A 111033-nucleotide genomic window follows, 5' to 3' on the forward strand; every position below is an offset into this window, starting at 1 on the left:
CCTATGTCGAGCAGCAGCTCATCACCGTGCTGAAACCCGGCGACATCGTCGTCATGGATAATCTGGGAAGTCATAAGTCGGCGGCCATCAGGCAGATGATCAAGGCGGCCGGCGCCAGGCTTTGGTACCTACCGCCCTACTCCCCAGACCTCAATCCGATCGAGCAGGCCTTTGCCAAAATCAAACACTGGATGCGCCAAGCTCAGAAACGTACCGTCGAGGACACTTGGCGCCACATCGGCCACCTCGTTGAAACGATCGAGGCAACCGAATGCAACAACTACTTCGCAAACGCCGGCTACGCTTCCATCAAAACGTGAAAGGCTCTAGTGCAGACGGCCGCTGGCATGGGCAAGCATGGTGTAGACCTTGCCGGTGTCCGACGTCAGGTAGGTCTGCGCCATGATGTTGTCGCGGTCGTTGCGCGACACGTCCTTGAGCAGCTTTTCGAAATCGTCGCAGTAACGATCGACAGCAGCGCGGAACTCCGCCTCTGACTGATATTTGCGGCGGATCTCGTCGAACGTCTGCTGGCCCTTCAGCGTGTAAAGTCGGCGCGTGAAGACGTCGCGCTCGCCGCGCCGGTAGCGGTTCCACAGCTCGATCGAGGCATCGTGATCGATGGCGCGTGCGATATCGACCGAGAGCGAGTTCAGCGATTCCACGACATGAAGCGGCGACCGCGCAGCGGGAGCCGGGCGCGGCGCTTCGGCAGGCGCTGCCGGCTTGGCGTCGTCTTCGCGTGATGCACCGGTCAGGAGATCACGCACCCAACCGCCCTGCGGCGTACGGCCGTTGGGATCGCGCTGGCGCGGCGCTTGGTCTGCGGGACGTTCGAGGTCGAGCGTGCCGCGCAGCGCCGTCTCGCCCGAAGGCGCCTGCGGTGCACGGCGCTGTTCGGGAGCCGGAGCCGGGCGACGTGGCGGTTCGGCGGGGCGTGCGGCAGGCGCTTGCGGCGCCGGACGCAGGTTGCGCTGTTCCGAACTGTCGGCGCTGCGGCCAGATTTCGCAACGATTTCAGAAAGTTCCTTCAGCGCGTTGATCTGCTCTGAAACGGCACGGCGGATAGCCGTGGTTGATTCCTTTGCCTCTTCCGGCATCTCGATGACGCCTTTCTTAAGCTCGGCCCGGGTGAGGTCGAGCTCGCTCTTGATCGAGCCGGCGGTACGCCGCATCTCCTCGGTCGCATCGGCAAAGCGCTTGGTTGCCGAATCGACCACTTCGGAAATCGCGGTGCGGATCTTGTCGGCGGATTCCAGCGTCTTGCCTTCGGCGTTCTGCAGCGTCTGGCCGACCAGATTCTCGAACGAGCGCATGACCCTTTCGAGATCTTCCGATTTCTTGACAAGGCCGACGGCAAGGTCCTCCAGCGACGATTGCCTTTCGAGCGTGTGCTCGAGATTGCTCTGGGCCGAGCTCAACAGGTCCGAGGCACTGGAAAGCAACCGGCTGTGCTCGTCGAACTTGGTGGCGATTGAAGCAACCTCGCGCAAGGTCGACGACGACAGCTCGGTGAGCCGCGTCGTGTTCGAATCGACCAGACGCGCCGAACTGGCGAAGGTCTGCGCGGTCTTTTCCGTGGTCGCCGCGAAGCTTTGCGTGCTCCCGGTAAGGCGTTCGTCGACCTGGCCGAGATTGGTCGCCGCCTGCTCGATCAACTGACCGAGCTGCGAGCTGGAGGTGGTCATGCGGCCGATGAGGTCGGCAACGCTGTCGGCAAGCGTCGAGCGCGCGCCTTCGACGGCCGACAGGGTTTCGGCCGTACGGCTGGCGAGGGCGTCGACGAGGGCGGCGTTTTGAGTGCGCAGCTTCTCGGTCGCACGTTCGGTGACCTCTTCCATGCTCTTTTGCAGCTCGGAGCCGCCCTGGGCGAAGCGCTCGACCAGAGGCCGTGCCGTCTCGTCCAGGATTTTCGATATTTCGGCCGAACGTGCCGCAAGCATCGTATTGAGCTCGCGAGTATTGGCACCGATGGTCTTTGCAGCGTCATTGGTGCTCTGGCCGATATGCTGGCCGACCGCGGTGAAGGTTTCGGCGATCGAGTTGGCGCGCGAGACCAGTTGCGCCTCGGCACCCGAGACTTGTTCGTTGAGCTTTTGGCCCATTGTCTCGGCGGAGTAGGCGAGGCGGTTCTCGACGGTGGCGACCTGCTCCTCGACGCGGGCCGCAGTGGCGGCAGCACTCGATGCCAGGCGTTCGTCGGCACCGGCAAGCAGCTGCTCGATTTCACGGGCATGGACGGCGAGTTCCTGGCCAGTCTGCCTGGCGCGTTCGGCAACCCGCTGCTCGGTGCTGGTGAAGGCACCGACAATGGTGTCGGCATGTTCGCCGATTGCGGTGCTGCTGTCAGCGATACGGGCCACCAGGCGATGATCGGCCTCCTCGAAGATGCGGCCGATCTCGGACGCACGGGCCGAAAGTGCTTCAGAGCCTTCGGCAATGCGCGAAATAAGTTGCTGGTCGGCGGCATCGAAAATGCGACCGAGATCCGACGCACGTGCCGCGAGAGCTTCGGCGGATTCGCCGATGCGCACGCCCAGCCGCTCGTCGGCCGTTTCGAAATTGCGCAGGATGTCGCCGGCACGCGCAGCCAGCGACTGGGCCGTTTCGATGGCGCGAGAGACCAGCCTGTGGTCCGCCGCGTCGAAGGTACCGGCAATCTCACTTGCCCGGGCTGCCAGCTGATCGGCCGTTTCCTGGGCACGCGCGAACAAGGTGTTCGACGTGTCGTCGGCGCGGGCAATCAGTGCGCTCGACGTATCCTCGGCGCGGGCGGCGAGGCGACGATCCGCCTCCTCGAACGTGCGGGCGATGTCCTCCGCCCTGGCGAGCAGGGCGGCCGAGGTCTGCTCGGCGCGCTCGGCGATCTTGCGGTCGGCATCGCTGAATGCCGCGCCCGCCTGCTCATGCAGCGCGCTGGTAACTTCCATGACCTTCTCGCGCAGCGCGCCGGCGACGAAGACCGCGCTTCTTTCGAGCACACTGCGCACGTTGTCGACACCCGTCGACAGCGCCCGCTCCATTGTGCTGGCGCGCTCTTCAATGATGCCTGTCTGCCGGCTGAACGCCTGCTCGATCTTTTCTACGTCCGCAGCGATCGCATCGGAGATGTCGGTGCTCCTGGCGGCGATCTGGTCGATATGGCCGGACAGCGAACGGTCGACATCCTTGCGCGTTTCGGCGAGCCTGGAGAGATCGTCCTGCAATGCGCGGGTCAGCATGTCGCGGCCCTCGCTCAGCTTGCCGACATGACCGGCGACGATCTCATCGACTTCGCTGCGGCTCATTGCAAGCCTCTCCAGATCGGCTTCCAACGCGCGCCTGAGTATGTCGCGGCCTTCGGCCAGTTTCTCGACCTGACCGGCAACCAGCCCGTCGATGCTCGAGCGGCTTTCGGCCAGCTTGGCGAGATCGTCCTCGAGCGCCTTCGACAGGGTCGAGCGGTCCTGGACGAGCTTCTCTGCGTGGGTTGCGACAAGGCTGTTCACGTTGCCGAGATCGGCTTCCAGCGCACGCGAAAACTGCGCGCGATTGTCGGTCAATAGCTGCGACTGATCGGCGATGGCGCCCCTGATCGTGCTGAGATCGGCCTCCAAGGCGCGCTTGAGGATGTCGCGGCCTTCGGCCAGCTTCTCGACCTGGCCGGAAACCAGTCCGTCGATGCTCGAGCGGCTTTCGGCCAGCTTGGCAAGATCGTCTTCCAGCGCGCGCTTGAGGATGTCGCGACCCTCGGCCAGCTTCTCGACCTGGCCTGCGACCAGGCCGTCTATGCTCGACCGGCTTTCTGCCAGCCTGGCGAGATCGTCCTCGAGCGCCTTCGACAGGGCCGAACGGTCCTCGGCGAGCTTGTTCATATGTTCGGAGACGACGCCCCGCACGGTCTCGAGATCGGTCTCCAGTGCCCGTGACAGCTGACCGCGATCCTCCGCCAGCTTCTCGGATTGACTGGCTATAACGCCCTTGACGGTGCTCAGATCGGCTTCGAGCGCGCGCTTGAGGATATCGCGGCCCTCAGCCAGCTTTTCCATCTGGCCGGCAACCATCACATCGATGCTCGAGCGGCTTTCGGCCAACTTGGCGAGATCGTCTTCGAGCGCCTTCGAAAGGGTCGAACGGTCTTCGGTGAGCTTGTTCATGTGATCGGAGACAACGCCCCGCACGGCCTGCAGGTCGCTCTCCAGTGCCCGCGACAACTGGCCACGGTCTTCCGCCAGCTTTTCAGACTGGCTGGCGATGACGCCCTTGATCGCGTTCAGGTCCGATTCAAGCGCGCGCTTGAGGATGTCGCGGCCTTCGGCCAGCTTCTCGACCTGGCCGGCAACCAGCCCATCGATGCTCGACCGGCTTTCGGCCAGCTTGGCAAGATCGTCTTCAAGCGTCTTCGAAAGCATGCTGCGGTCATCGGCGAGCCTGCCAGAATGATCGGCGATCAGGCTCCTGATGTCGGACAGGTCGTTATCGAGTGACTGGGAAAGGCCGCTGCGGTCTTGCGCCAATTTCGCCGAATGGGCCTCGATGAGGCCATTGATGCCGGCGATGTCGGCTTCCAGCGCGCTGGCGAGTATGGCGCGACCCTCGGCGATCTTTTCGACCTGACCGCCGACGAGGCCGTCGATGCTGGCGCGACTCTCTGCCAGCTTGCCGAGGTCGGCCTCGAGCGCGCGCGAAAGGATGCTGCGGCCTTCGGCGAGCTTGCCGACATGCCCGGCAACCATTTCATCAATTATCGTGCGGGTTTGCACGAGTTTTCCAGAGTCTTCGTTCAAGGCCTGGGCAAGCCTGTTGCGACCCTCTTCAAGGCTTTCGAGATGGCTGCCCAGCGAAGCGTCGATCGCTGCGCGCGATTCGTTGACCTTGCGCAGATCCTCTTCAAGGGCGCGCGAGATCAGGCCGCGGCCTTCGGCTAGCTTCTGCACCTGGTTAGCCACCGCTGCGTCGATTTCGGCGCGACCTTCGGCGAACTTCGCCAGATCGGCCTGCATTGCCGCCGCCATCCGGTCGCGGCTTTCGGAAAGCTTGCGGCTGTGGTTCTCGACGGCTTCCTCGATGCCGGCGCGAGCATCGGCAAGCCGCTCGATGTCCGTATCGAACGAACGCGATACGACATGGCGCGCCGCTTCCATGCGCCCGGCGAAATCGCCGGCGCGGGCTTCAAGCATGGTCGAGGTCGATGAAATGATGTCGGCCATGTCGGCGCCGATCTGGGTCTTGCCCTGATCGATCATCGCAGACAGCGTCTCCTTGCTATCCTGGAAGGTGTGGGCGATTTCGCGGGCGCGCTCGACCAGCGTCTCGTTGATCTGGCGTGCGCGAGCCTCCAGCGCGGCGTTGAGCTTCTGCGTGCCGGTGTCGAGCGCCTCGGCGCGGGTCTGGAACTCGCTGATCAGCGCCTGGCCACGTTCGGCAAGCGTCCGCTCGATGCCGTTGAGGCTGGCTTCGAATTCCGAATTGAGTGTGCGGGCGGCACCGCCGAGCAGCGACACCATGCCGCTCGTGCGGTCGTCGAGCAGGTCGGTCAGTGACCGTGTCAGGCCATCGGTGGTGTCCGTCAGCTTGGCGATCCGGGTGTCGAGCAGGCTGGCGAAGGCCTCGCCCGACGTCGACAGCCGATCGGTGATCGATTCGAGCCGGCCTTCCACCGAATCGAAGATCGACATCGAGCTTCCGTTGATCCTGTCGATCAGCGTGTCGCCGGATTCGTTGATCGTCATCGACAGCTTGGTCGAGGCGTTGAGAATGCTGTCGCGAATGATATCGCTGGCGGCGTTGATCTCGTCTTTCAGTGTCTCGTGGGCGCCGGTGATCGAGGCGCGCACGCGCTCGGCATGAGTGACGACCGCTTCGCGCTCGCTGCCCAGCCCGTCGACCAGCGAGCGGATGCGGGACTCGTTCTCTGAATAGGAGCGCTCGATCTGGTTCACCTCGCTGTGGACCAGCGTTTCGAGCTCGACGGCACGCGCAAGCGTGCGTTCGATGCCTTCGCCCATGGCTGCCACCTCGCGGCGAACCGCTTGGCCGATCATCATGACGCGATCCTGGGCAAGATTTTCCGGCTCGGCCAGACGGAAGGCCACCTCGGTCATCGACTGCGCGGCAAGGCGCATCTCCTGAGCGCGGCGAATCATCACTGCGAATGCCCAGAACAGGATGACGGGCACGATTGCCGCGACCGCCAGGCCGATCAGCTCCGGACGGGCGAAAAACTGATCGAAGGTGCGGATGTTCCAGATGCCAGGTCCGAACAACAGGTTCGCAAGGCCGCCAGCGCCGGCGATCCAGGCCAGCGAAACGAAAGCCACGACCCAGTAGATCGTGTTCGAGGCGCGCCGATTGAGGGTGTGCAGGAGCGTCTTATAGTCTTTTTGACGATCGTCGTTGGCCGGCGAGAAAGCTGCCGGCTGCGAGCCATTGCGCGTTGCGACAGGACGCAACTCAGCCGGCTTGGCCTTTGGCGCGGGATTTGCGATCTGGCTTTGATTGGCGGCAGGTGCCGCGTTCTGGGTCTGGTCCGGGGCAGGCGCTTCGTTCTGGCTGCGACCTTCGCGCGCCAGCTCGTCGGCGGCTTGCGATATTTGCGCTTCGAGATCTTCCATGGATGCAGCCATGTCGAAGTCGCCGCCGGCATCGCCGCTCAGATCGATATCAAGTGCCTTTTCAAGTTCCCTGGCTACGTCGCTGTCGAGCGTTCTTGTCGTCGTTGGTTTCTTCGCCATGCCTTCGCTACCCTGTACAAGCTGCCGCGGGACTTATGGTTCTGCTTATTGATTCTGCCTAGCGTGTCCCGCGCAGGAGGCTGAAAATGGACCTGTCGTATCGTAATGACACAGCCGGGTAAAGAAAACATGCATTCCGCCCGATACGTAAAACTTTAAATATAAGGTTAACACAGCCGTGATTCCGGCGCCGTTATCGCGACATTTTTCCGGGCCAATCATTAACCCGTTGTCCACCGGATACGCCTAGTTTTTGCGGCGGTCGAAGAACGGAGTCTCAAAGTGATGCGTGGCGAAAACGGCATTGCCTTCTCGATGCCCGGCGGCGACGTGTCGGGGACAGCCGGGGCGCGGCCGATCGACCTGGCGCATCTTGCGCGCCAGACGATGGGCGATCGGAGCCTCGAGCAGGAGGTGCTGGCTCTGTTCGTGCAGCAGGCGCTGTCGGTGCGCGACAAGATCGTCGATGCGGATGTCAGGCAGCGGCTGCTATTGGCACACGGGCTCAAAGGCTCGGCGCGCGGGGTCGGCGCCTTCGCCATTGCCGATTGCGCCAGCGCGATCGAATGCCGGCCCGAAGACGCCAGCACGCTGAAGCGGCTTGGCTCGCTGATCGAAGAAGTGCGCGACTTCGTCGCCGCCATCAGCCGGTAGCGCTTATTCCCAAAACGCCACACAGCGGCGCTTTGGCGCCGCAGTTGACTTGTCCGGCAGAGTGATTATGTCGGCTCAGACTCCCTTCAGGTGACAAATGACCAAGCTGACCTTCATCGCCCATGACGGCACGCATTTTGACGTGGATGCCGAAAACGGCTCGACCGTCATGGAAAATGCGATCCGCAATGCGGTGCCGGGAATAGAAGCGGAATGCGGCGGCGCCTGCGCCTGCGCGACCTGCCATGTTTATGTCGACGAAGCCTGGACGGCGGAGGTCGGCGAGCCGGAAGCCATGGAAGAGGACATGCTGGATTTCGCCTACGAGGTCCAGCCGAACTCGCGGCTGTCATGCCAGATCAAGGTGCGCGACGCCCTCGACGGGCTGGTCGTGCGTGTGCCGGCCCGCCAGGGCTGAAGCCGATTTTTGCGGCTGCCGCTTGGCAGCGGACCAATGGTCATGCAGTGTCGCGCCGTTTTCCCATAAAGGCGCATGCTTCATGACCGCTATCACCAAGACGGACGTACTCATTGTCGGGGCAGGGCCTATCGGCCTGTTTGCCGTATTCGAGCTCGGCCTCTTCGACATGAAGTGCCATCTGATCGACATACTCGACCGGCCCGGCGGGCAATGCGCCGAACTCTACCCGGAAAAGCCGATCTACGACATTCCGGCTTGGCCCTCGATCTCGGCGCAAGGCCTGGTCGACAAGCTGCTTGAGCAGATCGCGCCGTTCAAGCCCGAATTCACCTATAGCCGCATGGTTTCGAGCCTGGAAAGGCTGGACGACGGCAGCTTCCGCGTCATTACCGACGAAAACGAGGTGTTCGAAACCAAAATTGTGGTGATTGCCGCCGGCGGCGGTTCGTTCCAGCCGAAGCGGCCGCCGATTCCAGGCATCGAACCCTATGAAGACAAGAGCGTGTTCTACTCGGTGCGCCGGATGGAGGACTTTCGGGGCCATGACCTCGTCATCGTCGGCGGCGGCGATTCGGCGCTCGATTGGACGCTGAACCTGCAGCCGGTCGCCAAGAGCGTGACGCTGGTGCACCGGCGGCCCGAATTCCGCGCAGCGCCCGACAGTGTCAACAAGATGTATGCCATGCAGGAGATGAAGCAGCTGGAATTCCAGGTTGGACAGGTGACTGGCCTGACCGGCAGCGACGGCCAGCTAGTCTCGGCCACGATCAAGGGGCCGGAGGGCGATGTCGAAGTGCCGTGCACGCGGATGCTGCCGTTCTTCGGCCTGACGATGAAGCTCGGCCCAATCGCCGAATGGGGGCTCAACCTCCACGAGAACCTGATCCCGGTCGACACCGAAAAATTCCAGACGTCGGTTCCCGGCATCTTCGCCGTCGGCGACATCAACTGGTACCCCGGCAAGCTGAAGCTGATCCTGTCGGGCTTCCACGAGGTCGCCTTGATGGCGCAGGCAGCCAAGCGCATCATCAGCCCCGGCGAGCGCATCGTATTCCAGTATACGACCTCGTCGACCAGCCTGCACAAGAAGCTCGGCGTGGTCGACTGAAGCTCGCCGGATTTCGCCGGACAGGTCTATTCGGCCAGGGTTGGGGCCACAGCCTCGGCATGGCCGCGAAGCGTTTTCTCCGGCATCAGCCAGAGCGTGATGAGCGACAACAGCAAGATCGCGGCCGCGGCAAGAAAGATCATCACGAACGGCATGGCCGAGGCGATATGGCCGGCCGGCTGCGTGCCTTCGCTGGCCAGCGGCAGCCCGTAACCAAGGGCGACGGCACCGAGCATAGCGACGCCAAGCGCGCTGCCCAGCGAGCGCAGGAAGGTGAGAACGCCGGTCGCCACGCCAAGGTGCATACGATCGACGGCGTTCTGGACCGAGACGGTGGCAACCGGAAAGGTCGTGCCTGTGCCCAGGCCTACGCAGGTCGTCAACACCTCGACGAGCAACAGTGAGGCATGCCCGGCGACCAGGCTGAGCACGCCGAGGCACAGGATCGAGAAAACAGTTCCGATCATGGCAATGCGTTTATAGTGAAAAAAGCGCGGGATCATTCGCGCGCTGAAGGTCGCACCGGCCACCGTGCCGAGCATCAGCCCAAGCAACGCGGTGCCCGATTGACTGACTGACAGGCCGACGACCGACTGCAGGTAGACCGGCAGATAGACCGACAAGCCGACATTGGCGGCCTGCAGCAGGAACATCGACAATGTGCCGGCGAGAACGATCGGATTGCCGAGCACTTCGAGCGAGATCAGCGGTTCGGCCGCGCGCATGAGTCGCAGCGCGAACGCGCTCCAGAACACCGCCGAGCAGGCGAGCAGTCCAAGGATTTCAGGCGACAGCCACGGATACTCGCTGCCGCCCCAGTTCAAGGCAAGCAGCAGCAGCGAGGTGGCCGCGACCAGAAGCAGCGCGCCGAGGCCGTCGATGCGGTGATGTTTTGCGGCGATCGGCAGCTTCTTGAGCGGGTTGTTGATGATCGCCATGGCCAGCAGGCCCAGCGGAATGTTGATCCAGAAGATCAGCGACCAATGCAGATGTTCGGCGAAGGTGCCGCCGAGCAGCGGCCCGGCGATGCTGGCGACGGCCCATGTGCCCGAGATCCAGGCGGCGTATCGGGCCCGCTCGCGCGGCGGCACGAGGTCGCCGATCACGGTCTGCGTCAGGGCGAACAGACCACCGCCGCCGGCGCCCTGGATCGCCCGGCCGACAACCAGGACCAGCATGTTGGGGGCCGTGGCGCTGACCAGCGAACCGGCGAGAAAGATCAGGATTGCAGCATAGACGGTCGGCCGGCGACCATAAATATCGGAGATCTTGCCGTAGAGCGGCGCCACGGCGGTCGCGGTCAGAAGATAGCCGGTCACGATCCATGGCAGATATTCGGCATGCCCGAGCAGACGTGCCATCGTCGGCATCGCCGGCGCGACGATGGTCTGGTCGAGCGCCGCCAGCAGCATCGACAAAAGCACGCCGCCGATGATGGCGTTTTTCTCGGTTTCGGTCAGCGGCGCGCTGGTTTCCACCATCGTTTGCTTGTCGACAGCCTGGTCCATATCCGTTCATCCATTATGCCTGCGTGCACGTCCGCGACGGGCTGGGAAGCATCTAGTACGCCGATTGGCGTTTGCCGGAGGCTGATCCCTGCGAACCTGGCATATGTCGTTCGCTATAGGCCGATTTCGACAGCGGCTCGAAAGTTTTCCGAAGCTGGCACTATGTTTCGGCAAAATTGGCTTTGTCCGACGACGCGGAGTTCAGCCGGGAGCGAGCCGGCCGTTCTCAATGCGCTCGATGCGATAGTGCAAAAGCCGCAGGATGCGGCTTTGGAAATTGGCGCTTTCGACGCGATCGAAGCGCATCTGGTCCTGGTCGTGTTTGGCAAGCATGGCCGCAGTGATTTTTGCGGCTTGGGCCTTTGCCAGTTCGCAGGTCTTTTCCGGGTAGCTCGCCTTCAAGGCGTCTTCTAGTTCGCGGCCGTGGTTCTTGGCAATCTCGACGTGGCGTTCCTCATGGCGCTTGATGTCGGCGGACAACGTATCCCAGAACAGCCTGACGCCGGCATCGGCTTTGCGCGGGCGGCGCCACTCAGGAAGGATGACCTTGACCTTGACGGTGACGACAGCGTCGGCAATCCAGCACGAGCCCGGCTTTTGCGCATAGCTGACGCGGGTGGTGAACGCCATCTGGGTAGCTCCCGGATGCCGCGACCCGGTGCTTTTCACCTGAGGCCCGAGTTTCGACAGCTGGGTCTCGATGTCGTCGAGCGTCCTGCCGCCGATCGGGAAATAACTATATGTCTTGACGAGAGTTGCAGCGCCGGCCGGGAATGCGGTCAGAGCGAGCATCAGGGCGCAAAGGAGGGATCGTTTCATCGTGTTGCCTCTTTCCCCACCTTGCTTTACCGCCGTCCTCGGCGCAACGGAATTGATCCCCCGCCACGCCGCGGGATCGAACATGGTTGATGGGCAATGATGACAGGGCGATGGCAGTTGGCGCACGGACGCCATCTCGACCTTGACGGCAAGGCCGTGATCGTCGGCATCCTCAACATCACGCCGGACAGTTTTTCCGACGGCGGCCTGTTCGATGCGCCGGAAAAAGCAGTGGCCCAGGCGCGCCGCATGGTCGAGGAGGGGGCCTCCGTCATCGACATCGGCGGAGAATCGACACGTCCCGGGGCGTCTGCGGTCTCCGCAAAGGAAGAGCAGGCTCGCATATTGCCGGTCATCGAGGCGCTCGCGACGTCTGGCGGAACGCTGATCTCGGTCGATACCTATCGCGAGGATACGGCCCGGCTTGCCGTCCAAGCCGGCGCGCATATCGTCAATGACGTCTGGGGCCTGCAGCGGGAACCGGGCATTGCCCGCGTCGCGGCCGAAACCGGCGCTGGCCTTGTCGTCATGCACACGGGACGGGACCGGCAGAAACTGCCCGACGTGATTGCCGATCAGCTCTTCTTCCTCAGGAAGTCGCTGGAAATCGCGCGGCGGAGCGGTGTTGCCGACGATCATATCGTGCTCGATCCGGGCTTCGGCTTCGCCAAGGAGACGGCCGCGGAAAATCTTGACCTGATGGCACGGTTTTCCGAACTTCATGCGCTGGGTTTTCCACTGATGGCCGGCACATCGCGAAAGCGCTTTATCGGCACAGTCACCGGCCGCGACGCAGCCGCAAGAGGCGCCGGGACCGCGGCCACCAGCGTCATCCTGAGGCTCAAAGGCGCGCATCTCTTTCGCGTCCACGATGTCGCAATCAACGTGGATGCGCTGGCCATCGCCGATGCTATGCTGGCACGTGAGATCGGGGAAAGCTGAGCCATGTATGTCATCCGCATGAAGAACTGCGCCTTCTTTGCCCGGCACGGTGTGCTGGACGAAGAAGAGACGCTCGGCCAGCGCTTTTATGTCGATGCGGCACTCACGGTGGATCCCGGGCAGGCGCTGGTCGAGGATTCCATCGAGGACACCGTCAATTACGGCATCGCCTTTGCGGTCATCGAGAAGATCATTACCGGCGAACGGCGCTTTCTGATCGAAGCGCTGGCGCTCGAAGTGGCGAGGGCGCTGACGGCGCGGTTTCCGCAGATCAAAAAGGCCGAGATCACCGTGCGCAAGCCGAACGCCCCGGTGCCGGGTGTGCTCGATCATGTCGAGGTGACCGTTGTCTGGCCAGAATAGTAACAACAACAACACCGTCTATCTCAGCCTTGGCGGCAATCTCGGTGATCCGGCGAAGTCGATGGCTGCGGCACTGGGCATTCTGGATGCCAACGAGAGAACGCGCGTCGTTGCCGTTTCGTCGCTCTACCGCACGCCGCCCTGGGGCAAGCTCGATCAGCCGGATTTCCTCAACGCGGCGGCCGAAATTTCGACCGCGCTCGCGCCACGGGCTTTGCTCGACGTTTGCCTCGACGCCGAGCGAAAACTGAAGCGGGTGCGCGAGGAGCGCTGGGGTCCACGCCTGATCGATATCGACATTCTGGTGTTCGGCGACCGCATCATCCACGAGACCGGACTGGAGGTGCCGCATCCGCGCATGCTGGAGCGCGCCTTCGTGCTGGCGCCGCTGGCAGAAATTGCGCCGGAGCTTGTGGTCGACGGCAAGAGCGTATCGGAGCGGCTGGCCGCCGTCGACACATCGGGCATTGAACGGCTGCCGTCAGGCCGGGATTGGTGGAAAACCTGACGCTGCCGCCATCGGTGCCTGAAATCAGCCGGAGAACCCACCTCCGTCGAGGAACATTTGTTCGTCCGGTGTCGTCTCGCGGCCAAGCATCCTGTTTCGATGCGGAAAGCGGCCGAAGCGCTGGATGATGTCGCGATGCTCGATCGCATATTTCAGATAGATCGGGGCTTTGGCGGCGGTAAGCTCTACCGATTTGAGCTGATCGGCGAGGTCCTCCGAATGCTCATAGGGCAGATAGAGAAAAACGCGGAGCTCTTCGTCGAGTGCCAGGTCATGGCCGGCAGCGATCGCTTTCCCGGCGAAATGCCGCGCCAGCGGGTCCGTGGCGTACATGTGGCCGGTGGCGCGAAAGCAGTTTCGCGGAAACTGGTCGAGCAGGATCATCAGCGCCAGCGACCCTTCGGCGTGTTCGGACCAGCCGTCGCATTCGCGGCGGGCGGCGGCAAAGTGCAGATCGAGAAACCGGGTGCGGAAGTCGGCATCAAAGGCGTCGTTCTTCTCGAACCACGCGTCCTCCCCGGCGTCGCGCCAGAATCTGGTGATGGAGACAGCGCGCTCGTCCAGTTCGTTCATCATTCGCGTCTTTCCAACGTTTAATCGGCCGGTTCGGATTTCTGCAGCACGCCGGCGGTCTCCTCGTTGAGCGCCTGGCCCACGCGCCGTGGCGTGCTGAGCGGCGTCGGGATGGGGGTGCCGATATTGCCTTTGAGGAAGCGCCGCCCGGCGCGGATGCCTTCTGCCTGTTGAAGTTCGAAACGGGCAGCATCGCGGCGGCGGACGTCCTCGACTACCTCGGCGACCTCTTCCGGATCGACGCCGAGAGCTTCCAGTGTCGAGCCGCCGAAGACAAGCGCCGATTCGAACGTCTCGCGGAGCTGATAGTCGACGCCGGCACGAATGAGCTGCAACGCCGTGCCGCGGTCGAAAGCCCGCGCCAGCACCGTCAGCAACGGAAACTCCGCCTTGATGAGCTCGGCGATGCGCACGGCGGCATCGGGCTTGTCAACGCAGATCAGCACGGCGCGTGCGCGCCCGGCGCCCGCGGCACGCAGGATGTCCAGCCGCGTGCCGTCGCCGTAATAGACCTTGAAGCCGAAATCGGCCGCCGCCTGGATCATCTCGACCTCATTGTCGATGATCGACACATCAATCCCGCGCAACAAAAGCGGCTGGCTGGCGATCTGGCCGAACCGGCCAAAGCCGATGATCAGCACGCTGCCGGTCAGGCCTTCGGCGACATCGACGCCTTCAAGCGACTGCTCGTCGCGTGGCGTCAGATACCGCAATGCTATGATCGCTAAGGGCGTCAGCACCATGGAAATGATGACGATGGCGGTCAGCATCGCATTGGCCTGGCTATCGATGATACCGACAGCCGCCGCTGCGGAATAGAGGACGAAGGCGAATTCGCCGCCTTGCGCCATGAAGACCGCGCGCTCGAGTGCTTCCCGGTGGCCGGTTTTGAGAATGCGGGCGACGATATAGATGCCGATCGCCTTCATCATCATGTAGGCGACGACATAGATGGCAATGAGCTGCCAGTTGACGACGACCACATGCAGGTCGAGCGACATGCCGACGGCGAGGAAGAACAGTCCGAGCAGAATGCCGCGGAATGGTTCGATGTCGGCCTCCAGCTGGTGGCGGAAGGTCGATTCCGACAAAAGCACGCCGGCCAGGAAGGCGCCCATCGCCATCGACAGGCCGGAAAGCTGCATGGCGAGCGCCGACCCGAGCACGACCAGAAGGGCGGCTGCGGTCATCACCTCACGGGCGCGCGCATCCGCCAGAATACGGAAGAACGGATTGAGCAGATAGCGTCCTGCAAGCACCAGCCCGACGATCGCGGCAAGGCCGATGCCGACCTCCGTCAACCGATCCGACAGGCTCATATCGGCGCCGCCCGGCGCGAGGAAGGCGATCAGCGCCAGCAATGGCACGATGGCCAAGTCTTCCAAGAGCAGGACCGAGACGATGCGCTGGCCCTTGGGCGTGGCCAGTTCGCCGCGTTCTTCCAGCAATTGCATGACGATTGCCGTCGAGGTGAGCACGAAACCGGCGCCGGCGACGAAGGATTGCGCGATAGGAAAACCTCCCGCCAGCCCGACGGCGGTCAGCAGGACCGCGCAGACGCCGACCTGCAGCGCGCCAAGCCCGAAAATCTCGCGGCGCATGCCCCATAGCCGTGACGGCTGCATCTCCAGCCCGATGATGAACAGGAACATGACGACGCCGAGTTCGGCGACATGAAGAATGGCTTCCGATTCGGAAAAGATGCGCAGCCCGAACGGACCGATCACGACGCCGGCCGTCAAATAGCCGAGGATGGAGCCAAGTCCGATGCGCCTGAAGATCGGCACCGCAACGACGCCGGCGGCGAGCAGCGCCACCACCTGGATCAGATCGCCGTTCGATGCCTCTGCCGCCATGCCTGCCGTTCCGCTCTCCTGGGAGTCAAGCGGCCAAGATAGGGGCTTCGGAGCGGATCGAACAGTGCGAATCCGGCGCGTTGTGAAGGCGATATTGCAGGCGCACTGCACAGGATAATGGGCTCCCGGGCGTTGCTTCAGGTTGCGATTACCAAGGGTCCGGCCAAGGCAGCCGACCTCGGGGCCAAGGTCCAGGCGGTCACAACCAAGTACCAGGGCGGCACGACAGCAGCCGAGGCCTGCAAGGCCTATGACGAAGTGATTGCCGCGATCAAGGGTTGAGCACCCATTTGCATATCAAAGAGGGCGGCGCCGTTTGGTTGCCGCCTTTTTCACGCCGAAAGCTCAGTTCGGAGTTATGGAGCCGACCTCGACTGCATCGACCCGCTTCAACTTCATGCCGATGACCGGGACCAGCTGCTGGTCGACGCGCACGGCAACGGTCACCGTCATCGAATTGTCGTCGGGGACAAGCGCCTGCATAACGCCGCGCAACTGATTGCGATTGATGGTGAAAACCACCTTGTGCGCATCGACGACATTGCCGCCGATAATGTCGAGGCCGGAGCCGGCGGCCCCGCCCATAAAGCTGCCCTTGTAGCCCTGCCGGCCCTTGTGTTCGATCGTTGCCGACATCTGCTGGGTGAACATGCCTACCCGGCAGCCGCCGTCGAGCGACATGCCGACCTTGCCGTCAGGCGTCGAGCCGATGAAGCTGCAGGTGAATTTCGTGCCCTTGTATTTGCCGGCAACGATTTCCCCGGGGCCGACCCATTTGCCTTCGACCGACCGAAAGAACTGCTTGTCCGGTTCCGCCGCCGAGGTCTTTCCGGCAATGCCGACGGTTGCGACAAGCGCGAGCGCCACGGGCAGCCCGCTGGACAGAATAACGCTTTTCATCGACGACACCCGGCAACAAAGAGACTGGTTGGACGCTTCCGACCATGGACAAGATTGGTTAATGCTTTGTCACCCCAAGGCAATAGTCACGTTCCGGAAGCGGACGTTTCTTTTTCTTTCTTTGCTGCAAAGGAGGTCAGCGCGGAGAGGAAATCGCCCAATCCGGGCCGCCTGACTGCGTAAAAGGGCAGGGGCCTTGCGGTTTCCATCGCTGCAATGCCGATGCGCGCAGTCATCATGCCGTTGACGACGCCTTCGCCGAGCTTGGCCGAGAGCCGGGCGGCAAGGCCGTGGCCGACGATCTGCTGGACGAAACTGTCGCCGACGGCGATCGACCCGGTGACCGCGAGATGGGCCAGAACGCTGCGCGCCAGGCGAAAAAAGCCAAGCGTGCCGGGGCGGCCGCCATAAAGCTCCGACAGCCGGCGAATCAACCGGCCGGCTTCGAACACGACATAAGCGACGTCGACCAGCGCGCGGGGGCTGACCGCGGTCACCAGGGAGACGCGCTTCGCCGCTTCGAGGATCATCACCCTGGCGCGGGCATCGAGCGGGCCGAGTATCTCGGTCTCGGCCAGCCGCACCAGATTGCCGCCGTCAATGATCTCGCCGCGCAATTCGGCCAGCGAGCGCCTGCCTGCCGCGGTTTCAGGCTTGGCCGAGACAAAGACCGACAACTCGTCGACCACGGCGCGGGCGGCCTTCGGATCGTCACGGGCAATCGCATCGAGCGCCCGCTTCTGCAACTTTTCGACCTCGGCAAGGCGGGCAATCGCCATGAATTCGCGCACGAGGATGATCAGAAGCGCCAGGATGGCGATCGCGGCCATAGCGGCAGCCAGCCAGCCCAGCCACTCGGCGCGCTCGAACAGGTCGCGAATCAGCTGGTCGGTCCAGAGGCCGACGGCGAGCGAAACCAGAACGCCCAGCGCGCCGAAGAACAGGCTGCCAAGCGGCGAACGTTTTCGCGGCGCAATCGCCGGCGGCGGTTCGGCAGCGACGATATCAGGCTCGTCGAAGACGTCGATCTCCGCCGGTGTGACCACGGCAAGATCCGCCGTCACGGTACGCGGCTTTCGCGCCGGCGCGGCCTCGGACGCAGCATGGTGAGCCGTCGAATCTTCCTTCTGCTGGGGCTCCGGCTCTATGCGAAAGGCCGCCGGTCTGCGGGGCGCACTCATGCGAGATGATCTCCGATCAGGAACTGCAGCGCGCGGTCGAGCCTGATATGCGGCAGCGACAGCGTCACACCCTCGGCGGTGCGCTCGAGTTTCGGCGGGCGAAAGCGCACGAAGCGGATCGCGGGGTCGTCATTGTTCTGCGGGCGGGTCGATTCGGAAACGTCGAACACCGCATCAACGTTCTCCGGCAAGTCACCGGGAAATATGGCTGTTTCGGTCTTTCCGTCAAAGGTTTTGCCATCGATTTTTTCGCCGCGCAATGGCGTGCCGATAATGACCGGCAAAGTCTCGCGGCCCTGCTTGACCGTGCCTTCCCGGGTCGCGCGCATGGCAGCCATAGCGACGACGTCGACGTCGGCGCCGGTGAAATTCGCCCGCGCCACGGCTCGGTCGGCTAGCCGCCGCACGATCGCCTGCAGCCGGTCGTGGCTTTCGTGGTGCAGATGGTCGGCCTTGGTCGCGGCCACCAATATGCGGTCGATACGCCTCGAAAACAGGTCGGTCAGGAAGTTGCCCCGGCCGGGCCGGAAACAGGACAGGATTTCGGTGACCGCGCGCTCCAGATCGGCCATCGCACCGGGGCCGGCATTCAATGCCTGCAATGCGTCGATGAGCACGATCTGGCGGTCGAGACGCGTGATGTGTTCGCGAAAGAACGGCTTGACGACATGCGTCTTGTAAGCCTCGTAGCGCCGCTCCATCATAGCCTGCAGCGATCCCGAGCGGGCGCGCCGGCCGCCCAGATTCGGCAGCGGCGCGAAGGTGAGAGCGGGCGAGCCTTCAAGATCGCCGGGCATCAGGAAGCGGCCGGGCGGCAGGGTCGAAAGCGCCCGCTCGTCAAGTTTGCAGGCCTTGAGATAGGCGGCGAAGCTCTCGGCGAGACGGCGCGCCGTCATCTCGTCGGCGTCGGCGTTGGGGTCGACGGAGGCGGAGAGCGCCTGCCATTCCCGCGAAAGATCGACACGCACCGGCAACACGGCCATCTCGAAGGCCTCACGCGAAAAATCGGCGTAGGACTTGCCGAGCAGCGGCAGATCGAGCAGCCATTCGCCGGGATAATCGACGATGTCGACCGACAATTTGCCGGCGGAAAACATGCGGCTCCAGCCAGAGGCCGATTCGTATTCGATGGTCAGCCTCAGTTCGGAAATCGCACGCGTCGAATCCGGCCAGACGCGGTCGTCGACAAGAGCCGCGATGTGATCCTCGTACTGGAAGCGTGGTACGGCGTCGTCCGGCTGCTCTTCGAGAAAAGCGCGGGCGATGCGCCCCGATTTTTGTGCCTCAAACAGCGGCAAGCGTCCGCCATGGACCAGATTGTGCACAAGGGCCGAGATGAACACCGTCTTGCCGGCGCGAGACAGCCCGGTCACGCCAAGACGCAGTGACGGAGCGAAAAGCCCGGCAGCGCGGCCTGACAACGTATCCAAGGCAATCTTCGCCTCGTCGGTAAAAGTCGTCAGCGATGATGCCAAATCTGTTCTCGCGGGCCGGTCAGGATCCGATATAGGCTTTGATGCACGGCTTTGAAATGGCCTCAGATATCGGCAGGCGTCAGGAAGGCTTCGAGATAGCCGGTGCCTGGCGCAGCCTCGGCAAGTCTGCCGTTGAACCGGACCACCGCAAGTGCGGAGGTCGGGAAGCCGTGGTTCAGCATGGCCCGCGCGGTCTCGTCGCCGTCGCCTGAGAGCGCCATGGCGAGATCCTCAATCATCGGATTGTGGCCGATGACGAGCAAGGCATCCAGCCCGCCATTCTGCCGGATGGCAGTGAGGTATGCGGCGGCATCGTCGCTGTAGAGGGTGTCACAGAACAGCACCCGGCCCGTGTCCGTATGGCCAGCCAAGCTTTCCAGCGTCTGGCGGGCGCGCCTGGCGCTTGAGCACAGGGTGAGGGCCGGTGCATATTTGCGCGAACGCATCAGCACGCCCATCGCTTCGGCATCGGCGAAGCCGGATGGATCGAGCGGGCGGTCGAAGTCAGCCACGCCAGGCAGCGCCCAGCCGGCCTTCGCATGCCTCAGGAGGTAAAGTCTGATCACCGGGTCCCCGTTGTGCCGGGCACCGAACCCGTCAGCACGCCGCAGGATTTGCCATCAGAAGAGCTCCGTGCGCAATGGCAAGCACCCTCAAGCATAGCGAATCATGTACGGATTCGGTCGTATTCTTCGCAAAAAGGGCATCGCCGATGCTGGTTTGTCCGAGACTAACAATTGCGTGAAACTGTTGTCGATTGACCTTGTGCAGCTTTCGGTCCGCGAATATATAGGCGCCAAATTTGGGGTTTGTTGGGTGAGTCGAATGAACGACATCGTTACCGCCGATTACGTGCCCTCCGAAGACGAGCCGTTCATGAACGAGCGGCAGAAATCCTACTTTCGCATGAAGCTCGTCACCTGGAAGAACGACATCTTGCGCGAAGCGCGCGAAACTCTCGAAATCCTGCAGCAGGAAAACGCCAACCACCCCGACCTCGCCGATCGCGCCTCCTCCGAAACCGACCGCGCCATCGAACTTCGCGCCCGCGATCGCCAGCGAAAACTCATCTCCAAGATCGATTCGGCCCTCCAGCGCCTTGACGAAGGCACTTACGGTTATTGCGAGGAGACGGGCGAGCCGATCGCGCTGAAGCGGCTCGACGCGCGCCCGATCGCCACCTTGTCGATCGAGGCACAGGAGCGCCATGAGCGGCGCGAGAAGGTCTACCGCGACGACTGAGTCGCCGGGAAAAACAGCGGCATCGGTAAAGCGTTCACAATGGCCGGTTTTCCGGCCATTTTCATTGGCCGTTCGCTATCGGCCTATCTTTTCTGATTGGACAACTCGCCGAGGAGCTTCGTCATCTCGTCGTCGAGAGAGGGCGATGCCTTCGCCACCGGCTTGCTCGGCGTTTGGCTGAAGCGTGGCTCGTCGAGGGAAACCTCCAGCTCCTTCATCAGCGCATCGTCAATCGACTCGTGCTGTGCCGGCGGCTCGTATCTTGCCGGGGAGTCCTGTCTTGCCGGCGGCTGCGCATGCCGCGAGGCATTGGCGTTGACGGATCCATAACTTGGCAACGGTGTGACGTTCGATGCCGGTTTCGGCGCCGGCGCCGGCATTGTTACCGGCATCGTCGCCGTCTGGCGGGCTCGGACAGGGGTCGCGGTTACGCTTGCCGGCTGCGGTGGCGCTTGCCTCACCGGCGCGGCTGTGGTCGAAGCAGACCTTGCTGCCGGCTGGTGGCCGTTGTCTCCGGTCAATGCCGGGCGCCGCAGCGCCGAGAGCCTGATGTCGCGCTCGACAACGACGTCGGTCGGACCACCGATCAAGAGCAGGTGCTCGATATCGTCACGGCGCACCAGCACCAGCCGCCGGTGACTGTCGACCGCTGTGGCATCCATGACAGCCAGCCGCGTCTTGCGGTTCCTGCCGCCGGCGACGAATGTCCCGAACGTCAGGCTGCGGACCAGCCTGATGATAAGAAGAATGATGAGCAGAAGGACAAGTACTGCAAACGTCCATAGGATTGCTGCGGCATAACCAGGACCCGCCACGCCATCCAGCCATTGCAGCATTGGTTCCCCCAAAATCAGCTTTCGAAGAGAAGCGACACTAGACTGTTGCGGCAGGCCACCGCAAGTTGCCTTTCACGCTTCGTGAACAGCTTGAAACGCCGGGAGCCGAACGGCGTCATTTTTAGCGGACATCTGCAGCCGGGCCTTTTCCCAACCCTGAGAATATGATTCAACCGACACCGGAATTCACGAGCAGGGGGCACATGGCCAAGGAAGCGCGCGGCGATTTCTATCCGGTACCTATCGTCGACCAGAACACGCGACCGGGAGCGGTCACCCGGCTTATCGTCTTCATCGTCGTCCTGACTGGGGCAGCGATCGTCTTCGGCCTTTTCCGCGAGCGCCTTGGCGATCCATTCCTGCTTGGCATGCTTGGCGTGCTGGCGATGATCGGCGTCGGCTTTCTATTCGCCACTGCGATCGGCTTCGTGCACATCACGCCGCGCTCGACAAGCGACGAACTGTCGAAAGCTTTCGTCGATTCGATGTCGCAAGGTCTCCTGGTCACCGACACCAAAGGCCGTATCATCTACGCCAACCGGACCTATGCCGATATGACGGGTGCCGAGTCGGCCGCCGACCTCAAGACGGTCGAAGGTTTGCTTTCAGACGTTCCCGAGGCCTCGGTGACCATATACCGGCTGGCGTCCGGCCTGCGTGACGGCCAGCCTGGCGACGGCGAGTTTCGGCTCGCGCAGTCCATTCGGCCAGGCGCCGAACCGGGCGCTCGCTGGTACCGCGTTCGGGCCCGCGCCTTCAGCGTTCCCGGCCAGCGGCTGCCCATGCTTGCCTGGCAGCTTGCCGACATCTCGCAGGAACGAGCCGAGCAGGAGCGGTTCTTTCTCGACCTGCAAAAGGCGATCGATCACCTCGACCATGCGCCGGCCGGCTTCTTTTCGGCCGACCAGGAAGGCCGCGTCACCTATGTCAACGCGACCCTTGCGGAGTGGCTGGGCATCGACCTGGCCAGCTTCACTCCCGGCGCCATCACGCTGCCGGAGATCGTCGCCGGCGACGGCATGGCGCTGGTCCGTTCGGTCAAGGCCGACGCTGGTACCACGCGCAATGCCGTTATCGACCTCGATCTGACGACGATGACCGGCGAGGCGCTGCCGGTGCGCTTCATGCATCGTGTCTCGGCCAGCCGAGAGGGGCTCAACGGCCCGACTCGCACCATCGTGCTCAACCGGACGCAAGGCGAGGACGCTTCGGCCGACCTCCGCGCATCGGAAATACGCTTCACGCGGTTCTTCAACTCGACGCCGATGGCGATAGCCGGCGTCGACCATGCCGGCCGCATCCTGCGCACCAATGCGCCGTTCCTGTCGCTGTTTTCCTCGGTCGTCGACCGCGACGCGGTCGATCGGCGTGTGCGGCTGGATACGGTGATCCACGAGCGCGACCGGCCGGCTTTCGCCGCGGCGTTCGAAAAGGCACGCCAGCAACAGGCTGACATCGAGCCGATCGATACGGTGCTGCCCGGCAATGAGGAGCGCCACATACGCTTCTACGTCAACGCGGTCGCAGACGGTACCGGTGGCGAGGGCGCCGAGGAATCGGCCATTGTCTATGCCGTGGAGACCACTGAGCAAAAGGCCCTCGAGGGCCAGATGGCGCAGAGCCAGAAGATGCAGGCGGTCGGCCAACTCGCCGGCGGCATCGCGCATGATTTCAACAATGTGCTGACCGCCATCATCATGGCCTCGGACCTGCTGTTGACCAACCACCGGCCGTCCGATCCGTCGTTCCCGGACATCATGAACATCAAGCAGAATGCCAACCGGGCGGCCTCGCTGGTGCGGCAGTTGCTGGCCTTCTCGCGCAAGCAGACGCTGCGGCCGGAGGTGCTCAACCTGACCGATGTGCTCGCCGATCTCAGGATGCTGCTTGCCCGGCTGGTCGGCAACGACATCAAGCTCAAGATCGACCATGGCCGCGACCTGTGGCCGGTCAGGGTCGATATCGGGCAGTTCGAGCAAGTGGTGGTCAATCTGGCGGTCAATGCGCGCGATGCGATGCCGGCCGGCGGCGACCTCACCGTACGCACCCGCAACGTCAGCGCCGGAGAGTGCAAGACCTTTTCCTACCGCGAACTTACTCCGGCCGACTATGTGCTGGTCGAGGTCGAGGACAGCGGCAGCGGCATCGCGCCTGATGTGCTGAAAAAGATCTTCGAACCCTTCTTCACGACAAAGGAGGTTGGCAAGGGAACCGGCCTCGGCCTGTCCATGGTCTATGGCATCATCAAGCAGACAGGCGGCTTCATCTTCTGCGATTCCGAAGTCGGCAAGGGATCCGTGTTCCGCATCTTCCTGCCGCGGCACATTGCGGAGGCAAGGAAGGCGGGCGAGGCTGGAGAAGTGCCGGCCGCCCCTGCCAAGATCGCCGACTCAGCCAAGGATCTGTCGGGCTCGGCCACGGTGCTGCTGGTCGAGGACGAGGACGCCGTGCGCATGGGCGGCATGCGGGCGCTGAAATCGCGCGGCTACACCGTCCACGAGGCGTCGTCGGGCGTCGAGGCGCTTGAAGTCTACGAAGCGCTCGGCGGCAAGGTCGACGTCGTGGTGTCGGACGTGGTGATGCCGGAAATGGATGGCCCGACGCTGCTTGGCGAATTGCGCAAACGGCAACCCGACATCAAGTTTATCTTCGTGTCCGGCTATGCCGAAGACGCGTTCGCCAAGAACTTGCCGGCCGACGCGCATTTCGGCTTCTTGCCGAAGCCGTTTTCGCTCAAGCAATTGGCCACGATCGTAAAGGACATGCTTGAATCCTGACCCTTCCAACGCTCCGCTTGCGCAATGTCGTGAGACTGCCATGATTGCAGGCGAAACGGGCGACGGGTTTTGGAAAGCATGCCGTGACGCCACACAACGAGGCTAGCAAAGGCGACTACGCAAGCACGGTGCTGCTGCCGGGTGACCCGCAGCGCGCTGAATGGATGGCGGAGACCTTTCTGGAAGCGCCGCGCTGCGTCAACCGCCGCCGCGGCGCGCTCGGCTTTACCGGGTTGTTTCGCGGCAAGCCTGTCAGCGTCCAGTCCACCGGCATCGGCGTCCCGTCATTCCTGGTCTACGTGCACGAGCTGCTGGATTTCTACGGTGCGAAAACGTTGATCCGCACCGGCACCTGCGGCGGCCTGACCGCTGAGGTGGTGCTGCGCAGCCTGGTGATCGCGCAATCGGTGCGTGGCGAAAATGCGGAGAGCGGCCAGGTTTTTGGGCTCTATCGTGCCGATGCCGGCCCCGATCCGGCATTGTTGGCCCAGGCGTTGGCCCGGGCTGCGGAACTCGGCATCGACCATCGGGCCGGGCTGACCATCTGCAGCGATATTTTTTATCATCCGCTGGGGCGCGAACGCTTTGCCGAAGCACAGGCACAGGGGGCGCTCGCCGTGGATATGGAAACCAGCGCACTCTACCGCATTGCGGCCGATTTCGGCGCCCGGGCGCTGTCGATCCTGACCGTCGTCGACAATGTGGCAACCGGCGAGCAGACCGACTATTCCGAACGCCAGGGGCTGTTCACCGATATGACCCGGCTAGCACTCGACATGGCGGCGGAGAGCTAGGCGGCTTTCTGCTTCGGAGTATGGCACCTCGCCAGGTTCCGCACTTTTTTCAACGCTTCGTGCAGGTCGAGGCGGTAAAGGCGCCGTCTGGCTGCTTCATGATGATGTCGAAGGACGGGGTGGTTCCGCTTTCCAGCGTCGCCTGCGTAAGCGAGATCGAGTTGCCACCGCTGGTGTAACCGCCCAGCGGACCCAGCCAGGTAATCACACCGTCTGCATCCATCTGGTAGTTATAACTCTGCGGCGCGGTGCCGAAGCTAACCGGACCGCTATAGACGTTTCCCTTGATGGCGATGTCGCCGAGGCTGAGGAACATGCCTAGCAGATAGACTTCGCAATGATAGGAGCCGTCCGGCAGCTTGCCGTCGCTGAAGCCGGCGCGCGCTACGGTCGTCGTCGCCAGCAGAAGCATGGTGATGAAAATGCAAGACGTTCGGAAGGCCATGGCGTCGCTCGTTTAAGGGTCGAACTTGCCCCATTTCGCTGCGGCGCTGCAATCCTCGCCAGCGCTCATATGATGCTGCTCAAAATTCGGGCATTGGCCTGTATATGAGTAAAACTTAGGCTGATACGAGTGATCTTTTCTCATTTCAAACCAAGCAGGCGAGGTTCATCTCCTGCGGCTAATACATTAACCGACTGACAGGGCTGGGAAATCTCAAACCCTCCGATCTTTCGCCGGTGATTGGCACAGCCGTTGCATGGTCTGTTCCGATGCAGTTAACCAGCTTGGGAGTTTAAAAGTATGAGGGGCAGTTTCTCGACAATAACAAAAATGTTTTCGGCCGGCGTGGTCACCGCCGGCCTGCTGATGAGCATTCCCGCCAAGGCGGCCGACGACACCATCAAGGTCGGCATCCTCCATTCGCTGTCGGGAACCATGGCGATCTCGGAGACGACGCTGAAGGACGCCATGCTGATGCTCATCGAAGAGCAGAATGCCAAGGGCGGCCTACTCGGCAAGAAGCTCGAGGCGGTCGTCGTCGATCCGGCTTCCAACTGGCCGCTATTCGCCGAAAAGGCGCGCGAGCTGATCTCGAAGGACAAGGTCGCGGCGGTGTTCGGCTGCTGGACCTCGGTGTCGCGCAAATCGGTGCTGCCCGTGTTCAGCGAGCTCGACAACATCCTGTTCTACCCCGTCCAGTACGAAGGCGAGGAAAGCGAGCGCAACGTGTTCTACACCGGTGCGGCGCCGAACCAGCAGGCCATTCCCGCGGTCGACTATCTGATGAGCGAGGACGGCGGTTCGGTGAAGCGCTGGGTGCTCGAAGGCACCGACTACGTCTACCCGCGCACCACCAACAAAATCCTCGAGGCCTATCTGAAGGCGAAGGGCGTTGCCGCCGAAGACATCATGGTCAACTACACGCCGTTCGGTTTCTCCGACTGGCAGACCGAAGTCTCGGCGATCAAGAAGTTCGGCTCGGCCGGCAAGAAGACCGCCGTCGTTTCGACTGTCAATGGCGACGCCAACGTGCCATTCTACAAGGAGCTCGGCAACCAGGGCATCAAGGCCGAGGACATCCCGGTCATGGCGTTCTCGGTCGGCGAGGAAGAGCTTGCCGGTCTGGACACTGCGCCGCTGGTCGGCCATCTCGCCGCCTGGAACTATTTCGAAAGCGTCGATACGCCCGAGAACGCGAAGTTCATCGCCGACTGGCACAAGTTCATCAAGAACGACAAGCGCACCACCAACGACCCGATGGAAGCCCATTATATCGGCTTCAACATGTGGGTGAAGGCGGTCGAGAAGGCCGGCACCACCGATCCGGACAAGGTCATCGACGCCATGGTCGGCGTCTCGGTGCCGAACCTGACCGGCGGTTATTCGACGATGATGCCGAACCATCACATCACCAAGCCGGTGCTGATCGGCGAAATCCAGGCCGACGGCCAGTTCGAAACCGTCTCGCAGACGCCGGGCCTAGTGATGGGCGACGAGTGGTCCGACTATCTGCCTGACTCCAAGGACCTGATCTCCGATTGGCGCGCGCCTCTGTCCTGCGGCAACTTCAACGTTGCCACCGGCAAATGCGGCGGCAAGGGAACCAACTGATCCTCCCGGTCTGTCCTCCCAGACCCGCAAGCCTCCGGGCAGGCTCCTCCTCCAGCCTGCCCGGAGGCGACATTCAATCTTCAAGAGCCACCAGAAACCAATGATCCTGATCCGCGCGATTGGCCTGATGCTGCTCCTTCTCCTGGGGACGCTGCTGCCGTCGAACGCCAGCGAAGCAGATCTGCGCGTGGTCATCGCCAAATTCGCCACCGCCGCCAATTTTCCGGCGATAGAAGCCGTGGTGCGCGAGCTTGCGGCTTCCGGCGATCCGGCCGTAGAACGGCCGCTTGCCGCGCTTGCGGAGGGCAGCCTTTACGTGCGCAAGGCCGATTCACTGGTCTTTGTCGGCAAGGAGAGCGGCGACGGCATCGAGCTGCTCGATGCGCTTACCGGCGAAAGATCGGGCGAAGCTGCCAAGGCCGACATCAGCAAGATCAAGGTCAACAACACGCTGCGCCGCGTCATTCGCGACGCGCTGGGCACACTGACGCTTGGCTCCAAGGATCCGGCCGTGCGCATTGCCGCCGCCGACACAATGTTCAAGACGCCGGACGCGGCAAACATCGAGCCGCTCGACACCGCGATCGCCAATGAGAGCGTGGCAAGCGTCAAGGCGCTGCTAGAACAGGCCCGCGCCGCGTCGATTCTCGTTTCCGACAGGCCGGAGGCCGACAAACTGGCGGCGATCGCGCTCATAGGTGCGCGCGGCGACCGCGATGCGGTGTCGCTGCTCACGTCGGTAGAGGCCAGTTCCGAAGGTGCGGTGAAGGACGCGGCGACCGCGGCGATCGCCAACATCAATTCGACGCTGGCGCTGTGGGATGCCGGCCAGAATATCTGGTATGGCATATCGCTTGGATCGGTGCTGCTGCTGGCGGCGATTGGCCTGGCCATCACCTTCGGCGTCATGGGCGTCATCAACATGGCGCATGGCGAGATGGTCATGCTCGGCGCCTACACGACCTTCGTCGTGCAGGAGGTTATCCGTAATTCCTTTCCCGGTCTGTTCGACTGGTCGCTGATCATCGCCCTGCCGCTGGCGTTCCTGGTGGCGGCGCTCGTCGGCCTTGTCATCGAGCGCGGGCTGATCCGCTTCCTCTATGGACGGCCGCTGGAGACGCTGCTGGCGACATGGGGTGTGTCGCTGATCCTGCAGCAGGCCGTACGCACCATGTTCGGACCGACCAACCAGGAGGTAGGCAACCCGTCATGGATGTCCGGCTCGTTCAATATCGGCCAGCTTGCCGTGACCTGGAACCGGCTCTGGATCCTGGTATTCGCGCTCGGCGTGTTCGCGGTGCTGCTCTACGTGATGAAACGCACGCCCTGGGGGCTGCAGATGCGTGCCGTCACCGCCAATCGCCGCATGGCTGCCTCGATGGGCATCAGGACGCCGTGGGTGGACGCCCTGACGTTTGCACTCGGCTCCGGCATTGCCGGCATCGCCGGTGTCGCGCTCAGCCAGATCGACAACGTCTCGCCCAATCTCGGCCGCGGCTACATCATCGACAGCTTCATGGTCGTCGTTTTCGGCGGTGTCGGCAATCTCTGGGGCACGCTGGTCGGCGCTTTCTCGCTCGGCATCGTCAACAAGTTCCTCGAGCCTTATGCCGGAGCAGTGCTCGGCAAGATTGTCGTCCTGGTGCTGATCATCCTGTTCATCCAGAAACGCCCGCGCGGTCTGTTCGCGCTAAAGGGCAGGTCGGTGGAAGCATGATCACGGGACGCTTCTTTGCCGCCGGCGCCGACCGCCGTGTCGCCATCACCATCTTCATCCTGCTGGCGGTCGCCATCATCGTGCCGCTGCTCAATCTTGCGGTCTCGCCGACAAGTGCGTTTTACGTGCCGTCCTATATCGTTGCGCTCACCGGCAAATACCTCTGCTACGCGCTGCTCGCCTTGGCGCTCGATCTCGTCTGGGGCTATTGCGGCATCCTCTCGCTCGGCCACGGCGCCTTCTTCGCGCTCGGCGGTTATGCGATGGGCATGTATCTGATGCGCCAGATCGGCTCGCGAGGCGTCTATGGCAATCCGTTGCTGCCGGATTTCATGGTGTTCCTTAACTACAAGGAATTGCCATGGTTCTGGTATGGTTTCGACCATTTCTGGTTTGCCGCGATCATGGTGCTTGCGGTGCCCGGCCTGCTCGCCTTCGTCTTCGGCTGGTTTGCCTTCCGCAGCCGCGTCACCGGCGTCTACCTGTCGATCATCACCCAGGCGATGACCTATGCGCTGCTGCTTGCCTTTTTCCGCAACGACATGGGTTTCGGCGGCAATAACGGCCTGACCGATTTCAAGGACATTTTGGGCTTCAACGTGCAGGCCGACATGACGCGCTCGGCGCTGTTCGCGGCCAGCGCCGTCATGCTGGCGTTTGCCGTCTTCGTCACCTGGGCAATCGTCGGTTCCAAGTACGGCAAGCTTCTGATGGCGGTGCGCGACGCCGAAAGCCGCACACGCTTCCTCGGCTGGCGGGCGGAGAACGTCAAACTGTTCGCCTTCACCGTGTCGGCGGTGATGGCCGGCATCGCCGGTGCGCTTTACGTGCCACAGGTCGGCATCATCAACCCTGGCGAATTCGAGCCGTCCAATTCGATCGAGGTGGTGGTGTGGGCGGCCGTCGGCGGGCGCGGCACCATCGTCGGGCCGATCATCGGCGCGCTTCTGGTCAATGCCGGTAAATCCTGGTTCACCGGCGTGCTGCCTGAATTCTGGCTGTTTGCGCTGGGCGGACTGTTTGTCGCCGTCACGCTGTTCCTGCCCAAGGGCATCATCGGCATGTGGGATTCCTGGCGCGGCAACGCCAAGGCGCTGCGGGCGGCCTCGGTTGCCGAGGAAGCCGGCATCGATCCCGATGCGCCGGTGCCGCCGAAAACCGACCGCTCGGCGGCGAGAAGGCCGGGCGACTGGTCGGCCTCCGGCGTCGAACCGCAGCCGGCGGAGTGATGGCCTGATGTCGAAGAGCAACACCATCCTCTATCTCGACGGCGTGTCGGTTTCCTTCGACGGGTTTCGCGCCATCAACAACCTTTCGCTGGTGCTCGACAAGGGCGAGATGCGGGCGATCATCGGCCCCAACGGCGCCGGAAAGACGACGATGATGGACATCGTCACCGGCAAGACGCGGCCCGACGCGGGTGAAGTTTTCTTCAACGGTGAGGTCGACCTAACCAAACACGACGAGGCCGAAATCGCCATGATGGGCATCGGCCGTAAATTCCAGAAGCCGACCGTCTTCGAAAGCCACACGATCGAGGACAATCTGATGCTGGCGCTGAAAGGCCCGCGCTCGATCTTCCCGGCACTGTTCCATCGTCGGTCGGCCGCGGACGTGCGGCAGATCGACGGCATCCTCGGCATCATCCGGCTTGGCGACAAGCGTGACGAACTCGCCGCCAATCTGAGCCACGGCCAAAAGCAATGGCTCGAGATCGGCATGCTTCTGGCGCAGGATCCGAAGCTGCTGCTGGTCGACGAACCGGTTGCCGGCATGACCGACGCCGAGACCGAGGAAACCGCGCGGCTGCTCAGGGACATCGCGCGCGACCATTCTGTCATCGTCGTCGAGCACGACATGCATTTCGTGCGCGAGCTCGGCGTCAAGGTCACCTGCCTGCACGAAGGCTCGGTGCTTTCCGAGGGCAGTCTCGACTTCGTTTCGGCCGACGAGCGCGTCGTCGAAGTCTATCTGGGGAGATGAACATGGTCTGGCGCGTTCCGTTCCATCATTTCGACCTTTCGTTCTTCACGCGTTGGAGAAAGCACTGACCATGCTCGAAGTCTCCAATGCCACGCTGCACTACGGCGCTGCCCAGGCGCTGCGCGGCGTCTCGCTGAAGGCCAGCGCCGGCAAGATCACCTGCGTGCTCGGCCGCAACGGCGTCGGCAAGACCAGTTTGATGAGATCGATCGTCGGCCATCACCGGCTGACGAGCGGAAGCGTTGCCTTCGAGGGGAAGGCGCTCGACCGGAGCGCGGCGTATGATCGCGCCCGGTCGGGCATCGCATTCGTGCCGCAGGGCAGGGAGATATTTCCGCTGCTTACGGTGCGGGAAAATCTCGAATCCGGTTTTGCGCCGTTGAAGCGCGCCGATCGCAACATTCCCGCTCACGTCTTCGAATTGTTTCCGGTGCTGAAGCAGATGCTCGCGCGCCGCGGCGGCGATCTTTCCGGCGGCCAGCAGCAGCAGCTTGCCATCGGCAGGGCGCTGGTGATGCGGCCGAAGCTGCTGGTGCTCGACGAGCCGACCGAAGGCATCCAGCCGTCGATCATCAAGGACATCGGCCGCGCCGTCCGCTATCTGCGCGACCAGGCCGGCATTGCGGTGCTTTTGGTCGAACAATATCTCGATTTCTGCCGGGAATTGGCCGACGAGGTCAATATCATGGACCGCGGCCAGATCGTCCATACCGGCCCCGCCGAGGATCTCGACCGGGCGGACGTCCGCAAATTCCTGACTGTCTGAATTCTTATTGATTCCATTGGTTTGCAACTCTGGCGCGCCGAAGATTGCGTGCTAGATTTTGCTTGGCCTTGGTGAGTCGGCCGCTTTCCGTACCAGTTCCAATTTGGCAGATCAGGGGAAGGCGCGGGCCGCGCCGGCACGTTTGCGCGCAAGCCGTTCCCTTCCAGCGATCTGTTGTCGTCCAACATTTCGGGTGCTTGGGAGCCAGGGCCAGACGATGGAGCGCTATGTCGAGGACTACCAGAAACGACGGCTCACGGAGCGCGTCGATATCCTGACAGCCATCAACATTCTGAAATCGCAGGGGTATGACCACGACGAACTCATCGCGGAGATCACCAAGGTCTTCTATGTCGATCTCGATGCCTTTAACGAGATCGTCAGGGTTGATCGGCGTCCGGACGAACGCGCCGCATAGCCGGTAGTTTAGGACCAAGCCAGGCGGACCACCGACAGCGGGGCGTCAGCCTGCGACCCGCTTCATCAGCGCGATGGCGCCGAATGGAGCGCGGACCTTGCCCTCTGTGATGAAGTAGACGAACACGTCGCGTGGCTTGACCGGCGCGTCGGTTGAAGGATCGGCGCGCGACAGGTCGGCCGGCACCTTGCCTTCCGCCCAGGTTCTTGCGCGCGCCGCCCATTCGTCGAGCGCCTGTGGCGTGTAGCAATCGGGATTGTCGTCGCTGCCGGTCTGCAGCCGCGCATAGATGAAATCGCCGGTAACGTCGGCAATCCCCGGATATTTGGCGTGGTCGGCATAGACGATGGCGGCCTTGTGCTTTCGCGCCAAGGCGGCGAACTCCGGCACGATGAAGCTGTCGTTGCGCACCTCGACCGCGTGGCGCAGCGCAACGCCGTCCTGCTTTTCCGGCAACAGCTTGAGGAAAACCTCGAAATCGTCCGGGTCGAATTTCTTGGTCGGCGCGAACTGCCACAGGATCGGCCCGAGCTTGTCGCCAAGTGCCGCGACGCCCGACCCGAGGAAGCGCATGATCGATTCCCCGGCCTCGCCGAGCACGCGGCGGTTGGTGACGAAGCGGTTGCCCTTCAGCGAATAGACGAAACCATCCGGCGCCTCGTTGGCCCATTTGACGAAGGTCGGCTCCTTGAAGCTCGAATAATAGGTGCCGTTGACCTCGATAGTGGGCACCTGCCGGCTGGCATAATGCAGTTGCTTGGCCTTTGACAATTTGTCAGGGTAGAAGGACGTGTCCCACGGCTCGAAGGTCCAGCCGCCCATACCGGCGCGGATTGTTCCTGATTGAGTCATGGTCGTCCTCCCGGTTTGCAGAAAAGGATCACGCGATGGCGGTCGTCTCGACGGCTTTCGCCATGTCGACGACCGTCCATCCTGGCCGATATGGATTGGGCCGGCGACCCGTTTCGCGAAAGCCGTAGGCCTTATACAACGAAACGTTCCGTTCCATTCTGGCATTGGTGTAGAGTCGGATTTCCGGCAAGCTCCACAAGCGCGTCTGTTGCTCGGCCCAGTCGAGCAGCCCGATGCCGAAACCCTTGCCCTGAAAGGCGGGCGCAACGGCGACGCTGAAGATCATTGTATGGTCCGCATGTCGTTCGAGAACGATCAAGCCGGCCGGCTGTCCGTCCTGCTCCGAAAGCCAGACCTCGCCGCGTTCTATGCGCGGCGCATAGTCCTCGGTGACGGGGATCGGCGGCGCTCCGAACAGGGCAGTGTAGGGCGCGTAGGCGTCGGTGGTAAGCGAGATCACCGTGGGGAGATCATCGGCCCGAGCGGCTCTCATGATCAAAACTGGCCCGCGCCGGCAGCGGCCGCAATCACCTTGTCCATGCCGGCCGCTATCGCGGCGACGGCATTGCGACTGGCGTCGCCCAAGCCGTGGCGCTCAGCGAGCCAGTGCGCGTCATTGTAGGAGAGCCAGACCTTGCCTTGCTTATCCTCCCAAGCCAGTGCCTTGACCGGCAGATCGATGCCGGCAAGCTGCCGGTCCTGCATCAGCGGCGTCCCGCCTTTCGGGTTGCCAAAAATCAGAAGCTGGGTCGGACGCAGGGAAGCTTCGACACTGCGCGCACCGGCGGCGTGGTCAATGCGGGCGAAGACCAGCAATCCTGCACCTTCCACAGTCCCGACCAGGCGATCGATCGTCTCGGCCACGCCGAAGCGGCTTTGGACCGTGATGAGACCGTTCTTTGCCATCACTCCGCCGCTTCGCGCTTGCCTCCGGGGCGCCGCTCCAGCAATTCCCTCAAGAACTGGCCGGTATAGCTGCGTTTTTCGCGGACGATGTCCTCCGGCGTGCCGGACGCTACCAGCTCGCCGCCGCCGTCGCCACCTTCGGGGCCAAGATCGAGCACCCAGTCAGCGGTCTTGATCACCTCTAGATTGTGCTCGATGACGACGACCGTGTTGCCCTGGTCGACCAGCTCGTGCAGCACTTCAAGCAGCTTGGCGACGTCGTGGAAATGCAGGCCGGTGGTTGGCTCATCGAGAATGTAGAGCGTCTTGCCGGTCGCCTTGCGCGACAGTTCCTTGGCAAGCTTGATGCGCTGCGCCTCGCCGCCCGACAAAGTCGTTGCCTGCTGGCCAACATGGATGTAGCCGAGGCCGACCCGTTTCAGCGTCTCCAGCTTGTCGCGCACGCCGGGCACGGCGGCGAAGAAATCGACGCCTTCCTCGACCGTCATGTCGAGAACGTCGGCGATTGATTTGCCCTTGAACAGGACGTCGAGCGTCTCGCGGTTGTAGCGCTTGCCGTGGCAGACGTCGCAGGTGACATAGACGTCGGGCAGGAAATGCATCTCGATCTTGATGACGCCGTCGCCCTGGCAAGCCTCGCAGCGGCCGCCCTTGACGTTGAACGAGAAGCGGCCCGGCTGGTAGCCGCGCGCCTTGGCCTCCGGCAGGCCGGCGAACCAGTCGCGGATCGGCGTGAAGGCGCCGGTGTAGGTGGCGGGGTTGGAGCGCGGGGTGCGCCCGATCGGCGACTGGTCGATATCGATGACCTTGTCGAGGAATTCGAGCCCCTCGATGCGGTCGTGCTCGGCCGGATGCTCGCGCGAGCCCATGATGCGGCGCGACGCCGCCTTGAACAAGGTCTCGATCAGGAAGGTCGACTTGCCGCCGCCGGATACGCCGGTGATGGCGGTAAAGGTGCCGAGCGGGATTTCGGCGGTGACGTTCTTCAGATTGTTGCCGCGCGCGCCGACGACCTTCAGCCGGCGGTTCTTCTTGGCCTCACGCCGCACTGCCGGCGTCGCCACTTCGAGCTCGCCCGACAGATATTTACCGGTGATCGAAGCGGGCGTCGCCATGATCTGCTGCGGCGTGCCCTGGGCGATGATGTGGCCGCCATGGATGCCGGCCGCCGGGCCGATATCGACGACGTAGTCGGCATGCAGGATGGCGTCCTCGTCATGCTCGACGACGATGACCGTGTTGCCGATGTCGCGCAGATGCTTCAGCGTGTCGAGCAGGCGGGCGTTGTCGCGCTGGTGCAGGCCGATCGACGGCTCGTCGAGCACATAGAGCACGCCGGTCAGGCCGGAGCCGATCTGCGAAGCCAGCCGGATGCGCTGGCTCTCGCCGCCCGACAACGTGCCGGAGTTGCGCGACAGCGTCAGATAGTCGAGACCGACATCGTTGAGGAAGCGCAGCCGCTCGCGGATTTCCTTGAGCACGCGCACCGCAATCTCGTTCTGCTTGTCGTTGAGCGAAGCGGGCAGATCGGTGAACCACTGGTCGGCCTTGCGGATGGACAGCTCGGTGACCTCGCCAATGTGCTTGCCGGCGATCTTGACCGCGAGCGCCTCGGGCTTCAGCCGATAGCCGCGGCAGGCCGGGCAGGGCGTGGCCGACATGAAGCGCTCGATCTCCTCGCGCATCCAGGCGGATTCGGTTTCCTTCCAGCGGCGCTCGAGATTGGGGATGACGCCCTCGAAGGTTTTCGTCGTTTTGTAGGAGCGCAGACCGTCATCATAATGGAAGGTGATTTCGCGCTCGCCGGTGCCGTGCAGGACGGCTTGCTTTGCCTCCTCGCTCAAATCCTTGAACTTGTCGCCGAGCTTGAAGCCATAGGCAATGCCCAGCGCTTCCAGCGTCTGCGCATAGTAGGGCGAGCTCGACTTCGCCCAAGGGCTGACGGCGCCGGCGCGCAGCGAGACATTCTCGTCGGGCACGACCAGGCTGGCATCAATGGCGCGTTGGCTGCCGAGCCCGTCGCAGGTCGGGCAGGCGCCGAACGGATTGTTGAAGGAGAATAGCCTGGGCTCGATCTCGGGAATGGTGAAGCCGGATACCGGGCAGGCGAACTTTTCCGAGAACAGCATGCGTTCATGCGTCTCGTTCTTCGATTTGTTGACCGAATCCTCGCCGGTCTGGCTGGCGTCGAGCGGCTTGTCGGCAAATTCCGCCACTGCCAGCCCGTCGGCCAGCTTCAGCGCGGTCTCGATGGAATCGGCGAGCCGCGTCGCCAGATCGCCGCGCACGACGATGCGGTCGACGACGACGTCGATGTCGTGCTTGTACTTCTTGTCCAGCGCCGGCACGTCGGCGATCTCATAGAAGACGCCATCGACTTTGACGCGCTGAAAACCCTTCTTCTGCAGCTCCAGCAGTTCCTTGCGGTACTCGCCTTTGCGGCCGCGCACCATCGGCGCCAGAATGAACAGCCGGGTGCCTTCCTCGACAGCAAGCACCCGGTCGACCATCTGCGAAACCGTCTGGCTCTCGATCGGCAGGCCGGTGGCCGGTGAATAGGGTACACCGACGCGGGCGAACAAAAGCCGCATATAATCGTAGATCTCGGTGACGGTGCCGACCGTCGAACGTGGGTTCTTCGAGGTGGTCTTCTGCTCGATGGAGATGGCCGGCGACAGGCCGTCGATCTGGTCGACGTCAGGCTTCTGCATCATTTCGAGGAATTGCCGTGCATAGGCCGAAAGGCTCTCGACGTAGCGGCGCTGGCCCTCGGCGTAGATGGTGTCGAAGGCAAGCGACGACTTGCCCGACCCCGACAGGCCGGTCATGACGATCAGGCTGTCACGCGGCAGGTCGAGATCGACATTCTTCAGATTGTGTTCGCGTGCCCCGCGAATGGAGAGATATTTATGGTCGGCCATCGCCGGTCGCCGCCTCAGAATCTGGAATTCGTGGGATGGGCGGGTTTTCCCGACCATCCCCTATGTAGGTAATTTCGCCGCCTTTTCGAGAGACGCCACAACTCTCGACCAAAGCGTTTAACCGCCTTTCGCGCGAACGGGCAAGCGGAAAGAACAAAGGCCGAACACGCTCCTGACAAAAGCTGCCCGCGCAGCCGGCTTCACAAAGCGTCTCGCGATCACATTTTTCGGCAACCCGGCTATTCAAGGTTGACGTCCCCGCGTCATGGGGGCAGAATCCAATTGTCAACGAAGCCGGCCGTCTTTCGATGGCCTCGCGGCCTGGGGCTAGCCTGCGAGACGCCGCGGGTTATGCGATGAGCGCTTCGACGACAGTCGCAACGAACAGAAGGAGAGCAGAGGCATGACTCCACCGGATTGTTCCTTGAGGCTCCACGTGTCGCTGGAGCCGCGGCAGGTATAAGTAGCCAGGTCAGGCGTTTAGCGCTACCTGCCTACGTTGACCTGCCGATCCCCACAACAATCAGAGACTGCTAGTCGGATCGTCGGCTGAACGCCGCGAAGCATCCGAAATAAAAAGCCGGCAGTACACTCTCGGCAATTTGGATTTCAGATCCAAGAAAGCCCCGTCAGTTGCAAACGCAATGGCGGGGCTGTTCGTTTGAAGCGCAATATTTGTGGTTCACACCAGGCGAACTTAGCGGCTGGACGGCCTGATCCCGCCGGTAGCGACATCGATGGTGATGCTACCGGAAATCCGAACGTCGGTATCGCCAATCTTGAAGGTGCCGTTGCCGCTGCCTGAAGCCACGTCGTCAGGCTCAGGCTGCGGCGCTGGCTCGGCGATGCGATAATCGCTGGTCACACCGGGCAGGGCGCCCTTTTGCGAAGACGTCGAATTATCTTGGGCAAATGCCATATCCACCAGCATGTTCGTGCCGGCTACGGTAGCGATGGCAAGGCATAACAGGCTGGATGAGCGGCTGGCGGTCATCGCCGGACTATAGTGCCGCGATAGCGGCAAGACCAGACCGATGGCGCTGAAATTGCGGGCGCTCAATCTCCTCAGTTCCGTCCGCCGGCCCGGCTCGTTCATGCGGCCTGCTTGCGAGTGTCGAAAACATGGTCGACGAGGCCCCAATCCTTGGCCTCCTGCGCGGTCATGAAAAAGTCGCGGTCGAGCGTGCGTTCCACTTCTTCGTAGGTGCGGCCGCAATGGCGGGCGTAAAGATCGGTCATGCGCCGCTTGGTGCGAAGGATGCCCTCGGCATGGCGCTGGATATCGGAGGCTTGGCCCTGGAAACCGCCGAGAGGCTGATGCAGCACGATGCTGGTGTTGGGTAGCGCGATGCGCCGCCCCGGTGTGCCGGCCATCAAAAGGAACGAGGCCATCGAGGCGGCGAAGCCCATACAAACCGTGGAGACCGGGCAGCTGATATACTGCATCGTATCGTAGATCGCGAAACCGCTGGTCACTACGCCGCCCGGCGAGTTGATGTAGAGCGAGACCTCCTTGTCGGGATTGTCGGATTCCAACGACAGAAGCTGGGCGCAGACCAGCGCCGAGGTGCCGTCATCGATCGGGCCGTTGATGAAGACGATGCGCTCGCGCAGCAGCCGCGAAAATATGTCGAAGGCACGTTCGCCGCGGCTCGACTGCTCGATCACCATCGGCACCAGATTGGCAAGGCCGCTCATCGGTTGTCTCCGTTGACTGTTGTCGTTCAGGCCGCGCGCAGGAAGAGGCGCGGGGTGTTTGCGGCGATCTGCTTGTGCCTGGGAGTGCGCGCTTCAAAGGAAAGCCGGCAACCGGCGCCTGCCATCGCGATCTCCGGCACTGCTGCCCGAGCAAAACCATCATGGACGATGCGCAGATGCGTGCCGCCGGAAACGGTGCGGTCGAGCGTAAAGGTGACGATGCTGTCCACTGGGCTGTCGTTTATTGTGCTGTCCAGGGGGCTGCCGGGCGGCACCTGCGTATCGCCGGGCGCCGGCCGCTCCCGCCAGGAATAGCGCAGCAGCCGTCCGGGATCCGCGTCGAGGATTTCGCACTCGATCGGCGCATTCGGCGCTTTAAAGGCAAAGCGGTTGCCGATTTCGGGCTTGATGTCGTTCGGCATCATCCAGGCCGCGAGCAGGTCCGGCACCGTCAGCGCCCGCCACACCTTTTCCGGCGGTTCGGGCAGCTCGCACTCGAACTCGATCTTGTCTGCGGCCATTTCGGCGCGTTCTTTGCCTCGGCTGGTCATTGGTCCATGTCCTTCAAAACCGTCTTGAGCCTTTCGATGCGCTCTGGCCAGAACGCACGGTAGCGTTCGATCCAGCCGAGCAGTGGCGCAAGCCCCTTCGGATCGACGCGGTAATAGGCGTTGCGACCGGCCCGGCGCTCGACCACGAGGCCGGCGCCGCGCAGCACTGCGAGATGTTGCGATACCGCCGGCTGCGATACCGGTATGCCAGTGCGCAGTTCCGACACCGTCATCTCGCCGTCGGCGAGCCGCTCATAGACGGCGCGACGCGTTGGATCCGCTAGTGCCCGAAAAATGGCTGCTTCGATCATGCCGAAAGCATAAGTCAATACTTATCGGTTTGGCAAGCCGTGTTTTTTAAGACAGGCGGTGTTTTTTAAGACAGGCGAGGTTTTTACAAACTCGCTGGAAGCCAGCGTCTCACCATGTCGGGGGATCCGTTGAACGTCGCCTCGAAAACTGGTGACGCGAGCACAGCATGAATATGAAGCAATTCGGAGCCGACGTTTCGGAAGCCATGTCGCCTGCGCGCGGCAACAACAAGCGACTGTCCGGCAGTCAAGACGAGATGCTCTTCGTCGATCCACATCTCGGCCCTGCCAGCGATGACGGTAAGCACTTCCTCGACCGGGTGCCAATGTGTCGGGGCGCCAACCGTGGGTTCGACCCATTGTTCAAATATGCAAAGTTGAGTTGCGCCGTTGCAGGCCGAGACATGCATGCGGGTCTTTACTCCCGTCCGCCACTCTTCTTGCGGCTGATCGTCATGCGCAACCATCTTCATGCGTTCGCCTCGATCCCATGGTCTGTGGAAATTCGACGCCAAGACACTACTTCTTACTGACAACTATTGACAGCGCAGGGCCTCTCCTATAGAACGAAAAGAGAACAAAAACGTTGTGGGAAAAGGCAGCGACGGCAGGCAGGGATTGTCCATAGCCTGTAAGGTGCGGCGACAAAAATTTGGTTTCGGATGAGCGCGGAGAAGTATCATGGCGGGTAGCGTCAACAAGGTCATTCTGGTGGGCAACCTCGGGGCGGACCCTGAAATCCGCCGCTTGAATTCGGGTGACCCGGTCGTCAACATCCGCATCGCGACGTCGGAAAGCTGGCGCGACAAGACATCCGGAGAGCGCAAGGAAAAGACCGAGTGGCACAATGTCGTGATCTTCAACGACCAGATCGCCAAGGTGGCCGAGCAGTATCTGAAGAAGGGCATGAAGGTCTATGTCGAGGGCCAACTGCAGACGCGCAAATGGCAGGACCAGACCGGCAATGACCGCTATACGACCGAAATCGTGTTGCAGAAATTCCGCGGCGAGCTGCAGATGCTCGATGCGCGGGGCGAGGGCGGCGGCCAGGTCGGCAACTATGCCGGTGGTGGTGCGAGCCGCGGTTCCGATTTCGGCCAGTCCGGCCCGGGCGAAAGTTTCAATCGCGGTGGCGCCAACAAGGGCGGCGGCGGTGGTTCGTCGCGCGAGCTGGACGACGAAATCCCGTTCTGATTTCTTGGGGCGGACTGCCCTTGCGGCGAAAAGCGCCGGCACCTTGGCCACGAAATGGCGTCCCGAAAATCTGTCTTGGATTTTCGGGACGTTGTGCGTTTGAGCGGTGAAAGGACGTATCAGGTGAAGGCAAGGGTCAAATGGGTCGAGGAGCGTACTTTCGTTGGCGAGTCCGCCAATGGGCACAAGCTGGTGCTAGGCACTGCGTTCGGGCCGGAGGGCAAGACGCCGGGGCCGAGCCCAATGGAACTGGTGCTGATCGGCACTGGCGGCTGCTCGGCCTATGACGTGGTCCATATCCTCGAAAAGGGGCGCGAGGCGGTCGAAGATTGCGTGGTCGAACTCGATGCCGACCGTGCAGAAGCCGATCCCAGGGTGTTCACCCGCATTCACATGCATTTTGTCGTCAAGGGCCGGACGCTATCACACGACAAGGTGAAGCGGGCGATCGGGCTTTCGATCGAGAAATACTGCTCGGCCTCGGCAATGATGGCCAAGACTGCCGAGATTACCCACGACTTCGAAGTCATTGAAACGACAGCGAAGTAGGGCTGTTGCTACGTCGCCATCAGCGCCTTGATGCCGTCGGCGACGAACTGTACGGCGAGCGCCGCCAGGATGACGCCGAGCAGCCTTGTCAGGATCGAACGGCCGGTTTGGCCGAGGATACGGTCGATGCGCTCTGACAGCACGAACACCAGGTAGGTGATGACGAGGCAGATGGCGATGATGCCGACAAGCGCTATCTGCGCGCCCAAACCCTGAAACGAGCTTGAGAGCAGGACGGTCGCCGAAATCGCGCCGGGACCGGCAATAAGCGGGATCGCCAGCGGAAAGGCGGCGATGTTGTGGATCATGTCCCTGGTGATGGCGACGTCGCCGATCTTCTCCTTGCGGTCCTGCCGGCGCTCGAACACCATTTCGAAGGCGATGAAGAACAGCAAAAAGCCGCCGGCGACGCGGAAGGCCGGCAGAGTGATGCCGAAGACTGACAGGATCGACGCGCCGGCGATTGCGAACAACGCCATTACCAGGAAGGCGATGACCGAGGCGCGCACGGAGACCTGGTTGCGCTCCTCGCGGTTCATGCCGCGGGTCACGGCGAGGAAGAGCGGCGCCAGGCCGGGCGGATCGATCGTCACCAGTATGGTGACGAAGGCGTTGAACAGGCTGTCGAAGCTCGGCATGCTGACCCTCCCCGCCGGCAAAGCCGGATAACGGGATTGGTAGAGCAAAGCGGAGCCAGTGGAAACCGTGCGGATCAGGGGCTGACGGCCCGGCGCGCCAGAAACTCGACTTCGAGACGCCAGGTGGCGGCGTCGTCCTGTGAGCGTTCGCCCAGCCAGCGGAACGAATTTTCGGTGATGCGCGAAAAGCTCCAGCGCACAGCAGATCCGGTGCCGTCTGCGCCTTGCTGGATGATTGTGTCGCCCTCGGCACGGCCGAGCTGGCGGCTGTAGTACTGATTGCGCGGATCGCTCCAGAAGATGTGCCAGGCGTCAACGCCGGGATCGTAGACGCGCAACGTCGTGCCATAGAAGGTCCATTTGCCGAGCGAGGGCGAGGGGCCGGCGTCACGGGCAGGCAGGATCCATACGTCCTGGATCGCGCGGCCTTCGAGCACCCAGCCGAAATGCACTTCGCCGCGCCCGGTCAGCACCTGACCGTCCTCGAGATGGCGCGTGGCGTCGAACGTCCAGGCGCCGACGAAGCGGCCGTAAAGATTCAGTTTCTCGGCAAGGGCCGGTACGGGCCCATCGCTGTGCAGGGCCTTGGCAAAGGAATTGGACATGGCTTCGCTCTCATCTTGTCAGGAGACCGGCAAGCATAGAGGCCGACAGGGGTTCTGCGCTTGGGAAAAGTTGCTATGTTTCGGCGATGACGACGAGCGCGCACAGGCTGGCGTCGGGCCGAGGCTGGCAGGTGTCGGATGTCATCTGCACCGCCAGCGCCGCCGACAGGCCATTCGAGGAGGAGCATCGGGATTTCTGCGTTGCCGCCGTAACCAACGGCACCTTCCGCTATCGTGCGCGCGAGGGCACGGCGATGCTGGCGCCGGGCGCGCTCCTGCTCGGCAATCCCGGCACATGCTATGAATGCGGTCACGAGCATGGCGCCGGCGACCGCTGCCTCTCCTTCCATTTCGGACCGGCCTATATGGAGCGGATCGTCGCCGACGTGCCGAGCGCGAAGACGCTCGATTTCGGCACGCCGCGCCTGCCGCCCTTGCCGGCGCTGGTGCCGCTGCTTGCCGAAGCGGAGGCGGCGCGCGAGATGGCCGACGCCGGCGCGTTCGAGGAACTCGCCCTGCGCATTGCCGGTGCCGCGGTAACAGCGGCTTGCAGCGCTACGGATCGGGGACGGACGCCGAGCCGCCGTGACCAGAAGCGTGTCGCCGAAGCGGTGCGGCGCATCGAAGTCGATGCCGACCGGCCGATCTCGCTTGCCGAACTCGCCGACGAGACCGCCACCAGCCCTTACCATTTCCTGCGCACCTTCCGGCACGTCGCCGGCATGACGCCCTACCAGTTCCTGCTGAGAGCGCGGCTGCACAGGGCAGCAGTGCGGCTGCGGACGTCGGATCAGACGATTTCGGCGATCGCCTTTGCGGCGGGGTTCAACGATCTGTCGACCTTCAACCGCCGTTTCCGGCGGCTGATGGGCGAGGCGCCGGGTACTTATCACGTCCGCCGGCGACGCCCGTGAAAGGGTGCCACGGCCATATCGTCGCAATTGGTTTATCCTTTTGAATTTGCCGCTAAAAACCACACTGGAAAACTGCCGCGATTGTTGGAGTTTCGGGCCGGCTTCCTATATAAGCACCAAGTGATTCCTGATTAGATTGTGATCCGATTTGACCGACCAAAAGACACCGCGCGGCGCCGACGGCGGCCCCACCGGCATCGAGCCGATATCCATCATCGAGGAGATGCAGCGCTCCTATCTCGATTACGCCATGAGCGTGATCGTCAGCCGCGCGCTGCCGGACGTGCGCGATGGCCTCAAGCCGGTGCATCGCCGCATCCTCTACGCCGCCTATGAGAGCGGCTATCACTGGAACCGCAAATATGTGAAATCGGCACGCCCGGTCGCCGACGTGATGGGTAAATACCATCCGCATGGCGACGCCTCGATCTACGACGCTTTGGTGCGCATGGCGCAGGATTGGTCGCTGCGCGTGCCGCTGATCGACGGGCAGGGCAATTTCGGCTCGATCGACGGCGATCCGCCGGCGGCGATGCGCTACACGGAATCGCGGCTGACCAAGGTCGCGCATGAGTTGCTGGAAGACATCGACAAGGACACCGTCGATTTCCAGGACACTTACGATGCGTCGGGCAGCGAACCGAAAGTCCTGCCGGCGCGCTTCCCGAACCTGTTGGTCAACGGCTCCGGCGGTATCGCCGTCGGCATGGCCACCAACATCCCGCCGCACAATCTGGGCGAGGTCTGCAACGGCGCCATTGCCCTCATCGATAATCCGGCCATCGACCTTCCGGCGCTGATGGAGATCATTCCGGGGCCGGATTTCCCGACCGGCGGCATCGTGCTCGGCCGCTCCGGTATCTACAGCGCCTATTCGACCGGCCGCGGCTCCATCGTCATGCGCGGCCGCGTCAACGTCGAGGCGCGCGGCAACGATCGTGAATCGATCGTCATCACCGAGGTTCCCTATCAGGTGAACAAGGCGTCGATGATCGAGAAGATGGCCGAGCTGGTGCGCGACAAGCGCATCGAAGGCATTTCCGACATTCGCGACGAGAGCGACCGCCAGGGCTACCGCGTCGTCATCGAACTGAAGCGCGACGCGGTCGCCGATGTCATCCTCAACCAGCTTTACCGCTTCACCCCGCTGCAGACGTCCTTCGGCGCCAACATGGTGGCACTGAACGGCGGCAAGCCGGAATTGCTGACTCTGACCGACATGCTGAAGGCGTTCGTCGCCTTCCGTGAGGAGGTGATCAGCCGGCGCACGAAATTCCTGCTGCGCAAGGCGCGCGACCGCGCCCATGTGCTGGTCGGCCTTGCCATCGCTGTTGCCAACATCGATGAAGTCATCAAGCTGATCCGCAGCGCTCCGGACCCGCAGACGGCGCGCGAGCAGTTGATGGAGCGGCGCTGGCCTTCGGGCGACGTGGAATCGCTGATTCTTCTGATCGACGACCCGCGCCATCGCATCAACGAGGACGGTACCTACAATCTCTCCGAGGAGCAGGCGCGCGCCATCCTCGAACTGCGCCTGCAGCGCCTGACCGCGCTCGGCCGCGACGAGATCGCCGACGAGCTGAACACGATCGGCGACGAGATCAAGGACTACCTGGACATCCTCTCGTCCCGCGCCCGCGTCCAGCAGATCGTCAAGGACGAGCTCATCGCCGTGCGCGACGAGTTCGGCACGCCGCGCCGCACCGAACTCGCCGAGGGCGGGGCGGACATGGAAGACGAGGACCTGATCCAGCGCGAGGACATGGTCGTCACGGTCAGCCATTCCGGCTACATCAAGCGCGTGCCGCTGTCGCTCTACCGGGCGCAGCGCCGCGGCGGCAAGGGCCGCTCCGGCATGTCGACCAAGGAAGAGGATTTCGTCACCCGGCTGTTCGTCGCCAACACGCACACGCCGGTGCTGTTCTTCTCCTCGCGCGGCATCGTCTACAAGGAAAAGGTCTGGCGCCTGCCGATCGGCAACCCGCAATCGCGCGGCAAGGCGCTGATCAATATGCTGCCGCTCGAACAGGGCGAGCGCATCACCACGATCATGCCGCTGCCGGAGGATGAGACGAGTTGGGGCGAGCTCGACGTCATGTTTGCCACCACGCGCGGCACCGTGCGTCGCAACAAGCTGTCGGACTTCGTCCAGGTCAACCGCAACGGCAAGATCGCCATGAAGCTGGACGAGGAGGGCGACGAGATCCTCGGCGTCGAGACCTGCACCGACAATGACGACGTGCTTTTGACGGCAAGTTCCGGCCAGTGCATCCGCTTTCCGGTCAGCGACGTACGCGTCTTCCAGAGCCGCAATTCGGTCGGCGTGCGCGGCATTGCGATGGCCGATGGCGACCGGGTGATCTCGATGGCGGTGATCGAGCATGTCGATGCGCCGCCGGCGGAGCGTGCCGCCTACCTCAAGCGGGTGGTGGCCGAACGCCGGCTCGCTGCTGACATCGCGGCCGGCGAGGAGGAAGAAATCCAGCTCACCAATGAAGAGGTCGGCGAAGAGGCAGAGCTTTCCGACGACCGCTATGAATTCCTCAAGGCGCACGAGCAGTTCGTGTTGACGGTGACGGAATATGGCTACGGCAAGCGTTCATCGTCCTACGATTTCCGCCTGACTGGCCGTGGCGGCAAGGGTATTCGCGCCACCGACGTCTCGAAAACGGCCGAAATCGGCCGCCTGGTGGCGACCTTCCCGGTCGGCAATGACGATCAGATCATGCTGGTTTCGGATGGCGGCACCGTTATCCGTGTTCCAGTGAACGGCATTCGTTTCGCCAGCCGCGCCACCAAGGGCGTTACCATCTTCAATACCGCAGAGGGCGAGAAGGTCGTTTCGGTGGAGCGAATTTCAGAACCGCAAGCGGATGAAGAGATCGAAGAGAATGCTGAAAGCGGCGCTGTTGCCGATGCCGATGGTAGGGAGCCCGATACTTCCGTCGAGTGAGTTTGCCACGACGACGCCAGCCCTATAGGCCGGCGTGTGAAGACACCCGCAATCTAGAAGTGGCGATAAGGCTTGCGGTTGCCGAAGCCTTCGAACCGCTTGGTATTGGCCTTGGCGCGGACGCGCTGTGCTTCCTGATGCAACCCGAATACGGTAGCGATCAGCATGGCGACGGTCATTGCGGTGGCGAGCATGTAGATCAGCATGTGCGTGTTCTCCTGCGCCTAACAACGATTAGATGGGTGTTTGGTTTCATCTCCTGCAGCTGCAACTTAGTGAACACTGCGTGAAACTGTTGTGAGCGGCACATTCATCTGTCGTTCACGTCGGCCAAAAGGTTCATGGGGCGGGCTGGCGATCGGATTTGCCTTTAGGGGAGAGGCTCGCTAGAAGCACCTGCCATGACCGAACGCATCGCCCTTTATGCCGGCTCTTTCGACCCGCTGACCAACGGCCATCTCGACGTGCTGAAGGCGTCGCTGGCCGTGGCGGATACAATCTATGCGGCGATCGGCATCCATCCCGGGAAGAAGCCGTTGTTTTCCTTCGAGGAACGGGTTGGCCTGATCGAAACGGCCGCGAAGGCGGAATTCGGCAGCGACGGTGCGCGTATCAAAGTAGTCGCCTTCGACGGGTTGGTCATCGATGCGGCCAGGAAGCATGGCGCCTCGATCATGATCCGCGGCCTGCGCGACGGCACCGATCTTGACTATGAGATGCAGATGGCCGGCATGAACGAGACCATGGCGCCGGAGCTGCAGACGGTGTTCCTGCCCGCCAGCCCTTCAGTGCGCACCATTACCGCCACACTTGTGCGCCAGATAGCTTCGATGGGAGGCGACATCCGCCCCTTCGTGCCGGCGGCCGTGGCCGGCGCGCTCACCGCCAAATTCGCGAAATAAATGCATGTCACCCAAAAGTGGAACCCGGCTTTGGGTAACGACATGCTTGAACGAAGATATTCGGAGAAAGATCCCATGCAGCTGAAAAAGCTTGCCTTCTTGCTTGCCGTGCTTGCCGGTCTTGTGACCGCATCCGTGTCGGCCTTTGCCGCCGATCCGGAAAACACCATGATCGTAACGCTGAAGGACGGCGACGTGACCATCGCGCTGAGGCCCGACCTTGCGCCGAAGCACGTCGCGCAGATCAAAAAGCTGGTGCGCCAGGGCGCCTACGACAACGTCGCCTTTCACCGCGTCATCGACGGCTTCATGGCGCAGACCGGCGACGTCAAGTTCGGCAACATGAAGAGCGGCTTCAATGCCGACGCTGTCGGCACCGGCGGCTCCGATCTTCCTGACCTGCCGGCCGAATTCTCCAGCACCGAGCACTACCAGCGCGGCGTGGTCGGCATGGCCCGCTCCGACGATCCGAATTCCGCCAATTCGCAATTCTTCATCATGTTCGCGCCGGCACCGCCGCTCGATGGCCAGTACACCATCGTTGGCAATGTCGTCAGCGGCATGGAGCTGGTGGACCACATCAAGAAAGGCGACGAGGCGCAGAACGGGACGGTGACCGACCCCGATCGCATGATCAAGGTGCGCATCGCCGCGGACGGCAAGTAACCACAATTGTTCAAAAGGATATTTCTGACATGGCCGAAATCAAGGACCGCGAGAACGCGCTTATCATGGACACGACCAAGGGCAAGGTCGTCATCGAATTGTTTCCAGATCTGGCGCCCGGCCATGTCGGCCGTATCAAGGAGCTGGCGCGCGAAGGCGCCTATGACGGCGTGGTCTTCCACCGCGTCATCGACGGCTTTATGGCGCAGACCGGAGACGTGAAGTTCGGCAATTCCAACAAGCCGTCTTTCGCGCCATCGCGCGCCGGCACTGGCGGTTCCGACAAGCCCGATCTGAAGGCCGAGTTCTCCAACGCCAACCACGGCCGCGGCACCTGCTCGATGGCGCGCTCGCAGAACCCGAACTCGGCCAATTCGCAGTTCTTCATCTGCTTCGACGATGCCGCCTTCCTCAACCGCCAGTACACGGTATGGGGCCAGGTCATCGAAGGCATGGACAACGTCGACAAGATCAAGCGCGGCGAACCGGTGCAGGATCCTGACAAGATCGTGTCGCTCAAGGTCGCGGCCGACGTGAAATGACCGGCCGGGCTGTCGCGGCCATCGCATTTGTGCTCGTCGCGGCGGCCACTCCGGCGCTGGCGACGGAATCGATCGTCTGCAGCGCCGACGGCGGCGCGGCATCGATTGACGTTTTGATGGGACACACGGCCGTCATTGCGGTGGCGCGTGTGTGGCTGGATGCCGGTGGCAAGACATGGACCACGGACGGACAGCCAGGCTCAACGAAAGTCATCGTTGGACAGGCATTCGAAGACGACGAGCGCATGCTGATCGATCTCACTGATGAGGGCCTCAGCTCGATCGTGGCCAAATTGCGGCTGGTCAAGGCCAGCGAGCAGTCCAGCTTCGCAATGGGCGGTACGCTGAGCATAGACAGTGTCGGCGCCTGGGCGGTGACCTGCCCGGAACCTTGAGGCGGGGATTTCTTGCGCGTCGATCTTTTCGATTTCGATCTGCCGGAAGAGCGCGTCGCGCTTCGCCCAGCCGAACCGCGCGACAGCGCCAGAATGCTGGTGGTCAGGCCGGGTGAGGGGCTCGAGGACCGGACGGTGCGCGACCTGCCGTCCCTGCTCAAGGCCGGTGATGTGCTGGTCTTCAACGACACCAAGGTCATTCCGGCGCAGCTGAAAGGCATCAGGCGGCGCGGCGAAGCAGCAGCGCAGGTCGAAGCCACGCTGCATATGCGGATGGCGCCCGACCGGTGGCTAGCCTTCATGCGTCCGGGCAAGCGCATCGCCGCCGGCGATCGCATCCATTTCGGTCATGACGCCAATTCCTGCTTTCTCGGCCAGCTCGATGCGACAGTGATCGAGAAGGGGGAAGGCGGCGAGGTGCTGCTCGGCTTCGACCTGTCAGGTCCGTTCCTCGACGAGGCGCTGCACGCTGTCGGCCACATCCCGCTGCCGCCCTACATCGCCTCCAAGCGTGACGACGACGAACGCGACCGCAGCGATTATCAGACCATTTATGCGAGGGAGGAGGGCGCGGTCGCCGCGCCGACGGCAGGGCTGCATTTCACGCCGGAGCTGTTTGCGAGGCTCGACGCCAAGGGCATAGAGCGCCGTTTCGTCACGCTGCATGTCGGCGCCGGTACGTTCCTGCCGGTGAAGGCGGACGACACCGCCGACCACAAGATGCACGCCGAAACCGGTTCGGTCAGCCCGGAAACCGCCGAGGCGCTGAATGCGGCGAAAGCAAAAGGTGGGCGCATTATCGCTGTCGGCACGACATCGCTGCGCTTATTGGAGAGCGCGGCCGGCGAGGACGGCAGGCTGGCCGCATGGTCAGGCCCGACAGACATCTTCATCACGCCCGGCTATCGTTTCAAGACCGCAGACATGCTGATGACCAATTTCCATCTGCCGCGTTCGACGCTGTTCATGCTGGTTTCGGCCTTCTGCGGTTTGCAGACGATGCGGGCGGCTTATGCGCATGCCATCGAGAACCGCTACAGGTTTTATTCCTATGGAGACGCAAGTCTTCTGTTCAGGGAGGATAGTAATGGACGATGACCTGGAAACCTTCGACCGGGAAGCCTTGATCGCCGAGGTCAGGAAACTGCGCGCCGGCATCCGCCAACACCGCGACGCCACCGGCCATGATCTGTGCTGGCATCATCCCGACCTCTGGTCACTTTTGCCCGAAAAGACCGAGCCGGCGATTGCCGTGCCGCCGTGGCCGAAATTCATGCGCGGCTGCATCCGCTACCGGCAATCACTCGACAAGCAGGCCCCGGACGCGCCGGTATTCGACAAGGAGTTCGATGGCTAGGGAATTCAATGACTGACGCATTCACCTTCAAGGTGCTGGCGACCGACGGCAGGGCGCGGCGTGGTGCAATCACCATGCCGCGCGGGGAAATCCGCACGCCTGCCTTCATGCCGGTCGGTACCGGCGGCACGGTGAAGGCCATGTATATGGATCAGGTGCGCGGCGTCGGCTCGGACATTATCCTCGGCAACACCTACCACCTGATGCTAAGACCCGGCGCCGAGCGCGTGGCGCGGCTCGGCGGCCTGCATGAATTCGCCCGCTGGCCGCATCCAATCCTGACCGACAGCGGCGGCTTCCAGGTAATGTCGCTGTCGAAGCTGCGGAAACTGACCGAGAGCGGCGTTACCTTCCGTTCGCATATCGACGGCGGCGCCTACGAGATGTCGCCGGAGCGTTCGATAGAGATCCAGGGGCTGCTCGATTCCGACATCCAGATGCAGCTCGACGAATGCACGGCGCTGCCGGCCAAGCAGAACGAGATCGAGCGTGCCATGGAGTTGTCGTTGCGCTGGGCCGAGCGTTGCAAGACCGCATTCGGCGAGCAGCCCGGCAAGGCGATGTTCGGCATTGTGCAAGGCGGCGACGTGCCGGATCTGCGGCTGCGCTCGGCGCAGGCGCTGAAGGCAATGGAGCTGAAGGGCTACGCGATCGGCGGGCTGGCTGTCGGCGAGCCGCAAGCGGTGATGGTGGAGATGCTCGACATCACTTGCCCGGAGCTGCCGGCTGACCGGCCGCGCTACCTGATGGGCGTCGGCACCCCGGACGACATTTTGAAGTCGGTGGCGCGCGGCATCGACATGTTCGACTGCGTGATGCCGACGCGGGCAGGGCGCCACGGCCTTGCCTACACACGGCGCGGCAAGGTCAATCTGCGCAACGCCCGCCATGCCGACGATCCGCGTCCGCTCGATGAGGAAAGCGACTGCCCGGCCGCACGCGACTATTCGCGGGCCTATTTGCACCATCTGGTGCGCTCGCAAGAGGCGCTTGGGGCGATGCTCCTGACCTGGAACAATCTGTCCTATTACCAGCAGCTGATGCGCGACATTCGTGAAGCGATCGAGGCTGGCAGGTTCGCCGAACAAGCCGAGATCATCACGCAGCAATGGGCAAACGGTGACCTCGCCGTCCGGTAGGCATGCTCGCCAGAATCCGGCTCCAGGGAGGAGTTGCCCCTGCCATGAACTGTTTTGAAACGACTGCCTAATAAGCATTGCCGGACGACATCGGGCGAGGATCAAGAACCTGTTGGTTTCGGGGCAAGTTTCAGTTCCTGGCACGACGGTGCGGACGAACGGCATCGCCGAGCCTTCGCCTTCGACCCCCATCGCGGTTCAGCGATGGACGACTGGGTCGTTGCTTGCCATTCTGGCGATCGCAGTGACCGGCTTGGTCTTGCGCTTACTTGGCGCGCGCGGCGACCTTTGGCTGGACGAGATCTGGAGCTTTGCGCTGATCGAGCCGCTTACCTCGATCGACCAGATATTCTGGCGCGTCAATCACGACAACAATCATTTCCTCAATTCGGTCTATCTCTATCTCATTGGCCCCGATGCTTCGCCGCTGATCCAGCGAGGTCTGTCGATAGCATTAGGTGTTGCCACGATCGGTGCGGCGGCAGCGAGCGCCGCATCGCGCGGACGACAGGCGATGATTGCCACAAGCCTGTTGTTTGCCGTGAGCTACCCAATGATCCATTACGGCTCGGAGGCACGCGGCTATGCCGGCCTTGTGCTGTTCACGCTGCTTTCGGTGGTTTTTCTGGAGCGCCGGCTCGACAGTAGACGGTGGTCTGGCGCGGCCTTGGCAGCGGCGATCCTTTTCGGCTTCCTGTGCCACCTCACAATGATCGGAATGGTGGCGGTCCTCGCAATCTGGACCGCCTGGCTCGCCTGGCAGCGTACGGCGAAGGTCGGCCGTGTCGTTGCGGACCTGGCGTCGATCTTCCTGCCGGGCTTGCTTGCCGTGCTGCCGCTGGCTGTCGGCGTGTTTGTCGGCGGCAGGCTGTTCGGCTTCAGTGTCGGTGGTGTTTCGCCGTTCTCGATTGCCGCCTTCGCGCAGGGCTATGGCGGGATGATCCGCTCTCTGTTCGGGCTGCCACCCTGGTTCGGCGACGGGCCCTACATCGTTGCCGCCTGCTGTCTTGTCGGCCTCTCCGCCGGTGTCTGGCGCGGTCGCCGAGCCAGCCTTCATGCGATCGGGATTATCGGACTGCCTTTGCTCATGGCGGCGGCGCATCTGCCCAACCTCGAGTTCCCACGCTATTTCATCATCAGCGGAACATTGCTGCTGCTCTGGGCCGGCGAGATGATTGGCCGCGGCCTGGATGCTCGCGGGACTGCAAGGCTACTTGCGATGGGAGCGCTGGCGATCGTGGTGAGTGGAAGCATTTCGTCGCTGCTCCAGCTCTATCAATATGGACGCGGCTCCTACGCCGCTATCGTCGATGAAATGACCAGGAACGGCGCAACCACCTATGCCAGCGACGGCAATTTCCGCACCCCCATTGTCGTCGACTATTTTGCGGCGCGAATGGATCGTCGGGCATTGCTGGTTCCAGACGACGGGATGTGCACCGAACGGCCCGCCTGGCTGGTCCTCGAGGGGGACGTGGACAAACAAGCCGAACATGTCGAACCGACGGCCGCATGCGCTCTGGCGTATGAACGGGCCGATGCGTCGAGGCATTGGGGGTTTTCAGGCCTGAGCTGGACGCTCTACCGGCGACAGGATTGAAACACCCCTTTAGGTGCTGAGCGACGTGGACGCACGCAGGCTGCAGCCGGTGATCCGAAAGCTGCCGTCAGGCTGTAGTTCGAGCGTGTAGACCGCCTCGTAGTCCTTGCCATCCGGGCCGACGATCAGCACTTGCTGGATGATCGACGTCGGGCTCGTCGCGCGAACCTTGCCGAAGGAGTAGGTCTGCGGTTGGCGCACCGGCGGATAGCCTTTTGTCACCATGTTCATGAAGGTATCGACGGTCGGAAAGATGCGTTTCACATTCGGTGCGGCAAAGCTGTAGGCCGTCATTCCGTCATTGGCGATGAAGGCCCTCAACTGCCCATCGATGACCGTCTGCGCCGCTTTGACTTCGGCGTCGCCAGCAAAGGCCTGGGATGCGAAAATGAATGGAACGACTGCGAATGCGAAAAACGCGCGGCGCATGGCCTGTCTCCGTTGTCCCTGAGAAATCGCTGCCTGAAGGTACATGATACCATACGCTTTGCAGTGCTTCAGGGTTTCAGCCGAGCGCAAACATTCGGCGTGGCAGTCCGTGTCCAGACCGAGACGCAATGTCGAGGCGAGAACAGCCTGAGCGATTGCCGATGCTTGAAAGGCGAACGGCAGTCTGCCACAAGGGCCGCTCGATTATACCTAGAGCGTGCGATGTGAGCAGGACCAGGCAATGAAGGCATTTTTCGTGCAGATAAAATGCGATCTGGGCAAGGCCTACGACGTTGCCAGCGCCCTGGCCGATGCCGAGATTGCTTCGGAAATCTACTCGACAGCCGGAAACTACGACCTGCTCGCCAAATTCTATGTCGACGACGAGGAAGACATCGGCCACTTCGTCAATGAGAAAGTGCAGATTCTCCCGGGCATCAAGGATACGTTCACGGTCGTCACCTTTCGCGCGTTTTGATCCGCATCCGGCATCTGCCCGGACACCAGGCAAAGCCTGATCAAGGCCCTATTGGTGCTGCCTTAATTTTAGGCAAGTGCGATATACTGATCGCCGGCGCCCAACAAATCACCGATTGCGCTTGATTTTCTCCAGCGAGGCCAGTGAAATGGCGCCACAGGGGAGTATGCGATTGGCAGCGTTCGATGAAATGCTTCCGGAAGTTTCCGGGCTGAGAAAACCGTATTCGGCTTACGATCGCTGGCTGAAGGAACAGGACCCGGCCAGACTTACCGAGAAGATGCAGGACGCCGAACGCGTCTTTCGCAAGACAGGCATCACTTTCGCCGTCTACGGCGAGCAGGAAGCATCGGAGCGGCTGATACCCTTCGATATCGTTCCGCGCATCATTTCGGGCAATGAATGGCGACGGCTGACGCAAGGCATCGAGCAGCGCGTCCAGGCGCTGAACGCCTTTCTCGACGACATCTACCATCGCCAGGAGATCTTGCGCGCCGGCCGGGTGCCGAAGGAGTTGATCGCCAAGAACGAGGCGTTCCTGCCCGAGATGATCGGGGTGCGGCCGCCGGCCGGCGTCTATACCCACATCATCGGCGTCGACATCGTACGCATTAGCGAGAACGAGTTCTACGTGCTGGAGGACAACGCGCGCACGCCGTCCGGCGTCTCCTACATGCTGGAGAACCGCGAGACGATGATGCAGCTCTTTCCCGAGCTGTTCCAGCAGATCAAGGTGCGGCCGGTTGAGAATTACCCGCAGCTCTTGCGCCAGTCGCTGGCGGCAGTGCGGCCGCAAAGCACCAAGGGTGCGCCGACCATTGCCGTGCTGACGCCGGGCAGCTTCAACTCGGCGTATTTCGAACATGCTTTCCTTGCCGACCAGATGGGCGTGCAGCTTGTCGAGGGGCAGGATCTGCGCGTCGTCGATGGCCATGTCGCGATGCGCACCACCGAGGGCTACAAGCAGATCGACGTGCTTTACCGTCGTGTCGACGACTCGTTCCTCGATCCGCTGACGTTCCGCCCCGACTCGGCACTTGGCGTGCCGGGCATTATGGACGTCTACCGCGCCGGCAACATCACGATCGCCAATGCGCCGGGAACCGGCATCGCCGACGACAAGGCGATCTATTCGTACATGCCCGAGATCGTCGAATTCTACACCGGCCGCAAGGCGATGCTCGGCAACATCCCGACCTGGCGCTGCTCGGAGCCGGACAGCCTGAAATACGTGCTCGAGCACATCGATGAATTGGTTATCAAAGAGGTCCACGGGTCCGGCGGTTACGGCATGCTGGTCGGTCCGGCGGCGACCAAGAAGGAGTGCGAGGATTTTTCCAAAAAGCTCGCGGCAAAACCGTCGAACTACATTGCTCAACCGACGCTGGCGCTGTCGACCTGCCCGATCCTGACGGACAAGGGGCTGGCGCCGCGCCATGTCGATCTGCGCCCCTATGTGCTGGTTTCCGACCGTATCCAGATCGTGCCCGGCGGGCTGACCCGAGTAGCGCTCAAGGAAGGCTCGCTGGTCGTCAATTCCTCGCAAGGCGGGGGCACGAAGGATACGTGGGTGTTGGATGATTAGAGTGGAAGTAGCGAGTAGGGAATAGCGAATAGTGAATAGTGAATAGTGAATAGTGAATAGTGAATAGTGAATAGATAAGGATATGGGTCGTTGATGTTGGTGAAATGCCCTGAAGTGAAGCGCGCGGAATCGTGCCCTGGAATCTGGACAGTCACCATTCACCATTCAGCATTCACTATTCACCACAGGACCGCCTGACATGCTTCTCGGCCGCACCGCCAACGGGCTCTACTGGATGAACCGCTATATCGAGCGGGCGGAAAACATGGCGCGGCTGGTGGATGCCGGCTTGCGCATGGCGCTGACTCGTACCCAGAACGCTTCGGAGGAGTGGAATTCGGTGCTGCTCAGCGCCGGTTCAGACGCCAGCTTCACGCAGAAATATTCCGACTACACCGCCGCCAATGTCGCCGACTATCTGCTGCGCGACACATCGAACCCGTCGAGCACGATGTCGTCTATCGAAACGGCCCGTAACAATGCCCGCATGGTGCGCACGGCATTGACGCGTGAAACCTGGGAAAGCATCAACGAAGCCTGGATGTCGCTGAAGCGGATGCTGGCCAAGCCGATCGACGAGCGCGACCTGCCCAACGCGCTCGACGCAATCAAACGCGAGACGGCGCTGATCCGCGGCTCGTTCTACGGCACGATGCTGCGCAACGAGATTTTCGATTTTTCGCAGCTCGGCACGTATGTCGAACGCGCCGACAACACCGCGCGCATCCTGGATGTGAAATACTACGTGCTGTTGCCGTCGATCTCCTGGGTCGGCTCGACGCTCGACAACTACCAGTGGGAATCGATCCTGCGCTCGGTGTCGGCGCACCGTTCCTATCGCTGGGTCTATGATGCCGACTACAAGCCGAGCAACATCGCCGATTATCTGATCCTCAACGTCCGCATGCCGCGCTCGCTGACCTTTTGCTACCGCTTCCTGACGGAGCATCTCAAATTCCTGGGTGACGACTATGGGGAGCGCCACGCCTGTCATGCGACGGCTGCCAAGACCCAGGCCATGCTGACGGCCGGGTCGATCAAGGATATTTTCGACGCCGGCCTGCACGAATTTCTGGCCAATTTCATCCGCGACAACACCAGGCTCGGCGACGAGATCGCGCAGGATTACAGGTTCTATTGAGCATGACCCCAAAAAGCGGAGACCGGTTTTCGGAAAAGCTCATGCTCCAGGGACGAGAGCGATGCGGCTGAAGATCACCCACCGGACGGAATACCGCTACGATGCGCCGGTGCATTATTTGTTGCAGCGTTTGCGGCTGCTCCCGGTGAACGGGCGCACCCAGACGGTACTGTCCTGGGCGCTGAAGATCGAAGGCGCACGCGAGGAAGTGCGCTTCACCGACCATTTCGGCAATGATACCCGGCTGTTGAGCGTCGAGGGCGAGCGCGACTTCATCACCGTCGAAGCAGCCGGCGAAGTAGTGACGCGCGACACCGCTGGCGTCTGCGGACCGCACCAGGGTTTCGCGCCGCTCTGGCTGTTCGGCCAGGAAACGCCGCTGACGACGATCGGCAGCGGCATTCGCGAGCTTGCTGCCTCGGTCGGCAAGGGTACCGACATCGAAAGGCTGCACCGGTTGATGGCGGTGATCGGCGAGCGCGTCGTTTATACGCCGGACACCACCAACGTGACGACGCCGGCCGAAGAGGCCCTGGCGCTCAAGACCGGCGTTTGCCAGGACCACAGCCACATCTTCGTTGCCGCGGCGCGTGCCATGGATTTTCCGGCCCGCTATATCAGCGGCTACCTGATGATGGATGCGGCCATCGAGCAGGCGGCAAGCCACGCTTGGGCCGAGGCGCATGTCTCGGGCCTCGGCTGGGTCGCCTTCGATGTCGCCAACGGCATTTCTCCGGACGAGCGTTATGTGAAGGTGGCGACCGGCCGCGATTATCGCGACGCCACGCCGGTATCTGGAATTCGGCTGGGACAGGCGGAAGAACAGCTTGCGGTCACCGTCACCGTGGAGCAGTAATCCCCGGCAAGATTGTTGCCAAAGAGATTCGATGACCTATTGCGTCGGCCTGAAGATCGATCGCGGGCTCGTGTTCATGTCGGACACGCGCACCAACGCCGGCATGGATTCGATCTCGACCTTCAGGAAGATGCATGTCTGGGAAGAGCCGGGCGAGCGCGTCATCGTTTTGATGTCGGCCGGCAATCTGGCGACGACGCAGGCCGTGGTCAGCCTGCTCGACGAACGCACCAAGGCAGTGGCGGAGCGCCGTGCCACACTGCTCGAAACGCCCTCCATGTACCAGACAGTCCGGTTGGTCGGAGACACCGTCAAGGAGGTCATCGCCAGTTCGTCGCCGGCGGGCGAAAAGGCGGATTCCTACTTCAACGCCTCCTTCATCCTCGGCGGTCAGATCAAGGGCAGCGCGCCGCGCCTGTTCATGATCTATCCGGAAGGCAATTTCATCGAATCGACCGACGACACGCCGTTCTTCCAGATCGGTGAGACCAAATACGGCAAGCCGATCATTATCCGCGCTTATGAAAGGACGATGAGTTTCGCCGAGACGGTGAAGTTGCTGCTGGTGTCGTTCGACTCGACGCTGAAGTCGAACCTGTCGGTCGGCCTGCCGCTCGACCTGCTGTTCTATGAAAAGGACACTTTCAAGGTCGGCCTCAAAAAGCGAATAACCCAGGACGATCAATATTATCGTACGATCTCGGATAGCTGGTCGAACGCGCTGAAGACCGCCTTTGCCAGTCTGCCTGATTTTCCCGAATGAAAACCTTCGTTTTTCGTGCTCTTTGATCGCGGCTCGATGAGGCGCCACGGAGGCGAAGAAGATGAATAGCAACGAATTCCGCGAGTGGTCGCTGCGAGCGGCTGAATGGGGCGTCGACTACAGAAACAGCCTTCGCGAGAGACCGGTGCGGCCGCTTGTCGAGCCGGGCGAAATCTTCAAAAGCATCGATGCCGCGCCGCCGGAAGACGGCGAAACGATGCAGGCAATCTTCGCCGATTTCGAACAAAAGATCCTGCCTGGCATGACGCACTGGCAGCATCCGCGTTTCTTCGCCTATTTCCCGGCCAATGCGGCACCGGTCTCCGTCGTGGCCGAGTATCTGGTTTCCGCGATGGCCGCGCAATGCATGCTCTGGCAGACCTCGCCGGCGGCAACCGAGCTCGAGACGCGTGTCGTCGACTGGATGCGGCAGGCGCTTGGTTTGCCGGAGGGATTCTCCGGCGTCATGCAGGATTCGGCTTCGTCGGCGACGCTTGCCGCCGTGCTGACCATGCGCGAGCGCGCGCTCGACTGGCAAGGCAACAAGAACGGCTTGCAAGGGCAGCCGGTCGTGCGGGTCTATTCTTCCGACCAGGTCCATACTTCCATCGACCGGGCGATCTGGGTGTCGGGCATCGGCGAGGCGAACCTCGTGCGCATTCCGGTCGCCGGACGCTTCCGCGCCATGCAGACGGCGGCTCTGGAAGCCGCGATCGTTGCCGACCGCGAAAACGGCATGCTGCCGGCGGGCATCATCGCCAGCGTCGGCGGCACAAGTACCGGCGGCACCGACAATGTGGCGGCTGTTGCCGAGGTGGCGAAGCGGCACGGGCTCTACCTGCATGTTGATGCCGCATGGGCCGGCTCCGCCATGATCTGCCACGAGTTCCGGCATTTCTGGACCGGCGCCGAAAATGCCGATTCCATCGTCTTCAACCCGCATAAATGGTTGGGGGCACAGTTCGATTGCTCGATGCAGTTCATCCGCCAGCCGGAAGACCTGGTCCGCACGCTGGCGATCAAGCCCGAATTCCTGAAAACGCATGGCCGCGACGGGGTCATCAACTACTCCGAATGGTCGGTGCCGCTCGGACGGAGGTTCCGCGCTCTGAAACTTTGGTTCCTGCTGCGTGCGCATGGGTTGGAAAATCTGCGGAACATGATCCGCAACCATGTCGCCTGGAGCGAGAGCCTCGCCGCGCGGCTGGCTCGGGAACCGGATTTCGAGATCGTCACGGAACCGATGCTGTCGCTATTCTCATTCCGCCATCTCGCGGCTGCGGCCATCGACTCTGACGAGCACAATTTGCGGTTGGTCAGCGCGATCAACGATGACGGCCGCATTTACCTGACGCAGACCCGGGTGGACGGGCAGGTGGCGATCCGCTTTCAGGTCGGGCAGTTCGAAACGACTGCGGCGGACGTCGATACTGCTTTCGAGGTCATCACTGAGATCGCGCGGGGGCTGAGTTGATAGCCTCGTCGAGATTGCGCCGGAGCTTTTCTCTCTGCAGTCGCCCGATTTTCATTAGCCGGCCCATACCTGTTCATGGCTTTCGTTTTCAGCTATAGACGAGGAAAACGAAAATGAGAGGTTGCTAGATGTATCTGTCGCCGCGTCATTCCGAAATCATCCAGATGGCCAAGGACCATGGCCGCGTACTGGTCGAGGAGCTGGCGACGCATTTCAACGTGACGCCGCAGACGATCCGCAAGGATCTCAACGATCTCTGCGACCAGCGGCTTTTGTCCCGCATCCATGGCGGGGCATTGTTCCCCTCCGGCATCGAGAACATGGAATATGAGGCTCGGCGCAAGATCGCCGCCGAGGAGAAGGAGGCGATCGGCCGCGCAGCAGCCCGGCTGATCCCCGACAACGCGTCTCTGTTCATCAATATCGGGACAACGACGGAAGCTGTCAGCAAGTCGCTGCTCGATCACAGCGGCCTGATGGTCATCACCAATAACATCAATGTTGCCAACAGGATGCGCATATATCCTTCGATCGAGGTGGTGATCGCCGGCGGTGTCGTGCGCGGTTCCGACGGCGGTGTGGTCGGCGAGGCCGCGGTCGATTTCATCAGGCAGTTCAAGGTCGATTTTGCGGTGATCGGCGCCTCGGCCATCGACCATGACGGCGCACTGCTCGACTTCGATTTTCGCGAGGTGAAGGTGGCTCAGGCGATCATCGCCAACGCCCGACATGTGATCCTGGTGTCGGACCAGACCAAATTCGAGCGCACCGCGCCCGTCCGCATCGGCCATCTGTCGCAGGTCAACACCTTTATCACCGATCGTTGCGACATCCCGTCGGTGCGTAAGATCTGCCAGGAGGCAGAAGTTCAGCTGATCGAAACGTCGCTCTCCTAGAGATGCCGTAGCGGCATCTTCCGCCTATCATATTTCGTTTGACATTCGTTATCATTTCGAAATAATTCCTCTACGGTTTCGCAAGAACCCAAAAATGCTGCAATGCGAAATCGAGGGAGGATTCTTTGAGCGCATCACCGATTCATGACATTTTCGTCATCGGTGGCGGCATCAATGGCTGCGGCATCGCCCGCGATGCCGTTGGACGTGGCTTTTCGGTTTTTCTTGCCGAGATGAACGATCTGGCCAGCGGGACCTCTTCCGGCTCGACCAAACTGATCCACGGCGGCTTGCGCTATCTCGAATTCTACGAATTCCGTCTGGTGCGCGAAGCGCTGATGGAACGCGAGGTCCTGTGGAGGAACGCGCCGCATATCATCTGGCCGATGCGCTTCGTGCTGCCATACGCCAAGGGACTGCGTCCGGCCTGGCTCATCCGGCTCGGGCTTTTCCTCTACGACCATATTGGCGGGCGCAAATTGCTGCCGCCGACGAAAACGCTGGACATGGCCAAGGATCCGGCCGGCAAGCCGCTGAAGCCGCTGTTTCGAAAGGCGTTCGAATATTCGGACGGTTGGGTCAACGATGCCCGGCTGGTTGTGTTGAACGCCCGCGACGCTGCCGAACGCGGCGCAACCATTCGAACCCGAACAAAGGTCGTCAGCGCACGCCGCGAAGGCAATCTCTGGACGGTCAGGCTTGAAAATGTGCGGACCGGCGATACCGAGGAGATCAAGGCGCGGCTGCTGGTCAATGCCGCCGGCCCATGGGTCGATCAGGTGCTGTCGGCCACCGTCGGCTTGAACGACGTGCACAATGTCCGCCTCGTACAAGGCAGCCACATCGTCGTGGGCAAGAAATTCGACGACCCACGCGCCTATTTCTTTCAGAACAAGGACGGGCGCATCATTTTCGCCATCCCTTACGAGGACGAATTCACGCTCATCGGCACCACCGACCGTGACTATCCCGGCGATCCGCACGACGTCAGGATCAGTGACGCCGAGATCGGCTATCTCTGCGCTGCGGCAAGCGAATATTTCGCGCAGCCGGTCAAGCCGTCGGATATCGTCTGGACCTATTCCGCAGTGCGACCGCTCTACGACGATGGCGCCTCAAAGGCGCAGGAAGCCACCCGAGACTATGTGCTGAAGGCCGATGGAGGCGAGGGTGCCGCCCCGATCGTCAACGCCTTTGGCGGCAAGATCACGACCTACCGCCGATTGTCGGAATCGATGCTCGAGAAGATCGAGGGTTTTCTCGGCAAGCGCGGCAAACCATGGACGGCAAACGCGCCGCTGCCCGGCGGTGACTTTCCCGTCACCGGCTTCGATGCCGAGGTGGCGAAACTGAAAACGGCGTACCCGTTCCTCGACGCCCGGCTGGCCCGCCGGTTGACCCGGCTCTACGGCACCCGCGCAAGGAAGCTGCTGGGCCTCGCCAAGTCGAACGTCGATCTTGGCCGCAACTTCGGCGCCGATCTCTACGAAGCCGAGGTGCGCTACCTCGTCGAAAACGAATGGGCGATGACTGCCGAGGATGTATTGTGGCGCCGGACCAAGCGCGGCCTGCGTCTCAGCCGTGAGCAGGCGGCAGTGCTCGACGAGTTCATGCGCGGAATAAGCCGGCAGCACGTAGCGGCTGCCGAATAGGAAGGGCCGACTGATGCAGAAAGCCTGGGAGGAGGCATCATGCTTGAACTGAGAAACGTGACGAAGACGGTGGGTGCGGCGGAACATATCCGCGACGTCTCGCTGACGCTTCAGCACGGCTCGCTCAACGTCCTGCTCGGGCCGACGCTCTCCGGCAAGACCAGCCTGATGCGGCTGATGGCGGGCCTCGACGTGCCGACCTCGGGCTCGGTCTGGTTCGATGGCAAGGATGTCACCGGCATGCCGGTGCAAAAGCGCAACGTCGCCATGGTCTACCAGCAATTCATCAATTATCCGGCGATGACGGTCTACGAAAACATCGCCTCACCGCTGCGGGTGGCCGGCACGGATCAGGCAACGATCGACAGGGAGGTGCGCAATGCCGCCGCCCTTCTCAAACTAACGCCCTATCTCGACCGGACGCCTCTCAGTCTGTCGGGCGGCCAGCAGCAGCGCACCGCGCTGGCCCGCGCCATCGTCAAGAATGCCAGCCTCGTGCTGCTCGACGAGCCGCTCGCCAATCTCGACTATAAGCTGCGTGAAGAATTACGCGCGGAACTGCCGAAAGTCTTCGCGGCCGCCGGTACAATCTTTGTTTATGCCACGACCGAGCCGCACGAGGCCTTGCTGCTCGGCGGCAACACGGCAACGCTTTCCGAGGGCAGCATCACCCAGTTCGGGCCGACCATCGAAGTGTTCCGCAAACCGGTCGATCTGGTGACGGCGAGAACCTTCGCCGATCCGCCGCTCAACACCATCGTGCTTGCCAAGAAGGGCCTGGATTTCCTGCTCGAGGGCGGCGTGAAATTGCCGGTGCCGGCGGAACTCTTCGGCGTCGCCGATGCGATCTATACGATCGGCTTCCAGCCGCATCATCTGTCCCTCGATCGGCCCAACGCCGCCGCAGTGCCGGTGCGCGCAAAGGTGACGATCACCGAGATCACCGGATCGGAAAGCTTCATCCATCTCGATTTTGCCGATGCGCGCTGGGTCATGCTGACCCACGGCATTCGCGACTTCGAGCCGGACGAGGAGGTCGAGGTGTTCATCGACCCGCGCCACATCATGGTCTTCGACGAGCACGGCCGCGCGATGGCCGCGCCGAAGCTGGCGGCTTAGGAGGAAGCGATGGCGCGCATCGACGTCAATCATATCCGCCACTCCTATCTGCAGAACCCGCGCACGGATGCCGATTTCGCGCTGAAGGAAGTGCACCACACCTTCGAGGATGGCGGCGCTTATGCGCTGCTCGGCCCATCCGGCTGCGGCAAGACCACGCTGCTCAACATCATTTCGGGATTGCTGCATCCCTCGCACGGCCAGCTGCTGTTCAACGGCAGGGACGTGACCAATCTGTCGACCCAAGAGCGCAACATTGCCCAGGTCTTCCAGTTCCCGGTGATCTACGACACGATGACCGTCTACGACAATCTGGCGTTCCCGCTGCGCAATCGCGGCGTGCCGGAGGCCGACGTCGACCGTAAGGTGCGCGAGACGCTGGAGATGACCGGGCTGGCCGATATGGCCAAACGAAAGGCGCGCGGACTGACCGCCGACCAGAAGCAGAAAATCTCGCTCGGACGCGGGCTGGTGCGCTCCGACGTCAATGCCATCCTGTTCGACGAGCCTTTGACCGTCATCGACCCGCATATGAAATGGGTGCTGCGCTCGCAGTTGAAGCAGCTTCACCGCCGCTTCGGTTACACCATGGTCTACGTCACGCACGACCAGACCGAGGCCTTGACCTTCGCCGACAGGGTGGTCGTCATGTATGACGGCGAAATCGTGCAGATCGGCACACCGGCGGAGCTGTTCGAGCGCCCGCGCCACACTTTTGTCGGCTATTTCATCGGCTCGCCCGGCATGAATGTCATGCCGGTGGCGATCGACGGCAAGACAGCGAAGCTGGGCTCGCAGCAGATCGAACTGCCGGGCGTGCCCAAGGCGGGCGGCGGCGCCATCGAGCTCGGCATCCGTCCCGAATATGTGCGCCTGGGCAGCCAGGGCATGGCCGTCCGGGTCAGCAAGGTCGAGGACGTCGGCCGCCATAAGGTGGTCCGTGCCAATCTCGAAGGACGCGAGATCGCCGCCGTCATCGGCGAGGACGAGACAGTTCCGGCTGATCCGAAGGTGCGGTTCGACCCGGCTGGCATCAACATCTATGCCGATTCCTGGCGCGTCGAGATGGGAGCCTGAAGTGGAAAAGACCTGGAACAACAGAGCCTGGTTCCTGGTGCTGCCGGTGCTGCTGCTGGTGGCGTTCTCGGCGGTCATACCGCTGATGACGGTCGTCAATTATTCGGTGCAGGACACTTTCGGCAATAACGTCTTCTTCTGGGCCGGCACGGAATGGTTCGAGGAACTGCTTTCCTCCAGCCGCTTCTGGCAGGCGATGATCCGCAACCTTGTCTTCTCCTTCATCATCCTGGCGATCGAAGTGCCGCTCGGCATCTTCATTGCGCTCAATATGCCGAAGAAGGGTTGGGGCGTGCCTGTTTGCCTTGTTTTGATGGCGTTGCCGCTGCTGATCCCGTGGAACGTCGTCGGCACCATCTGGCAGGTGTTCGGGCGCAACGACATTGGCCTGCTCGGCTATTACGTCAACGCGCTCGGCATCGACTATAATTATGTGCAAGACCCATATGACGCCTGGGTCACGGTCATCATCATGGACGTCTGGCATTGGACCAGCCTCGTCGTTCTGCTCTGCTACGCCGGCCTGGTCTCGATCCCGGATGCCTTTTATCAGGCGGCCAAGATCGACGGTGCCTCGCGCTGGGCGGTGTTCCGTTACATCCAGCTGCCGAAGATGAACCGCGTGCTGCTGATCGCCGTGCTGCTGCGCTTTATGGATAGCTTCATGATCTACACCGAACCGTTCGTGGTGACCGGCGGCGGACCCGGCAACTCGACGACCTTTCTTTCGATCGATCTCGTCAAGACCGCGCTCGGCCAGTTCGACCTCGGCCCGGCGGCGGCGATGTCGCTGGTCTACTTCCTTATCGTCCTGTTGTTGTCATGGGTGTTCTACACCGTGATGACCAATTACGACGCGGAGCGCTGAGATGAGCCGCACCGAAGAGAGAGCCGATAGGGTGAGCGAGACGACAGCTTCGGAAGGGCTCGCCAGCACGCTACGGCAGGACGAGATCGCACGGCTGATGCGCCGTCGCGGCGAGGAGTCGCGTTGGTGGTGGATCGTGCCGACGCTCTACATCATCGTTCTGCTTTTGCCGATCTACTGGCTCATCAATATGAGCTTCAAGACCAATGGCGAGATCGTCTCGTCGCTGACGCTCTACCCGCACGCACCGACATTGGCGAATTACCGCACCATCTTCACCGACGCGTCCTGGTATTCGGGCTACATCAACTCGATCACCTATGTGGTTATGAACATGGTGATTTCGGTGGCTGCGGCACTGCCTGCTGCCTATGCCTTTTCGCGCTATCGCTTCCTCGGCGACAAGCATCTGTTCTTCTGGCTGCTGACCAACCGCATGGCGCCGCCGGCGGTGTTCGCGCTGCCATTCTTCCAGCTTTATTCGGCCTTCGGCCTTATCGACACCCACATCGCCGTGGCTCTGGCGCATTGCCTGTTCAACGTGCCGCTGGCGGTGTGGATCCTCGAAGGCTTCATGTCGGGCGTACCCAAGGAGATCGACGAGACCGCCTATATCGACGGCTATTCGTTCCCGCGCTTCTTCATCAAGATCTTCATGCCGCTGATTGCGAGCGGCATCGGCGTGGCGTGCTTCTTCTGCTTCATGTTCTCGTGGGTGGAGCTCTTGATCGCCCGTACGCTGACGACAACCGATGCCAAGCCGATCGCCGCGACCATGACCCGCACCGTTTCGGCCGCCGGCATGGATTGGGGGCTGCTCGCCGCAGCCGGCGTGCTGACGCTGATTCCTGGCGCGCTCGTCATCTGGTTTGTGCGCAACTACATCGCCAAGGGCTTTGCCCTGGGGAGGGTATGATGGAGCAGGTCGACAGAAGCCCATGGTGGTGGGCCGTGCTGCTTCTCGCCCTAGTCGTCGTGGCCTGGGTGGCACTTCAAATCGATTTCGTGGCAATAACGGTAGGCTTCAGCGATCCGGCTAATATCCGCCTGTGGGGATTTAACCTCTCGTCCAACCTCGATTTTTCGTGGATGGCTTGGACGTGGCCGACCGCGGCCTTCTTTGGAACCATCTTTCTGCTGCTTTGCGGCATGGCGGTGTGGGAATACGTCTCGCCGGGCGGCAATCCGCGCGTCGGCGTGCTGCGGTTCGAAACGACGCGTGGCGACCGCCTGTTCCTGTCGCTGCTTGGCAGCGCCTTTATCCATCTCGCTTGGCTGGGTCTAGTCGGACCCAATCTGTGGTGGGCTCTCGCTCTCTCCGTGGTCTACGCCGTCGGCGTGTTCCGCTACGTATAGAGGGGGAAACTGTTGGAACGGCGGCGTGCCGGCCGCCGATCCAGATCGCACTTTGAACTTTAACAGTGGAGGAAATACATGCGACGGCAATTCTTGACATCAACAACTGCGCTTGTCCTATTGCTCGGGGCAAGCAATGCCTATGCCGGAATGGACGAGGCCAAGGCCTTCCTCGATAAGGAAATCGGGCCCCTTTCGACGCTTTCGCGCGCCGACCAGGAAGCCGAGATGCAATGGTTCATCGATGCCGCGAAACCTTTCGCCGGCATGGATATCAAGGTGGTTTCCGAAACCATCGCCACGCATCAGTATGAATCGCAGGTGCTGGCGCCGGCCTTTACGGCCATCACCGGCATCAAGGTTACGCATGACGTCATCCAGGAAGGCGACGTCGTCGAGAAGATCCAGACCCAGATGCAGACCGGCCAGAACCTCTATGACGGCTGGGTCAACGATTCCGATCTGATCGGCACGCACTGGCGCTACCAGCAGGTGCGCAACCTGACCGACTGGATGGCAGGCGACGGCAAGGATGTCACCAACCCGAATCTCGACCTGAAGGATTTCATCGGCACTTCGTTCACCACCGCGCCCGACAAGAAACTCTACCAACTTCCCGACCAGCAGTTCGCCAACCTCTACTGGTTCCGTTACGACTGGTTCAACGACGAGAAGAACAAGGCGGACTTCAAGGCCAAATACGGCTACGACCTTGGCGTGCCGGTGAACTGGTCGGCCTATGAGGACATTGCAGCGTTCTTCACCGGGCGTGAGATCGACGGCAAGAAGGTCTACGGCCATATGGACTATGGCAAGAAGGACCCCTCGCTCGGCTGGCGGTTCACCGACGCCTGGCTGTCGATGGCCGGCAATGGCGACAAGGGCATTCCGAACGGTCTGCCCGTCGACGAATGGGGCATCAAGGTCGACGAGAATTCGCGTCCGGTCGGTTCCTGCACGGCGCGCGGCGGCGACACCAATGGTCCGGCTTCCGTCTATGCCATCCAGAAGTACCTCGATTGGCTGAAGGCCTATGCACCGGCGGAAGCCCAAGGCATGACCTTCTCCGAATCGGGGCCAGTTCCGGCGCAGGGCGCGGTTGCCCAGCAGATCTTCTGGTACACCGCCTTCACCGCCAGCATGGTCGACGCCAGCGCCAAGGCGGTGCTGAACGACGACGGCACGCCGAAGTGGCGCATGGCGCCGTCGCCGCATGGCGTCTACTGGAAGGACGGCATGAAGCTCGGCTATCAGGACGTCGGTTCCTGGACGCTGATGAAGTCGACGCCGACCGACCGCGCCAAGGCCGCCTGGCTCTACGCGCAGTTCGTCACCTCGAAGACGGTCGATGTGAAGAAGAGCCATGTCGGCCTGACCTTCATCCGCGAGAGCACGATCCACGACAAGAGCTTCACCGAACGTGCGCCAAAGCTCGGCGGCTTGATCGAGTTCTACCGCTCGCCGGCACGCGTCCAGTGGTCGCCGACCGGCACCAACGTGCCGGACTATCCGAAGCTGGCACAGCTCTGGTGGCAGGCGATCGGCGATGCTTCGTCGGGCGCCAAGAGCGCGCAAGAAGCAATGGACTCGCTCTGCGCCGAGCAGGAAAAGGTGATGAGCCGCATCGAGAAGTCGGGCGTCCAGGGCGATATTGGCCCGAAGATGGCCGAAGAGCATGACCTCGCCTACTGGAATGCGGACGCGGTCAAGAAGGGCAATCTCGCTCCTCAGCTCAAGATCGAGAACGAGAAGGAAAAGCCGGTCACCATCAACTACGACGAGCTGGTGAAGAGCTGGCAGCAATAGGACCGTTTGATGCGGGCGTCCGCGCCCGCATCGCCATGCTCAGGGGAGGCGGCATGTTGCCGTCTCCCCTGTTTGCGTGAACGGCTCCGCGCCATCCGGCGTCGAGACATCGTTGCACCTTGAAGTCGCTTCGACGGGAGAGAGAATGACCGGATATATCCTTGCAATCGACCAGGGGACGACATCGAGCCGGGCGATCCTGTTCGACGACAAGATGATGGTCGTCGGCAGCGGGCAAAAGGAATTCACCCAATATTATCCGGCCTCCGGCTGGGTCGAGCACAATCCCGAGGAGATATGGGCAAGCGTCGTGGAAACGGTGAACGCCGCGCTGAAGACAGCCGGCCGCAACGCAGCGGAAGTCGCCGCGATCGGCATCACCAACCAGCGCGAAACCGTCGTCATCTGGGACAAGGAGACCGGCAAGCCGATCCACAACGCGATTGTCTGGCAGGACCGCCGCACCGCGCCGCTATGCCAGAAACTGAAGAAGCTGGGGCTGGAGAAGAAATTCACGAAAAAGACCGGCCTGCTGCTCGATCCCTATTTCTCCGGCACCAAGATCGCCTGGATGCTGGACAAGGTGAAGGGCGCCAGAAAACGCGCCGAGAAGGGCGAACTGCTGGCTGGCACCATCGACAGTTTCCTGATTTGGCGCCTGACTGGCGGCAGGGTCCACGCCACTGACGCCACCAATGCCTCACGCACACTGGTCTACAACATCGAACAAAACGCTTGGGACGACGAGCTGCTGGCCATTTTCGGCATACCTGCAAGAATGCTGCCGCAGGTGAAGGATTGTGCCGATGATTTTGGAATCACCGACAAAAGCCTGTTTGGTGCAGAGATCAGAATCCTCGGTGTGGCCGGCGACCAGCATGCGGCGGCGATCGGCCAGGCCTGTTTCGAACCGGGCATGATGAAATCCACCTACGGCACCGGTTGCTTCGCGCTGCTCAACACCGGAAGCGATCTGGTGCGTTCTAGGAACCGGCTTTTGACCACCATCGCCTACAGGCTGAACGGCAAGACCACCTATGCGCTGGAGGGCTCGATCTTTATCGCCGGCGCCGCCGTGCAATGGCTGCGGGACGGCATCAAAGTGATCGGCAAGGCCGAGCAGAGCGGCAAATTGGCGGCGGAAGCCGATCCAACGCAGAACGTCTATCTGGTGCCGGCTTTCGTCGGGCTCGGCGCACCGCACTGGGATGCCGAGGCGCGCGGCGCCATCTTCGGGCTGACCCGCAATTCGGGGCCGGCGGAATTTGCCCGCGCGGCACTGGAATCCGTTGCGTTCCAAACACGCGACCTGCTTGACGCCATGCGCAAGGACTGGAAGGCCGCCTCGGCCAAGACCGTCCTCAGGGTCGATGGCGGCATGGTGGCGTCGGACTGGACCATGCAGCGGCTGGCCGACATTCTCGATGCGCCGGTAGACCGGCCGACAATTCTCGAGACGACCGCGCTTGGTGCGGCATGGCTGGCCGGCTCGAAGGCCGGTGTCTGGCCGAAGGCGCGGGAATTCGCCAGGAGTTGGGCGCTCGAGCGCCGGTTCAAGCCGGACATGGATGCTTCGACACGTGCGGCCAAGCTGGCCGGTTGGCGCCACGCTGTGCGCAGGACGCTAAGTACGCAATAGGCAGGGATGCCCCGATGCCCGGGATTCGCACTAATGAAAAACCCGCGCCGTTTCGGGCGCGGGCTTCCAGCCTCTAATCTGGGACTCAGTAAGGCGACCGGCACTGCCGGCGCGGACCGTAATTGGGCTGGTAAGTGTTGTCAGAAGCGCGATAGCTCCGATAACGGTCATAGCACCACTGCACGTGGGCATCGCCACGATAGACACGATTCTGGTTGACGATCGCGCCGGTAATCAGCGCTCCGGTAGCAAACGCAGCCAGCGGGAACCAGAAGTCGCCGTGACGGCGATAGCCGCGACGATATTCGCGATAGCCGCGATGGCCACGCCAGTACATGCCGTCGTCACGCGCAAAATTGCGACGGAAATCGCGACGCGAGAAATCGCGATTGAAATTCCGGTGCCTCCGCCACGGCTCGTACTGGACGGTCTGGATATTCGAGGTGAGCCCCTGGGCCGGGGGCGCATAGCTGGGCTGAGCGTTGACTGGCACGATCTCCGCGGCAGCGAATGAGATCGAAAGAGTGGTCGCCAGCAGGCCCGACATGATCCTATTCATGGTCTTCTCCTTGAAACGCATGTCCCTTATCGCGGGAAACGGGCAGGCTGCGCAAATTGTTCCGCCAAAAATCCCAAGCTGCTGATCCGCAAAGGTTCTTCCGATTTGCTGCTTGCCTTTGTCGGCATAGAGGGCGAGCTTCGGTCTTGCGCGAGAACGAGGCCGTTCCGTCGACGCCGAAGCGCTCCGCAAGGCATGATGACACTGCAGGACAGTCCGGTTTGCGAGCCGTCTTTTTCCGGTTGACCGGCAGAGGCACTCTCCCTATGTTCCGCGCAATTTCGAGGGCGGCCTTTCTGAGCCCGCGGGAGCGCGTAGCTCAGCCGGTAGAGCAACTGACTTTTAATCAGTAGGTCATGGGTTCGAATCCCATCGCGCTCACCAACAAAATCAAGCACTTAGCACAGAAAACCAGCGGAATTCATGCGCCATCGCGGTTTACCGGAATTTCCCAGAATTACGGGCTTTTCCAAGCATTAGCCGGGATTCGTTGGCGCATGAATGGCGCATGGTCAGCCCGTCTTCAGGAATCGCCGCAGGCCGTCGTCCAGCTTTTCCTTCTTCGGTGCCGTGATACGGCGAAGCGCGGAACCTTGATTGCGTGCCGCCTTCTCCGTCTTGGCTTTCCCGCCTTTGGGATTGTGCGGCTTTGTCATGTCGCTACGCCCCTCTGACAAAGCACCTGCAGATAGGCTCGCCGCTCGTCAGCGACGATACTCTTGATGGCGAACGCCTCGCTGGTCCTAGCGTCGACCAGTCGCCAATCCGTCGTTAGCGGGCCGGTCTGGCTGCTATAGCGAAGCGTGAAGATGACCGGCTGTATGCCGGCCAGCCGATCGGCAAGCACCTGCTCATTGCCGCGCATGAAGATAATGCGGGCCGCGACCGTCGCGATAGGAACCCACGACGATACGGTATTTCCGTGGCCGTCATCGACCTCTTGGCGCTGCTCCAGCGTGACCGATTCTCTAAGCTGCCCGGCTGTCATCGATCTTCGCCTTGTTATCGTTCGCGGCGCCCAAAGCCCCATAGTTCAAAGGCTGGACGTAACTGTCGCCATCCTTGATCTTCGCCATATTCTCGGTCTGCCTGATTTCGTTGACGGACAGCCATCCGCCTTCACGGCCAACGCGGTATGCGTTGTAACGAGCGACGATATCGCCGTGCAAAAGTCCATCGAGGTCATGCTCCAATAGCAGGCCCTTACGGCTTTCCGGCGACAGAAGCGCGATCATCATGGCGGACTCGACACGCCTTGCCATAGGCGCCAGGCAGCGCTGCACCAGAGCGCGGGATTCGCCGTCGACATTGCTGTAAGTCGCGTTATCAACAATGCCGGCCACGGTAGGCGGCACTCCGTACACGCGGGCGATGTCGAGGTTCGATAGCTTGCGAGATTCCAAGAATTCGCTGTCTTTCGCAGAAAACGAAATATTGGACCACGTGGCGCCGCCATCCAGAACGATCGGGTCATTAGCCTTAAGCTGACCAATGAACTTGGCGCGGAACTTCGTCAGCACGTCGTCTTTGGTGCCCGTGCCCGTGCCGGTCGATAGCTTGTCGGGGAAGGTCAGGATGCCGCTCGGTCTGAACGCGTTCTCCGCGGCCGCGCCTGCCTGGTCCGTTTGCGCGACAGCCAGCCCGAAGGTCGCTGCCGCAATCTGGATTGGCGATCGCCCGACGATGCCATCCATCGAGCGATAGCGGATGTGCAGCATCTCGTCTTGCAAGATGGTCTCGGCCGGCCCGTAGATCGGCTGATACTGATAGCGGACCTTGAACGCGGGAAGCTGTTCAATCGTGACCGCGCCAGTGATTAGCGGCACGAGCGCCGTCACCTGACCGCGGCCGTTGCGCACGATCTTGGCGAACGCATTGCCGTACACGAGCAGGCTGGCCAGCAGCCATTCCCGACCATCGAAGGCCGACACGCCAGGCGCGATCTCATCGCTCATCACGGTATAAAGCGGATGGTCGGTAGCAGGCTCGCGTCCGCCATTTTCGGTCTTACGGTAGAGCACCAGCGGAACGCCGGCCAGGTTCTCGGCAATGACCGATACGCACCTATGCGCCACGGCCAAGCCGCTTGCCTTTTCGATATCGGCGCGAGCAACAAAGCGAGCGCCGAGGAATTCGCCAAGATATGGATCCGATGAGACGATGCGTGTTTCAGCTTTCTTAAACGGCCACATTTTCAAGCTCCAATCTGGCCAGCCTACGGGCCGCCGTGGTGCGCTTCTGTCGGGACCGAGCTGAAACAGACGTGCCGTCATAGGCCGGGAAGGACTGAACAACCGAAATCTCATGCAGCGTGACGTTCCGCAGCGTTCGCTTGTCGCCGCGCCATTCCTCGCCGCCTTCCGGCACCGAGAAGCCGAACGACATACCGCCGAGGTTGCGACTGGCCGCCATCGCAAGGATGTCGTTTCCAAGCGTGGTCTGCGGAACTTCGATCGCGAACTTTAGGCCGCGCTCGTCCTCGGCAAGCTGCAGCGTTCCTGCGGCTGTCCTCGCAAGCACCTTGCCGGTGTCGTGGTCGACAAGGGCCAGGATGTCTTTGCTGGCCGCAAGCGAGCGCTGGAACGCACCGGCAGCAATGGTTTCATGGAAGTCGGTGATGCGCGCTTCCGTGCCGAACGTTGCGGCATAGCCGGTGAGCTTCCGCCCCTCGGCTCGAAGCTCTGTTGCGTGTCTTTTTTCCAATTTAGACCTCCCATGCGCGGTAAGGCGACAGCAACGCGTCGACGCCATAGGCGATGGCCTTCGGCGGTGCGTCGGTCGCAGCTTCTCTGTGTTCGTTGAAATGGGAAATCAGCAGGTAGCAGGCTTGCCGAACCGGGGCGTCAATGGGGGCGGCAACAGCCACCCCCACCTTTGAAACGTACGCCTCGGTCGCGTCAATCAAGCCCTGCAGATAGGTGTCATCGTCAGTGTTAGTTACACGAAGATGCGCCTTTGCTTCCGCAAGGGTGATTACGCTCATGGCTTAGGCAACGCCCTTCCAGGCGAACGCCTCAGGATGGCGCAGATCGATGTCCGCATCGAGGAAGGCGTGCAGCCACAGGCCGCCCTTGCTGGCATCCTTGTACGGGTTGGCGAGCAGATCGATTCCCGACCAATAGGCAAGGATCAGGTTGCTCCACACACCGTAGATGAACGGATGCTCCGTCGCGACAACCGGCACGTTGTTCGTCATCACAGACGGTTCGCCGTGCAGCGTGGTTGCGATCGGAATCGGCAACGTGGTCGACGTCTCCTTCAGTTTCCGAAGGATGTTCTGCACATAGCTGTCGAACAGAAAGCCGCCCGTGCCGTCGACATTATCGGCCTCGATATCGGCGATAAGGTCGGCCGCGATGTCGGAATAGGCGGTCGAAGCAGTGGCCGATTCCGTAACCTGCGTGGTCACGCCGGAAGGCTGGTTAGAAGCACCAGTGCCCGCGATGGCGGCCTTGTCGAGCGCCTGACCAAGCACAAACGCAAGGTCGGAACGCAAGACGTTCTCGAGCGCAACCGAGTTCTGCAGCACCAGCCGGCGCGACAGATACATTTCGCCGCTGACCGTCTTCGGCGACAGGCTGATCTTGTCGAAGGTCGAGTCCGATGGAGTCGTGCTGCCGTCTTCCGCAATCCAATAAGCGCTCGGGCCGCCAGTCAGGCGAGGCAGATCAAGGTTGCCGGTCAGGCCGGAAAGCACCGTGGCGCCAAGGCGCTGGACCGCAAGGGTCGGCTTCAGCCGATCGATCATCCCGCCAAGATTGGTGGCGACCGTATTACCCGACGAACCGCTGGTGAGCATGGCGCGCGTCTCGCCAAGGATCAGGGAAGTCGGCACCATAACGCCGCGGGTTTCACGGCCTTTGGCGAGTTCCTGGTGGACTTCGCGCTCACGGCCGGAAAGATGATCCGGACCTTCGCGAAGGGCTTTGGTCACGCTGAATTCGCGGGTTTCGGCATCGAAGCGATTGTCGACGGTTTCGGCCTGCCGCTCGAAGTCGGCCAGCTTCGCCGCGCGGGCGATCTTGGCGTCAAGGGCGCGAATCTCGCCTTCCAGAGCGTCGAACCGTTCAGCCTTGCTGCCGTCGAGGTCGTCGCCCAGGGCGCGCATCTCGGCAATCTTGGCAGAACGGTTTTCCTGAAGGTGATGAATGTTCAAAGTAGTCTCCAAATTTGGATATGAAAAAGGCCGCCCGCAGGCAGCCCCAGCTAGAAGTCGGCCATGGTCCGACTGGTCATGCGGCGCGGAGGTAAAGCTCCGAACACGCATCGGTTATCCGCCCGGCTATTTGGCCGATCGGAATTAGAATTTGTGATTTCTCGATAAGCAGCCGCGCCACGTCGCGATCGGCGATGATCCGGCCACTTCTGGCGCTTACCGTGCCAGCCGGCACAACAAGAATGGCGTCCGGGTCGGGCAGCGCCTGTAGGTGCTCGTAGGCAGTCGCGACGGCGGTAAGCAATACCATCCCGCTTCGCTCAAGTTCGCGCGCTACCGCAAGCACGGCGATGTCCTTCATGGAGAACCATCGCCTGCCGCCACGCTTGCCAGCGAACAGGCATTCCGCGCCATCTTTCAGGCGATGAATCATCACGTCCAGATTGCCGCGCCGAATACCGGCCAGGCGAGCCGCTTCTTCTACCGTGAAGCAGCGTTCTTCAAAGGCCGGCATGTTGCTGGCTCCTTTCGATTGTAAGATTGATTTTTGGGCAAACTAAAAGCCGCCCCGAGGGGACGGCTGGAATGAGGAGGGAGATTGCTCTACCTATCTATAGGCGCGGGAGGGGAATGTGGTGCGCACCAGGACGCTTTCCGTACCCTTCCCAACGTACTCCGAAGAACTTTGCGAAAAGGGACGCTTCCCCTTTTTCATATACACCATGAGAAGGGCGGAAAGCGGCGTACCCTCACAATACTGTAAGCTCAAACGGGAAAGCGGCACTACCCCTCATATATATACGTGATAACTCGACACAGACGATTTTCCTGTGTTAAAGCAAAAGCTTACTCGCTATAGTTAATGCGATAGCGCAAGAAATTATCACGAAATCGCACTTTTGTTACAGCGGTGTAACAATTCGTTACCAAAAAGTGTGTCATATTTGCAACGGTATGTACCGATAGCGCAGAAAAACAACGCGGAAGCCGAAGCCGCCGCGTGGCCTATGATGGTTGCGCCGACTCTGACAAGCATGTCAAACTGACCGCTTCAACGGGGGAGTTTCGGAATGTCCGGCTACAAAGAACACCTTGAGAAGCAGTTGGCCGCTAAAGCTGATGCCGAAAATAAAGCCAAAGCCGATGCTATTCAGAAGAAAGAGCGTCAGGCGGCGAGCTTGGTGGATGGAAAGGCATGGCTTGAGCAGACAATTCTCCCTGAATTACAAGAAGCAAAATCGGACTTGGACGGTCACATCAGAATCGACTTCAGCAATCAAGTCACGCAGAGGCAACTCAAATCAGGAATGGTGAATGAGGTCACTTTCACTGTTAACCCATGGGAGAGCAGGGGAGGATTTCGCTCGCACATCTTCGCAATCTGCACGGGGGAAGACGAGAACGCGTGGATAGAAGCAAGGCAGCCCTCTGAAGATGGTTGGGGTGATGCATATAAGGTCGTCGGCACGGATCAGGCGGATAGCTTCCATAAAATTAAGGCAGCGGATTTTCAGAAATACCTCAAGGGTAGAATCGACAGCGTCTTGTCCCGCTAATTCGCCTTTAGGCTGCCAAATCCATCAAGCACGCCGGCAGGCTTTCCGGCTCGTGCCGCGACGCAACGCTTAGTCCCATGGCGAGCGCCACGAGTCCATCGATACGGCCCGCCGCTTTTGCTTTGTCCAGCTTCCTGCCGCCCGCCGCGTCTTTCGTAATGACGGCATTTGCCGCGCACATTTGCAGCACCGGATTGCCGCCATGCCGCAACTTGCCTTCCGCCACAGCCCGCTCGAGAACGTCGACCGCAGGCGACATGTCGCGGAAGCCCTGCCCATGGGGAACGAGGTTCATTTCCATGCCGATCGCGGCAAGCTCGCGCTTCAAATCCTCGATGCGCCAGCGGTCATACGCCACGGCATGGATGTCGAAACGGGCCGCGTCTTCGGCCATGGCTTCGGCAATAAAGCCGGGGTCGATTGTCTTGCCGGGTAGCAAGGTCAGGAAGTCCTGTTTTGCCCATAGGTCATACGGAACGCGGTCGGCTTCCGACTTGTCGCCAATGCCGCTTTCCGGGAGGAAGAACCGCGGCAACACGTCAAACGTCCCGTCGTCATTCGGGAACACCAAGAGCCAGCAAGAAAGGTCGCGTGCCGCGCTCAAATCCAAACCGCCAAACGCCGTCCGCCCCTTCAGCGCCTCGATATCGACCGGGCCGTTGCAAGCCCGCCATTCTGCCGCCGCAATAAACCGGACGTGCGCCGCAACGCGCATGTTCAGGATGAGATTGCGGAAGGCGTTTTCTTTGGACGGCACGCGCTGCGCTTGTGCGGCTTGCCGTTCCACATCGGGCAGGGAACGGAAATCGCCCAAAGCCGGATTCGCGAGCTTCCAAGTTTCGAGCGACCAAGGGTCAGCACCTTCCGGCGCGGCATACAAGGTCAGGTGAAACGTCGGATCCTGAACTTCGCCGGCATTCACCTTCAGGCCGTAATCGATAAGCTCGCTCATAGGCGCGTGGTCGCTCGCCGCCTGCGTCGAGATGACAACCATCAGCGGATTGTCGCGTGCCCCCATGGCGGTATCCAGCGCCTCGAATAGATCGCGCTTCGTCGCCTGGCCTAGCTCGTCATAGACGATGAACGATGGCGACAAGCCGTGCTTGGTCGTGGCGTCTGCGGAAAGGGCCTTGTAGAGCGAACCGGCGCCTTGACCGGATAGCACCTCAATTTCCTTTCGGAATCTCACGACGTTGCAGCGTGCATCAAGCTCCCGGTGCGCATTCAGGATGGCGACGATCTCGGAGAAGACCCGGCCGGATTGCGAGACGTCGTTGGCGGCCGAATAGCACTCGCCGCGCGGCTCGGCCTCAGGGCCGGCGAGGTGGCAGAGTGCAAGCGGCACAATCAAGCCGGTCTTGCCGTTCTTTCTGCCCATAGACAGCACTGCTGTCCGCACAGGACGGTTGCCGTCCGCATCCTCGCGATACACCTCCAGAATGAAGTCCTTTTGCCATTGGCGAAGCTTCATTTTCGTGCCGGCGAGCTTGCCTTGCGTGATAGGCATGTCCTCGCAGAACGCGATGACGCGCTCGGCCCGTGACAGCCCTTTTTTCTCCCATGGAAGGCGTTTGCGGAGGTTATCATTTGCGGCTTCGCGGGCCGCTTTCGGCTTTGCGCCGATGCCCCTCAGACCCATATTTTTGTTTCCTCACATGAAAGTAAGTACTTGTTCTTGGGGGACGCCGGTCTCGGCCGATCGATCGGCCGTCCTGCGAAGCCCCGGGGTTCGTGGGGATGGGCCACAGGCAGGGCAGGGCGGGCCGCTGGTGCGGTCCAGCCTTCCGGGTCTAGCGGGTTGCCTTCCGCATCGAAGCCCTTCAGCGCCCGCCTAAAGCCCGACGCGTTGGGATGGTCGACGGCGTTGGTCTTGGCATTGTGGCACGGCTCGCACATCGCCATCAAACCAGTAAGCGGAGGGAATGCATCGCCACCCTTAGCAATGGCAACCACGTGGTCGACGGCATGGGCCAGCGTGACGACTTCCCGGCGCAAGCACGCCTCGCAAAGGGGCTGGTCGGACAGCTTGGCAGCGCGCAACCGCTGCCAAGCCGCTGTGTTGTACGGCCAGCTAGCCATCAGAGCGCGTCACAGCATCAGCGACGTCGACAGTCAGCACACCGTCTTCATCCTCAGTGAGGATCAGGAACTTGCCGTAGCCTGCAACACTCTCGGGTGGCATGACGCCAACGACGGTACACGGCAGCCAATGCTCACCGCCGCCCATCTGGCGCACGGCGTACACGGCTTCGAAAGGCTGCATAGAAATTGCGTTGGTGCTCATGATTGAATGCTTTCATTGGTTCTCTCCTCTGGATTTCGTTTAGGTTGGCAAGCGACAGCCGGTCTTCCAACCGGCGTCGGTCGCTTCCAACCGATGCGGGGTTATAGGGGTATATTCACACACATCGATTGGAAGGGGTTGGAAGGCGATTGGAAGCCAATTGGAAGGGCGATTGGAAATCGCTTAGTTGATCGCCAGTCGGCTGCGCATACGGGATGCCGAGCCTTCCGTGATCATCTTGATACGGCCCGCGTCGAACATGCGCGCCATTGCGTCAACAAGCTGCCTCTTAGACGTGCCCTTGGCGTCAGGATGACCGGCAATTTTCGACGGTGCGTAGGTCGGACCCGTATTTGCACTGACGTTCACGCCCTGCTCTGCAAATTTGGCGAGGACAGCCATGAAGACATCATCGGCTCTCTTATTCAGCAGCCCTGCCACTGGTGATGGCTTGCCGTCGTCCAACGCAAAAGCGCCGTCCTGCCAGCGCACTTTAATCTCCGAGCCGGTCTTGCCATAGTTCGCCTTCTTCGTCGTGAGAATGCGCATGTCCTCGTCGTCAGTGCCCTTCGTCAGATAGAGCCTCGAACGCACGGAGTTGTTCCATGCCGTCGAGCCTGACGAGCCCGTGCCGCTTTGCATGCCCTGAATGGATGGATGCGAAAGCAGTAGCACTGACATGTCCAATTGAATGGCAGGCTTACGAAGCATCGCGATGAACTGCCTGACGTGGTTGCGTTTGATCTCATCTCCGCCAAAAAGGTCTGCGGACGTATCCAACACCAAAAAGCCAGGGCGGAACTCGGCCAGTCTTTCGACCAGTTTGCCCATGTTGTCGGTTGGCTGCATGACGCCAGCCTTATCGGGCACGGCTAGCAAAGCGTCGCGGTCAGCCATCGGGATAAGCCGAAAATCGGACAGGTCGCTCATCTGGCGGTGATGCTGATACGTGATATCGGCCAGCCGCCTATGGAACTCGTCCGCCTCGTCTTCCGCGCCGAGGTACATGACACGGCCCGCCATTGGCTGCATGCCGATCGTCTGGCATCCCATGGCGCTAGCCGCACTGATTTGCAACGCGAGCAGTGACTTCCCGACGCCGCCATCGCCGTTAAGGATGGTCACCTGCCGCTTAGGGATGAGCCCGCCGAGGAACCATTCGCGTGTCGGCACGGGCAGGCCGTGCCAGTCTGCCGGATTGATGAATGGCAGACCGTTATCGTTCGCCGCGACAGGCTCGTCTTGGTGCGGATTTAGGAAGGCCGCGATAACGCGCTTATCGCCTGCCGTGTCGAATTGGATGCGATATTTCGGCCGATCCCGATCGTCTATGATCGTTCCGACGCCGAAGGTGCGATGCGCAACGCGATCACTTTCGTTGAAATGTTTAGGCTGCTGCTGCGCGGTCATTATTGATTTCATCCTTAAAGATCATTGTCGCACGCTCGATGATTTCCTGCCTCAGTGTGGGTGCCAGGCTCATGGACGGCGCGTCGTATACGGTCGGCGGGGCGTGTAGCAGCAGTCTCCCAAATGGGGACTCGACTAGGGTTAGGTCGTAAAGCGTGACGTCCGGTGTGATCTGCAAATTGAATCGTCCGATGCCTCTGAATCCGGCCGCATTCGCCGGCTTGTTGACAGGCCGCGCGTTGAAAATGTGCATCGTGGTTTTCCTATTGAGGTTGGTGGTTATGCTGCCGCGGCTTCTTTTTCCGCCAGCCAGGCAGTCAGTGAGGAACGACGAGCTGAAACCGTTCCGCCAAGTTTGAAACTTGGAAGCAGGCCGTCGTAGACGAGGCGATAAGCCTGCCGTCTGGTGATGCCGAGAAATCGCGCTATAGCGTCGGCACCCATAAGCAGGTCTGGATTGTTGTCGTTCATATGATCCCTCCGTTGTGGTCGGGCGAAATTGCCCTTCCGCACTATAGATATTGGGCTGGAGAGAATTAGCCGGTGCTAAAGTAATGTTATGCCATTGATTTCAAACGATAACAAAAATTACGGGCATTACCTTGTTCTTCCCCATGTTCCACGATATTACCATGCGCCATAACATCAGTATGTCAGAGGCGAATCATGGCAACGATCACGAAGCGCAAATGGAAGACCGGCAAGGGTGAGCAACGCGAAGCCTGGGTGCTCGCCTATACCGACAAGAAAGGCGAACGGCATAAGGAGCAGTTCGCCAAGAAACGCGAAGCCGAAGCCAAGCGGGTGGATGTCGAAGGTCAGATCAGCAAGGGCGCATTCCGCGCGGAAGCGAGGACCAAGACCGTCAAGGACGCGATCGACTCCTATATCAAGCATCTCGAGAAGCGGCACGGGCGAGGCGAATGCACTACGATGTATCTGCGCAATACCAGCGGTCAGCTTCGTACTCACGTCGAGCCCGAACTCGGCAGCACCAAGCTCTCCGAACTCACCACTCGCTCAGTCAATGAACTTGTGGACAAGTTGCGGGAGGCCGAAGTTGGCATCCCAACCATCCGCCGTGTCGTCGGTGCGCTTTCCCGCGCTCTGGCTCATGCCGTTGGCGAGGACTGGGTGGCTACGAATGCCGCCAAAGGTGTTCGTGTGACGGCAAAGCGCGGGGAGGGCAGCGAGAAGGTCGTGCCGCCATCCAAAGCCGATCTTGCCGCCGTGCTTAAAGCCGCGAGGACATGGGAGCCAGAGGCGCCCAAAGGCTTCGGGCCAGAGGCGGATGCAAAGTTCAAGACGCGTGCGGCTGAGTTGAACGACCTTGAACTACGCATCAAATTCGCAGCGTCGACCGGATTGCGGGCTAGCGAACAGTGGGCATTGCGTTGGCGTCACTTGGATCTCAAGAAGCGCACCGTCACGGTAGAAGAGCGGGTCGACGCCTTCGGGGATTTCGACACCACAAAGTCAGACGCCGGTAAGCGTACCGTTCCATTGAGTAAGACGCTGACCGATGACCTCGCTGCACGTCGCAAGAAAACGAAGGCTGGCGACGATGATTTCGTGTTTCCCGATTCATCAGGGAGCTTCACTCGCCACACCAATTTCGACAAGCGCCGTTGGGGGCCACTCATCGCGAAGGCCGAGGTCAAAGATATCGGCTGGCACGCTCTTCGCCACTTTGCGGTTTCGACATGGATTGAGGCAGGGCTACAGCCAAAAGCGGTACAGACGCTGGCCGGTCATGCGACGTACTCGATTACGATGAACCGCTACGGACACTTATTTCCAAGCGAGACCCATTCTGATGCGATGGACAGGATTGCGGACCAACTTTACGCGAATTAACGAGCCTTGCCGCGTGTTCCATGGCGCACAAATGGCGCATGTAACGCGCAACGCCTTATTTTCTGCTGATTTACTACGGCCTTTTAATCAGTAGGTCATGGGTTCGAATCCCATCGCGCTCACCAAAATCAAGATTGTCCAACCCGGAGACATAGGTAACAGATTGTACCTAAGACATGGGTGACAACCTCGTGCCGAACGCATGCAGTGGCTTTAGCCGCCCGCCCCATCGTCCATCATTGTGCCGGTGAGTGCCTCGTAGGCTCTGCTGCACAGCTGTGAATGCGGACAATCCTTCACGGTAAGCACTGGCACCACGGTGAGAACTGCTGCGGCAAGGATTTGCAGGCAAAGACCGACGGCGCTTACCTTTCTGCCGAACACGCCGGCCAGGAAAAAGTAGAGACCCTGGGCCATGCAGGCTGCGGTCAGAATGCCCAGAAGCGTGCTGGTCGCTCTTGCGAAGGGCGTTATGTAGCCATCAGGAAAACCCAGCATGCCGAGATCGGCGGACCATTGCAGCGCCAGCATGACGCTCAGCGCTGACCAGACGAGGGCCGTCGTACGAGTGAACAGCGTCTGCTTTGGTTTGTTGCTCGGATCGGCCATCGGGATCACGTCGGGATTGCTTGCCGTGACATGCGCAAGCTCTCGGTCAGATCAGTGAGACGTTGCCGCCGGGATGGCGTTCGAGACGTCCGGCGAGGTCGAGCTCCAGCAGCACCATGAACACTTGAGCGGGATGCAGGCCGGTGTGGCGGATGATCTCGTCTACCGCCACTGGCGTCGGGCCGAGCGCCTCGGCGACGCGGTCGCGGTCGTCCTCGCGCGGCGGCGGCGTTGCCGAAAAGTCGGGCGGCTCCTCAAGCGGCGATGTCCTTGGGGCCCAGGCGCCGACCAGCGGGGCGATCGCACTGGTGATATCGGCGGCCTCGGTGACAAGGGTTGCGCCGTCCTTGAGCAGGCCATTGGCGCCGGCAGCGCGCGGATCGAGCGGCGAACCGGGAACGGCAAAGACCAGCCGGCCCATCTCGCCGGCAAGCCGGGCGCTGATCAGTGAGCCGGAGCGCTGTGCGGCCTCGACCACCACCAGCCCTAATGCAGCACCCGCGACAAGCCGGTTGCGGCGCGGGAAATCCTGCGCGCGCGGCTGCCAGCCAAACGGCATTTCGGAGATGATGGCGCCGCCGCGCTCGGCAATCTCGTCGCACAGGCCGGCATTTTCGGGCGGATAGGGCAAATCGAGGCCGCCGGCGAGCACGCCGATTGTGCCAGTCGCAAGGCTGCCCTGGTGCGCGGCCGTATCGATGCCGCGCGCCAGGCCGGAGACGATGCCATAGCCGTCGCGGCCGAGATCCGCCGCCAGCATCCGCGCCATCTTGATGCCGGCCAGCGATGCGTTGCGAGCGCCGACGATGGCGACCGCTGGCAAGCGGAACACCGCGCTATTGCCCCTGACCGCGAGCAGCGGCGGCGGATGATCCATGCTTTTCATCAGCGGCGGATAATCCGCTTCGCCGATGCCGACGAAGCGGGCGCCAGCCCGCCGGGCGGTCTCCAACTCCGCCTCGGTCTCGGCAACGGACGGGATGCGGACGATTTTTTTGGCGCCACCCGAAATCATCAGCTCGGGCAGCATCGATAGCGCTGCTTCGGCCGAACCGAACCGGTTGATCAGGTCGCGAAAGGAAGCCGGGCCGACATTCGGCGTGCGGATCAGACGAAGCCAGCTCAGCCGTTGTCGGTCGCTGAGGCGCGGCCCAGCGTCGGGCTCGCTCACTCCTTGGCCCCGATCTTACCCTCGGTGCCGGCAAGCAGCCGCGCAATGTTGCCGCGGTGCTTTACAATGACGATTAGGCTCATCGCCGCGAAAAGCCCGGCAATCTGCGGCGTGCTCAGGAAATACAGTGCCATGGGCACCACGACTGCTGCCGTCAGCGCGGCGAGCGAGGAGTAGCGGAACAGGAAAGCCACCGCCAGCCAGACGACGGCGAAGATCAGCGCCGCCTGCCAGGCAAGGCCGATCAGCACGCCAAGGTAAGTGGCGACACCCTTGCCCCCCTTGAAGCCGAGCCAGACCGGAAAGAGATGACCTAAAAACGCGCCGAAGCCGGCCCAAAGTCCGAGCTCGGGCGCAAAGCGGCCTGCGATCAGCACCGCCGCGGTGCCTTTAAGGGCGTCGAGCAGAAGCGTGGCCGCGGCCAAGCTCTTGTTGCCGGTGCGCAGCACATTGGTGGCGCCGATGTTGCCGGAGCCGATGTTGCGCACGTCGCCGAGGCCGGCGGCACGGGTGATCAGCAGGCCAAACGGGATCGAGCCGAGAAGATAGCCGAACACCAATGCCAAGACGGGACTGTAAGCCATTGTTCCCCCGAACTTTCCTTGGCTGAGCGGATTTTAAGCCGTGACGCCTGTTTTCGTCCTAGGCCGAAAACACTGTGCGGCCCGCCACCATTGTTTGCAAGACCTTGCCTTGCAGTCGCGCGCCTTCGAAACAGGTGTTTTTCGAGCGTGAGCGGATGCCGCTCTCGCTGACGACCCATGGCTCGTCCAGATCGACGAGCGAAAGGTCGGCCAATGCCCCCGGTTTCAGCGTGCCGCCGGGCAGGCCGAACAATCTTGCCGGCGCGGTCGACAGTGTCTCGACCAGGCGGAGCAGCGTCACGTCGCCATTGTGATAGAGCCGCAGCGCTGCGCCTAGCAGCGTTTCCAGGCCGATGGCGCCGGCCGCGGCATCGGCAAAGGGAAGGCGCTTGGTGTCGACGTCCTGCGGGTCGTGCGAGGAGACGATGAGATCGATGGTGCCGTCCTTGATCGCTTCGATCATCGCCAGCCGGTCTTCCTCCGCGCGCAGCGGCGGCGTCAGCCGGAAGAAGGTGCGGTACTCGCCGACATCATTCTCGTTGAGCGACAGATTGTGGATCGACACGCCTGAGGTGACGTTGGCGCCATCGGCTTTTGCGCGCGCTACCGCGTTTGCCGCCATAGCCGTCGAAATCTTGGCAGCGTGATAGGCGCCGCCGGTCAGCCGAGCCAGCGCGAGATCGCGCTCCAGGGGGATCGATTCGGCTTCGCGCGGAATGCCGGCAAGGCCAAGCCAGCTTGCGTAAAGGCCTTCGTTCATCACGCCGGCCGAAGCGAGGTCGGCGTCTTGGGTTTCATGCGCGATGACGCCACCGAAATCGCGCGCATAGGTCAGCGCGCGGCGCATCACCAGCGCGCTGGCAATAGAATGCCGGCCATCGGTGAAGGCGACCGCGCCGGCCTCGCGCAGCAGGCCGAATTCGGTCATCTCGCGGCCTTCCAGCCCCTTGGTGATCGCTGCTGCCGGCAAGATGTTGACGATTGCGGTGTCCTTGGCGGTGCGCAGCACGAACTCGACCAGTGCGACATTGTCGATCACCGGGTCGGTATCGGGCATCATGACGATTGAGGTGACGCCGCCGGCCGCCGCAGCGATGCTCGCCGAAGCAATGGTCTCCCGGTGTTCGCCGCCGGGTTCGCCGATGAAGACGCGCGCGTCGATCAATCCGGGGATGATAGTCTTGCCGGCGCAGTCGATGATGGTGGCGCCGTCGGGCGCGCCCTGGTTCAAGGCCGCCTTGCCGGCGGCAACGATTTTGCGGCCTTCGACGATGACGGTGCCGACCTCATCGACGCCGCGCGACGGGTCGACGATGTGGGCCCGGCGGAAGACCGTTATGCTCATCAGGCGCGGCCCTCGTGATTTCGACGGGGGTCGAGCAGCGCTTCCATAACCGCCATGCGCACGGCGACGCCCATCTCAACCTGTTCCTGGATAACGCTTTGCGGGCCGTCGGCGATCTCGGAGGCGATCTCGACGCCGCGGTTCATCGGGCCGGGATGCATGACCAGCGCACCGTCCTTGGCCGCCTTCAGCTTCTCCGCGTCGAGGCCGAAATAGCGGAAATATTCGCGCACCGACGGTACGAAAGCGCCTTCCATGCGTTCGCGCTGCAGGCGCAGCATCATCACCACGTCGGCGTCCTTCAGACCCTCGGCCATGGAACGGGTGACGATGACGCCCATCTTCTCGATGCCGGCGGGCAAAAGCGTCGAAGGGGCGACGACCCTGACCTGGGCACCAAGCGCGTTGAGCAGGATGATGTTGGAGCGGGCCACGCGCGAATGCAGGATGTCCCCGCAGATCGCCACGATCAGCTTCGACAACGGACCCTTGACGCGGCGGATGGTTAGTGCGTCGAGCAGCGCCTGGGTAGGGTGCTCATGGGCGCCGTCGCCGGCATTGACCACCGAACAGCCGACTTTTTGGGCAAGAAGTGCTGCCGCGCCGGCCGATTGATGGCGGATGATCAATATGTCGGGACGCATGGCATTCAGCGTCATCGCCGTATCGATCAGCGTCTCGCCCTTTTTCACCGACGAACTCGCTACGGACATGTTCATGACGTCGGCGCCGAGCCGTTTGCCGGCCAGCTCGAATGACGATTGCGTACGGGTCGAGGCTTCGTAGAAGAGATTGATCTGGGTGCGGCCGCGCAGCGTGGATGTCTTCTTGTCCGACTGCCGCGAGATGGCAACGGCCCTGTCCGCCCGGTCGAGCAGAAGCTCGATGTCGGCAGGGGAAAGATCGCGGATGCCCAGAAGATGGCGGTGGGGATAAAGCGGCAGGGACGATGCGTCGGTCATCTCAAGTCGCTGCTATAGGGGGGAGGCTCCGCGGCTGCAAGCACCGGCTTGGGATTGGATTGGTTCTCCCCGGTATTTTCGTCGCGCGCCGCTGGCCATAGGCTATAAACCGCCTTGGCTTTGGATTCGCAGCCTTCAGGTGATAAGGACGAAGCGTGACTGACGACGTGACCAACCAGCCGCCGCCGCTGGCCGGCGGTAACGCCTGGCGGGGCGATCCGTTGCTGATCCAGCTTGCCGAGCGCTTTTCCGATCCGGTGCGCAAGGACCTCGACGGGCTTGGCCGTTTCGTTCTGACCCATGAGGCGCAGGAACTGGCCCGTCTTGCCAATGTCGAGATGCCGAAGCTCAGGACCCATGACCGCCAGGGCCGGCGCATCGACCAGGTCGAGTTCCATCCCGCCTATCACGCGCTCATGCGCCGCTCTGTTGCCAACGGGCTGCATTCGTCGGTCTGGGAGAATGGCGACGCCGAGATCGGCCGCCGCCACCAGGTGCGCGCTGCACGCTTTTACCTCACGGCTGAGCTCGAGACCGGGCATCTCTGCCCGATCACCATGACCAGCGCTTCGCTGGCAGCGCTGATGGCCAGCCCGAAGCTGTTTCGCGAATGGGCGCCTCGGGTGACGACGCGCAAATACGATCAAAGCCAAAAGCCTCCGGTCGAAAAAGCCGGGCTGACGCTCGGCATGGGCATGACCGAGAAGCAAGGCGGCACTGATGTCCGTGCCAACGTCACCAGGGCCGAGCGCGCGGGCAGCGGGTTTTATCGCCTGACCGGCCACAAATGGTTCATGTCGGCGCCGATGTCGGATGCCTTCCTGGTGCTCGGACAGGTGCCGGAGGGACTGTCGTGCTTTCTCGTTCCCCGCCTGCTCGGCGACGGATCCGGCAACGGCTTCCGTTTTCAACGGCTGAAGGACAAGCTCGGCAACCGATCCAATGCCTCGTCGGAGGTGGAATTCGTCAATACCATCGGCGAGATGGTCGGCGAGCCCGGCGCGGGCGTGAAGACGATCATGGACATGGTGACCCTGACGCGGCTCGACTGTGCCGTCGCCTCATCGGCGATCATGCGGGCCGGACTGGCCGAGGCCGTCCACCACACGCGCCACCGCAAGGTGTTTGGAACCAATCTGATCGAGCAGCCGCTGATGGAGCGTGTGCTGGCCGATATGGCGCTCGACGTTGCCGCCGCTACCGCGCTGTCGTTCCGGCTGGCGCGCTCCTTCGACGAGGCGGCCGGCGACCGCGGCGAGGCGGCCTTCGCCCGCGCCATGACGCCGGTCGTCAAATACTGGGTCTGCAAGATTGCGCCGCCGCTGCTCTATGAAGCGATGGAGTGCCTCGGCGGCAATGGCTATGTCGAGGAGGGGCCGCTCGCCCGCTACTATCGCGAAGCTCCGGTCAACGCGATCTGGGAGGGATCCGGCAACGTCATGGCGCTCGACGTGCTACGTGTGCTGGGGCGTGCACCCGGCCTGTTCGATGACGTGCTGGCCGGCATCGACCGCGATCTCGGCGCCGGCGGACGCGGCACCGTCGGCGTGCTCAAGGCGGCAATGCAGGTCGCTGCAACCGACGAGGGCTCGGCGCGGCTCTTGACCGAGCAATTGGCATTGTCGGCAGCGGCAGCAGAGCTTCGCAGGCTGGGGGCAGGGCGGATCGCCGACGCCTTCGTCGAAACGCGCCTCGCCGGCCAGTGGCGCAATACCTATGGCATGATCGATTCCCGCCATGATGCGCGCATGATCATCGATACGCTCTACCCGCCGATCAACTAAGGGCCGTCGCCCAATTCGCTGCCGCTCTCGCGACCCTGTGGATGGCCGTTAACCTTAACGAATGGTTTCCATTGCGGCGGCCGGTGGCAAAGCCCAGTGTTATGGTTAAGGCAAGGATTGTTCAGCTTGAGCGGCTTTGCCCTGCGAAGCAGGAGCGTCATGCGGCATATTCTGAGCTCTTTTCTGGCATTGCATTGGGCGGCCGTTTTCGCCCTGCTGGCGTTCATTTGCATCGACGGGAATCGAGGCGTGGCGACGGCCCTTGGCGTACTGGGCGTTCCCGTCCAGAACACTCGATTTGCCGATCTCGAAAACGCCGTCGTCGTGGCGCCGCTCGCCGTGGCACTGCTTGTCGTCGCGGTGCTGTTCTGCTGGGCCTTTGTTGAAGCACTGACCAGCGACACGACCAACCCGGATCCCGCCGACAGCGTCATGCGAATCGCCTTCATTTCCGCCTTGGGCGTGCTGTCGCTGATCGTCATCGGCGGCGCCGCGCAAGGCATCAATGGGCTGTTCATGATTGTCGCGGTGCAATTGGCGGCACTTCTGGCGTCCTATGTCGCGATGCTCGCGGAGCGGCGGTCGACCGTTGCCGCGGCAGTTCCAGGGACCGGCGAAATCCGAGCGGCCGCGCATGTCATGGCCAAGGCAGCGGCGCATAATTCCTCGCTTGCCCGCATTTCCGGCCGGCTGGATTCGAGGGATGACCGCTGATGCGCACCTTGTTCGCGCTGTGGGCGGCTCCGCTCCTCTTGTTTTGGGGCTGGTTCTTTCTGTCGCTCAACGACATCAATTTCGGCTATGTCATCCTGAGCCGCCAATTACACGATCTCGTCTTCCAGCTCTATGGACAGATGCTCGGCGTTGATCCGGCGCTTATTCCGGGCATGGTGGCGAAAGCTTGCGTGTTCGATGGGCTGCTGCTGGTGGCGTTCTGGGCATTTCGCCGCCGCAAGGCGATTGGTGGCTGGATCACGGCGATGCGCAACCGCTATTTCGACCAGGCATCGACGCCGAGCGCCTGAAGCCGGTCGAGAACACCTTGGAGGATAAAAGCGGCCGCCGCAGAATCGATCTTGCCGGCGCGTTTCTTGCGGGAAAAATCCATCTCGATCAGCGTCCGCTCGGCCGCCACCGTCGACAGCCGTTCGTCCCAAAAGAGGAAGGGCAGATCGGTCAATCCAGCCATGTTGCGCACGAAAGCGCGGGATTTTTGGGCGCGCGGGCCTTCGGAGCCGTCCATGTTGATGGGGAGGCCGATCACCACGGCGCCGGCATTTTCCTTCTGTAGCAGAGCGAGCAGCACTGCGGCATCGAGCGAGAATTTCCTGCGCATGATGACAGGGCGCGGGTGGGCGAACGACAAGCCGCGGTCGGAAACCGCCATGCCGATTGTCTTGTCGCCGAGGTCGAGACCGGCCAGGGTCTTGCCGCCGCCGAGCCGGGCCGGCAACTCCTCGATGGTGATGATGCCCAACGGCTTTTCCTTTGACCGCGACGCCGCACGTCCTATACGCGCAAAGCGTGCGTGGCACTTTAATTTCGCCGTCGGCGTTCTATCCTCTACCGAAGCAAAAATCGAGGAAAGCATTGATGAAACTGACCTGGTACGGACATTCGGCATTCCGAATTGAAATCGAAGGCGCGAAAATCCTCATCGACCCCTATCTGGTCGGCAATCCATCATGGACGGGCGGCTGGGAAGGGCCGGCCGAAGGGATCACGCACGTGTTGCTCACCCATGGCCACAGCGACCACATCAGCGGCGCCATCGAAGTGCTCAAGAAGAGCGGCGCGATGCTGGTCGCCAATTTCGAGATTTGCATGTACCTGGTCGGCAAGGGCGTCGGTGACAAGCAGATCAATCCCGGCAATATCGGCGGCACCGTCGATTGCGGCGGCTTCACCACCACCTTCGTTCAGGCTCTGCATTCATCGTCCTTTCCGGGCGAGGGTGGCCAGAATACCTATCTCGGCAATCCGGGTGGGCTCGTCCTGCACTTTCCCGAGGACAAGACGCTTTATCATATGGGCGACACCGACATTTTTTCCGACATGGCGCTGATCAACGAGTTGCACGAACCGAAGATCGGCATCGTGCCGATCGGCGACCGCTTCACCATGGGTGGCGCGGTAGCAGCCCTTGCCTGCCAGCGTTTCTTCAAGTTCGAGACGGTCGTTCCCGCTCACTTCGGCACATTTCCGATGATCGATCAGACCGCCGACAAATTCGTGGCCGGGCTGGATGAATCGGGTGTGAAAGTTGCGTTGCCGAAGATCGGCGAGACGATTACGCTGTAAAGAAAGCCGGTCCGGAACGATACGATGCGCTTGAGAAATTCTCTTTGCATTTCCATGCTGGTTGCCGCGTCGCCGACGCTGGCCGCGGAAAATTTCATCGAGGGCGTCTATCTGCAATCGGAGGACCTCTGCGCGCAGGCCAAAAAGGATACGCTGCAGATGGTGATCGAGGGCGGCAATATCGTGCTGTCGGCAAATGGCCTGGAAAGCATCGAATATAATTGTGAATTCCTGCAGATCACCAAAGCGACACGCTCACCAAGCTGGGCGGTGACCGCCATATGCCAGGAGCCGGGCTACGTCTTTCCCGATGTTCTCTCACTGACACAGATGAGCCCGAAGCAGATCGACCTGGTATCGGTTCGGCCTGCCGCCGACGAAGGCGAGCAGAGCGGCAACGGCGGCAGTTATTTCCTCTGCGACGGCGTGGCGATGCCATAGGGCAGTTGAAGGCACGATGCATGTTGCGCGGCACGCGCCGCGCCGCTATAGCGCTGGTTTTCCCCGAGGCACAAACATGTCCGTTGATATAAAAACCGTGAAGCGCGTCGCGCATCTTGCCCGTATTGCGGTGAGCGAGGAGGATGCAGAGCGCATGACCGGCGAATTGAACGCCATTTTGGGCTTTGTCGAGCAGTTGAACGAGGTCGATGTTTCCGGCGTCGAGCCGATGACCTCAGTCACGCCGATGGCAATGAAAAAGCGCCAGGACGTCGTCACCGACGGCGGCAAGGCAGCCGACATCGTCGCCAATGCACCGGCGACCGAAGAGAATTTCTTCCTTGTGCCGAAGGTCGTGGAGTAGCAGGCCGATGGCAATCGACATCGCGGCTGAGACGCCGCTGCAGGACGATGTGCGTGGGCTGGTCGAGGAGCTCAACGCCACATTGCTGGAGCTGACGCCGCCGGAGCATTGCTACCATTTGACGGTCGAGCAGATGGCGGACCGCGACACGACCGTCTTCATCGCCCGCGACAACGGCCTTGCCATCGGTTGCGGCGCACTGAAGCGCCACGATGCTGTCGTCGGCGAGATCAAGCGCATGTATACGCGACCTTCGCATCGCGGCCACAAGATCGGCGCGAAGATTGTCGAGCGTATCGAGGCGCTGGCGCGCCAAGAAGGGCTTAAGCGTCTGGTGCTGGAGACGGGCGCCCGTCATCCCGCCGCCTGGACCGTCTACGAACGCGCCGGTTTTTCGCGTTGCGGGCCGGTGCTGGATTATCCCGATTCCGAGTGGTCGGTGTTTTACGAAAAGAGCCTTGCCTGATGAGCGACCTTACCCAGCTGACGATTTCGCAGGCCCGCGCCAAATTGCGCTCCAGGGAGATCACCGCCACCGAAATCACCGAGGCTTATCTATCGGCGGTCGAGCGAGCCAATCCGGCGCTCAATGCCTACGTGGTGGTCACCGACGACAAGGCGCGCGACATGGCCAAGACCTCCGACGCGAAACTGGCCAAGGGCGAGGGCGGGTCGCTCGAGGGTATCCCGCTCGGCATCAAGGATTTGTTCGGCACCGAAGGCGTCCACACCCAGGCCTGCAGCCATGTGCTGGACGGCTTCAAGCCGCGCTACGAATCGACGGTCACCGCCAATCTGTGGGCGGATGGTGCCGTCATGCTCGGCAAGCTCAACATGGACGAGTTCGCCATGGGCTCGTCCAACGAGACCTCGTATTATGGGCCGGTCATCAACCCGTGGCGGCGTTCGCGCCTCGACACGGTGGTGATGCCGACGACACATCAGGGCGAGGGCGGCTTCGTTTCGGCGGGCGGCACCAGGACCGCGCGCACGTTGGACAATGCCCAACTGGTGCCGGGCGGTTCGTCCGGAGGCTCGGCATCAGCGGTCTCGGCCTTCCTGTGCGCTGGCGCCACCGCCACCGACACCGGCGGCTCGATCCGCCAGCCCGCCGCCTTCACTGGCACAGTCGGCATCAAGCCGACCTATGGCCGCTGCTCGCGCTGGGGGATCGTAGCCTTCGCCTCGTCGCTCGACCAGGCCGGGCCGATCGCGCGCGACGTGCGCGATGCCGCGATCCTGTTGAAGTCGATGGCTTCGGTCGACCCGAAGGACACGACGTCCGTCGACCTGCCGGTGCCGGACTACGAGGCGGCGATCGGCCGCCCGATCAGGGGCATGAAGGTCGGCATTCCCAAGGAATATCGTGTCGACGACATGCCCGCGGAGATTGAGGCGCTGTGGCAGAAAGGCATTGCCTGGCTGCGGGATGCTGGTGCCGAGATCGTCGATATCTCGCTGCCGCACACCAAATATGCGCTGCCGGCCTATTACATCGTGGCGCCGGCCGAAGCCTCGTCCAACCTCGCCCGTTACGACGGCGTCCGCTATGGCTTGCGCGTGCCCGGCAAGGACATTGTCGATATGTATGAAAAGACCCGCGCCGCCGGCTTCGGGCGGGAGGTCAAGCGCCGTATCATGATCGGCACCTATGTGCTTTCCGCCGGCTACTACGATGCCTACTATCTACAGGCGCAGAAGGTTCGAACCCTGATCAAGCGTGACTTCGAAAATGTGTTTGCCGCAGGCGTCGACGTCATCCTGACGCCGGCAACGCCTTCCGCCGCCTTCGGCATCGCCGACGAGGAAATGGCCGCCGACCCGGTCAAGATGTATCTCAACGACATCTTTACGGTGACGGTGAACATGGCCGGCCTGCCCGGCATAGCGGTTCCGGCCGGGCTCGACGCCAAGGGGCTGCCGCTCGGCCTGCAGCTGATCGGCCGGCCCTTCGACGAGGAAACGCTGTTCCAGACCGCCCATGTCATCGAAAAGGCGGCCGGCACATTTCAGCCGGAAAAATGGTGGTAAGATCGTTTCTCATCTGAGGGGGGTGAGGGATGTTCTTCTATGTCTCCAAGGTTCTCGGGTTCTTCGTCGAGCCGTTGAATCTCGCGATCTTCCTGCTGCTGGCGGGGCTGGTCGCGGCGATGTTCGGGCGGCGACGGTTGGCGACCGCCGGCAGCGCTCTTGCCTTCCTCATTCTGGCGGTTTCGACATGGAGCCCGCTCGGCCCCATGATGCTCAATCGGCTGGAGGAACGCTTCCCCAGGCCGCCGCTGCCGGAAAAGGTTGACGGTATCATAGTGCTTGGCGGCAGTCTGGATGGCGCCGTCAATCTGGTGCGTGGCGGCTATGAAATGAACTCCAGCGGCGACCGGATGGTCGAGGCGGTCGTGCTGGCGCGGCGCTTTCCGACAGCGAAAGTCGTTATCTCCGGTGGCAGCATCGAAACGTTCCGCGGCGGCGAAGGCGATGCAGATACCGCGCCGCGTCTTTTTGCCGCTTTCGGCGTGGCGGCCGATCGGCTGATCCTCGAGAACAAATCCCGCAGCACCTACGAGAACGCTGTCTTTACCAGGGAACTGGTGACGCCGAAACCGGGCGAAACCTGGTTGCTGGTGACCTCGGCCTTCCATATGCCACGCGCCAAGGCGCTGTTCGACAAAGCCGGCTTTTCGACCGTTCCGTGGCCGGTCGACTATCGCACTTCCGGCAAGGAAAGCATCGGCACCTTGCCTTATCCCGGCGACTGGCTGGAGGTCACCACTGTTGCGATCCGCGAATGGATAGGGCTCACCGCCTATTGGCTGTCGGGCCGCATCGATCGGCCTTTCCCCGGACCGGGCGGCTGACCGAGCACCGCCTGCCGCGCCGCCGAGAAAAACTGGCGGCGCACCAGTACCGCCAGAAGCAGCAGCGTCGATAGCACGAAGACGGTGGGATCGACGAACCAACCGAGATAGCCGATCGAGAAGAACACGCCGCGCAGGCCCGAATTGAAATGCTTTCCGGCCAGCATGTTCATGCGCGCGGCACGCCACACCGCCGTTTCGGTGACCGGATTGCGCGACGCCTCGCCATGTGGAATCGGCACGGCGCCGATCAGGATCGAGCAATAGTTGAACAGCCGGTAAGCCCAGCCGAACTTGAAGAAGGAAAAGGCCAGGATCAGCACCAGCCCGAACACCTTCGTCTGGAAGGCCGCGCGTGAGGACGTGGCGCCAAACGGCAGGTCGCTGAGCACGGTCAGAACCTGATCGGAGGCGCCGAGCAGGGCAAAACAGCCGCCGATCGCAATCAGCGAACTGGAGGCAAAGAAGGCGGTCCCCTGTTGTAGCCCGCTCATGATAGCGGTGTCGACGATGCGGATCTCGCGTTCGGCCATGGTCCGCATCCAGGCCTCGCGCTGCGCGTTCATAGCCCTCGTCAGCGACATGCGGCTGACCAGCATTCCGTCGGCGGCGAGCGTATGCAGCACCCACGCGGCAAGGAAGAACCCCAGCGCCGCAAGGTCGGCCATCGATAGATGAAAGGAATCGCTCATGCGTTGCTTTTACCACAGGCGGAGGGGACGCTTCGATGGCCGAAGCTGGAATGTCGCTGCCGGAGCAAACGAGGTCGGCAGGCGCAGCGCGGCGGTCCTTAAAACAGCGGAAAACATCATGGGAATTCCTATATGTAGATCTCAACAGGGTCCCAGGAGAAAACGCCCACGTGTTCCTTTCGGTTTTCGACTTGTTCAAGATCGGCATCGGCCCATCGAGTTCGCACACGATGGGGCCGATGACGGCCGCGCGGCGGTTTCTCGACGAGATTGCGGGAGACGACTGGCCGCGCCCGGCCGGCGCCAAGGTCGACCGGATCGCGGCCAGCCTGCATGGCTCGCTCGCCTATACCGGCATCGGCCATGGCTCCGATCGTGCCGTGGTGCTCGGCCTCGCCGGCCAGACGCCGCAGACTGTGGATCCCGACCTAGCAGACGGCATCGTCGCTCGCATCGCCGCCGAGAAGCGGATTTCGCCGCCCGGCCATCCGTCCTACCGTTTCGACCCGGCAACGGATCTTGTGCTGGATCGCAGGACGCCGCTGCCGGGTCACGCCAACGGCATGGCCTTCTCTGCCCATGATGCCGGCGACCGGTTGCTGCTGAGGCGCGTCTATTATTCGATCGGCGGCGGCTTCGTAGTGTCCGAGGAAGAACTGCAGCGGATGAAAGCAAGGGGCTCGGCGACAACCGAACGCAAGAAGGTTCCGTATCCGTTCAAGAACGCCGTCGAAATGCTGTCCATGGCAGCGAAAAGCGGGCTTTCCATTGCCGAGATGAAGCGCGTCAACGAGGAGACACAGATGTCGCGCGGGGAGCTCGACGCCGGCCTCGACGGCATCTGGAGCGCCATGAAGGGCTGCATCGAGCGCGGCCTGTCGCAAGACGGCATCATGCCGGGCGGACTCAAGGTGCGCCGCCGTGCCCGGATGCTGCACGACAAGCTGCAGGAGCAATGGCAGCAGAACCGGCCTAACCCGCTGCTCGCCAACGACTGGCTGTCGATCTATGCGATGGCGGTCAATGAGGAGAACGCTGCCGGCGGCCGTGTCGTCACCGCGCCAACCAATGGGGCGGCCGGCACTCTGCCCGCAGTGCTGCGCTACTGGTTGCATTTCCATCCCGAAGCCGACCAGCCCAGCATCCGCGATTTCCTGCTGACGGCGGCGGCCGTCGGCGGCATCATCAAAACCAATGCTTCGATCTCGGGGGCGGAAGTCGGCTGCCAAGGCGAGGTCGGTTCGGCTTCGGCAATGGCTGCGGCGGGATTGTGCGCCGTCATGGGCGGCACGCCCGAGCAGGTCGAGAATGCTGCCGAGATCGCGCTGGAACATCATCTCGGCATGACCTGCGATCCGGTCGGCGGCCTGGTGCAGGTGCCGTGTATCGAGCGCAACGCGCTTGGTGCCGTCAAGGCGGTGACCGCCGCTTCGCTGGCCATCAAGGGCGACGGCGTTCATTTCGTGCCGCTCGATGCCGCGATCGAGACGATGCGCCAGACCGGCCTCGACATGAACGAAAAGTACAAGGAAACCAGCCTTGGCGGATTGGCCGTCAATGTCGTGGAGTGCTGAGCGCCAATCTGGCGGCATGGACCACCACTGTGGAGAAGTCGATCAGGCCGTTGACGCGTTCGCGTGCTGGACTAAAACCTTAAACGATGTCTCTCAATCTCATAAAGCTTTGCGTCGGCTGTGACAGCGTCGAGGATCTGGAAGAGTGGATTGCCTTCCGTCTCGACGAGCGGCGCCGCGCCGGCGAACCGGCCGAGCACTACCACACCACCCGCATGGTGCCGACGCGTGGCGCCGAGATTGCCGACGGCGGCTCGCTCTACTGGGTGATCAAGGGCAATGTCCAATGCCGCCAGTTGATCACCGAAATCCGGCCCTTCACCGATGACGAGGGCATCGGCCGTTGCCATCTGATCCTCGATCCCGAGGTCGTGCGCACTGACTGGCAACCGCGCCGTGCATTCCAGGGGTGGCGCTACCTGAAGCAGGCGGACGCGCCGGCCGATCTCGGCAAGGGCAAAGCCGGGCTGATCGAGATGCCGCCGAAGCTCAGGCGTGAGCTTGCCGATCTCGGCCTGCTCTGACGCCAAGAAACGCAACGCCAGGACCACCAGCCGAAGCGTCGTCCGCAGGTGCCATCATCACAGGTCCTCCAGGTCGCCTCATCTGGGCTTGCAAGCCGGGGAACAACGCCACATCTTGAATGTCATGAGCGACAAGAAGCAGCCCGTGTCTGCAAAGGCCAATCCTGCGCCGGTCGAGTCTCAATCGAGCACCGGCGAGATCGACGCGTTTCTCCGTCAGGCAAGGACGCTCGCTGCATCCGCTACCGGTTCAGGTAGGCTGATCCTGTCCCTCGACGCGACGATGAGCCGCCAGCCGACCTGGGATCTCGCCTGTGCGCTGCAGGCCGAGATGTTCGACGCCGTCGGCAAGGCCGGGGCGCTCAAGGTTCAACTTGTCTATTTTCGCGGCCTTGGCGAGTGCCGCTCGTCCGCATTCGTCACCGATACCGAAGCTCTGAAACAGCTGATGACGCGCATCGACTGCCGCAGCGGCCATACCCAAATCGGCAAGGTGCTCGCCCATGCGCTGAAACAGACGGCGGCGGCCAAGGTCAACGCGCTGGTCTATATCGGCGACGCGATGGAAGAAAACATTGATGATCTGGCCGAAAAGGCCGGCAGCCTCGGTCTGCACGGCGTTCCTGTCTTCGTCTTTCAGGAGGGCCATGATGCCGCCGCGGAAAAGGCGTTCAAGGAAATTGCGCGGCTGTCGAAAGGGGCCTGGTTCCGGTTCGATCGGCGGGCCGCCGCGACGTTGGCCGGCCTGCTTTCGTCCGTCGCCGTGTTTGCGACCGGCGGGCTGAAGGCACTGGAGGCCCGGGGCAGGCCGGAGGACCGGCTGATGATCGAGCATATGCGGGGCGACGGAAACTGATGGGCGCGATTATCGCTTTCGTAGCATTGCTTCTGGTGTTTCTCGGCATGCTCACCATCTTCCTGCGCGCCGATCCGGCGAAGCTTGCAGGCGGCATGAGGACGCTTGGACCTGTGCTGCTCGGGCTGGTCGGCGTCGCCGTGCTGCTGGTCGGGCGCGAGGGCATCGGGGGCTTGATTCTGTCGGCTGCGCTCGCCTGGTACGGCTCCATGCGCATGAATCGGCCGGCAGCCAAACTGGCGGCAGGCAAGCGTTCGACAGTTCGTACGGCGGCGCTTGAGATGGAACTCGATCACGATACCGGCGGCCTCGAAGGCCTTGTGCTGGCTGGGCGCCATGAAGGCAAGATGCTTGGCTCGATGGGGCTTGCCGAATTGCAGCAACTCTATCGCGAACTCTCCGGCGATCCGGAGAGCCGCCAATTGCTAGAGACGTATCTTGACGGCAGATTTCCCATCTGGCGCAAAGACGCTGATGCGAATGGTGGCGAAGGGCTGGGTGTTGCGCCAGGTTCTGGCGCCATGACTAAGGAGGAGGCCTACAAGATCCTTGGTCTTGAAGCGGGGGCTGCCGCGGCGGATGTCCGCAAGGCGCACCGCCGCCTGATGCAGCGCCTGCACCCCGATATCGGTGGCACGTCTTTCCTGGCGGCGCGGATCAATGAAGCCAAGGACGTCTTGCTCTCCAATCACAACTAGTCTCCTTCGACGCAGAACTTCGGGAAAGATATCGTTTCGCGCGCCGCTTACTGCTGGACGGCGTAGCACTCGATCTTCTTCTTTTTCAAAGCGTTGCAGGCTTTCCAGGCAGCCGTCTTCGAACCGAAACCACCGAACCGGGCGCGGTAGTAGGTGACACCGTCCTTGTCGAAGGCGACGGTGAAACCGGAGGCATCGGTCAGAACGGAGGGCGCCTGCTTCGTCGCCTTGTCGAGGAAAGCCTTCGCTTCGGCCTGTTTTGGCGAAGAGGCGACCTGTATTGCCCAGCCGGATGGCACCGACGCCGTGCTGACAGGATCGACCTCTGCCGCCGGTTCGGCATAGGCTGCGGCGACCCGGGCTGTCGCCACGTCGTCCACCGTCGACACAGCCGTCGTCTTGACCCTCTTGGCCTGAACGACCGGAGCGGTCTCTTCAACGACGGGCGCATTTTCCTCGACAAGAGAGGCAACGGCATCGTCGTCCGGCTTTCTGTCCGGTGTCGGCGCGTCATGCTTCGGCAGAAGCACCTTGGCCAAGGCTGAAATCGGATTGCCGCCGCCGGCCTTGGCAATCAGCACGCCGCCGCCGCGCGACGACGCCTGCGGCATGTAGGCATTGATCAACCCGGCCATCTGGCTGTCGCGGCTGCCGCCGGACCTGCCGCCCATGACCACCGCTACGATGCGCCGATCGCCATCCGAGACCGAGGAGACCAGATTGTAACCGGAGGCGCGGGTGTAACCGGTCTTGATGCCGTCGACGCCCTTGATGCGTCCGAGCAGACGATTGTGGCCGTTGATGCGCTGCCGCCCGTAAAGAAAGGAGCGCTGCGAGAAATAGCCGTAGTATTGCGGGAAATGCTCTCTCAGGGCGATGCCGAGCATCGCCATGTCGCGCGCGGTCGTGAACTGGCCGGGATCAGGCAAGCCGTTGGCGTTGCGGAAAACGGTTCCCCTCATGCCCAGCGCCCGCGCCTTGGCGGTCATCATGCGGGCGAAATTGGCTTCGTTGCCGCCGAGCATCTCGCCAAGCGCTGTTGCGGAATCGTTTGCCGATTTGGTCACCATCGACAGGATCGCGGTCTCGACCGTGACCGAGCCGCCCCGCTTGACGCCGAGCTTCGTCGGCGGTTCGGCAGCGGCATTGGCCGAGAACACGACCGGGGAATTCTTGCTGATCCTGCCCTTCGCCAACGCCTCGAACGTCAGATAGAGCGTCATCATCTTGGTAAGCGACGCCGGATAGCGCCGGCCATCGGCGTCCGACGAATAAAGCACCTTGCCGGTCTTGGCATCGATGACGATGGCCGCCGACTTGGCCGCCATGGATGAGGCCGCGTCCGCGACGACGAAGCTCATCGCCATAGCGAGGATCATGATCGTTTTGAGGGGGGACGCGGATTTGGAAACGAAGCCCGACAACGCCTTACGCACTGATAGTTCCTTTGAATTTCCGTTGCCTTGGAGGCGGCAAAGGGTCCTGCCTCACCTCCGGCCACGCTAACGCGGGCAGCGTTACCAATCCGTTTATGGTAACCGCCGCGTTCACCATTTTCTGTGTGATTGAGCTTCTCTTTATTCGAATCTTAGCGATTGCCGGCAGCTCACTATGCGCATTGCCGCGGGAATCTTGACTTTTGTGCACTGCACAATATATTTACATGCATTGCACAACGCGGCCCGGACAAGCCGCGTCTATCGTCCAAGGCAACCGTTCAAGGGAATGCGTGAAATGACCCAGACCTATGAAGATTTCAGCAAATACGGCAAGGAATTTGCGGACACCGGATTGAAGAGCTTCGCCTCGCTGTCCAAGGGTGCGCAGGCTATCGCCGCCGAGGCGGGCGAGTACACCAAGAAAAGCTTCGAAGCCGGTAGCGCCGCTGTCGAGAAGCTCTTTTCCGCCAAGTCGCTGGACAAGGCGATCGAGATCCAGTCCGACTATGCCAAGCAGTCCTATGAGAGCTTCGTCACCGAAGCCACCAAGCTTGGCGATCTCTATGCCGAACTCGCCAAGGAAGCCTACAAGCCGTTCGAATCGATCGTCGCCAAGGCGAAGTAAATTCGACGAACATTCCGAGCCGGCCCCTGGGCTTGCAAAGACAGACCCGGTCGCGAACGCGCGGCCGGGTTTTTTCATGCCAGCTCGAAATCGGGGGCCTGCGGTCTTCACGATTTGAAAAATCGGTCAAGTTTGGCCACCTAGCCATATTGTCAGCTAAACAGAAGGGCTTAAAATCGTCCACCGAACACCTACATGTCGAGCATGCATGAGGATTCGAAAGAGGCAGGACTACGTGACTACAGGTTTGACTGCCACGAGCTACGTGGTGCGAATGCAGAACGGCAGCAACGGCAATGAGGCCGGTCGCGGCACGGCCGTCATCACGCGCACAAAAACCAAGACCAAGAAGCCCAGTCTGTATCGGGTCCTCATTCTTAACGACGACTACACACCCATGGAATTCGTGGTCCACGTGCTGGAGCGCTTTTTTCAGAAGGACCGCGAAGCCGCCACACGCATAATGCTTCATGTTCACAATCATGGGGTGGGCGAGTGCGGGGTCTATACATTCGAGGTGGCCGAGACCAAAGTGGCTCAGGTCATGGATTTCGCCCGACAGAATCAGCATCCGCTGCAATGCGTGATGGAGAAGAAGTGAGGTAACATGCCGGCTTTCTCCCAAGGCCTGGAAAAGGCGCTTCACCAAGCGCTGACGCTCGCCAATGAGCGGCACCATGAATATGCAACCCTTGAACATTTGCTGCTCGCCCTGATCGACGACACCGAGGCGGCGGCCGTCATGCGTGCCTGCAACGTCGATCTCGACGAGTTGAAGCATACGGTCCTCACCTATATCGACACCGAGCTCGACAACCTCGTCACCGGCTACGATGAAGATTCCAAGCCGACTGCCGGTTTCCAGCGCGTCATCCAGCGCGCGGTGATCCATGTGCAGTCGTCAGGCCGCGAGGAGGTGTCCGGCGCCAACGTGCTCGTCGCCATCTTCGCTGAGCGCGAGAGCCACGCCGCTTACTTCCTGCAGGAACAGCAGATGACCCGCTACGACGCGGTCAACTACATCTCGCATGGCATCGCCAAGCGCCCCGGCGCTTCCGAGACGCGGACGCCGCGCGGCGCCGACGACGAGCAAGGCAGCCAGAGCGGGGCCGAGCCGCAAGAGGAAGGCGGCAAGAAGAAGCAGCAGCAGGACGCGCTGACTGCCTATTGCGTCAACCTGAACAACAAGGCTAAGGCCGGCAAGATCGATCCATTGATCGGTCGCGAGAGCGAGATCAACCGGACCATCCAGGTGCTGTGCCGCCGCTCTAAGAACAACCCGCTCTATGTCGGTGATCCCGGCGTCGGCAAGACGGCAATCGCCGAAGGCCTCGCCAAGCGCATCGTCGAGGGCGACGTTCCCGAAGTGCTGCACAATGCCACCATCTTCGCGCTCGACATGGGCACGCTGCTGGCCGGCACCCGCTATCGCGGCGATTTCGAGGAGCGGCTGAAGCAGGTCGTCAAGGAGCTCGAGGATTATCCCGGCGCCGTGCTGTTCATCGACGAAATCCACACCGTGATCGGGGCAGGGGCCACCTCCGGCGGCGCCATGGATGCGTCGAACCTGTTGAAGCCGGCGCTGTCGTCCGGCGCCATCCGCTGCATCGGCTCGACCACCTACAAGGAGTTCCGTCAGTTCTTCGAGAAGGACCGCGCGCTGGTGCGGCGCTTCCAGAAGATCGACGTCAACGAGCCGACCGTCGAGGACGCCATCGAGATCATGAAGGGCCTCAAGCCCTATTTCGAGGAGTTCCACAAGGTCCGCTACACGAGCGAGGCGATCAAGGCTTCGGTCGAGCTCTCGGCGCGTTACATCAACGACCGCAAGCTGCCGGACAAGGCGATCGACGTGATCGATGAGACCGGCGCCTCGCAAATGCTGGTGCCGGAAGCCAAGCGCAAGAAGACCATCGGCATCAAGGAGATCGAAGCGACGATCGCCACCATGGCGCGCATCCCGCCGAAGACGGTTTCCGCCGACGACGAGAAGGTGCTGCAAGGTCTCGACATCGAGTTGAAGCGCGTCGTCTACGGCCAGGACACCGCGATCACCGCGCTGACTTCGGCCATCAAGCTGGCGCGGGCCGGCCTGCGGGAACCGGAAAAGCCGATCGGCTCGTACCTGTTCTCGGGTCCGACCGGTGTCGGCAAGACGGAAGTGGCCAAGCAGCTCGCCGCCTCGCTCGGCGTGGAGCTGATCCGCTTCGACATGTCGGAATATATGGAACGCCACACCGTTTCACGGCTGATCGGCGCGCCTCCCGGCTATGTCGGCTTCGACCAGGGCGGCCTTCTGACCGACGGCGTCGACCAGCATCCGCACTGCGTGCTGTTGCTGGACGAAGTCGAGAAGGCGCATCCGGACCTGTTCAACATCCTGTTGCAGGTCATGGACCACGGCAAGCTGACCGACCATAACGGCAAGCAGATCGACTTCCGCAATGTCATCCTGATCATGACCACCAATGCGGGCGCGTCCGACGCGCAGCGCGCGGCCATCGGTTTCGGTTCGACCAAGCGCGAAGGCGACGATGTCGAGGCGATCAACCGGCTGTTCACGCCGGAGTTCCGCAACCGTCTCGATGCGATCATTCCGTTCGGCTCGCTGCCGGTGCCGGTCATCCATCAGGTGGTGCAGAAGTTCGTCATGCAGCTGGAAGCACAGCTTTCCGAGCGTGGCGTGACCTTCGACTTGTCGCAGGATGCAATCGCATGGCTGGCCGATAAGGGCTATGACGAGCGCATGGGCGCCCGGCCGCTTGGCCGTGTCATCCAGGAGCACATCAAGAAGCCGCTGGCCGACGAGGTGCTGTTCGGCAAGCTCAAGAAGGGCGGCACAGTACGTGTCACCGTCGAGAAGAAGGAAACCGGCGAGACCGGCCTGAAGCTCGAATCGCTCGCCGACGAGGCGCCGGTGAAGCCGAAGAAGGAAGAGCCGGACGACGCGCCGAAGGCCAAGAAGGCGGTGGCGAAAAAGCCCGCCGCAAAAAAGGCGGTGGCGCAGAAGCCGGAGCCCAAAGGTAAGGACGGCGGCAAGCGCAGCCTTGTGCCGCAACTGCCGCGTAAGAACTGACGAACCAGCCAGTAAAAAAGCCCCGGAAACGGGGCTTTTTTTGTGACACCTTCCGGTTAAGCACCCGGCGCCCGCCGGAGCGGTTTGCGCCGGTTCAGCTTGCCAGCGCCATCCGTATCTTGCCGGCGTTCTCGGCCAGGACTTCAGGCTTTTCCATCTGTCCGCTGTGCGGTTTCAGGGGAATGCCCTCGAAGCGCGGAATGACATGGACGTGAAGGTGAAAGACAGTCTGCCCCGAAGCTGGTTCGTTGAACTGCATAACCGTGACGCCATCGGCATCGAAGGCCTTCTTTACGGCCCGCGCAACTTTCTGGACGTGAACGAAGAGCGGGCCAAGCACCGCCGGATCCGCGTCGAGCAGGTTGCGCGACGGCGCTTTCGGCACCACCAGCGTGTGACCCTGTCCTTGCGGCATCACATCCATGAAGACGATGACCGCGTCATCTTCGTAGACGCGGTGCGAAGGGATTTCTCCGCGCAGGATTTTTGCGAAGATGTTGCTGCTGTCATAGGTTGCTTCGGCCATGGCGCGCGCTCCGGTTCTTGGCTCGCTGTCTCGTGTAGCGAAGCTGTTCCGGGCGGGCAAGACGATCGGTCGACATCGGCCGTGCCGGCCCGCTCGGCTGAGCGATTGGGGCTCGCTACTCTACTCCGCCATCTCCTTGCGGAACGGGGTGTGCTCTTCCAGATATTCGCTCATCCGCTCGACTTCGCGCCGCTCGCGTTGGAGGTAGTCGGCCACTGCATTGCGCAGACCTGGATGGGCGATGTAGTGCGCCGAATGCATCGTCACGGGCCGGTAGCCGCGCGCCAGCTTGTGCTCGCCCTGCGCACCGGCTTCAACCACCTTCAGCTTGCGCGAGATGGCGAAATCGATCGCCTGATGGTAGCAGACCTCGAAATGCAGGAACGGGTGGTCCTCGATGCAGCCCCAATTGCGGCCGTAGAGCGCGTCTGAACCGATGAAGTTGATGGCACCTGCAATGTAGCGCCCGTTGCGTTTGGCCATGACCAGCAGGATGTCGTCGGCCATGCGTTCGCCGATCAGCGAGAAGAAATCGCGGTTGAGGTAGGGCCGGCCCCATTTCCTGCTGCCGGTATCCATGTAGAACGCGAAAAAGTCGTCCCAGGCCTTTTCGGTCAGATCCTTGCCGGTCAGCCAGTCGATCGAGATGCCGTCGGCGAGGGCCTCGCGCCGCTCTTTCTTCATTGCCTTGCGCTTGCGCGAGGCTAACGTTGCGAGAAAATCGTCGTAGCTCGAGAAGCCTTCGTTGAAGAAGTGAAACTGCTGGTCGGTGCGATGAAGGAAGCCGGCCGCCGCCAATATCTGGACGTCGTCCTCCGGCGCGAAAGTAACATGCGCGGAAGACACGCCGAGCTTATCCGTCACCGCCTTCAGGCCGGCCGCAAGACCGGCCTTGACGGTGGGGCTGTCCTCGCCCCTGCCGACCAGCAGGCGAGGGCCGGTGACGGGTGTGAACGGCACCGCGCATTGCAGCTTCGGATAGTAGCGCCCGCCGGCGCGTTCGAACGCGTCCGACCAGCCATGGTCGAAGACATATTCGCCCTGGCTGTGCGACTTCAGATAGCAGGGGACCGCCCCGAGCAGCTTGCCTCGCGCGGTTTCCAGCCTGAGGTGATGGCCTTGCCAGCCGGTGCGCCGAACAGCGCAGCCGGAATCTTCCAGCGCGCTCAAAAAAGCGAATGAAACAAGCGGGTTGTAGCCGTATTCTGCATCGCCGCGTGTGGTGCCGCCGAGGCTGTCCCATTCAGCGCTGGTAAAGGCGCCGATGCCCACGGCGATGCGGATCGACAGCTCCGCATTCGCCGTTTGTCTTTCGCAGTCGTCCCCTTGATCCATGAGGCTTACTTAAGCTCGCTGCGGACCCATACAAGCCCGCTCAGGCGAGCCGTACCAGATCGGGCTCGAATCCTTCGAACGTCATCTGGTCGGCATATTTGAAGGTCAGGTCGACGGCAGGCTGGTCGTGCACGGTCCAGGTGATCACCGGCATGCCGAGTCTCTCTCGCACGAAGGAGACGAACCGGTTCGGCAGGTCGCCGGCAGCGTAGGAGGTGAAGGCGATGTCATGCGCCAGCATGGCGAAATGCGCCTCGATCAGGTGGTTGTCGTTGCCGTAGGCGGTCAACCCGCCGGGTATGCCGGGTGCATATTTCGGGAAGTCGCGGATCAGCCAATGGTCGAACGACATGATCGCGGTCTTGCCCTTGTAATGCTTGAGCATCTTGCCGACGCTTTCGACCAGGCCTTCGTCGTGCCCGGCAGCACCTTTCAGCTCGACAACCATCGGCACACGGCCGTCGACCAGATCAAGCGCCTGCTGCAGCGTCGGCAAATGGTCGGCGGTGCCGCCGACCTTCAGCGCCGTGATCTCGGCAGCCGTACGCTGCCAGACGAAGCCGTCCTCGCCGGTCAGCCGCCGCAGATCGCCATCGTGGATGATGACGGGGACGCCGTCGGATGATAGGTGCACGTCGCATTCGATCGCGTAGCCGCGCTCGGCCGCCGCAGCGAAGGCGGAAAGGGTGTTCTCCCAGCGCGTCTTGTTCATGTCGTGGAGGCCGCGATGGGCGACGGGCCGGGCGGTCAGCCAGGAAAGATCGGTCATGGTTGCAGTCCCGGTCATTCGACTTCGAAGATCGCTTCGATTTCCACTGCGGCATTAAGCGGCAGGGAGGCGGTGCCGACGGCGGAGCGAGCGTGCTTGCCGCGATCGCCGAGCACGGCGGCGAGAAAATCCGAGGCGCCGTTGGCAACCAGATGCTGTTCGACAAAATCCGGTGCCGAGGCGACGAAGACGGTGATCTTCACCAAGCGACGGATTTTCTCGAGATCGCCAAGTGCCGCCTGAGCCTGGGCCAATATGTTGATCGCACAGTATTTTGCGGCTTCCTTGCCGGTCGCGGTGTCGACATCGCGGCCAAGCAGTCCGCTCGCCTGGAGCTTGCCCTCCTTGAGCGGCAACTGCCCGGCGGTGAACAGCAGATTGCCGGTCCGGCAATAGGGCACGTAATTGGCGGCGGGCGCGGCGGCGGCCGGCAGCGTCACGCCGAGATCGCTTAGCCGCTTTTCGATTGTTTCGCTCATGCTATTTCCCTATTGCTTGAAGGTGCCGCGCAGGCCGGGCCGAAATTGCTATTTTTGCCTCGCTTCCGCCACGACTTTTTTTAAGCTGGACCATCTTTCCATGCGGCTTGCCATTAGCCGCGATGATCGGAGCACCCCATGCGCGCAACGCGCCTCGCATTCAACGCCGTTCTCTTGACAGCGGCTTCCTGGGCGGCTCCCGCTTTTGCGGTGCCTGCGCTGCAGGCGCATCGTGCTGTTTACGACATTTCACTCGACAAGGCTTCAGACCGTTCCGGCATTACCGGCATCACCGGCCGCATGGTCTACGAGTTCAACGGCTCGCCTTGCGAGGGCTATACGGTAAAGTTTCGTTTGGTGACCCAGATCGTAACCAGCGACAACACCAGGCTGACCGACCAGCAGATGACCACCTTCGAGGATGCCGAGGGCAAGACCTTCTCCTTCGTGAACAAATCCTTTGTCGACCAGAACCTCGACAAGGAGGTCAAGGGTACCGCAACGAAGGAAGCCAACGGTCTCAAGGTCGATATCGACAAGCCCGAGAAGAACAGCCTGGAACTCGCGCCGACCCAGTTCCCGACCCAGCAAATGGTCGAAATGATCGGCAAGGCGGAAAAGGGCGAGCGTTTCTACGAAACCAACCTGTTCGACGGCTCTGAGGATGCCAACAAGGTGGTGACCACCACCGTCGTCGTCGGCAAGCAAGCCGATGCCGACAATGCCGATCCGGAAGCGCCGGCGCTGGCCAAGCTCGCCACCGACAAATACTGGCCGGTCGACATCGCCTATTTCGATGATGCCGACAAAGGCGGCGAGGAGGTGCCGGAATACCGGATCAGCTTCAAGCTGCACAAGAACGGCATCACGCGCGATCTCGTCATGGACTATGGCGAGTTCTCGATGACCGGCAAACTGGTCAATCTGTCGCTGTTCGATCAGCCAAAGACCTGCCCGTCTAAATAAGCTCGAGTGAACGGCAAGCCGCCGGCGCTATCCGGGATAGTAGCGCTTAATCTTGCGTGGCAGGTCGCATCGACTTGAGCATGCCGCAATTGCCTATCAACGTCTTATGAGGGTATGCGCCGCGGGGGAGCAGGTTGAGCAGGATCGACGTTTTTGTGGCGCCGCGGCCCAATGCAACGCTGATCAACGCTATGACATTCGTCAACCGGATTGTCATGCTGCACGGCATTCCAGGCTTTCGCGACCTGTTGCCATTCAACCGTCTGGCCGGTTTGCGCGGCGTCGCCAATGTCCGCCACATCGATTTTCCGGAGGATGACCGGCAAAGGCTGAAGGCTTGTTGCGGCGCGGGCAAGGCGACGTTCATCACGCCCAACCATCCCGAATTCTTTACCGACTGGATGATCGACAAGGAGGTCGTCTCGCGGGTAAGCCCGCTGGCGGCATCCTGGGCCACGCACGGCGTCGTCAACGGGCTTGGCAGGCTGATGCAGAAATTCTGGTTGGCCAACAATCTGATCGCGCAAATCCCGGGCAACAGCGCGGCCGCCAAGGAACATTCGGTGGCCTGGGCGCTGAAGGGGCACGGCGTGCTCCTGCATCCCGAAGGCGGTGTCGGCTGGCATGCCAACATCATTGCCCCGCTGCTGCCGGGCGCGGTCGAAATGGGGTTCGAGGCGCTGAAGCGCGGCCGCCTGACGGATCCGGATTTCAAGGTTTGGATCGCGCCCGTGATCTGGAAGCTTGCTTTCACGGGGAATGTCGAGGCAGCGCTGGCAAGGGAATGCGCCTATGTCGAGCACAGCCTGAAGATCGAACGCCGTGCCGCCGATTCGCTGCCGGAGCGCATCCATCATATCTATGCGACGTTGCTGTCGCGCGATGAGGCTGCATATGGCCTGCGGTCCGATGAGCGGGCTTTGTATGACGCACGTCAAAAGGACCTGCTGACCGAACTCGGCCGTCGCCTTGCCGAACTTGTCTCGGTCGACGCCGGCACGCTCGACAATGCGGACCTTTTGCGCCGTTCGCGGCGCTGGCTGCGGGAAGACACGGATGGCAGTGGAAGCCAGAAGCAGGTCCGAATGCTGGCGGATACAATCCAGCGCGTGCAGCGTGTCGGGCCGTGGGCTTCAGCCAACCCGGGCATCACGCAGGAGGAGATCGCCGAACATTTGAAGCGGATCCGCAACGATTATTGCAAGGGTACGCTGCGCGATACGATCAACCGTTTCGTGCCGCAGCCGGCAGGCCCACGCCGCGCCTATGTCCGGGTACCGGAGCCGCTAGGCTTGCACGCCTATCAAGGCTCCGTCGAGGAGGCACTCGCCGAACTGCACGGCCGGATGCAGGAGACCGTCACCAGGACGATGACGCAACTCGAGGCCGGCGGCGGCTTCATTTTCTATGCCAATCCCTTCTATCATCGTTAGCGATGTGTTGGTCGGCGCAAGATGAAGGAGTGCGGCAAGCCTCATGGCGGTCTATGTCGATGCGGCGATCTGGAAATGGGTCGGCCACCGCTGGTGTCATCTGCTGGCAGACGACACCGACGAGCTGCATCGCTTTGCCGGGCAGCTCGGCATCAAGCGCGCGTCCTACCAAGGACCGCCGAAGACATCGGCACCGCATTATGACATAACCGGGTTCGAGCGCGACCGCGCAGTGCGGTTAGGCGCCATCGAATGCACCCGCGAGGAGATCGTCGCTGTTTTCCGGCGTGTGCGGGTGCCGAAGGGGAAGATGCGGCGATGACACCGGTGCGCTGATCGCCGCACGCTGAAACACAGACGCCACAACGCTTGCGTTTGTCGCGCTTCCCCTCTATATGCGCGCTCATTCCACACACGGACTTTGGTGTCTGCCCGGGAGAAATCCGGCTGAAACCTCCGGTGGCGTTCGAGGACAAAGTCCAAAAATGCCTGTGTCCGTGGAGGCTAACCGGAAAGGAAATAAGAATGGCTCTGCCTGATTTCAGCATGCGCCAGCTATTGGAAGCTGGCATTCACTTCGGCCACCAGACCCACCGCTGGAACCCGAAAATGGCGCCCTATATCTACGGCGCCCGCAACAACATACACATCATCGACCTCTCGCAGACGGTGCCTTTGCTGCACCAGGCGCTGAAGCAGGTTTCCGACACTGTTGCCAAGGGCGGCCGCGTGCTGTTCGTCGGCACCAAGCGCCAGGCCTCCGACATCGTCGCCGATGCCGCGCAGCGCTCGGCCCAGTACTATGTCAACTCGCGCTGGCTCGGCGGCATGCTGACCAACTGGAAGACGATCTCGAATTCCATCCAGCGCCTGCGCAAGCTCGACGAAATGCTGGCCGGCGAGGCTCAGGGCCTGACCAAGAAGGAGCGCCTCAACCTCGACCGCGAGCGTGAGAAGCTCGACAAGGCGCTGGGCGGCATCAAGGATATGGGTTCGACGCCCGATTTGATGTTCGTGATCGACACCAACAAGGAAGCGATCGCCATTCTCGAAGCCAAGCGTCTCGGCATCCCGGTCGTTGCCATCATCGATTCCAACTGCGACCCGGACAAGATCGACTTCCCGATCCCCGGCAATGACGACGCGGCCCGCGCCATCCAGCTGTATTGCGATTTGATCGCCAAGGCAGCTATCGACGGCATCGCCCGTCAGCAGGGCGCGCTCGGTGTCGATATCGGCGCATCGGTCGAGGCTCCGGTCGAGCCGGCGCTCGATCAGACCCCGGCCGCCGAGAGCCCGGCAGCCCAGACCCCGGAAGCATAGTAGCGAAGGGCGGCCGCGGCCTTCATCTTTCCAATATGTTGGCGCGGTAAGCGCTACCGGCACCAGGCGCATCATCGAAAATCGATGGTGCGTCAGTGCATTTAGACAAAGAGGCGACAATGAGCATTTCGGCTGCACAGGTCAAAGAACTCCGCGACTTGACCGGCGCGGGCATGATGGACTGCAAGGCGGCGTTGAACGAGACCAACGGCAATATGGAAGAAGCCATCGACTGGCTGCGCAAGAAGGGCATTTCCAAGGCCGACAAGAAGGCTGGCCGTACCGCTGCCGAAGGCCTGATCGGCGTAGATTCCGGCGTCCGCGAGGCAGCGATCGTCGAGGTCAATTCCGAGACGGACTTCGTTGCCCGCAATGCTGCGTTCCAGGAGATCGTCGCCAATGTCGCGAAGGTCGCGCTTGCCTATGGCGGCAAGACCGAGGCCGTTGCCGCCGCTCCCTATCCGGGCTCGGGCAAGTCGGTCGCCGAGACCATCAAGGACGCTGTCGGCACCATCGGCGAGAATCTGGGCTTCCGCCGCTCGGCCAAGCTCACCGTCGAGCACGGCGCTGTCGCAACCTACGTTCACAATGCGGTCGCCGACGGCCTTGGCAAGCTCGGCGTGCTGGTGGCCATCGAGACGACAGGCAACGCGCATGCCGCCAACGCCTTCGCCCGTCAGGTTGCCATGCATGTCGCTGCCACCAATCCGATGGCCCTGACCACCGAAGAGCTCGATCCGGCCGCAGTGGAACGCGAGAAGGCGATCTTCGCCGACCAGGCGCGCCAGTCCGGCAAGCCGGAAGCGATAATCGAGAAGATGGTCGAAGGCCGTTTGCGCAAGTTCTATGAAGAGGTCGTGCTGCTCAAGCAGGCTTTCGTGCTCAATCCCGACATTACCGTCGAGAAGGCGCTGAAGGATGCCGAAAGCGAAATCGGCGCGCCAGCCAAAATCGCTGCCTATCTGCGCTTCGCGCTCGGTGAGGGCATCGAGAAGGACGAGACCGATTTCGCGGCGGAAGTCGCGGCAGCGGTCAAGA

117 protein-coding genes and 1 tRNA gene (1 of these 118 only partly in view) are annotated in these 111033 nt (G+C 61.9%); 68 read left to right on the plus strand and 50 right to left on the minus strand.

Features of this window, described 5'->3' with window-relative positions; genetic code table 11:
- Positions 1–320: transposase (locus tag NKI24_RS06555; protein WP_352744018.1), on the plus strand; the 320-nt coding region annotated here is incomplete at its 5' end.
- Positions 321–326: 6 nt separating this feature from the next.
- Here NKI24_RS06555 and NKI24_RS06560 read toward each other — a convergent pair.
- Positions 327–6713 carry an apolipoprotein A-IV repeat region-like domain-containing protein gene (locus NKI24_RS06560; protein ID WP_352744020.1) on the minus strand — a complete coding sequence of 2129 codons (6387 nt, stop codon included), beginning with the start codon at positions 6711–6713 and terminating at the stop codon, positions 327–329.
- 285 nt (positions 6714–6998) lie between these two features.
- Here NKI24_RS06560 and NKI24_RS06565 point away from each other — a divergent pair, with 285 nt between their 5' ends.
- The 3 genes from NKI24_RS06565 to NKI24_RS06575 all read left to right on the plus strand — a co-directional run bounded on the left by NKI24_RS06565 (position 6999) and on the right by NKI24_RS06575 (position 8896).
- Positions 6999–7367: an Hpt domain-containing protein gene (locus tag NKI24_RS06565; protein WP_292660938.1), complete on the plus strand. Its 369-nt coding sequence runs from the start codon at positions 6999–7001 to the stop codon at positions 7365–7367.
- Between the two features lie 97 nt (positions 7368–7464).
- The gene (locus NKI24_RS06570) at positions 7465–7785 is read left to right on the plus strand and encodes a 2Fe-2S iron-sulfur cluster-binding protein (protein ID WP_023674833.1); all 321 of its coding nucleotides are present in this window, start codon (positions 7465–7467) and stop codon (positions 7783–7785) included.
- An 82-nt stretch (positions 7786–7867) separates the two neighbouring features.
- Complete coding sequence (locus NKI24_RS06575) at positions 7868–8896, plus strand: NAD(P)/FAD-dependent oxidoreductase (protein WP_352744022.1); 1029 nt, start codon at positions 7868–7870, stop codon at positions 8894–8896.
- Positions 8897–8922: 26 nt separating this feature from the next.
- Here NKI24_RS06575 and NKI24_RS06580 read toward each other — a convergent pair whose 3' ends face one another.
- Together NKI24_RS06580 and NKI24_RS06585 are read right to left on the minus strand one after the other, a co-directional pair.
- Positions 8923–10404 carry an MDR family MFS transporter gene (locus tag NKI24_RS06580; protein WP_352455682.1) on the minus strand — a complete coding sequence of 494 codons (1482 nt, stop codon included), beginning with the start codon at positions 10402–10404 and terminating at the stop codon, positions 8923–8925.
- A 201-nt stretch (positions 10405–10605) separates the two neighbouring features.
- Positions 10606–11223 carry a DUF922 domain-containing Zn-dependent protease gene (locus tag NKI24_RS06585; RefSeq protein ID WP_352742606.1) on the minus strand — a complete coding sequence of 206 codons (618 nt, stop codon included), beginning with the start codon at positions 11221–11223 and terminating at the stop codon, positions 10606–10608.
- A 96-nt stretch (positions 11224–11319) separates the two neighbouring features.
- Between NKI24_RS06585 and folP the strand changes: the two genes are divergently transcribed.
- The 3 genes from folP to folK are packed head-to-tail and all read left to right on the plus strand — an operon-like array spanning position 11320 to position 13036.
- Positions 11320–12165: a dihydropteroate synthase gene (folP, locus tag NKI24_RS06590; RefSeq protein ID WP_352448736.1), complete on the plus strand. Its 846-nt coding sequence runs from the start codon at positions 11320–11322 to the stop codon at positions 12163–12165.
- A gap of 3 nt (positions 12166–12168) precedes the next feature.
- A complete protein-coding gene (gene folB / locus NKI24_RS06595; RefSeq protein WP_352568755.1) occupies positions 12169–12528 on the plus strand; it encodes a dihydroneopterin aldolase in 360 nt (119 codons plus the stop codon).
- Positions 12512–13036, plus strand: coding sequence for a 2-amino-4-hydroxy-6-hydroxymethyldihydropteridine diphosphokinase (folK, locus tag NKI24_RS06600; RefSeq protein ID WP_352705772.1), 525 nt, complete (start codon positions 12512–12514; stop codon positions 13034–13036). Before folB ends, folK begins: the two co-directional genes overlap by 17 nt.
- Positions 13037–13060: 24 nt before the next feature.
- Here folK and NKI24_RS06605 read toward each other — a convergent pair whose 3' ends face one another.
- Complete coding sequence (locus NKI24_RS06605) at positions 13061–13609, minus strand: DUF924 family protein (RefSeq protein WP_352448961.1); 549 nt, start codon at positions 13607–13609, stop codon at positions 13061–13063.
- Between the two features lie 20 nt (positions 13610–13629).
- Positions 13630–15465 (minus strand): monovalent cation:proton antiporter-2 (CPA2) family protein, encoded by a 1836-nt coding sequence (locus tag NKI24_RS06610; protein ID WP_352448738.1) that lies wholly within the window; start codon positions 15463–15465, stop codon positions 13630–13632.
- Positions 15466–15582: 117 nt separating this feature from the next.
- Here NKI24_RS06610 and NKI24_RS06615 point away from each other — a divergent pair, with 117 nt between their 5' ends.
- Positions 15583–15747, plus strand: a complete 165-nt coding sequence (locus NKI24_RS06615; RefSeq protein WP_352705769.1) for a hypothetical protein — start codon at positions 15583–15585, stop codon at positions 15745–15747.
- A gap of 63 nt (positions 15748–15810) precedes the next feature.
- Here the strand turns inward: NKI24_RS06615 and NKI24_RS06620 are convergent, their stop codons facing one another.
- The 4 genes from NKI24_RS06620 to NKI24_RS06635 all read right to left on the minus strand — a co-directional run bounded on the left by NKI24_RS06620 (position 15811) and on the right by NKI24_RS06635 (position 19587).
- Positions 15811–16365, minus strand: a complete 555-nt coding sequence (locus NKI24_RS06620) for a hypothetical protein (RefSeq protein ID WP_352448740.1) — start codon at positions 16363–16365, stop codon at positions 15811–15813.
- Positions 16366–16451: 86 nt separating this feature from the next.
- On the minus strand, positions 16452–17546 hold the full coding sequence (locus NKI24_RS06625; RefSeq protein WP_352448741.1) for a YcjF family protein: 1095 nt from the start codon (positions 17544–17546) through the stop codon (positions 16452–16454).
- Positions 17543–19021, minus strand: coding sequence for a YcjX family GTP-binding protein (locus NKI24_RS06630; RefSeq protein WP_352448742.1), 1479 nt, complete (start codon positions 19019–19021; stop codon positions 17543–17545). The genes NKI24_RS06625 and NKI24_RS06630 overlap by 4 nt, the downstream gene beginning before the upstream one ends.
- 62 nt (positions 19022–19083) lie before the next feature.
- Positions 19084–19587 (minus strand): SixA phosphatase family protein, encoded by a 504-nt coding sequence (locus tag NKI24_RS06635; RefSeq protein ID WP_352448743.1) that lies wholly within the window; start codon positions 19585–19587, stop codon positions 19084–19086.
- 259 nt (positions 19588–19846) lie between these two features.
- On the opposite strand from NKI24_RS06635, the gene dksA reads away from it, so the two are divergent.
- Positions 19847–20263 carry an RNA polymerase-binding protein DksA gene (gene dksA, locus NKI24_RS06640; protein WP_023674847.1) on the plus strand — a complete coding sequence of 139 codons (417 nt, stop codon included), beginning with the start codon at positions 19847–19849 and terminating at the stop codon, positions 20261–20263.
- 83 nt (positions 20264–20346) lie between these two features.
- On the opposite strand, the gene NKI24_RS06645 is transcribed toward dksA, so the two are convergent.
- On the minus strand, positions 20347–21099 hold the full coding sequence (locus tag NKI24_RS06645) for a hypothetical protein (RefSeq protein ID WP_352705764.1): 753 nt from the start codon (positions 21097–21099) through the stop codon (positions 20347–20349).
- Positions 21100–21302: 203 nt separating this feature from the next.
- Between NKI24_RS06645 and cckA the strand changes: the two genes are divergently transcribed.
- Both cckA and NKI24_RS06655 read left to right on the plus strand, forming a co-directional pair.
- Positions 21303–23876: a cell cycle histidine kinase CckA gene (cckA, locus tag NKI24_RS06650; protein ID WP_352448745.1), complete on the plus strand. Its 2574-nt coding sequence runs from the start codon at positions 21303–21305 to the stop codon at positions 23874–23876.
- 83 nt (positions 23877–23959) lie between these two features.
- A complete protein-coding gene (locus NKI24_RS06655) occupies positions 23960–24670 on the plus strand; it encodes a purine-nucleoside phosphorylase (protein ID WP_352448746.1) in 711 nt (236 codons plus the stop codon).
- 49 nt (positions 24671–24719) lie between these two features.
- Here NKI24_RS06655 and NKI24_RS06660 read toward each other — a convergent pair whose 3' ends face one another.
- Entirely contained in the window at positions 24720–25115 is a 396-nt protein-coding gene (locus NKI24_RS06660; protein ID WP_352448747.1) for a hypothetical protein, read from the minus strand.
- Positions 25116–25415: 300 nt separating this feature from the next.
- Between NKI24_RS06660 and urtA the strand changes: the two genes are divergently transcribed.
- The 6 genes from urtA to NKI24_RS06690 all read left to right on the plus strand — a co-directional run bounded on the left by urtA (position 25416) and on the right by NKI24_RS06690 (position 31610).
- A complete protein-coding gene (gene urtA, locus NKI24_RS06665) occupies positions 25416–26726 on the plus strand; it encodes an urea ABC transporter substrate-binding protein (protein WP_352448748.1) in 1311 nt (436 codons plus the stop codon).
- Positions 26727–26826: 100 nt separating this feature from the next.
- On the plus strand, positions 26827–28443 hold the full coding sequence (urtB, locus tag NKI24_RS06670) for an urea ABC transporter permease subunit UrtB (RefSeq protein WP_352744030.1): 1617 nt from the start codon (positions 26827–26829) through the stop codon (positions 28441–28443).
- On the plus strand, positions 28440–29672 hold the full coding sequence (gene urtC, locus NKI24_RS06675; protein WP_352744032.1) for an urea ABC transporter permease subunit UrtC: 1233 nt from the start codon (positions 28440–28442) through the stop codon (positions 29670–29672). Before urtB ends, urtC begins: the two co-directional genes overlap by 4 nt.
- Positions 29673–29679: 7 nt before the next feature.
- Positions 29680–30426: an urea ABC transporter ATP-binding protein UrtD gene (urtD, locus tag NKI24_RS06680; RefSeq protein WP_352744034.1), complete on the plus strand. Its 747-nt coding sequence runs from the start codon at positions 29680–29682 to the stop codon at positions 30424–30426.
- Between the two features lie 70 nt (positions 30427–30496).
- Positions 30497–31192, plus strand: a complete 696-nt coding sequence (gene urtE / locus NKI24_RS06685) for an urea ABC transporter ATP-binding subunit UrtE (RefSeq protein ID WP_352744041.1) — start codon at positions 30497–30499, stop codon at positions 31190–31192.
- 217 nt (positions 31193–31409) lie between these two features.
- Positions 31410–31610: a hypothetical protein gene (locus NKI24_RS06690; protein WP_023674857.1), complete on the plus strand. Its 201-nt coding sequence runs from the start codon at positions 31410–31412 to the stop codon at positions 31608–31610.
- A gap of 45 nt (positions 31611–31655) precedes the next feature.
- Here the strand turns inward: NKI24_RS06690 and NKI24_RS06695 are convergent, their stop codons facing one another.
- From NKI24_RS06695 to NKI24_RS06735, 9 genes are all read right to left on the minus strand, one after another.
- Positions 31656–32462 (minus strand): DUF72 domain-containing protein, encoded by an 807-nt coding sequence (locus NKI24_RS06695; protein WP_352744043.1) that lies wholly within the window; start codon positions 32460–32462, stop codon positions 31656–31658.
- Positions 32463–32490: 28 nt separating this feature from the next.
- Positions 32491–32961 (minus strand): GNAT family N-acetyltransferase, encoded by a 471-nt coding sequence (locus NKI24_RS06700; protein WP_352744045.1) that lies wholly within the window; start codon positions 32959–32961, stop codon positions 32491–32493.
- Positions 32958–33368 carry a DUF302 domain-containing protein gene (locus NKI24_RS06705; protein WP_352448755.1) on the minus strand — a complete coding sequence of 137 codons (411 nt, stop codon included), beginning with the start codon at positions 33366–33368 and terminating at the stop codon, positions 32958–32960. The genes NKI24_RS06700 and NKI24_RS06705 overlap by 4 nt, the downstream gene beginning before the upstream one ends.
- Positions 33368–36289, minus strand: a complete 2922-nt coding sequence (gene uvrA, locus NKI24_RS06710; protein WP_352744047.1) for an excinuclease ABC subunit UvrA — start codon at positions 36287–36289, stop codon at positions 33368–33370. The genes NKI24_RS06705 and uvrA overlap by 1 nt, the downstream gene beginning before the upstream one ends.
- A 697-nt stretch (positions 36290–36986) precedes the next feature.
- Complete coding sequence (locus NKI24_RS06715; RefSeq protein ID WP_352744049.1) at positions 36987–37385, minus strand: hypothetical protein; 399 nt, start codon at positions 37383–37385, stop codon at positions 36987–36989.
- A complete protein-coding gene (locus NKI24_RS06720; protein ID WP_352455702.1) occupies positions 37382–37987 on the minus strand; it encodes an ATP-dependent Clp protease proteolytic subunit in 606 nt (201 codons plus the stop codon). Before NKI24_RS06720 ends, NKI24_RS06715 begins: the two co-directional genes overlap by 4 nt.
- A gap of 26 nt (positions 37988–38013) precedes the next feature.
- Complete coding sequence (locus NKI24_RS06725; RefSeq protein ID WP_352744052.1) at positions 38014–38538, minus strand: SRPBCC family protein; 525 nt, start codon at positions 38536–38538, stop codon at positions 38014–38016.
- Positions 38535–38849, minus strand: coding sequence for an ArsR/SmtB family transcription factor (locus NKI24_RS06730; protein ID WP_352744054.1), 315 nt, complete (start codon positions 38847–38849; stop codon positions 38535–38537). The genes NKI24_RS06725 and NKI24_RS06730 overlap by 4 nt, the downstream gene beginning before the upstream one ends.
- Before the next feature lie 83 nt (positions 38850–38932).
- Positions 38933–39322 (minus strand): cupin domain-containing protein, encoded by a 390-nt coding sequence (locus NKI24_RS06735; RefSeq protein ID WP_352744056.1) that lies wholly within the window; start codon positions 39320–39322, stop codon positions 38933–38935.
- Between the two features lie 208 nt (positions 39323–39530).
- On the opposite strand from NKI24_RS06735, the gene NKI24_RS06740 reads away from it, so the two are divergent.
- On the plus strand, positions 39531–40043 hold the full coding sequence (locus NKI24_RS06740) for a single-stranded DNA-binding protein (protein ID WP_352448761.1): 513 nt from the start codon (positions 39531–39533) through the stop codon (positions 40041–40043).
- Positions 40044–40166: 123 nt separating this feature from the next.
- On the plus strand, positions 40167–40592 hold the full coding sequence (locus NKI24_RS06745) for an OsmC family protein (RefSeq protein ID WP_352705738.1): 426 nt from the start codon (positions 40167–40169) through the stop codon (positions 40590–40592).
- A gap of 8 nt (positions 40593–40600) precedes the next feature.
- On the opposite strand, the gene NKI24_RS06750 is transcribed toward NKI24_RS06745, so the two are convergent.
- Positions 40601–41230, minus strand: coding sequence for a MarC family protein (locus NKI24_RS06750; protein WP_352705504.1), 630 nt, complete (start codon positions 41228–41230; stop codon positions 40601–40603).
- 74 nt (positions 41231–41304) lie between these two features.
- A complete protein-coding gene (locus NKI24_RS06755) occupies positions 41305–41835 on the minus strand; it encodes a hypothetical protein (protein WP_352744058.1) in 531 nt (176 codons plus the stop codon).
- Positions 41836–41921: 86 nt separating this feature from the next.
- Here NKI24_RS06755 and NKI24_RS06760 point away from each other — a divergent pair, with 86 nt between their 5' ends.
- Entirely contained in the window at positions 41922–42749 is an 828-nt protein-coding gene (locus tag NKI24_RS06760; protein WP_352744060.1) for a helix-turn-helix transcriptional regulator, read from the plus strand.
- Positions 42750–42897: 148 nt separating this feature from the next.
- Positions 42898–45702 carry a DNA gyrase subunit A gene (gene gyrA, locus NKI24_RS06765; protein ID WP_352471697.1) on the plus strand — a complete coding sequence of 935 codons (2805 nt, stop codon included), beginning with the start codon at positions 42898–42900 and terminating at the stop codon, positions 45700–45702.
- A 53-nt stretch (positions 45703–45755) separates the two neighbouring features.
- On the opposite strand, the gene NKI24_RS06770 is transcribed toward gyrA, so the two are convergent.
- Positions 45756–45908, minus strand: a complete 153-nt coding sequence (locus NKI24_RS06770) for a hypothetical protein (protein ID WP_254817366.1) — start codon at positions 45906–45908, stop codon at positions 45756–45758.
- Positions 45909–46103: 195 nt separating this feature from the next.
- On the opposite strand from NKI24_RS06770, the gene coaD reads away from it, so the two are divergent.
- The 8 genes from coaD (at position 46104) to NKI24_RS06810 (ending at position 52303) form a co-directional block, all read left to right on the plus strand.
- A complete protein-coding gene (gene coaD, locus NKI24_RS06775) occupies positions 46104–46604 on the plus strand; it encodes a pantetheine-phosphate adenylyltransferase (RefSeq protein WP_352448768.1) in 501 nt (166 codons plus the stop codon).
- Between the two features lie 75 nt (positions 46605–46679).
- A complete protein-coding gene (locus tag NKI24_RS06780; RefSeq protein WP_352471695.1) occupies positions 46680–47270 on the plus strand; it encodes a peptidylprolyl isomerase in 591 nt (196 codons plus the stop codon).
- A 29-nt stretch (positions 47271–47299) separates the two neighbouring features.
- On the plus strand, positions 47300–47812 hold the full coding sequence (locus tag NKI24_RS06785; protein ID WP_254817363.1) for a peptidylprolyl isomerase: 513 nt from the start codon (positions 47300–47302) through the stop codon (positions 47810–47812).
- On the plus strand, positions 47809–48207 hold the full coding sequence (locus tag NKI24_RS06790; RefSeq protein ID WP_352705728.1) for a hypothetical protein: 399 nt from the start codon (positions 47809–47811) through the stop codon (positions 48205–48207). Before NKI24_RS06785 ends, NKI24_RS06790 begins: the two co-directional genes overlap by 4 nt.
- A 12-nt stretch (positions 48208–48219) precedes the next feature.
- Entirely contained in the window at positions 48220–49305 is a 1086-nt protein-coding gene (gene queA, locus NKI24_RS06795) for a tRNA preQ1(34) S-adenosylmethionine ribosyltransferase-isomerase QueA (protein WP_352705725.1), read from the plus strand.
- Positions 49295–49564 (plus strand): hypothetical protein, encoded by a 270-nt coding sequence (locus tag NKI24_RS06800; RefSeq protein ID WP_352448773.1) that lies wholly within the window; start codon positions 49295–49297, stop codon positions 49562–49564. Before queA ends, NKI24_RS06800 begins: the two co-directional genes overlap by 11 nt.
- Positions 49565–49572: 8 nt before the next feature.
- A complete protein-coding gene (gene tgt / locus NKI24_RS06805) occupies positions 49573–50703 on the plus strand; it encodes a tRNA guanosine(34) transglycosylase Tgt (protein ID WP_352744063.1) in 1131 nt (376 codons plus the stop codon).
- A 244-nt stretch (positions 50704–50947) separates the two neighbouring features.
- Positions 50948–52303: a glycosyltransferase family protein gene (locus tag NKI24_RS06810; protein WP_352744065.1), complete on the plus strand. Its 1356-nt coding sequence runs from the start codon at positions 50948–50950 to the stop codon at positions 52301–52303.
- A 9-nt stretch (positions 52304–52312) separates the two neighbouring features.
- On the opposite strand, the gene NKI24_RS06815 is transcribed toward NKI24_RS06810, so the two are convergent.
- Positions 52313–52732, minus strand: coding sequence for a DUF4864 domain-containing protein (locus tag NKI24_RS06815; RefSeq protein ID WP_352705867.1), 420 nt, complete (start codon positions 52730–52732; stop codon positions 52313–52315).
- A gap of 241 nt (positions 52733–52973) precedes the next feature.
- Here NKI24_RS06815 and NKI24_RS06820 point away from each other — a divergent pair, with 241 nt between their 5' ends.
- The 15 genes from NKI24_RS06820 (at position 52974) to glpK (ending at position 69442) form a co-directional block, all read left to right on the plus strand.
- The gene (locus NKI24_RS06820) at positions 52974–53210 is read left to right on the plus strand and encodes an Lrp/AsnC ligand binding domain-containing protein (RefSeq protein ID WP_023674883.1); all 237 of its coding nucleotides are present in this window, start codon (positions 52974–52976) and stop codon (positions 53208–53210) included.
- Positions 53211–53382: 172 nt separating this feature from the next.
- Entirely contained in the window at positions 53383–54795 is a 1413-nt protein-coding gene (locus NKI24_RS06825; RefSeq protein WP_352448777.1) for a circularly permuted type 2 ATP-grasp protein, read from the plus strand.
- 199 nt (positions 54796–54994) lie between these two features.
- A complete protein-coding gene (locus NKI24_RS06830; RefSeq protein WP_023674885.1) occupies positions 54995–55936 on the plus strand; it encodes an alpha-E domain-containing protein in 942 nt (313 codons plus the stop codon).
- 61 nt (positions 55937–55997) lie between these two features.
- A complete protein-coding gene (locus NKI24_RS06835; protein WP_352744067.1) occupies positions 55998–56792 on the plus strand; it encodes a transglutaminase family protein in 795 nt (264 codons plus the stop codon).
- A 31-nt stretch (positions 56793–56823) separates the two neighbouring features.
- Positions 56824–57555 carry a proteasome-type protease gene (locus tag NKI24_RS06840; RefSeq protein ID WP_254817354.1) on the plus strand — a complete coding sequence of 244 codons (732 nt, stop codon included), beginning with the start codon at positions 56824–56826 and terminating at the stop codon, positions 57553–57555.
- Between the two features lie 61 nt (positions 57556–57616).
- The gene (locus NKI24_RS06845; protein ID WP_352744069.1) at positions 57617–59029 is read left to right on the plus strand and encodes a pyridoxal phosphate-dependent decarboxylase family protein; all 1413 of its coding nucleotides are present in this window, start codon (positions 57617–57619) and stop codon (positions 59027–59029) included.
- A 128-nt stretch (positions 59030–59157) separates the two neighbouring features.
- Positions 59158–59925 carry a DeoR/GlpR family DNA-binding transcription regulator gene (locus NKI24_RS06850; protein ID WP_023674889.1) on the plus strand — a complete coding sequence of 256 codons (768 nt, stop codon included), beginning with the start codon at positions 59158–59160 and terminating at the stop codon, positions 59923–59925.
- Positions 59926–60050: 125 nt separating this feature from the next.
- Complete coding sequence (gene glpD / locus NKI24_RS06855; protein WP_352744071.1) at positions 60051–61577, plus strand: glycerol-3-phosphate dehydrogenase; 1527 nt, start codon at positions 60051–60053, stop codon at positions 61575–61577.
- A gap of 39 nt (positions 61578–61616) precedes the next feature.
- Positions 61617–62696 carry an ABC transporter ATP-binding protein gene (locus NKI24_RS06860; RefSeq protein WP_352448782.1) on the plus strand — a complete coding sequence of 360 codons (1080 nt, stop codon included), beginning with the start codon at positions 61617–61619 and terminating at the stop codon, positions 62694–62696.
- Positions 62697–62705: 9 nt separating this feature from the next.
- Positions 62706–63773 (plus strand): ABC transporter ATP-binding protein, encoded by a 1068-nt coding sequence (locus NKI24_RS06865; RefSeq protein ID WP_352455722.1) that lies wholly within the window; start codon positions 62706–62708, stop codon positions 63771–63773.
- A 1-nt stretch (position 63774) separates the two neighbouring features.
- Positions 63775–64641: a carbohydrate ABC transporter permease gene (locus tag NKI24_RS06870; RefSeq protein WP_023674893.1), complete on the plus strand. Its 867-nt coding sequence runs from the start codon at positions 63775–63777 to the stop codon at positions 64639–64641.
- A gap of 1 nt (position 64642) precedes the next feature.
- Positions 64643–65557 (plus strand): carbohydrate ABC transporter permease, encoded by a 915-nt coding sequence (locus tag NKI24_RS06875; RefSeq protein ID WP_352448784.1) that lies wholly within the window; start codon positions 64643–64645, stop codon positions 65555–65557.
- Positions 65558–65730: 173 nt separating this feature from the next.
- Positions 65731–65997 carry a DUF2160 domain-containing protein gene (locus tag NKI24_RS06880; RefSeq protein ID WP_031193610.1) on the plus strand — a complete coding sequence of 89 codons (267 nt, stop codon included), beginning with the start codon at positions 65731–65733 and terminating at the stop codon, positions 65995–65997.
- Positions 65998–66075: 78 nt separating this feature from the next.
- Complete coding sequence (locus NKI24_RS06885) at positions 66076–67803, plus strand: ABC transporter substrate-binding protein (RefSeq protein WP_352682868.1); 1728 nt, start codon at positions 66076–66078, stop codon at positions 67801–67803.
- Positions 67804–67948: 145 nt separating this feature from the next.
- On the plus strand, positions 67949–69442 hold the full coding sequence (gene glpK, locus NKI24_RS06890; protein WP_352742658.1) for a glycerol kinase GlpK: 1494 nt from the start codon (positions 67949–67951) through the stop codon (positions 69440–69442).
- Between the two features lie 85 nt (positions 69443–69527).
- On the opposite strand, the gene NKI24_RS06895 is transcribed toward glpK, so the two are convergent.
- Positions 69528–70001, minus strand: a complete 474-nt coding sequence (locus tag NKI24_RS06895; RefSeq protein WP_352744256.1) for a BA14K family protein — start codon at positions 69999–70001, stop codon at positions 69528–69530.
- 308 nt (positions 70002–70309) lie between these two features.
- Between NKI24_RS06895 and NKI24_RS06900 the strand changes: the two genes are divergently transcribed.
- A tRNA-Lys gene (locus NKI24_RS06900) sits at positions 70310–70385 on the plus strand.
- A gap of 128 nt (positions 70386–70513) precedes the next feature.
- Here the strand turns inward: NKI24_RS06900 and NKI24_RS06905 are convergent.
- From NKI24_RS06905 to NKI24_RS06935, 7 genes are all read right to left on the minus strand, one after another.
- Positions 70514–70657, minus strand: a complete 144-nt coding sequence (locus NKI24_RS06905) for a hypothetical protein (protein ID WP_352744075.1) — start codon at positions 70655–70657, stop codon at positions 70514–70516.
- The gene (locus NKI24_RS06910; RefSeq protein WP_352744077.1) at positions 70654–70989 is read right to left on the minus strand and encodes a phage head closure protein; all 336 of its coding nucleotides are present in this window, start codon (positions 70987–70989) and stop codon (positions 70654–70656) included. Before NKI24_RS06910 ends, NKI24_RS06905 begins: the two co-directional genes overlap by 4 nt.
- On the minus strand, positions 70970–72193 hold the full coding sequence (locus tag NKI24_RS06915; RefSeq protein ID WP_352744079.1) for a phage portal protein: 1224 nt from the start codon (positions 72191–72193) through the stop codon (positions 70970–70972). The genes NKI24_RS06910 and NKI24_RS06915 overlap by 20 nt, the downstream gene beginning before the upstream one ends.
- On the minus strand, positions 72180–72704 hold the full coding sequence (locus NKI24_RS06920; protein ID WP_352744081.1) for an HK97 family phage prohead protease: 525 nt from the start codon (positions 72702–72704) through the stop codon (positions 72180–72182). The genes NKI24_RS06915 and NKI24_RS06920 overlap by 14 nt, the downstream gene beginning before the upstream one ends.
- Before the next feature lies 1 nt (position 72705).
- Entirely contained in the window at positions 72706–72984 is a 279-nt protein-coding gene (locus tag NKI24_RS06925) for a head-tail connector protein (RefSeq protein ID WP_352744083.1), read from the minus strand.
- A gap of 3 nt (positions 72985–72987) precedes the next feature.
- Positions 72988–74157: a phage major capsid protein gene (locus tag NKI24_RS06930; protein ID WP_352744085.1), complete on the minus strand. Its 1170-nt coding sequence runs from the start codon at positions 74155–74157 to the stop codon at positions 72988–72990.
- A gap of 76 nt (positions 74158–74233) precedes the next feature.
- Positions 74234–74671: a hypothetical protein gene (locus NKI24_RS06935; RefSeq protein WP_352744087.1), complete on the minus strand. Its 438-nt coding sequence runs from the start codon at positions 74669–74671 to the stop codon at positions 74234–74236.
- Between the two features lie 556 nt (positions 74672–75227).
- Here NKI24_RS06935 and NKI24_RS06940 point away from each other — a divergent pair.
- Positions 75228–75713, plus strand: coding sequence for a hypothetical protein (locus NKI24_RS06940; RefSeq protein WP_352744089.1), 486 nt, complete (start codon positions 75228–75230; stop codon positions 75711–75713).
- Positions 75714–75720: 7 nt separating this feature from the next.
- On the opposite strand, the gene NKI24_RS06945 is transcribed toward NKI24_RS06940, so the two are convergent.
- The 6 genes from NKI24_RS06945 to NKI24_RS06970 form a co-directional block, all read right to left on the minus strand.
- Positions 75721–77352: a terminase large subunit gene (locus NKI24_RS06945; RefSeq protein WP_352744091.1), complete on the minus strand. Its 1632-nt coding sequence runs from the start codon at positions 77350–77352 to the stop codon at positions 75721–75723.
- Positions 77343–77792, minus strand: a complete 450-nt coding sequence (locus NKI24_RS06950; RefSeq protein ID WP_352744093.1) for an HNH endonuclease — start codon at positions 77790–77792, stop codon at positions 77343–77345. Before NKI24_RS06950 ends, NKI24_RS06945 begins: the two co-directional genes overlap by 10 nt.
- Positions 77785–77997, minus strand: coding sequence for a hypothetical protein (locus NKI24_RS06955; protein WP_352744095.1), 213 nt, complete (start codon positions 77995–77997; stop codon positions 77785–77787). Before NKI24_RS06955 ends, NKI24_RS06950 begins: the two co-directional genes overlap by 8 nt.
- A gap of 183 nt (positions 77998–78180) precedes the next feature.
- Positions 78181–79407: an AAA family ATPase gene (locus tag NKI24_RS06960; RefSeq protein WP_352744096.1), complete on the minus strand. Its 1227-nt coding sequence runs from the start codon at positions 79405–79407 to the stop codon at positions 78181–78183.
- Complete coding sequence (locus NKI24_RS06965; protein ID WP_352744098.1) at positions 79385–79660, minus strand: hypothetical protein; 276 nt, start codon at positions 79658–79660, stop codon at positions 79385–79387. The genes NKI24_RS06960 and NKI24_RS06965 overlap by 23 nt, the downstream gene beginning before the upstream one ends.
- 26 nt (positions 79661–79686) lie before the next feature.
- Entirely contained in the window at positions 79687–79878 is a 192-nt protein-coding gene (locus NKI24_RS06970) for a helix-turn-helix transcriptional regulator (RefSeq protein ID WP_127397694.1), read from the minus strand.
- 195 nt (positions 79879–80073) lie between these two features.
- Between NKI24_RS06970 and NKI24_RS06975 the strand changes: the two genes are divergently transcribed.
- Complete coding sequence (locus NKI24_RS06975; RefSeq protein WP_352744100.1) at positions 80074–81264, plus strand: tyrosine-type recombinase/integrase; 1191 nt, start codon at positions 80074–80076, stop codon at positions 81262–81264.
- A gap of 213 nt (positions 81265–81477) precedes the next feature.
- Here the strand turns inward: NKI24_RS06975 and NKI24_RS06980 are convergent, their stop codons facing one another.
- Genes NKI24_RS06980 through NKI24_RS07000 form a run of 5 tightly spaced genes read right to left on the minus strand, consistent with a single transcriptional unit; the run spans position 81478 to position 85935 of the window.
- Positions 81478–81873 (minus strand): hypothetical protein, encoded by a 396-nt coding sequence (locus NKI24_RS06980; RefSeq protein ID WP_352448787.1) that lies wholly within the window; start codon positions 81871–81873, stop codon positions 81478–81480.
- A gap of 46 nt (positions 81874–81919) precedes the next feature.
- Positions 81920–83044 carry a DNA-processing protein DprA gene (gene dprA, locus NKI24_RS06985; RefSeq protein ID WP_352448788.1) on the minus strand — a complete coding sequence of 375 codons (1125 nt, stop codon included), beginning with the start codon at positions 83042–83044 and terminating at the stop codon, positions 81920–81922.
- Positions 83041–83628 carry a glycerol-3-phosphate 1-O-acyltransferase PlsY gene (gene plsY / locus NKI24_RS06990; protein ID WP_352448789.1) on the minus strand — a complete coding sequence of 196 codons (588 nt, stop codon included), beginning with the start codon at positions 83626–83628 and terminating at the stop codon, positions 83041–83043. The genes dprA and plsY overlap by 4 nt, the downstream gene beginning before the upstream one ends.
- A gap of 58 nt (positions 83629–83686) precedes the next feature.
- Positions 83687–84973 (minus strand): dihydroorotase, encoded by a 1287-nt coding sequence (locus tag NKI24_RS06995; RefSeq protein WP_352448790.1) that lies wholly within the window; start codon positions 84971–84973, stop codon positions 83687–83689.
- A complete protein-coding gene (locus tag NKI24_RS07000) occupies positions 84973–85935 on the minus strand; it encodes an aspartate carbamoyltransferase catalytic subunit (protein WP_352448791.1) in 963 nt (320 codons plus the stop codon). The genes NKI24_RS06995 and NKI24_RS07000 overlap by 1 nt, the downstream gene beginning before the upstream one ends.
- 155 nt (positions 85936–86090) lie before the next feature.
- Between NKI24_RS07000 and NKI24_RS07005 the strand changes: the two genes are divergently transcribed.
- The 3 genes from NKI24_RS07005 (at position 86091) to NKI24_RS07015 (ending at position 88744) form a co-directional block, all read left to right on the plus strand.
- On the plus strand, positions 86091–87719 hold the full coding sequence (locus NKI24_RS07005; protein WP_352744103.1) for a DNA alkylation response protein: 1629 nt from the start codon (positions 86091–86093) through the stop codon (positions 87717–87719).
- 159 nt (positions 87720–87878) lie between these two features.
- A complete protein-coding gene (locus NKI24_RS07010; RefSeq protein ID WP_352646491.1) occupies positions 87879–88433 on the plus strand; it encodes a hypothetical protein in 555 nt (184 codons plus the stop codon).
- Positions 88433–88744, plus strand: coding sequence for a DUF6105 family protein (locus NKI24_RS07015; RefSeq protein WP_352448794.1), 312 nt, complete (start codon positions 88433–88435; stop codon positions 88742–88744). Before NKI24_RS07010 ends, NKI24_RS07015 begins: the two co-directional genes overlap by 1 nt.
- Here the strand turns inward: NKI24_RS07015 and ruvX are convergent.
- Positions 88711–89196 (minus strand): Holliday junction resolvase RuvX, encoded by a 486-nt coding sequence (gene ruvX, locus NKI24_RS07020; protein WP_352448795.1) that lies wholly within the window; start codon positions 89194–89196, stop codon positions 88711–88713. The genes NKI24_RS07015 and ruvX overlap by 34 nt on opposite strands.
- Before the next feature lie 116 nt (positions 89197–89312).
- Here ruvX and NKI24_RS07025 point away from each other — a divergent pair, with 116 nt between their 5' ends.
- The 6 genes from NKI24_RS07025 to NKI24_RS07050 all read left to right on the plus strand — a co-directional run bounded on the left by NKI24_RS07025 (position 89313) and on the right by NKI24_RS07050 (position 93680).
- Positions 89313–90020, plus strand: coding sequence for a metal-dependent hydrolase (locus NKI24_RS07025; protein WP_352744105.1), 708 nt, complete (start codon positions 89313–89315; stop codon positions 90018–90020).
- 24 nt (positions 90021–90044) lie between these two features.
- Positions 90045–90461 (plus strand): hypothetical protein, encoded by a 417-nt coding sequence (locus NKI24_RS07030; protein ID WP_352744106.1) that lies wholly within the window; start codon positions 90045–90047, stop codon positions 90459–90461.
- A gap of 76 nt (positions 90462–90537) precedes the next feature.
- Positions 90538–90825 (plus strand): Asp-tRNA(Asn)/Glu-tRNA(Gln) amidotransferase subunit GatC, encoded by a 288-nt coding sequence (gene gatC / locus NKI24_RS07035; protein ID WP_023674910.1) that lies wholly within the window; start codon positions 90538–90540, stop codon positions 90823–90825.
- A gap of 7 nt (positions 90826–90832) precedes the next feature.
- The gene (locus tag NKI24_RS07040) at positions 90833–91291 is read left to right on the plus strand and encodes a GNAT family N-acetyltransferase (protein ID WP_352744108.1); all 459 of its coding nucleotides are present in this window, start codon (positions 90833–90835) and stop codon (positions 91289–91291) included.
- A complete protein-coding gene (locus NKI24_RS07045; protein ID WP_352744110.1) occupies positions 91291–92856 on the plus strand; it encodes an amidase in 1566 nt (521 codons plus the stop codon). Before NKI24_RS07040 ends, NKI24_RS07045 begins: the two co-directional genes overlap by 1 nt.
- A gap of 29 nt (positions 92857–92885) precedes the next feature.
- Entirely contained in the window at positions 92886–93680 is a 795-nt protein-coding gene (locus NKI24_RS07050) for a YdcF family protein (protein ID WP_352705699.1), read from the plus strand.
- On the opposite strand, the gene NKI24_RS07055 is transcribed toward NKI24_RS07050, so the two are convergent.
- Positions 93629–94372 carry a DUF599 domain-containing protein gene (locus NKI24_RS07055; RefSeq protein ID WP_352744112.1) on the minus strand — a complete coding sequence of 248 codons (744 nt, stop codon included), beginning with the start codon at positions 94370–94372 and terminating at the stop codon, positions 93629–93631. The two genes, NKI24_RS07050 and NKI24_RS07055, sit on opposite strands and share 52 nt — an antisense overlap.
- Positions 94373–94542: 170 nt before the next feature.
- On the opposite strand from NKI24_RS07055, the gene NKI24_RS07060 reads away from it, so the two are divergent.
- The 4 genes from NKI24_RS07060 (at position 94543) to NKI24_RS07075 (ending at position 98024) form a co-directional block, all read left to right on the plus strand.
- Positions 94543–95946, plus strand: coding sequence for an L-serine ammonia-lyase (locus NKI24_RS07060; RefSeq protein ID WP_352742679.1), 1404 nt, complete (start codon positions 94543–94545; stop codon positions 95944–95946).
- A gap of 86 nt (positions 95947–96032) precedes the next feature.
- Positions 96033–96470, plus strand: coding sequence for a DUF1489 family protein (locus NKI24_RS07065; protein ID WP_352448803.1), 438 nt, complete (start codon positions 96033–96035; stop codon positions 96468–96470).
- 124 nt (positions 96471–96594) lie between these two features.
- On the plus strand, positions 96595–97326 hold the full coding sequence (locus NKI24_RS07070; RefSeq protein WP_352744114.1) for a vWA domain-containing protein: 732 nt from the start codon (positions 96595–96597) through the stop codon (positions 97324–97326).
- Positions 97326–98024 carry a DnaJ domain-containing protein gene (locus NKI24_RS07075; protein WP_352448805.1) on the plus strand — a complete coding sequence of 233 codons (699 nt, stop codon included), beginning with the start codon at positions 97326–97328 and terminating at the stop codon, positions 98022–98024. Before NKI24_RS07070 ends, NKI24_RS07075 begins: the two co-directional genes overlap by 1 nt.
- Positions 98025–98071: 47 nt before the next feature.
- Here the strand turns inward: NKI24_RS07075 and NKI24_RS07080 are convergent, their stop codons facing one another.
- A complete protein-coding gene (locus NKI24_RS07080; protein ID WP_352705694.1) occupies positions 98072–99460 on the minus strand; it encodes an SPOR domain-containing protein in 1389 nt (462 codons plus the stop codon).
- A 298-nt stretch (positions 99461–99758) separates the two neighbouring features.
- Between NKI24_RS07080 and NKI24_RS07085 the strand changes: the two genes are divergently transcribed.
- The 3 genes from NKI24_RS07085 to clpA all read left to right on the plus strand — a co-directional run bounded on the left by NKI24_RS07085 (position 99759) and on the right by clpA (position 103164).
- The gene (locus NKI24_RS07085) at positions 99759–100088 is read left to right on the plus strand and encodes a phasin family protein (protein WP_023674920.1); all 330 of its coding nucleotides are present in this window, start codon (positions 99759–99761) and stop codon (positions 100086–100088) included.
- Between the two features lie 274 nt (positions 100089–100362).
- On the plus strand, positions 100363–100689 hold the full coding sequence (clpS, locus tag NKI24_RS07090) for an ATP-dependent Clp protease adapter ClpS (RefSeq protein WP_023674921.1): 327 nt from the start codon (positions 100363–100365) through the stop codon (positions 100687–100689).
- 6 nt (positions 100690–100695) lie between these two features.
- Entirely contained in the window at positions 100696–103164 is a 2469-nt protein-coding gene (clpA, locus tag NKI24_RS07095; protein WP_352448808.1) for an ATP-dependent Clp protease ATP-binding subunit ClpA, read from the plus strand.
- A gap of 94 nt (positions 103165–103258) precedes the next feature.
- Here the strand turns inward: clpA and NKI24_RS07100 are convergent, their stop codons facing one another.
- The 4 genes from NKI24_RS07100 to NKI24_RS07115 all read right to left on the minus strand — a co-directional run bounded on the left by NKI24_RS07100 (position 103259) and on the right by NKI24_RS07115 (position 106273).
- Positions 103259–103690, minus strand: coding sequence for an HIT family protein (locus tag NKI24_RS07100; protein WP_352744117.1), 432 nt, complete (start codon positions 103688–103690; stop codon positions 103259–103261).
- A 120-nt stretch (positions 103691–103810) separates the two neighbouring features.
- The gene (locus tag NKI24_RS07105) at positions 103811–105025 is read right to left on the minus strand and encodes a GNAT family N-acetyltransferase (protein ID WP_352744119.1); all 1215 of its coding nucleotides are present in this window, start codon (positions 105023–105025) and stop codon (positions 103811–103813) included.
- 40 nt (positions 105026–105065) lie between these two features.
- On the minus strand, positions 105066–105794 hold the full coding sequence (locus tag NKI24_RS07110; protein ID WP_352742689.1) for a glycerophosphodiester phosphodiesterase: 729 nt from the start codon (positions 105792–105794) through the stop codon (positions 105066–105068).
- Positions 105795–105808: 14 nt separating this feature from the next.
- Positions 105809–106273 carry a RidA family protein gene (locus NKI24_RS07115; protein ID WP_352448812.1) on the minus strand — a complete coding sequence of 155 codons (465 nt, stop codon included), beginning with the start codon at positions 106271–106273 and terminating at the stop codon, positions 105809–105811.
- Between the two features lie 138 nt (positions 106274–106411).
- Between NKI24_RS07115 and NKI24_RS07120 the strand changes: the two genes are divergently transcribed.
- From NKI24_RS07120 to tsf, 5 genes are all read left to right on the plus strand, one after another.
- Entirely contained in the window at positions 106412–107239 is an 828-nt protein-coding gene (locus NKI24_RS07120) for a cell envelope integrity EipB family protein (protein ID WP_023674927.1), read from the plus strand.
- Positions 107240–107373: 134 nt separating this feature from the next.
- Positions 107374–108672, plus strand: coding sequence for a lysophospholipid acyltransferase family protein (locus NKI24_RS07125; RefSeq protein WP_352744122.1), 1299 nt, complete (start codon positions 107374–107376; stop codon positions 108670–108672).
- Positions 108673–108715: 43 nt separating this feature from the next.
- Complete coding sequence (locus tag NKI24_RS07130; protein ID WP_352448814.1) at positions 108716–108994, plus strand: DUF4031 domain-containing protein; 279 nt, start codon at positions 108716–108718, stop codon at positions 108992–108994.
- A 203-nt stretch (positions 108995–109197) separates the two neighbouring features.
- Positions 109198–109995: a 30S ribosomal protein S2 gene (gene rpsB / locus NKI24_RS07135; RefSeq protein WP_031211288.1), complete on the plus strand. Its 798-nt coding sequence runs from the start codon at positions 109198–109200 to the stop codon at positions 109993–109995.
- Positions 109996–110114: 119 nt separating this feature from the next.
- Positions 110115–111033, plus strand: partial view of a translation elongation factor Ts gene (gene tsf / locus NKI24_RS07140; RefSeq protein WP_352448815.1) — the 5' portion only. Its footprint extends 5 nt past the window's final position; the window shows 919 of its 924 coding nt (coding positions 1–919); it begins with the start codon at positions 110115–110117; the stop codon falls past the right edge of the window.

This window comes from Mesorhizobium sp. M0701 (assembly GCF_040320365.1).
GTDB lineage: Bacteria > Pseudomonadota > Alphaproteobacteria > Rhizobiales > Rhizobiaceae > Mesorhizobium.

What these genes read in the sequence shown, in the direction of transcription:
- NKI24_RS06560 (WP_352744020.1), bottom strand. Translation starts at nt 6,713, where the DNA reads ATGGCGAAGAAACCAACGACGACAAGAACGCTCGACAGCGACGTAGCC.
- NKI24_RS06565 (WP_292660938.1), top strand. Translation starts at nt 6,999, where the DNA reads ATGCGTGGCGAAAACGGCATTGCCTTCTCGATGCCCGGCGGCGACGTG.
- NKI24_RS06570 (WP_023674833.1), top strand. Translation starts at nt 7,465, where the DNA reads ATGACCAAGCTGACCTTCATCGCCCATGACGGCACGCATTTTGACGTG.
- NKI24_RS06575 (WP_352744022.1), top strand. Translation starts at nt 7,868, where the DNA reads ATGACCGCTATCACCAAGACGGACGTACTCATTGTCGGGGCAGGGCCT.
- NKI24_RS06580 (WP_352455682.1), bottom strand. Translation starts at nt 10,404, where the DNA reads ATGGACCAGGCTGTCGACAAGCAAACGATGGTGGAAACCAGCGCGCCG.
- NKI24_RS06585 (WP_352742606.1), bottom strand. Translation starts at nt 11,223, where the DNA reads ATGAAACGATCCCTCCTTTGCGCCCTGATGCTCGCTCTGACCGCATTC.
- folP (WP_352448736.1), top strand. Translation starts at nt 11,320, where the DNA reads ATGATGACAGGGCGATGGCAGTTGGCGCACGGACGCCATCTCGACCTT.
- folB (WP_352568755.1), top strand. Translation starts at nt 12,169, where the DNA reads ATGTATGTCATCCGCATGAAGAACTGCGCCTTCTTTGCCCGGCACGGT.
- NKI24_RS06605 (WP_352448961.1), bottom strand. Translation starts at nt 13,609, where the DNA reads ATGAACGAACTGGACGAGCGCGCTGTCTCCATCACCAGATTCTGGCGC.
- NKI24_RS06610 (WP_352448738.1), bottom strand. Translation starts at nt 15,465, where the DNA reads ATGGCGGCAGAGGCATCGAACGGCGATCTGATCCAGGTGGTGGCGCTG.
- NKI24_RS06615 (WP_352705769.1), top strand. Translation starts at nt 15,583, where the DNA reads ATGGGCTCCCGGGCGTTGCTTCAGGTTGCGATTACCAAGGGTCCGGCC.
- NKI24_RS06620 (WP_352448740.1), bottom strand. Translation starts at nt 16,365, where the DNA reads ATGAAAAGCGTTATTCTGTCCAGCGGGCTGCCCGTGGCGCTCGCGCTT.
- NKI24_RS06625 (WP_352448741.1), bottom strand. Translation starts at nt 17,546, where the DNA reads ATGAGTGCGCCCCGCAGACCGGCGGCCTTTCGCATAGAGCCGGAGCCC.
- dksA (WP_023674847.1), top strand. Translation starts at nt 19,847, where the DNA reads ATGAACGACATCGTTACCGCCGATTACGTGCCCTCCGAAGACGAGCCG.
- NKI24_RS06645 (WP_352705764.1), bottom strand. Translation starts at nt 21,099, where the DNA reads ATGCTGCAATGGCTGGATGGCGTGGCGGGTCCTGGTTATGCCGCAGCA.
- cckA (WP_352448745.1), top strand. Translation starts at nt 21,303, where the DNA reads ATGGCCAAGGAAGCGCGCGGCGATTTCTATCCGGTACCTATCGTCGAC.
- NKI24_RS06660 (WP_352448747.1), bottom strand. Translation starts at nt 25,115, where the DNA reads ATGGCCTTCCGAACGTCTTGCATTTTCATCACCATGCTTCTGCTGGCG.
- urtA (WP_352448748.1), top strand. Translation starts at nt 25,416, where the DNA reads ATGAGGGGCAGTTTCTCGACAATAACAAAAATGTTTTCGGCCGGCGTG.
- urtB (WP_352744030.1), top strand. Translation starts at nt 26,827, where the DNA reads ATGATCCTGATCCGCGCGATTGGCCTGATGCTGCTCCTTCTCCTGGGG.
- urtC (WP_352744032.1), top strand. Translation starts at nt 28,440, where the DNA reads ATGATCACGGGACGCTTCTTTGCCGCCGGCGCCGACCGCCGTGTCGCC.
- urtD (WP_352744034.1), top strand. Translation starts at nt 29,680, where the DNA reads ATGTCGAAGAGCAACACCATCCTCTATCTCGACGGCGTGTCGGTTTCC.
- urtE (WP_352744041.1), top strand. Translation starts at nt 30,497, where the DNA reads ATGCTCGAAGTCTCCAATGCCACGCTGCACTACGGCGCTGCCCAGGCG.
- NKI24_RS06690 (WP_023674857.1), top strand. Translation starts at nt 31,410, where the DNA reads ATGGAGCGCTATGTCGAGGACTACCAGAAACGACGGCTCACGGAGCGC.
- NKI24_RS06695 (WP_352744043.1), bottom strand. Translation starts at nt 32,462, where the DNA reads ATGACTCAATCAGGAACAATCCGCGCCGGTATGGGCGGCTGGACCTTC.
- NKI24_RS06705 (WP_352448755.1), bottom strand. Translation starts at nt 33,368, where the DNA reads ATGGCAAAGAACGGTCTCATCACGGTCCAAAGCCGCTTCGGCGTGGCC.
- uvrA (WP_352744047.1), bottom strand. Translation starts at nt 36,289, where the DNA reads ATGGCCGACCATAAATATCTCTCCATTCGCGGGGCACGCGAACACAAT.
- NKI24_RS06715 (WP_352744049.1), bottom strand. Translation starts at nt 37,385, where the DNA reads ATGAACGAGCCGGGCCGGCGGACGGAACTGAGGAGATTGAGCGCCCGC.
- NKI24_RS06720 (WP_352455702.1), bottom strand. Translation starts at nt 37,987, where the DNA reads ATGAGCGGCCTTGCCAATCTGGTGCCGATGGTGATCGAGCAGTCGAGC.
- NKI24_RS06725 (WP_352744052.1), bottom strand. Translation starts at nt 38,538, where the DNA reads ATGACCAGCCGAGGCAAAGAACGCGCCGAAATGGCCGCAGACAAGATC.
- NKI24_RS06730 (WP_352744054.1), bottom strand. Translation starts at nt 38,849, where the DNA reads ATGATCGAAGCAGCCATTTTTCGGGCACTAGCGGATCCAACGCGTCGC.
- NKI24_RS06735 (WP_352744056.1), bottom strand. Translation starts at nt 39,322, where the DNA reads ATGAAGATGGTTGCGCATGACGATCAGCCGCAAGAAGAGTGGCGGACG.
- NKI24_RS06740 (WP_352448761.1), top strand. Translation starts at nt 39,531, where the DNA reads ATGGCGGGTAGCGTCAACAAGGTCATTCTGGTGGGCAACCTCGGGGCG.
- NKI24_RS06750 (WP_352705504.1), bottom strand. Translation starts at nt 41,230, where the DNA reads ATGCCGAGCTTCGACAGCCTGTTCAACGCCTTCGTCACCATACTGGTG.
- NKI24_RS06755 (WP_352744058.1), bottom strand. Translation starts at nt 41,835, where the DNA reads ATGTCCAATTCCTTTGCCAAGGCCCTGCACAGCGATGGGCCCGTACCG.
- NKI24_RS06760 (WP_352744060.1), top strand. Translation starts at nt 41,922, where the DNA reads ATGACGACGAGCGCGCACAGGCTGGCGTCGGGCCGAGGCTGGCAGGTG.
- NKI24_RS06770 (WP_254817366.1), bottom strand. Translation starts at nt 45,908, where the DNA reads ATGCTGATCTACATGCTCGCCACCGCAATGACCGTCGCCATGCTGATC.
- coaD (WP_352448768.1), top strand. Translation starts at nt 46,104, where the DNA reads ATGACCGAACGCATCGCCCTTTATGCCGGCTCTTTCGACCCGCTGACC.
- NKI24_RS06780 (WP_352471695.1), top strand. Translation starts at nt 46,680, where the DNA reads ATGCAGCTGAAAAAGCTTGCCTTCTTGCTTGCCGTGCTTGCCGGTCTT.
- NKI24_RS06785 (WP_254817363.1), top strand. Translation starts at nt 47,300, where the DNA reads ATGGCCGAAATCAAGGACCGCGAGAACGCGCTTATCATGGACACGACC.
- NKI24_RS06790 (WP_352705728.1), top strand. Translation starts at nt 47,809, where the DNA reads ATGACCGGCCGGGCTGTCGCGGCCATCGCATTTGTGCTCGTCGCGGCG.
- NKI24_RS06800 (WP_352448773.1), top strand. Translation starts at nt 49,295, where the DNA reads ATGGACGATGACCTGGAAACCTTCGACCGGGAAGCCTTGATCGCCGAG.
- tgt (WP_352744063.1), top strand. Translation starts at nt 49,573, where the DNA reads ATGACTGACGCATTCACCTTCAAGGTGCTGGCGACCGACGGCAGGGCG.
- NKI24_RS06815 (WP_352705867.1), bottom strand. Translation starts at nt 52,732, where the DNA reads ATGCGCCGCGCGTTTTTCGCATTCGCAGTCGTTCCATTCATTTTCGCA.
- NKI24_RS06820 (WP_023674883.1), top strand. Translation starts at nt 52,974, where the DNA reads ATGAAGGCATTTTTCGTGCAGATAAAATGCGATCTGGGCAAGGCCTAC.
- NKI24_RS06830 (WP_023674885.1), top strand. Translation starts at nt 54,995, where the DNA reads ATGCTTCTCGGCCGCACCGCCAACGGGCTCTACTGGATGAACCGCTAT.
- NKI24_RS06835 (WP_352744067.1), top strand. Translation starts at nt 55,998, where the DNA reads ATGCGGCTGAAGATCACCCACCGGACGGAATACCGCTACGATGCGCCG.
- NKI24_RS06840 (WP_254817354.1), top strand. Translation starts at nt 56,824, where the DNA reads ATGACCTATTGCGTCGGCCTGAAGATCGATCGCGGGCTCGTGTTCATG.
- NKI24_RS06845 (WP_352744069.1), top strand. Translation starts at nt 57,617, where the DNA reads ATGAATAGCAACGAATTCCGCGAGTGGTCGCTGCGAGCGGCTGAATGG.
- NKI24_RS06850 (WP_023674889.1), top strand. Translation starts at nt 59,158, where the DNA reads ATGTATCTGTCGCCGCGTCATTCCGAAATCATCCAGATGGCCAAGGAC.
- NKI24_RS06860 (WP_352448782.1), top strand. Translation starts at nt 61,617, where the DNA reads ATGCTTGAACTGAGAAACGTGACGAAGACGGTGGGTGCGGCGGAACAT.
- NKI24_RS06865 (WP_352455722.1), top strand. Translation starts at nt 62,706, where the DNA reads ATGGCGCGCATCGACGTCAATCATATCCGCCACTCCTATCTGCAGAAC.
- NKI24_RS06875 (WP_352448784.1), top strand. Translation starts at nt 64,643, where the DNA reads ATGAGCCGCACCGAAGAGAGAGCCGATAGGGTGAGCGAGACGACAGCT.
- NKI24_RS06880 (WP_031193610.1), top strand. Translation starts at nt 65,731, where the DNA reads ATGGCTTGGACGTGGCCGACCGCGGCCTTCTTTGGAACCATCTTTCTG.
- NKI24_RS06885 (WP_352682868.1), top strand. Translation starts at nt 66,076, where the DNA reads ATGCGACGGCAATTCTTGACATCAACAACTGCGCTTGTCCTATTGCTC.
- glpK (WP_352742658.1), top strand. Translation starts at nt 67,949, where the DNA reads ATGACCGGATATATCCTTGCAATCGACCAGGGGACGACATCGAGCCGG.
- NKI24_RS06895 (WP_352744256.1), bottom strand. Translation starts at nt 70,001, where the DNA reads ATGAATAGGATCATGTCGGGCCTGCTGGCGACCACTCTTTCGATCTCA.
- NKI24_RS06905 (WP_352744075.1), bottom strand. Translation starts at nt 70,657, where the DNA reads ATGACAAAGCCGCACAATCCCAAAGGCGGGAAAGCCAAGACGGAGAAG.
- NKI24_RS06910 (WP_352744077.1), bottom strand. Translation starts at nt 70,989, where the DNA reads ATGACAGCCGGGCAGCTTAGAGAATCGGTCACGCTGGAGCAGCGCCAA.
- NKI24_RS06915 (WP_352744079.1), bottom strand. Translation starts at nt 72,193, where the DNA reads ATGTGGCCGTTTAAGAAAGCTGAAACACGCATCGTCTCATCGGATCCA.
- NKI24_RS06925 (WP_352744083.1), bottom strand. Translation starts at nt 72,984, where the DNA reads ATGAGCGTAATCACCCTTGCGGAAGCAAAGGCGCATCTTCGTGTAACT.
- NKI24_RS06935 (WP_352744087.1), bottom strand. Translation starts at nt 74,671, where the DNA reads ATGCCGGCCTTTGAAGAACGCTGCTTCACGGTAGAAGAAGCGGCTCGC.
- NKI24_RS06940 (WP_352744089.1), top strand. Translation starts at nt 75,228, where the DNA reads ATGTCCGGCTACAAAGAACACCTTGAGAAGCAGTTGGCCGCTAAAGCT.
- NKI24_RS06945 (WP_352744091.1), bottom strand. Translation starts at nt 77,352, where the DNA reads ATGGGTCTGAGGGGCATCGGCGCAAAGCCGAAAGCGGCCCGCGAAGCC.
- NKI24_RS06950 (WP_352744093.1), bottom strand. Translation starts at nt 77,792, where the DNA reads ATGGCTAGCTGGCCGTACAACACAGCGGCTTGGCAGCGGTTGCGCGCT.
- NKI24_RS06955 (WP_352744095.1), bottom strand. Translation starts at nt 77,997, where the DNA reads ATGAGCACCAACGCAATTTCTATGCAGCCTTTCGAAGCCGTGTACGCC.
- NKI24_RS06960 (WP_352744096.1), bottom strand. Translation starts at nt 79,407, where the DNA reads ATGACCGCGCAGCAGCAGCCTAAACATTTCAACGAAAGTGATCGCGTT.
- NKI24_RS06965 (WP_352744098.1), bottom strand. Translation starts at nt 79,660, where the DNA reads ATGCACATTTTCAACGCGCGGCCTGTCAACAAGCCGGCGAATGCGGCC.
- NKI24_RS06970 (WP_127397694.1), bottom strand. Translation starts at nt 79,878, where the DNA reads ATGAACGACAACAATCCAGACCTGCTTATGGGTGCCGACGCTATAGCG.
- NKI24_RS06975 (WP_352744100.1), top strand. Translation starts at nt 80,074, where the DNA reads ATGGCAACGATCACGAAGCGCAAATGGAAGACCGGCAAGGGTGAGCAA.
- NKI24_RS06980 (WP_352448787.1), bottom strand. Translation starts at nt 81,873, where the DNA reads ATGGCCGATCCGAGCAACAAACCAAAGCAGACGCTGTTCACTCGTACG.
- plsY (WP_352448789.1), bottom strand. Translation starts at nt 83,628, where the DNA reads ATGGCTTACAGTCCCGTCTTGGCATTGGTGTTCGGCTATCTTCTCGGC.
- NKI24_RS06995 (WP_352448790.1), bottom strand. Translation starts at nt 84,973, where the DNA reads ATGAGCATAACGGTCTTCCGCCGGGCCCACATCGTCGACCCGTCGCGC.
- NKI24_RS07000 (WP_352448791.1), bottom strand. Translation starts at nt 85,935, where the DNA reads ATGACCGACGCATCGTCCCTGCCGCTTTATCCCCACCGCCATCTTCTG.
- NKI24_RS07010 (WP_352646491.1), top strand. Translation starts at nt 87,879, where the DNA reads ATGCGGCATATTCTGAGCTCTTTTCTGGCATTGCATTGGGCGGCCGTT.
- NKI24_RS07015 (WP_352448794.1), top strand. Translation starts at nt 88,433, where the DNA reads ATGCGCACCTTGTTCGCGCTGTGGGCGGCTCCGCTCCTCTTGTTTTGG.
- NKI24_RS07025 (WP_352744105.1), top strand. Translation starts at nt 89,313, where the DNA reads ATGAAACTGACCTGGTACGGACATTCGGCATTCCGAATTGAAATCGAA.
- NKI24_RS07030 (WP_352744106.1), top strand. Translation starts at nt 90,045, where the DNA reads ATGCGCTTGAGAAATTCTCTTTGCATTTCCATGCTGGTTGCCGCGTCG.
- gatC (WP_023674910.1), top strand. Translation starts at nt 90,538, where the DNA reads ATGTCCGTTGATATAAAAACCGTGAAGCGCGTCGCGCATCTTGCCCGT.
- NKI24_RS07040 (WP_352744108.1), top strand. Translation starts at nt 90,833, where the DNA reads ATGGCAATCGACATCGCGGCTGAGACGCCGCTGCAGGACGATGTGCGT.
- NKI24_RS07045 (WP_352744110.1), top strand. Translation starts at nt 91,291, where the DNA reads ATGAGCGACCTTACCCAGCTGACGATTTCGCAGGCCCGCGCCAAATTG.
- NKI24_RS07050 (WP_352705699.1), top strand. Translation starts at nt 92,886, where the DNA reads ATGTTCTTCTATGTCTCCAAGGTTCTCGGGTTCTTCGTCGAGCCGTTG.
- NKI24_RS07055 (WP_352744112.1), bottom strand. Translation starts at nt 94,372, where the DNA reads ATGAGCGATTCCTTTCATCTATCGATGGCCGACCTTGCGGCGCTGGGG.
- NKI24_RS07065 (WP_352448803.1), top strand. Translation starts at nt 96,033, where the DNA reads ATGTCTCTCAATCTCATAAAGCTTTGCGTCGGCTGTGACAGCGTCGAG.
- NKI24_RS07070 (WP_352744114.1), top strand. Translation starts at nt 96,595, where the DNA reads ATGAGCGACAAGAAGCAGCCCGTGTCTGCAAAGGCCAATCCTGCGCCG.
- NKI24_RS07075 (WP_352448805.1), top strand. Translation starts at nt 97,326, where the DNA reads ATGGGCGCGATTATCGCTTTCGTAGCATTGCTTCTGGTGTTTCTCGGC.
- NKI24_RS07085 (WP_023674920.1), top strand. Translation starts at nt 99,759, where the DNA reads ATGACCCAGACCTATGAAGATTTCAGCAAATACGGCAAGGAATTTGCG.
- clpS (WP_023674921.1), top strand. Translation starts at nt 100,363, where the DNA reads ATGCAGAACGGCAGCAACGGCAATGAGGCCGGTCGCGGCACGGCCGTC.
- clpA (WP_352448808.1), top strand. Translation starts at nt 100,696, where the DNA reads ATGCCGGCTTTCTCCCAAGGCCTGGAAAAGGCGCTTCACCAAGCGCTG.
- NKI24_RS07100 (WP_352744117.1), bottom strand. Translation starts at nt 103,690, where the DNA reads ATGGCCGAAGCAACCTATGACAGCAGCAACATCTTCGCAAAAATCCTG.
- NKI24_RS07105 (WP_352744119.1), bottom strand. Translation starts at nt 105,025, where the DNA reads ATGGATCAAGGGGACGACTGCGAAAGACAAACGGCGAATGCGGAGCTG.
- NKI24_RS07110 (WP_352742689.1), bottom strand. Translation starts at nt 105,794, where the DNA reads ATGACCGATCTTTCCTGGCTGACCGCCCGGCCCGTCGCCCATCGCGGC.
- NKI24_RS07115 (WP_352448812.1), bottom strand. Translation starts at nt 106,273, where the DNA reads ATGAGCGAAACAATCGAAAAGCGGCTAAGCGATCTCGGCGTGACGCTG.
- NKI24_RS07120 (WP_023674927.1), top strand. Translation starts at nt 106,412, where the DNA reads ATGCGCGCAACGCGCCTCGCATTCAACGCCGTTCTCTTGACAGCGGCT.
- NKI24_RS07130 (WP_352448814.1), top strand. Translation starts at nt 108,716, where the DNA reads ATGGCGGTCTATGTCGATGCGGCGATCTGGAAATGGGTCGGCCACCGC.
- rpsB (WP_031211288.1), top strand. Translation starts at nt 109,198, where the DNA reads ATGGCTCTGCCTGATTTCAGCATGCGCCAGCTATTGGAAGCTGGCATT.